General features: G+C 57.3%; 99 protein-coding genes and 5 pseudogenes (2 of these 104 running past the window's edge). 36 read left to right on the forward strand and 68 right to left on the reverse strand.

What is annotated here, in order from left to right; genetic code table 11:
• From NVB75_RS03000 to NVB75_RS03025, 6 genes are all read left to right on the forward strand, one after another.
• On the forward strand, window positions 1-708 hold the 3' portion of the coding sequence (locus NVB75_RS03000; protein WP_258345894.1) for an ABC transporter permease. It extends 141 nt beyond the left edge of the window; 708 of the gene's 849 nt are visible here — the last part of the coding sequence; its start codon lies beyond the left edge, outside the window; its stop codon occupies window positions 706-708.
• Window positions 709-1,641, forward strand: coding sequence for an ABC transporter permease (locus NVB75_RS03005; RefSeq protein WP_258345895.1), 933 nt, complete (start codon window positions 709-711; stop codon window positions 1,639-1,641). It abuts the gene before it with no gap.
• A gap of 15 nt (window positions 1,642-1,656) precedes the next feature.
• Window positions 1,657-3,276, forward strand: a complete 1,620-nt coding sequence (locus tag NVB75_RS03010; RefSeq protein ID WP_258345896.1) for an ABC transporter substrate-binding protein — start codon at window positions 1,657-1,659, stop codon at window positions 3,274-3,276.
• 138 nt (window positions 3,277-3,414) lie between these two features.
• A complete protein-coding gene (locus NVB75_RS03015) occupies window positions 3,415-4,362 on the forward strand; it encodes an acetamidase/formamidase family protein (RefSeq protein ID WP_258345897.1) in 948 nt (315 codons plus the stop codon).
• Between the two features lie 9 nt (window positions 4,363-4,371).
• Entirely contained in the window at window positions 4,372-6,114 is a 1,743-nt protein-coding gene (locus NVB75_RS03020; protein WP_258345899.1) for an ABC transporter ATP-binding protein, read from the forward strand.
• Between the two features lie 364 nt (window positions 6,115-6,478).
• Window positions 6,479-7,042, forward strand: coding sequence for a carboxymuconolactone decarboxylase family protein (locus NVB75_RS03025; protein WP_258345901.1), 564 nt, complete (start codon window positions 6,479-6,481; stop codon window positions 7,040-7,042).
• 412 nt (window positions 7,043-7,454) lie between these two features.
• Here the strand turns inward: NVB75_RS03025 and NVB75_RS03030 are convergent, their stop codons facing one another.
• Both NVB75_RS03030 and NVB75_RS03035 read right to left on the reverse strand, forming a co-directional pair.
• Window positions 7,455-8,000, reverse strand: coding sequence for a hypothetical protein (locus NVB75_RS03030; protein ID WP_258345902.1), 546 nt, complete (start codon window positions 7,998-8,000; stop codon window positions 7,455-7,457).
• A gap of 62 nt (window positions 8,001-8,062) precedes the next feature.
• The gene (locus NVB75_RS03035) at window positions 8,063-8,491 is read right to left on the reverse strand and encodes a PACE efflux transporter (RefSeq protein WP_258345903.1); all 429 of its coding nucleotides are present in this window, start codon (window positions 8,489-8,491) and stop codon (window positions 8,063-8,065) included.
• A gap of 115 nt (window positions 8,492-8,606) precedes the next feature.
• Between NVB75_RS03035 and NVB75_RS03040 the strand changes: the two genes are divergently transcribed.
• The gene (locus tag NVB75_RS03040) at window positions 8,607-9,497 is read left to right on the forward strand and encodes a LysR substrate-binding domain-containing protein (RefSeq protein ID WP_258348511.1); all 891 of its coding nucleotides are present in this window, start codon (window positions 8,607-8,609) and stop codon (window positions 9,495-9,497) included.
• A 216-nt stretch (window positions 9,498-9,713) separates the two neighbouring features.
• Here NVB75_RS03040 and NVB75_RS03045 read toward each other — a convergent pair whose 3' ends face one another.
• The 10 genes from NVB75_RS03045 to NVB75_RS03090 form a co-directional block, all read right to left on the reverse strand.
• The gene (locus NVB75_RS03045) at window positions 9,714-10,727 is read right to left on the reverse strand and encodes an alpha/beta hydrolase (RefSeq protein WP_258345904.1); all 1,014 of its coding nucleotides are present in this window, start codon (window positions 10,725-10,727) and stop codon (window positions 9,714-9,716) included.
• 355 nt (window positions 10,728-11,082) lie between these two features.
• Window positions 11,083-11,844, reverse strand: a complete 762-nt coding sequence (locus NVB75_RS03050) for a DeoR/GlpR family DNA-binding transcription regulator (RefSeq protein WP_258345905.1) — start codon at window positions 11,842-11,844, stop codon at window positions 11,083-11,085.
• A 67-nt stretch (window positions 11,845-11,911) separates the two neighbouring features.
• Window positions 11,912-12,595 (reverse strand): SDR family NAD(P)-dependent oxidoreductase, encoded by a 684-nt coding sequence (locus NVB75_RS03055; RefSeq protein ID WP_258345906.1) that lies wholly within the window; start codon window positions 12,593-12,595, stop codon window positions 11,912-11,914.
• 51 nt (window positions 12,596-12,646) lie between these two features.
• Entirely contained in the window at window positions 12,647-13,771 is a 1,125-nt protein-coding gene (locus tag NVB75_RS03060) for an exo-alpha-sialidase (protein WP_258345907.1), read from the reverse strand.
• On the reverse strand, window positions 13,758-15,173 hold the full coding sequence (locus tag NVB75_RS03065) for a sodium:solute symporter family protein (RefSeq protein WP_258345908.1): 1,416 nt from the start codon (window positions 15,171-15,173) through the stop codon (window positions 13,758-13,760). The genes NVB75_RS03060 and NVB75_RS03065 overlap by 14 nt, the downstream gene beginning before the upstream one ends.
• A 55-nt stretch (window positions 15,174-15,228) precedes the next feature.
• Window positions 15,229-16,251 carry a 4-hydroxythreonine-4-phosphate dehydrogenase PdxA gene (pdxA, locus tag NVB75_RS03070; RefSeq protein ID WP_258345909.1) on the reverse strand — a complete coding sequence of 341 codons (1,023 nt, stop codon included), beginning with the start codon at window positions 16,249-16,251 and terminating at the stop codon, window positions 15,229-15,231.
• The gene (locus NVB75_RS03075; RefSeq protein ID WP_258345911.1) at window positions 16,244-17,500 is read right to left on the reverse strand and encodes a four-carbon acid sugar kinase family protein; all 1,257 of its coding nucleotides are present in this window, start codon (window positions 17,498-17,500) and stop codon (window positions 16,244-16,246) included. The genes pdxA and NVB75_RS03075 overlap by 8 nt, the downstream gene beginning before the upstream one ends.
• Window positions 17,497-18,666 (reverse strand): iron-containing alcohol dehydrogenase, encoded by a 1,170-nt coding sequence (locus NVB75_RS03080; protein WP_258345913.1) that lies wholly within the window; start codon window positions 18,664-18,666, stop codon window positions 17,497-17,499. Before NVB75_RS03080 ends, NVB75_RS03075 begins: the two co-directional genes overlap by 4 nt.
• Before the next feature lie 21 nt (window positions 18,667-18,687).
• Window positions 18,688-19,560, reverse strand: coding sequence for a 4-hydroxy-tetrahydrodipicolinate synthase (dapA, locus tag NVB75_RS03085; RefSeq protein WP_258345915.1), 873 nt, complete (start codon window positions 19,558-19,560; stop codon window positions 18,688-18,690).
• Window positions 19,561-20,340: 780 nt separating this feature from the next.
• Window positions 20,341-21,603: a right-handed parallel beta-helix repeat-containing protein gene (locus NVB75_RS03090; RefSeq protein ID WP_258345916.1), complete on the reverse strand. Its 1,263-nt coding sequence runs from the start codon at window positions 21,601-21,603 to the stop codon at window positions 20,341-20,343.
• A gap of 309 nt (window positions 21,604-21,912) precedes the next feature.
• Between NVB75_RS03090 and NVB75_RS03095 the strand changes: the two are divergent.
• A pseudogene (locus NVB75_RS03095) lies at window positions 21,913-22,193 on the forward strand (proline/glycine betaine ABC transporter permease); the annotation flags it as partial.
• Between the two features lie 88 nt (window positions 22,194-22,281).
• Here NVB75_RS03095 and dddP read toward each other — a convergent pair.
• From dddP to NVB75_RS03130, 7 genes are all read right to left on the reverse strand, one after another.
• Entirely contained in the window at window positions 22,282-23,628 is a 1,347-nt protein-coding gene (gene dddP / locus NVB75_RS03100; protein WP_258345918.1) for a dimethylsulfonioproprionate lyase DddP, read from the reverse strand.
• Window positions 23,629-24,078: 450 nt separating this feature from the next.
• Window positions 24,079-24,936, reverse strand: a complete 858-nt coding sequence (locus NVB75_RS03105; RefSeq protein WP_309149013.1) for a DMT family transporter — start codon at window positions 24,934-24,936, stop codon at window positions 24,079-24,081.
• 113 nt (window positions 24,937-25,049) lie between these two features.
• Window positions 25,050-26,060: a glycine betaine/L-proline ABC transporter substrate-binding protein ProX gene (gene proX / locus NVB75_RS03110; protein WP_258345921.1), complete on the reverse strand. Its 1,011-nt coding sequence runs from the start codon at window positions 26,058-26,060 to the stop codon at window positions 25,050-25,052.
• Window positions 26,061-26,204: 144 nt separating this feature from the next.
• Window positions 26,205-27,326, reverse strand: a complete 1,122-nt coding sequence (locus tag NVB75_RS03115; protein ID WP_258345923.1) for a mandelate racemase/muconate lactonizing enzyme family protein — start codon at window positions 27,324-27,326, stop codon at window positions 26,205-26,207.
• Window positions 27,313-28,431, reverse strand: a complete 1,119-nt coding sequence (locus NVB75_RS03120; RefSeq protein ID WP_258345924.1) for an alcohol dehydrogenase family protein — start codon at window positions 28,429-28,431, stop codon at window positions 27,313-27,315. The genes NVB75_RS03115 and NVB75_RS03120 overlap by 14 nt, the downstream gene beginning before the upstream one ends.
• Before the next feature lie 1,962 nt (window positions 28,432-30,393).
• Window positions 30,394-31,629 carry an aromatic ring-hydroxylating dioxygenase subunit alpha gene (locus NVB75_RS03125; RefSeq protein WP_258345925.1) on the reverse strand — a complete coding sequence of 412 codons (1,236 nt, stop codon included), beginning with the start codon at window positions 31,627-31,629 and terminating at the stop codon, window positions 30,394-30,396.
• A 585-nt stretch (window positions 31,630-32,214) separates the two neighbouring features.
• Window positions 32,215-33,171 carry a LysR substrate-binding domain-containing protein gene (locus NVB75_RS03130; RefSeq protein ID WP_258345926.1) on the reverse strand — a complete coding sequence of 319 codons (957 nt, stop codon included), beginning with the start codon at window positions 33,169-33,171 and terminating at the stop codon, window positions 32,215-32,217.
• Between the two features lie 366 nt (window positions 33,172-33,537).
• Here NVB75_RS03130 and NVB75_RS03135 point away from each other — a divergent pair, with 366 nt between their 5' ends.
• The 8 genes from NVB75_RS03135 (at window position 33,538) to NVB75_RS03170 (ending at window position 42,910) form a co-directional block, all read left to right on the forward strand.
• Window positions 33,538-34,572, forward strand: a complete 1,035-nt coding sequence (locus NVB75_RS03135) for a glycine betaine/L-proline ABC transporter ATP-binding protein (protein WP_258345927.1) — start codon at window positions 33,538-33,540, stop codon at window positions 34,570-34,572.
• Window positions 34,573-34,618: 46 nt separating this feature from the next.
• Window positions 34,619-35,572: a glycine betaine/L-proline ABC transporter permease ProW gene (proW, locus tag NVB75_RS03140; RefSeq protein ID WP_258345928.1), complete on the forward strand. Its 954-nt coding sequence runs from the start codon at window positions 34,619-34,621 to the stop codon at window positions 35,570-35,572.
• 41 nt (window positions 35,573-35,613) lie between these two features.
• On the forward strand, window positions 35,614-36,639 hold the full coding sequence (proX, locus tag NVB75_RS03145) for a glycine betaine/L-proline ABC transporter substrate-binding protein ProX (RefSeq protein WP_258345929.1): 1,026 nt from the start codon (window positions 35,614-35,616) through the stop codon (window positions 36,637-36,639).
• A 96-nt stretch (window positions 36,640-36,735) separates the two neighbouring features.
• Entirely contained in the window at window positions 36,736-37,809 is a 1,074-nt protein-coding gene (locus NVB75_RS03150) for a GlxA family transcriptional regulator (protein ID WP_258345930.1), read from the forward strand.
• Between the two features lie 152 nt (window positions 37,810-37,961).
• A complete protein-coding gene (locus NVB75_RS03155; RefSeq protein WP_258348513.1) occupies window positions 37,962-39,281 on the forward strand; it encodes an FAD-binding oxidoreductase in 1,320 nt (439 codons plus the stop codon).
• Between the two features lie 91 nt (window positions 39,282-39,372).
• Window positions 39,373-40,275 carry a dihydrodipicolinate synthase family protein gene (locus tag NVB75_RS03160; RefSeq protein ID WP_258345931.1) on the forward strand — a complete coding sequence of 301 codons (903 nt, stop codon included), beginning with the start codon at window positions 39,373-39,375 and terminating at the stop codon, window positions 40,273-40,275.
• A gap of 1 nt (window position 40,276) precedes the next feature.
• Window positions 40,277-41,767 (forward strand): aldehyde dehydrogenase, encoded by a 1,491-nt coding sequence (locus NVB75_RS03165; RefSeq protein ID WP_258345932.1) that lies wholly within the window; start codon window positions 40,277-40,279, stop codon window positions 41,765-41,767.
• A gap of 129 nt (window positions 41,768-41,896) precedes the next feature.
• On the forward strand, window positions 41,897-42,910 hold the full coding sequence (locus NVB75_RS03170) for a GlxA family transcriptional regulator (RefSeq protein WP_258345933.1): 1,014 nt from the start codon (window positions 41,897-41,899) through the stop codon (window positions 42,908-42,910).
• 50 nt (window positions 42,911-42,960) lie between these two features.
• Here the strand turns inward: NVB75_RS03170 and NVB75_RS03175 are convergent, their stop codons facing one another.
• The 4 genes from NVB75_RS03175 to NVB75_RS03190 form a co-directional block, all read right to left on the reverse strand.
• Window positions 42,961-43,212, reverse strand: coding sequence for a hypothetical protein (locus NVB75_RS03175; RefSeq protein WP_258345935.1), 252 nt, complete (start codon window positions 43,210-43,212; stop codon window positions 42,961-42,963).
• Window positions 43,212-43,364 carry a hypothetical protein gene (locus NVB75_RS03180; protein WP_258345937.1) on the reverse strand — a complete coding sequence of 51 codons (153 nt, stop codon included), beginning with the start codon at window positions 43,362-43,364 and terminating at the stop codon, window positions 43,212-43,214. Before NVB75_RS03180 ends, NVB75_RS03175 begins: the two co-directional genes overlap by 1 nt.
• A 192-nt stretch (window positions 43,365-43,556) precedes the next feature.
• On the reverse strand, window positions 43,557-44,159 hold the full coding sequence (locus NVB75_RS03185) for a glutathione S-transferase (protein WP_258345939.1): 603 nt from the start codon (window positions 44,157-44,159) through the stop codon (window positions 43,557-43,559).
• Complete coding sequence (locus NVB75_RS03190) at window positions 44,156-44,557, reverse strand: hypothetical protein (RefSeq protein WP_258345941.1); 402 nt, start codon at window positions 44,555-44,557, stop codon at window positions 44,156-44,158. The genes NVB75_RS03185 and NVB75_RS03190 overlap by 4 nt, the downstream gene beginning before the upstream one ends.
• A gap of 144 nt (window positions 44,558-44,701) precedes the next feature.
• On the opposite strand from NVB75_RS03190, the gene NVB75_RS03195 reads away from it, so the two are divergent.
• Window positions 44,702-45,592: a LysR substrate-binding domain-containing protein gene (locus NVB75_RS03195; protein ID WP_258345943.1), complete on the forward strand. Its 891-nt coding sequence runs from the start codon at window positions 44,702-44,704 to the stop codon at window positions 45,590-45,592.
• 596 nt (window positions 45,593-46,188) lie between these two features.
• Here the strand turns inward: NVB75_RS03195 and NVB75_RS03200 are convergent.
• From NVB75_RS03200 to NVB75_RS03295, 20 genes are all read right to left on the reverse strand, one after another.
• Window positions 46,189-46,554 (reverse strand): histone-like nucleoid-structuring protein, MvaT/MvaU family, encoded by a 366-nt coding sequence (locus tag NVB75_RS03200; RefSeq protein ID WP_258345944.1) that lies wholly within the window; start codon window positions 46,552-46,554, stop codon window positions 46,189-46,191.
• Between the two features lie 742 nt (window positions 46,555-47,296).
• Window positions 47,297-48,058 carry a thioredoxin domain-containing protein gene (locus tag NVB75_RS03205; protein ID WP_258345945.1) on the reverse strand — a complete coding sequence of 254 codons (762 nt, stop codon included), beginning with the start codon at window positions 48,056-48,058 and terminating at the stop codon, window positions 47,297-47,299.
• Window positions 48,059-48,073: 15 nt separating this feature from the next.
• Window positions 48,074-50,941 carry a conjugative transfer ATPase gene (locus tag NVB75_RS03210; protein ID WP_258345946.1) on the reverse strand — a complete coding sequence of 956 codons (2,868 nt, stop codon included), beginning with the start codon at window positions 50,939-50,941 and terminating at the stop codon, window positions 48,074-48,076.
• Window positions 50,941-51,384 (reverse strand): TIGR03751 family conjugal transfer lipoprotein, encoded by a 444-nt coding sequence (locus NVB75_RS03215; RefSeq protein ID WP_258345947.1) that lies wholly within the window; start codon window positions 51,382-51,384, stop codon window positions 50,941-50,943. The genes NVB75_RS03210 and NVB75_RS03215 overlap by 1 nt, the downstream gene beginning before the upstream one ends.
• Window positions 51,365-52,786 (reverse strand): TIGR03752 family integrating conjugative element protein, encoded by a 1,422-nt coding sequence (locus NVB75_RS03220; RefSeq protein ID WP_258345948.1) that lies wholly within the window; start codon window positions 52,784-52,786, stop codon window positions 51,365-51,367. Before NVB75_RS03220 ends, NVB75_RS03215 begins: the two co-directional genes overlap by 20 nt.
• Window positions 52,776-53,702, reverse strand: a complete 927-nt coding sequence (locus NVB75_RS03225) for a TIGR03749 family integrating conjugative element protein (RefSeq protein WP_258345949.1) — start codon at window positions 53,700-53,702, stop codon at window positions 52,776-52,778. Before NVB75_RS03225 ends, NVB75_RS03220 begins: the two co-directional genes overlap by 11 nt.
• Entirely contained in the window at window positions 53,699-54,388 is a 690-nt protein-coding gene (locus NVB75_RS03230; RefSeq protein ID WP_258345950.1) for a PFL_4703 family integrating conjugative element protein, read from the reverse strand. Before NVB75_RS03230 ends, NVB75_RS03225 begins: the two co-directional genes overlap by 4 nt.
• On the reverse strand, window positions 54,385-54,792 hold the full coding sequence (locus NVB75_RS03235; RefSeq protein WP_258345951.1) for a TIGR03750 family conjugal transfer protein: 408 nt from the start codon (window positions 54,790-54,792) through the stop codon (window positions 54,385-54,387). Before NVB75_RS03235 ends, NVB75_RS03230 begins: the two co-directional genes overlap by 4 nt.
• Window positions 54,793-54,804: 12 nt before the next feature.
• A complete protein-coding gene (locus tag NVB75_RS03240; RefSeq protein WP_258345952.1) occupies window positions 54,805-55,164 on the reverse strand; it encodes a TIGR03745 family integrating conjugative element membrane protein in 360 nt (119 codons plus the stop codon).
• A gap of 16 nt (window positions 55,165-55,180) precedes the next feature.
• Entirely contained in the window at window positions 55,181-55,414 is a 234-nt protein-coding gene (locus NVB75_RS03245) for a TIGR03758 family integrating conjugative element protein (RefSeq protein WP_258345954.1), read from the reverse strand.
• Entirely contained in the window at window positions 55,411-55,794 is a 384-nt protein-coding gene (locus NVB75_RS03250) for an RAQPRD family integrative conjugative element protein (RefSeq protein WP_258345955.1), read from the reverse strand. The genes NVB75_RS03245 and NVB75_RS03250 overlap by 4 nt, the downstream gene beginning before the upstream one ends.
• Before the next feature lie 477 nt (window positions 55,795-56,271).
• Window positions 56,272-57,015: a TIGR03747 family integrating conjugative element membrane protein gene (locus NVB75_RS03255; RefSeq protein ID WP_258345956.1), complete on the reverse strand. Its 744-nt coding sequence runs from the start codon at window positions 57,013-57,015 to the stop codon at window positions 56,272-56,274.
• Entirely contained in the window at window positions 57,012-59,201 is a 2,190-nt protein-coding gene (gene traD / locus NVB75_RS03260; RefSeq protein WP_258345957.1) for a type IV conjugative transfer system coupling protein TraD, read from the reverse strand. The genes NVB75_RS03255 and traD overlap by 4 nt, the downstream gene beginning before the upstream one ends.
• Before the next feature lie 4 nt (window positions 59,202-59,205).
• The gene (locus NVB75_RS03265) at window positions 59,206-59,745 is read right to left on the reverse strand and encodes an integrating conjugative element protein (protein WP_258345958.1); all 540 of its coding nucleotides are present in this window, start codon (window positions 59,743-59,745) and stop codon (window positions 59,206-59,208) included.
• Entirely contained in the window at window positions 59,742-60,347 is a 606-nt protein-coding gene (locus NVB75_RS03270; protein ID WP_375378909.1) for a transglycosylase SLT domain-containing protein, read from the reverse strand. Before NVB75_RS03270 ends, NVB75_RS03265 begins: the two co-directional genes overlap by 4 nt.
• The gene (locus tag NVB75_RS03275) at window positions 60,329-61,054 is read right to left on the reverse strand and encodes a TIGR03759 family integrating conjugative element protein (protein WP_258345959.1); all 726 of its coding nucleotides are present in this window, start codon (window positions 61,052-61,054) and stop codon (window positions 60,329-60,331) included. Before NVB75_RS03275 ends, NVB75_RS03270 begins: the two co-directional genes overlap by 19 nt.
• Before the next feature lie 15 nt (window positions 61,055-61,069).
• Window positions 61,070-61,699: a hypothetical protein gene (locus NVB75_RS03280; RefSeq protein ID WP_258345960.1), complete on the reverse strand. Its 630-nt coding sequence runs from the start codon at window positions 61,697-61,699 to the stop codon at window positions 61,070-61,072.
• Window positions 61,696-62,280, reverse strand: coding sequence for a PilL N-terminal domain-containing protein (locus NVB75_RS03285; RefSeq protein ID WP_258345961.1), 585 nt, complete (start codon window positions 62,278-62,280; stop codon window positions 61,696-61,698). Before NVB75_RS03285 ends, NVB75_RS03280 begins: the two co-directional genes overlap by 4 nt.
• A gap of 259 nt (window positions 62,281-62,539) precedes the next feature.
• Entirely contained in the window at window positions 62,540-63,367 is an 828-nt protein-coding gene (locus NVB75_RS03290; protein WP_258345962.1) for a DUF932 domain-containing protein, read from the reverse strand.
• A 149-nt stretch (window positions 63,368-63,516) separates the two neighbouring features.
• Window positions 63,517-64,446 carry a DUF3577 domain-containing protein gene (locus NVB75_RS03295; protein ID WP_258345963.1) on the reverse strand — a complete coding sequence of 310 codons (930 nt, stop codon included), beginning with the start codon at window positions 64,444-64,446 and terminating at the stop codon, window positions 63,517-63,519.
• A gap of 1,508 nt (window positions 64,447-65,954) precedes the next feature.
• Here NVB75_RS03295 and NVB75_RS03300 point away from each other — a divergent pair.
• Both NVB75_RS03300 and NVB75_RS03305 read left to right on the forward strand, forming a co-directional pair.
• Window positions 65,955-66,575, forward strand: a complete 621-nt coding sequence (locus NVB75_RS03300; protein WP_258345964.1) for a TetR/AcrR family transcriptional regulator — start codon at window positions 65,955-65,957, stop codon at window positions 66,573-66,575.
• Between the two features lie 222 nt (window positions 66,576-66,797).
• Window positions 66,798-68,069 (forward strand): OmpP1/FadL family transporter, encoded by a 1,272-nt coding sequence (locus NVB75_RS03305; protein WP_258345965.1) that lies wholly within the window; start codon window positions 66,798-66,800, stop codon window positions 68,067-68,069.
• 103 nt (window positions 68,070-68,172) lie between these two features.
• Here the strand turns inward: NVB75_RS03305 and NVB75_RS03310 are convergent, their stop codons facing one another.
• Together NVB75_RS03310 and NVB75_RS03315 are read right to left on the reverse strand one after the other, a co-directional pair.
• Window positions 68,173-68,958: an SDR family oxidoreductase gene (locus NVB75_RS03310; RefSeq protein WP_258348515.1), complete on the reverse strand. Its 786-nt coding sequence runs from the start codon at window positions 68,956-68,958 to the stop codon at window positions 68,173-68,175.
• A 104-nt stretch (window positions 68,959-69,062) separates the two neighbouring features.
• Window positions 69,063-70,523, reverse strand: a complete 1,461-nt coding sequence (locus NVB75_RS03315; protein ID WP_258345967.1) for an efflux transporter outer membrane subunit — start codon at window positions 70,521-70,523, stop codon at window positions 69,063-69,065.
• Window positions 70,524-70,731: 208 nt separating this feature from the next.
• Here NVB75_RS03315 and NVB75_RS03320 point away from each other — a divergent pair, with 208 nt between their 5' ends.
• From NVB75_RS03320 to NVB75_RS33275, 3 genes and pseudogenes are all read left to right on the forward strand, one after another.
• The gene (locus NVB75_RS03320; RefSeq protein WP_258345969.1) at window positions 70,732-71,841 is read left to right on the forward strand and encodes an efflux RND transporter periplasmic adaptor subunit; all 1,110 of its coding nucleotides are present in this window, start codon (window positions 70,732-70,734) and stop codon (window positions 71,839-71,841) included.
• The gene (locus NVB75_RS03325; RefSeq protein ID WP_258345970.1) at window positions 71,838-74,915 is read left to right on the forward strand and encodes an efflux RND transporter permease subunit; all 3,078 of its coding nucleotides are present in this window, start codon (window positions 71,838-71,840) and stop codon (window positions 74,913-74,915) included. Before NVB75_RS03320 ends, NVB75_RS03325 begins: the two co-directional genes overlap by 4 nt.
• A gap of 540 nt (window positions 74,916-75,455) precedes the next feature.
• Window positions 75,456-75,693: pseudogene (locus NVB75_RS33275) on the forward strand (dihydrolipoyl dehydrogenase); the annotation flags it as partial.
• A gap of 208 nt (window positions 75,694-75,901) precedes the next feature.
• On the opposite strand, the gene NVB75_RS03330 reads toward NVB75_RS33275, so the two are convergent.
• Both NVB75_RS03330 and NVB75_RS03335 read right to left on the reverse strand, forming a co-directional pair.
• Complete coding sequence (locus NVB75_RS03330; protein ID WP_258345972.1) at window positions 75,902-77,128, reverse strand: multidrug effflux MFS transporter; 1,227 nt, start codon at window positions 77,126-77,128, stop codon at window positions 75,902-75,904.
• A 190-nt stretch (window positions 77,129-77,318) separates the two neighbouring features.
• The gene (locus tag NVB75_RS03335) at window positions 77,319-77,774 is read right to left on the reverse strand and encodes a MarR family winged helix-turn-helix transcriptional regulator (RefSeq protein ID WP_258345973.1); all 456 of its coding nucleotides are present in this window, start codon (window positions 77,772-77,774) and stop codon (window positions 77,319-77,321) included.
• 58 nt (window positions 77,775-77,832) lie between these two features.
• Between NVB75_RS03335 and NVB75_RS03340 the strand changes: the two genes are divergently transcribed.
• Window positions 77,833-78,393: a PaaI family thioesterase gene (locus tag NVB75_RS03340; protein ID WP_258345974.1), complete on the forward strand. Its 561-nt coding sequence runs from the start codon at window positions 77,833-77,835 to the stop codon at window positions 78,391-78,393.
• 89 nt (window positions 78,394-78,482) lie between these two features.
• Window positions 78,483-78,650: pseudogene (locus NVB75_RS03345) on the forward strand (aldo/keto reductase); the annotation flags it as partial.
• A gap of 511 nt (window positions 78,651-79,161) precedes the next feature.
• Here NVB75_RS03345 and NVB75_RS03350 read toward each other — a convergent pair.
• The 11 genes from NVB75_RS03350 to NVB75_RS03400 form a co-directional block, all read right to left on the reverse strand.
• Window positions 79,162-81,174 carry a DNA topoisomerase III gene (locus NVB75_RS03350; protein ID WP_258345975.1) on the reverse strand — a complete coding sequence of 671 codons (2,013 nt, stop codon included), beginning with the start codon at window positions 81,172-81,174 and terminating at the stop codon, window positions 79,162-79,164.
• A 290-nt stretch (window positions 81,175-81,464) separates the two neighbouring features.
• The gene (locus NVB75_RS03355) at window positions 81,465-81,905 is read right to left on the reverse strand and encodes a single-stranded DNA-binding protein (RefSeq protein WP_258345976.1); all 441 of its coding nucleotides are present in this window, start codon (window positions 81,903-81,905) and stop codon (window positions 81,465-81,467) included.
• 73 nt (window positions 81,906-81,978) lie between these two features.
• Window positions 81,979-82,506 (reverse strand): DUF3158 family protein, encoded by a 528-nt coding sequence (locus NVB75_RS03360; RefSeq protein ID WP_258345977.1) that lies wholly within the window; start codon window positions 82,504-82,506, stop codon window positions 81,979-81,981.
• Window positions 82,503-83,282, reverse strand: a complete 780-nt coding sequence (locus NVB75_RS03365) for a PFL_4669 family integrating conjugative element protein (protein WP_258345978.1) — start codon at window positions 83,280-83,282, stop codon at window positions 82,503-82,505. The genes NVB75_RS03360 and NVB75_RS03365 overlap by 4 nt, the downstream gene beginning before the upstream one ends.
• 321 nt (window positions 83,283-83,603) lie before the next feature.
• On the reverse strand, window positions 83,604-84,824 hold the full coding sequence (locus NVB75_RS03370; RefSeq protein ID WP_258345979.1) for an STY4528 family pathogenicity island replication protein: 1,221 nt from the start codon (window positions 84,822-84,824) through the stop codon (window positions 83,604-83,606).
• Between the two features lie 3 nt (window positions 84,825-84,827).
• Window positions 84,828-85,388: a DUF2857 domain-containing protein gene (locus tag NVB75_RS03375; protein WP_258345980.1), complete on the reverse strand. Its 561-nt coding sequence runs from the start codon at window positions 85,386-85,388 to the stop codon at window positions 84,828-84,830.
• A gap of 15 nt (window positions 85,389-85,403) precedes the next feature.
• Window positions 85,404-87,047 carry a ParB family protein gene (locus NVB75_RS03380; RefSeq protein WP_258345982.1) on the reverse strand — a complete coding sequence of 548 codons (1,644 nt, stop codon included), beginning with the start codon at window positions 87,045-87,047 and terminating at the stop codon, window positions 85,404-85,406.
• On the reverse strand, window positions 87,040-87,300 hold the full coding sequence (locus tag NVB75_RS03385; protein ID WP_258345984.1) for a hypothetical protein: 261 nt from the start codon (window positions 87,298-87,300) through the stop codon (window positions 87,040-87,042). Before NVB75_RS03385 ends, NVB75_RS03380 begins: the two co-directional genes overlap by 8 nt.
• A complete protein-coding gene (locus NVB75_RS03390; protein WP_258345985.1) occupies window positions 87,284-88,159 on the reverse strand; it encodes a ParA family protein in 876 nt (291 codons plus the stop codon). Before NVB75_RS03390 ends, NVB75_RS03385 begins: the two co-directional genes overlap by 17 nt.
• Before the next feature lie 42 nt (window positions 88,160-88,201).
• Complete coding sequence (locus NVB75_RS03395) at window positions 88,202-88,414, reverse strand: AlpA family transcriptional regulator (protein ID WP_258345987.1); 213 nt, start codon at window positions 88,412-88,414, stop codon at window positions 88,202-88,204.
• Between the two features lie 118 nt (window positions 88,415-88,532).
• Window positions 88,533-89,237: a hypothetical protein gene (locus NVB75_RS03400; RefSeq protein ID WP_258348516.1), complete on the reverse strand. Its 705-nt coding sequence runs from the start codon at window positions 89,235-89,237 to the stop codon at window positions 88,533-88,535.
• A 635-nt stretch (window positions 89,238-89,872) separates the two neighbouring features.
• Here NVB75_RS03400 and NVB75_RS03405 point away from each other — a divergent pair.
• A complete protein-coding gene (locus tag NVB75_RS03405) occupies window positions 89,873-90,454 on the forward strand; it encodes a GNAT family N-acetyltransferase (protein ID WP_258345988.1) in 582 nt (193 codons plus the stop codon).
• 99 nt (window positions 90,455-90,553) lie between these two features.
• On the opposite strand, the pseudogene NVB75_RS03410 reads toward NVB75_RS03405, so the two are convergent.
• Both NVB75_RS03410 and NVB75_RS33100 read right to left on the reverse strand, forming a co-directional pair.
• Window positions 90,554-90,982: pseudogene (locus NVB75_RS03410) on the reverse strand (LysE family translocator); the annotation flags it as partial.
• A 325-nt stretch (window positions 90,983-91,307) separates the two neighbouring features.
• A complete protein-coding gene (locus NVB75_RS33100; RefSeq protein ID WP_275753828.1) occupies window positions 91,308-92,351 on the reverse strand; it encodes a methyl-accepting chemotaxis protein in 1,044 nt (347 codons plus the stop codon).
• Window positions 92,352-92,721: 370 nt separating this feature from the next.
• Here NVB75_RS33100 and NVB75_RS03420 point away from each other — a divergent pair.
• Window positions 92,722-92,976 (forward strand): annotated as a pseudogene (locus NVB75_RS03420) (transposase); the annotation flags it as partial.
• Here NVB75_RS03420 and NVB75_RS03425 read toward each other — a convergent pair.
• The 3 genes from NVB75_RS03425 to NVB75_RS03435 all read right to left on the reverse strand — a co-directional run bounded on the left by NVB75_RS03425 (window position 92,941) and on the right by NVB75_RS03435 (window position 96,660).
• On the reverse strand, window positions 92,941-93,738 hold the full coding sequence (locus tag NVB75_RS03425; RefSeq protein ID WP_258348518.1) for a helix-turn-helix transcriptional regulator: 798 nt from the start codon (window positions 93,736-93,738) through the stop codon (window positions 92,941-92,943). The pseudogene NVB75_RS03420 and the gene NVB75_RS03425 overlap by 36 nt on opposite strands.
• 649 nt (window positions 93,739-94,387) lie before the next feature.
• Window positions 94,388-95,791: a cytosine permease gene (locus NVB75_RS03430; RefSeq protein WP_258345989.1), complete on the reverse strand. Its 1,404-nt coding sequence runs from the start codon at window positions 95,789-95,791 to the stop codon at window positions 94,388-94,390.
• Window positions 95,792-95,895: 104 nt separating this feature from the next.
• Window positions 95,896-96,660: an SDR family NAD(P)-dependent oxidoreductase gene (locus NVB75_RS03435; RefSeq protein ID WP_258345990.1), complete on the reverse strand. Its 765-nt coding sequence runs from the start codon at window positions 96,658-96,660 to the stop codon at window positions 95,896-95,898.
• Between the two features lie 528 nt (window positions 96,661-97,188).
• Here NVB75_RS03435 and NVB75_RS03440 point away from each other — a divergent pair.
• Entirely contained in the window at window positions 97,189-98,061 is an 873-nt protein-coding gene (locus tag NVB75_RS03440; protein WP_258345991.1) for an HDOD domain-containing protein, read from the forward strand.
• Window positions 98,062-98,423: 362 nt separating this feature from the next.
• On the opposite strand, the gene NVB75_RS03445 is transcribed toward NVB75_RS03440, so the two are convergent.
• Window positions 98,424-98,861, reverse strand: a complete 438-nt coding sequence (locus tag NVB75_RS03445; protein ID WP_258345992.1) for a hypothetical protein — start codon at window positions 98,859-98,861, stop codon at window positions 98,424-98,426.
• 228 nt (window positions 98,862-99,089) lie between these two features.
• On the reverse strand, window positions 99,090-99,326 hold the full coding sequence (locus NVB75_RS03450) for a hypothetical protein (RefSeq protein ID WP_258345993.1): 237 nt from the start codon (window positions 99,324-99,326) through the stop codon (window positions 99,090-99,092).
• A 1,372-nt stretch (window positions 99,327-100,698) separates the two neighbouring features.
• Between NVB75_RS03450 and NVB75_RS03455 the strand changes: the two genes are divergently transcribed.
• The 4 genes from NVB75_RS03455 to NVB75_RS03470 are packed head-to-tail and all read left to right on the forward strand — an operon-like array spanning window position 100,699 to window position 104,745.
• Window positions 100,699-102,588 carry an ATP-binding cassette domain-containing protein gene (locus NVB75_RS03455; protein ID WP_258345994.1) on the forward strand — a complete coding sequence of 630 codons (1,890 nt, stop codon included), beginning with the start codon at window positions 100,699-100,701 and terminating at the stop codon, window positions 102,586-102,588.
• A 14-nt stretch (window positions 102,589-102,602) separates the two neighbouring features.
• Window positions 102,603-103,652 carry a glycine betaine ABC transporter substrate-binding protein gene (locus NVB75_RS03460; RefSeq protein WP_258345995.1) on the forward strand — a complete coding sequence of 350 codons (1,050 nt, stop codon included), beginning with the start codon at window positions 102,603-102,605 and terminating at the stop codon, window positions 103,650-103,652.
• On the forward strand, window positions 103,649-104,575 hold the full coding sequence (locus tag NVB75_RS03465; protein ID WP_258345996.1) for a homocysteine S-methyltransferase family protein: 927 nt from the start codon (window positions 103,649-103,651) through the stop codon (window positions 104,573-104,575). The genes NVB75_RS03460 and NVB75_RS03465 overlap by 4 nt, the downstream gene beginning before the upstream one ends.
• Complete coding sequence (locus NVB75_RS03470; RefSeq protein WP_258345998.1) at window positions 104,572-104,745, forward strand: peptide-methionine (S)-S-oxide reductase; 174 nt, start codon at window positions 104,572-104,574, stop codon at window positions 104,743-104,745. Before NVB75_RS03465 ends, NVB75_RS03470 begins: the two co-directional genes overlap by 4 nt.
• 264 nt (window positions 104,746-105,009) lie before the next feature.
• On the opposite strand, the gene NVB75_RS03475 is transcribed toward NVB75_RS03470, so the two are convergent.
• Window positions 105,010-106,278, reverse strand: a complete 1,269-nt coding sequence (locus NVB75_RS03475) for a site-specific integrase (RefSeq protein ID WP_258346000.1) — start codon at window positions 106,276-106,278, stop codon at window positions 105,010-105,012.
• 154 nt (window positions 106,279-106,432) lie between these two features.
• Window positions 106,433-107,347, reverse strand: a complete 915-nt coding sequence (locus NVB75_RS03480) for a LysR family transcriptional regulator (RefSeq protein WP_003217142.1) — start codon at window positions 107,345-107,347, stop codon at window positions 106,433-106,435.
• Window positions 107,348-107,595: 248 nt separating this feature from the next.
• Between NVB75_RS03480 and NVB75_RS03485 the strand changes: the two genes are divergently transcribed.
• The 4 genes from NVB75_RS03485 to pgm all read left to right on the forward strand — a co-directional run bounded on the left by NVB75_RS03485 (window position 107,596) and on the right by pgm (window position 113,861).
• Window positions 107,596-108,618, forward strand: a complete 1,023-nt coding sequence (locus NVB75_RS03485) for a zinc-dependent alcohol dehydrogenase family protein (protein WP_258346003.1) — start codon at window positions 107,596-107,598, stop codon at window positions 108,616-108,618.
• 650 nt (window positions 108,619-109,268) lie between these two features.
• The gene (locus NVB75_RS03490; protein WP_258346005.1) at window positions 109,269-110,678 is read left to right on the forward strand and encodes a hypothetical protein; all 1,410 of its coding nucleotides are present in this window, start codon (window positions 109,269-109,271) and stop codon (window positions 110,676-110,678) included.
• Window positions 110,679-110,702: 24 nt separating this feature from the next.
• Complete coding sequence (locus NVB75_RS03495; RefSeq protein WP_258346007.1) at window positions 110,703-112,115, forward strand: PLP-dependent aminotransferase family protein; 1,413 nt, start codon at window positions 110,703-110,705, stop codon at window positions 112,113-112,115.
• A 99-nt stretch (window positions 112,116-112,214) separates the two neighbouring features.
• The gene (pgm, locus tag NVB75_RS03500) at window positions 112,215-113,861 is read left to right on the forward strand and encodes a phosphoglucomutase (alpha-D-glucose-1,6-bisphosphate-dependent) (protein WP_258346009.1); all 1,647 of its coding nucleotides are present in this window, start codon (window positions 112,215-112,217) and stop codon (window positions 113,859-113,861) included.
• A 125-nt stretch (window positions 113,862-113,986) separates the two neighbouring features.
• On the opposite strand, the gene NVB75_RS03505 is transcribed toward pgm, so the two are convergent.
• Window positions 113,987-114,682, reverse strand: a complete 696-nt coding sequence (locus NVB75_RS03505; protein WP_258346011.1) for a pirin family protein — start codon at window positions 114,680-114,682, stop codon at window positions 113,987-113,989.
• Window positions 114,683-114,900: 218 nt separating this feature from the next.
• On the opposite strand from NVB75_RS03505, the gene NVB75_RS03510 reads away from it, so the two are divergent.
• Window positions 114,901-115,343, forward strand: the start of a protein-coding gene (locus tag NVB75_RS03510; protein WP_258346013.1) for a UvrD-helicase domain-containing protein. 2,026 nt of this gene lie beyond the right edge of the window; 443 of the gene's 2,469 nt are visible here — the first part of the coding sequence; it begins with the start codon at window positions 114,901-114,903; the stop codon falls past the right edge of the window.

The following is a 115,343-nucleotide window of genomic DNA, read 5'->3' on the forward strand; positions in this document are numbered from 1 at the left end:
ATGGAAGGGGCTCCGCTTGCGCCTGACGCACCTTACTGGTTGGGCACCGATCTGCTGGGTAGGGATCTGTTCTCCCGATTGGTCTATGGCGCGCGCACGTCTCTGTTCATCGGTCTGGCGGCCAACGGCATGGCCGTGTTGATCGGAACGCTGGTTGGGCTGACTGCGGGTTTCCTGCGTGGCTGGATCGGTAGCGCCCTAATGCGTTTTACCGACCTAATGATGGCTTTCCCTGCCTTGCTGTTGGCAATCGCTCTGTCGGCGATTTTCCAGCCCAGCGTTTGGATCGTTGCGTTGGTAATCGCCATGGTCAATTGGGTGCAAATCGCCAGGGTCATCTATTCGGAAACCATTGCTCTGGGTGCACGGGACTTCGTGGCAGTCGAGCGCACGCTCGGTGCCAGTTCGTTGCGCATTCTGTTTTCGCACCTCTTGCCCCATTTGATGCCCACCATCTTGGTGTGGGCGACTCTGGGTATTTCGACCACGGTGTTGCTAGAGGCCACACTGTCGTATCTGGGCGTTGGGGTTCAGCCGCCTACGCCCAGCTGGGGCAATATTATATTCGAAAGCCAGACCTACTTTACCTCTGCGCCTTGGCTGGTGTTCTTCCCGGGAATCGCCATCGTGCTTTTATCTCTGGCGTTCAACTTGGTGGGCGACGCCTTGCGCGATCAACTCGATCCCACATTGCAAGGGAGAAGCTAAATGCTCGCTTTTATCAGTCGTCGCATAGGTTACTCCCTGATGATTTTACTGGGGGTGACGTTTATCACCTACCTTTTGCTCTTCATGCTGCCCGCCGATCCAGCCCGGCAAATTGCCGGCCGCAGTGCCACGCCGGAGGTGGTCGCCGGTATTCGTGCACAGCTTGGGCTCGACCTGCCTTTCTATCATCAATATGCCAATTATCTGGGTGACTTGTTGCGGGGCGACCTGGGCAGGTCCTACATCCAGCGCACATCGGTGACCGAGTTGATCGGCTCGCGGCTGCGGCCGTCGCTGGAGCTGATGGCCGCCGGCATTGGGTTCGAATTGTTGATTGGAATAACCCTTGGAGTGATTGCAGCCCTGCGTCGAGACAGCTTCGCCGACAAGCTGTTGATGGCGCTGTCGTTTGTCGGCGTTTCGGCGCCGCAATTCATCGCTGCCATGCTGTTCCTGTATTTCTTCTCGGTGCAATTGGGTTGGTTCCCGCTGGGCGGCTATGGCGGAGTTGAGCACTTGATGCTGCCTGCGCTGACGCTCGGGATCCTCGGCAGTGGTTGGTACTCGCGCATGGTTCGTTCGTCCATGATCGATGTGCTCCATCAGGACTTCGTGCGCACCGCACGGGCGAAGGGCTTGAGCCGCATCCGTGTGGTGATGCGGCACGTATTGCCCAATGCAATTATTCCAGTGATCCCGATGATCGGCATCGATATTGGCATCTTCATGGGCGGCTTGGTGGTGGTCGAGTCAGTGTTCGGCTGGCCGGGTATCGGGCAACTGGCCTGGCAGGCGATTCAGCAGGTAGATATCCCGGTAATCGTGGGCGTGACCACTGTGTCAGCGGTGGCCATTGTGCTTGGCAATCTGGTGGCTGATCTGATCATTCCATGGGTCGACCCGCGTATCGATGTAAAAAATACTAAATCATGAAGAAGGGGCTGGAGCATGAAACGTAACGCACTTTGCATGGCTGTTGCCGCCACGTTGCTTGTCGGGAATGTTCGGGCAGACGACTTTGACGCTAAAGCCAAAAATGGCGGGGCGGCGGTGGTCACTTATCAGAATGATGTCGCGACCCTGGACCCGGCTATCGGATATGACTGGCAAAATTGGTCGATGATCAAAAGCCTGTTCGACGGGCTGATGGATTACAAGCCTGGTACCACCGAGTTGGTGAAGGATCTGGCCGAAGAATACAGCATCTCCGAAGATGGCACCGTCTACACCTTCACCCTCAGAAAAGGCGTGAAGTTTCACAACGGGCGCGAGCTCAAAGCGAGCGACGTTAAGTACTCACTGGAACGCACAGTCAATCCTAAAACCCAGAGCCCCGGTGCGGGTTTTTTCAACGCTATCGTTGGCTATGACGACATGGCTGCTAGTAAGGATCAGCATTTGAGTGGTGTGGTTGTCGTCGACGATTACACCGTCAAGATTACCCTGAAGCAGCCAAATGCCACTTTTCTGCATGTAATGGCAATCAACTTTGCGTCCATCGTGCCCAAGGAGGAAGTTGAGAAATGGGGTGCCGATTTTGGCAAGCATCCGGTCGGCACTGGTGCCTATAGCCTTGCAGAATGGAAGCTCGGCCAGCAAATCGTCTTCAAGAAAAATCCCAGCTATTACCGAGTGGGTCTGCCGCATATCGACACCATAACTTTTGAGGTCGGCCAGGATCCGATGGTGGCGCTGTTGCGCCTGCAAAAAGGAGAAGTGGACATTGCTGGCGACGGCGTGCCACCGGCTAAGTTCCTTGAATTCAAGAACGATCCGAAATACAAAAACCTGATGGTTACTGGCGATCAGTTGCACACCGGCTATGTGACGCTGAAAACCACGTTGCCACCGTTCGATAACCTGAAGGTGCGTCAGGCAGTGAACATGGCGATCAATAAAGATCGCATCGTGCGGATCATCAACGGTCGTGCGGTGCCTGCCAATCAGCCTCTGCCACCGGCAATGCCGGGCTATGACAAGGCCTATCAGGGCTACGCCTATGATGTTGAAGCAGCAAAAAAGCTATTGGCAGAGGCGGGGCATCCCAATGGTTTCAACACCGAATTGTATGTGATGAACACCGATCCACAGCCAAGGATCGCCCAGTCGATTCAGCAGGATTTGGCCAAGGTAGGAATTAGGGCGCAGATCAAATCTCTGGCACAAGCCAACGTGATCGCTGCAGGCAGCGCCAAAGACCAAGCACCCATGGTGTGGTCCGGAGGTATGGCCTGGATCGCGGACTTCCCCGATCCGTCAAACTTTTATGGTCCGATCCTGGGCTGCGGTGGTGCGGTCGAGGGTGGCTGGAACTGGTCGCTTTATTGCAACAAGAGCCTGGACGCCGCCGCTGCCAAGGCTGACAGCATGGCCAAGCCGGAACAGCAGGCAGAACGTATTGAGCTGTGGAAGAAAATTTTCACCGACGTGATGGCCGACGCGCCCTGGGTGCCTGTTTTCAACGAGCAGCGCTTTAGTGTTCGCTCGTCGCGCATGGGCGGCGCAGACATCCTGTACGTAGATCCGGTTCATGTACCGGTTAACTACGACTACATCTGGATCAAATAAACGGCTTCTGTTTTCGGGGCGCGCTGGCTCGCAATAATCTTGAACCCTAGGCGTCCGTCTGGTGGTTTTGAGCGAGCGTCCCCCTATTTGTATCAGCGGCGCAAGATCACGCGTCAGCCCCATTTCGGAGAACACTGCATGTGCCAGAATTGCCTGGTCAAGACCATCCACAGCATCCAGAGCCACTTTGGCTGGGACAAAAGCTTCAAGTCAGTCGCGACCGTTGCGCCCGGCGCGATGCTGGAATTCAAATGTCTGGATTCATCTAACGGCTACTTCACGCCGCGCTCTACGGTCAATGACGTCGCAACCATGTCGTTTGACCAGATTAATCCGGTCACTGGGCCGATTTTCGTCGAAGGTGCCGAGCCGGGCGACATCCTGAAGATCACTCTCGACAGCTTTAAACCCAGCGGCTTTGGCTGGACAGCGAATATTCCAGGTTTTGGCCTGCTCGCGGACCAGTTTCAAACTCCGGCGCTAACACTCTGGCATTACGACAAAGACACTCTTGCACCTGCAGCCTTCAGTGATTTTGCAAAGGTGCCGCTCAAGCCATTTGCCGGCACCATTGGCTTGGCACCGGCTGAAGCGGGACTGCATTCGGTGGTGCCTCCACGCCGGGTGGGTGGGAACCTGGATATTCGCGACCTTTCTGCCGGTACCACTTTGTACCTACCGGTTGAAGTCGCCGGCGCTTTGCTGTCGATTGGTGATACTCATGCTGCGCAAGGAGATGGCGAAGTATGCGGCACGGCCATCGAAAGTCAGATGGATGTGGTGGTCAAACTCGATCTGATCAAATCCACCCCCTTGGCCAGCCCCAGATTTAGTACCCCCGGCCCAGTGACCACCCACCTTGACAGTGCAGGCTATGAAGCCTTTACCGGTGTGGGGTCAGACCTTATGCAGGCAGCCCGGCAAGCGGTCAGCAATACCATCGACTGGCTATGCCGGGAGCATCACATGCCGGCCGAGCAGGCCTACATGTTGTGCTCTGTATGCGGAGATTTACGCATCAGCGAAGTGGTCGATCTGCCCAATTGGGTCGTTTCCTTCTACTTCCCGAAAATCGTGTTCGCGTGAGGCCTTACAATGAGTGACCAGCTTTCCCCTACAGTGCTGTCGGTAGAGCGTCTGAGCGTTGAGATCGGTCACGGGCCTAGCCCACGACGGGTCGTCGATGAGCTGAGCTTTATCTTGCGCGCAGGGCAGACGCTCTGCATCGCCGGTGAGTCGGGCAGTGGCAAATCATTGTCATCGCTCGCGATTATGGGTTTATTGCCCAAGGCTGCAAACGTTCCTCGTGGAGCAATCATCTTCGATGATCGCGATCTGCTCAGTTTGCCCGAGCGTGACCTGCAATTGCTGCGCGGCAAACACATCGGCATGATTTTTCAGGAACCGATGACTTCGCTTAATCCGTTGATGACCGTCGGGCAGCAAATGGAAGAAACGCTGCGTCGTCATGAACCGCTCGACCGTCAAGCGTCACTTCGCCGGGCTAAAGAGATGCTTGATTCTGTTCGCATGCCTCAGGTGGAAAAACGTCTTACGCAATACCCGCATGAGTTGTCTGGTGGTATGCGTCAACGGGTCATGATCGCAATGGCCATGCTGTGTCGGCCCAAGGTGTTGATTGCGGATGAGCCCACTACCGCACTCGACGTAACGATCCAGGCACAGATCCTTGAATTGATGCGCGAACTGCAACAGGGTTACGGCACGAGTTTGCTGATGATCACCCACGACATGGGGGTGGTCGCGGAGATGGCTGACCAGGTCGTTGTCATGAATAACGGTCGTACCGAAGAGCAGGCCTCTGTGCGCCAATTATTCACACAGCCCCAAGCCGCTTACACCCGCAAACTGCTGGATGCCGTGCCGATTCTGGGTTCAGCGGGCAAGGCGGAGGATCTTCACGAACGGCCAGTAGTGCTGACGGTTGAGAACCTCAGTGTGAACTTCGCCCTGCGCGGCGGCTGGTTCGAGGAGGTCAGGCAAGTCCATGCCGTGCATAAAATCAATTTCGAGCTGCGCGAGGGCGAAACACTAGGGCTGGTGGGCGAGAGCGGTTGTGGCAAGTCCAGCACGGGCAAGGCATTGATGAATATGATTGCCTTCGAGGGCAGTGTGAAACTGGCCGGCAAAGAGCTTAACGGTCTACGTGGAGCAGAGTTGCAGGCAATAAGACGCGATATCCAGATGGTCTTTCAGGATCCGTATGCCGCCCTCAATCCACGCAAAACCATTTTCGAGCTGGTGGGCGAACCGCTTTTGATCCACGACAAACTGCCGGACGCGACACGTCAGGCGCGGGTCGCCGAGCTACTGCAGCAAGTCGGCTTGTCAACTGACGCCATGCAGCGTTACCCACATCAGTTTTCCGGCGGCCAACGGCAGCGGATTTGTATTGCTCGGGCTTTGGCACTCAACCCAAAAGTCATCATCGCCGACGAGTCGGTATCCGCGCTGGATGTATCAGTGCAGGCTCAGGTCCTGGACTTGCTGGAGCGTCTGCAGAAGCAGTACGGGCTGAGCTATCTGTTTATCTCGCACGACATGGCGGTGGTGGAGCGCATTTGCCACCGGGTGGCGGTCATGTTTGGCGGGCGAATTGTTGAAATCGGTCCACGTGACCAAGTGCTGCACAATCCACAACATGCCTATACCAAACGGTTGCTAAGCGCGGTTCCGTTGCCCGATGTAGATCGCAAGCGCGACTTCAAGGCATTACTGCAAGAATTCGAGCAGCCAACCTCAATCAACCCCAAAGGGTATGTATTGCCGGAGCAGCAATTTAAAAACCTGGGAGGAGGGCATTGGGTGGCGGTCTGATAAGGGTTGGGACATGGCCAAGCACAACTCGGCGCAGAGGGTGTCGCTGGTTGCAAACACGCTTGCGGGAGCGGCTGAGTGAACCACCTACACGGAGGCGACTCGTGATATAGCGGTATTTCGGGGGGCGGGTTGGTTGTCGAACGCTGGAGTAGAACCTCGGTCGACCCTACGTTAAGCTACAGGCGAGCCTCAAGCGGTCAGCTACAACTTAAAACCTGATGTGCTACTCAATGTGGGCACGATGGACGTATTGTAGGGATGATCATAACCTGCTTACGCCATGGTTAATCGCTGAGGAATATCACTTGGATAAGATCGCCGACGGCCACTGTTACGTTTAAAGTCTCAGAGGGAATACCTTATGGTTATTCAATCGCGCCTGAATGTCTTAAACGAAGACTGCATGGATGATGCTCAGCGCGCAGTGCTCGACGATATTCTTGCAGGGCCTCGCGGCAATCTGGACGGTCCGTTTCTGGCCTGGATTCATAGCCCTGAGCTGGCTGGTCACGCTCAGCGACTAGGCGCGTTCTGTCGTTATGGCACGCGGCTCGAATTGCGCTTGACGGAGCTGGCGATCCTGTTCACCGCATCGTGGTGGCAGTCGCAGGCCGAGTGGCAGATTCATGAGCCAATCGCACGTTCAGCCGGCGTGAGCGATGCAGTAATCGAGGCTCTGCGTCAGCAAGTACAGCCGCCATTCACTCATGAAGACGAGCGATTGGTCTTTCAGTTAGGCAAGACGCTTTACGATAGCCGTCGTATCGATGAAGAGCTTTACGAACAAGCAATATCTGCATTCGGCGAGCCCGCTGTGGTAGAGCTTGTCGGAGTTTTTGGCTATTACGCGCTTGTGGCGATGACTTTAAATGTTTTCGCGGTCCGTCGCGTTACTGATGCACCGCTGCCGTTTATTGAACCATAACTGTATTACCAGACTTGCTTGAGCACTTTGGCTAAAAAATCTGCCCAAACTCCGGTCGGGAAAGCCGCTGAGGGTGCTGGACACAAGCGCCGCGGCTTTGGAACGCGAGTCGAAGATCGCGCAGGTGCCATTGTGTTCACTACAGCCCATCACCGTCGAATCCTGGCAAGACCGGCAAGGTCAACCCCCTTATCCTACGGTATGAGGCTTCTGCCCGTTGGTGCATAACTAACGTGGGTTTCAGCCGCAGACACTGGGGGCAGGGTGGTCGAAGCGATGAACAGTATTAGCCGGATCTTGAGCAGTGACGCCTTATTAGGACGTAACGCCGCCATCGCGTGCGCATCTAGGGGAGGGGCTTTGTCGCTGCCCCTGCGGAATTATTGGGGCCGCAATCAGCCATCGCGTGTATTTACATTGGTAGGGGATCATCCGCAACGTAGACAAGAATGGGCTGGAGGCACGCGAGCGACGGTGCCGAATCCAGCATTTCGACAGATGTGCACCATGGATAGTTGCGGCCTTGAAGCCAGTCCATAACCTCCCGCCTATACTGGGGAGGGCACTCCTGCATGGTTTTTATAGTTATGGACAGTTGAGTGGCAAGGCCACTTTTCGGTGAAAAGACCCAATGATATGCCCCGCAACCTACGCGTAGCTCTCCAGTCGTTTTTGTTGTCATGCCAACCAGCCATTTGCACTTATGATCACTAGTTTCGGGCTTTGGAGGTGCTCCGAAGCAGAAGGTATAAACGTTCTCGTAGTGCAGACTAAAGTCGCGTACCAGTACATCAGCAATATCTTTGCGCCCTTGAACATGGGGTGGGAATAGGATGGCACTTGTCTGCACTTCCATGTTCAGAGTCGCGTCTGGACTGAAAGCATACCGCAGCAAGTCTGGCCGATTTCCGTCCTTGCCAAAGATATAGTTCTCAATCGCTTTGATGGCATTTTTCATGAAAAAATCCTAATGCTTCTTCAGGTAGGGTACTCGACCATCCGAGCTGATCATGGGCTAATCTAAACCGCTCTTTTCGCGGAATTTGGTAAATCAAATACCCTGTCGAAGATCCACTGAAATGCGAGCGCGTAGAAGAAGAAAAAAACAAATAACCCTAGATCAGTGATCAATGCCGCCCACCAAGAAATCTCCAGCCACCATGCCACCAGTGGCACCAGCATTAGTACGAGCCCCCCCTCAAAACCCAGTGAGTGAAGCAAGCGTCTGCCCAGCGTGCGAGCACTCTGAGGCTGACGCGCTTCCCAGGATTCAAAAACGTAGTTAAACAGCACGTTCCAAAGCAGCGCGCTTACAGACAACATCAACGACAAAACGCCCGCATGGGCCAATCCCTCGTCGTATATCAATGAGATGCTGGGTGATAGCACCATAATAGCGATTGATTCATAGAGGACGGCTTGAACGATTTTTCGCGTAGCACCTTGCATGATCTTTTCCGAAGGTTGAGTAGATCGAATACCCGAGACGGTACCGACCCGTACACACCATGAAAAATGAGATAAATTGAATACGTATCAATTCATTTCATCTAGGGAACTGTGCGTGTTTTCAACTCTTCCTCTTAACGCGCTGCGTACTTTCGAGGCGGCGGCGCGATTGGGTAGTTTCAAAGCGGCAGCTGAGGAGCTTTCAGTCACGCCAGCGGCCGTTTCCCACCAGGTCAGGGGGTTGGAAACCCGCCTTGGAGCCATGCTATTCAAGCGATTTGGGCAAGGTGTGGTGGTCACCGAAGAGGGCGAGTTGCTATATCGCCAGACTCATCGCGCATTATTAGACATCCATGGCAGCCTGAAGGCCTTTTATCCGGACACTGCTCCCCAAGTCCTGACCATCTCCACTACGCCGGGCTTGGCCGCAGCCTGGCTGATTCCACGGCTAGGCAGGTTTTATCGAAGGTTCCCGCAATTCAATGTTCGGGTCGATACTCGTAACGATCTGGTCGATATTTTGCGTGATTCCAGTATTGATCTTGCTATTCGATCGGTCAGCTGCGATGACCCGAAGTTGTTCTGTCAGGAGCTCATGAACGAGCAATTCTCTGTTTACGGTGCTCCGGGTCTGGTCGAATCGCTGGATGTGAACCAGGTAGAGCTGATCAACTTGCACTGGAAAATTCCGGGAGCATTTTCGATCAATTGGGAAAGCTGGTGCGCGGCCGCAGGTTGCCAAGCCTGGATTGAAGCCGCGCGAATGCGTGAGTTTGACGATGAGCATTTTGCTTTAGGCGCCGCAATCGCGGGGCAAGGGCTGGTTCTGGCAAGCAATGTCCTGGTGGCCGACAGCCTCAGGCGTGGAGAATTAGTGGCCTACAGACCAGAAGTAACCCTACATGGCCCGCGGTACGTTGCGGTGTGCGTACCAGGGCGGGAGCGGCAGGTTAATGTCAGCGCGTTCCTGATGTGGCTCACCACTGCCGTTCTGCAAGATCAATAACGTCGCGACAACTGGTGATTAAGCACCTGATGTCGGATAGCTCGGACCATCCGCCGAACATGACTGCACAGTGCAGGCCTTTGGAAAGGGGCTCGATACAACGTGCGCGACGACGCTTACACATGAGCCCCTCTTTACCCTGATTATCTGCAACAACACACCAACTGGACCACGTGCTACGTCCAGGTCTTGGCAAGTTAGGACGTTGACCGGTGGTTACTTCAAATGCGCCTTGAGCTCTTGCGAGGCCTGCAGCATTGCTGAGCGTACTTCCGGTACTTGGCTAATCACATTCAGCAGACCGTAATCGTGAATCATGCCGTTGTAGCGTACCGCAGTAACCGGCACGCCGGCCTGGTCCAGCTTGCTGGCGTAGGCTTCCCCTTCGTCACGCAGCACGTCCGCACTGGCGGTCTGAACCAGCGCTGGCGGCAGGCCTTTCAGCTGCTCTGTAGTCGCGCGTAGCGGAGAGGCATAGATCTCGGCACGTTGTTTGGGGTCGGTGGTGTAGTTGTTCCAGAACCACTTCATCATGTTTTTGGTTAGGAAATACCCCTCGGCATACTGGTTGTAGGACGCTGTCTCGAAGTTGGCATCGGTCACCGGCCACAGCAGCACTTGGTATCTGATGGCCGGGGTGCCTCTGTCCTTGGCCATCAGGCTAACCACGGCCGCCATGTTGCCGCCCACACTGTTGCCCGCGACCGCTAGACGCTTGCCGTCGACGTTGATTTCCTTGCCGTGCTCAGCCACCCATTTGGTTGCGGCGTAGGCTTGATTGATTGCGGTCGGGTAGTGCGCTTCTGGAGACGGCGTGTAGTTGACGAACACCGCCACCGCCTCGGAACCCTCGACTAGATCGCGCACCAGACGCTCGTGGGTCGGGAAGTCTCCGAGCACCCAGCCACCGCCGTGGAAGAACATAAACACGGGCAAGGTCCCTTTCACGCCAGCCGGACGCACGATGGTTAGGCTGATGGCTTGGCCGTCGACTGAGATGGTTTTCTCGCTGATATCAGCCTTGGGTAGAGTCAGCTTGACGCCTGACTGGGCACCGGTCAGCACCGCCCGAGCATCTTTTGGCGAAAGCTGTTCGAGGGGTTTGCCCCCACCGGAATTCAGTGCATCGAGGAACACCTGTGTATTGCGCTCAACCCCCGGGTCAGCGAATACGTTACCGATCGACAAAGCTAGGACAGAGCCGATGAGGGTTTTGCTTAGAGTCTTCATATCTAGCCTTTCAAGTGAACTATACAAATCGCGCAAGTATTTTGCGCGCTAACCATCTGGCGTTAACTTAGCGCGCAAAATAGATTCGTACAATATTTATTTTGGAAAATTCAGCGCTTGATAAGCGACGCGGCGGTCGCGTCCATTCGCGCAGAGCAGTTCTCGCCAAATCCGTAGAGAGGTCAGGATGTCAGCGGAGCGAGCAGCAGCCCTCCGGAAAAGCACCTGAGCTTGCGGCCGCAGAAGTTTCATATGCTGTAGCCGAGCGCGTGTTCACGACCTGCCATATCGAATATTGGTTCGGTTTGCGTCTTCTGGGCTGAACCTGGGTGAGCTTGAACGAGCGGGGAGGGATCTAAACCAACTGAACGGTAACCACTCGCCCATCCAAAAACGGCTGCAACAGCGACTTGTCGGCAGTGTTATTCGTGATCAATGTCCATGGCTGGCGCAGGGGCGTCCAGTGTTGCTGGCGAGCACGCCCCAGTTTGGTGATGTCAGCCAGCACGTAGATGTGTGCGGCGCGGGCCAGCATGCTTTCCTTGAAATAGGCTTGGTCTGCATTCGCTTCGCACAACCCCAGATCCGCAACTACGCCGTCGGCGCTGAGGAAGACTTTGTCGGCGCTGATGTGGTCCAGCGCCGCCTGCGCGCCTACGCCGTAAGTCGACATGCTGGCCTTGCGCAGCTCTCCACCGATGATGGTCACCCGCCCCTCGGGAATCAAGGCCAGGTCGGCGATCGCCATCAGGTTGTTGGTGATCACGTGCAGGCCGGTGCGTTGGGGCAGCAATTTGGCGAGGGCGCTGGTGGTGGTGCCGCCTTCTAGGAACAGCGTGTCGTGGTCCTGGATGTGCGCCAGCGCGGCGTGGGCGAGGTCGGTTTTTTCCTGGCTGTGCTGTTCACGCCGTTCTTCCACGCTGGTTTCCGGCTCGCGCATGCCGATATGGGCGGCACCGCCATAAGTGCGGATGATCAGCCCGGCTTCGGCGAGAGCAGTCAGGTCGCGGCGTACCGTCGCTTCGGAAACCCCGAGTTGTGCGCACAGCTCATCAACGTTCGACTTACCGGAGAGGACCAGTTCCAGGATGGATTGGCGGCGATTGGCGACTTTCATGAACAGCCTTTGTGGAAATGCAGAAGGGGACGGGTTATCCCATTAAACCTGCGCGGTGTGCAACTGCCTACAGCGATGCGCCACCGCACATGACCAGGCTTTGGCCGGTCATGGCGCCCGCGTCCGGCCCCAGTAGGAAGGCGACCATGCCGGCGACTTCCTCTGGTTGCACGAAACGGCCAATGGGCGGCTGCCTGGGCGGTGTGCCTTGGCGGGCAGGGTCCAGTAGCATGGGTGTCTGGGTGGCGCCCGGGGCCACCAGGTTGGCGGTGATGCCGCGCTCTGCCAGCTCCAGCGCCCAGGAGCGCACCATGCCCTGCAGCGCGGCCTTGGTCGCCGCGTACTGGCTGCGCCCGGACGCGCCCTGCATGGTGCGGCTGCCGATCATGACGATGCGCGCGCCAGGCACCAAGCGGTGGTACAGGCAGTTGACTAAGTGGCTGGCGGCCGCAACATGCAGTTGCCACATGGCCTGGCCATCTTCGGGGGCCAATTGGCCGAGGGGCGCGGTACGCATAAAGCCGGCGGCGTGCACTACGGCATCGACCTGACCGAGGGGCTGCAGCACATTGCCGAGGTCTTGCAGGTCGGCAAGGTCGCAGCGCTGCCAGGCCAGTGCAGGGTGTTGGAGGGCGGGTGGACGGCGACTCAGGCCGTGGACTTGCCAACCCTGGTCGAGCAGGCGTTGGGCGATAGCCTGGCCGATGCCGGAGCTGACTCCGGTCACTACGGCCGATTTGCTGTGCATCATGTTCCAAAGCTCCTGAAGCCGCCGGCCTGCGCACGGCGGCGTAGGTGGCGCTTAACGGAGCGCGGTGAGTGGCAGGTGCACATGCTTGATCTTCTGCCGGAAGTAGGTGAACGCGACATGCACGCTACCGTCTCGAGCTTGAATGATGCTCGGGTAGGAGAACTCGCGGTTGAGCTTTTCCTGGGAGTTATTGGTGAGGCAGAAGCCATCGCCCTGCTCGATGTCCAAACGCGACGGCCAGCTCTGACCTTGGTCACAGGACAGCGCCAGACTCATGGGCGCGCGCGGGATGCCCCATACAGCGCAGCGGCCGTCGGCACTGGCGCCGGGTGTGACTCGGTCATCGCCTTCGTCTTCGATTTCGTCGTACAGCGACGCGCGCCTCGGGTGGTCGCCTTGCGCGCTGATCGGATTGTAGGCGATCGCCAGCTCGCCACTGGCCATGCGCACGTACTGAATGGACGAGTTGTTGTTGGGCAGCTCGGTCGGCTGCGGCACGCTCCAGGTGCGGCCACGGTCGCTGGAGCGGCTGCTGTAAACAGCGTCGGCCCAGCGGCTGCGGAACAGGCCGAGCAGGCCGCCGTCTTCCAATTGGTGCACGTTCATGTGCACGCAGCCGGTGCTGTGGGGCACGTCATGAGCCTGCCAGTGTTGGCCCTGATCAGTGGAGATCATCACTGCGCTCACGTCGTGGTTGCCTATCCACTTTTCACCCGGCTGGGTAATGCAGTACCACACCGGCAACAGCCAGTCGCCGTTGTCGAGTACCACGGGCGGCTGGCGCACGAAGGTGCCGGCCTGTTCGAACAGGGTCTCGACCGGCCCCCAGCTGCGGCCTTGGTCCCGGGACAGGCGCCGGCGCACGATGGCGGTTTCCTGATTGCCCGAGACCTGCGCGGTCCAGATCAGCCAGAGCGGCCCGTTTGGGGCTTGGAACAGGATGGGGTTCTGTTCCGAGCGCGTGTCATCCTCGGACAGCTTTTCCGGCTCGCTCCACTGCTCGCTCCGCGGGTCGCGGCGCGAGAGCAGCACGAAGATGTCGGCCATGCCTTCCTGGGTGCCGGCGAACCAGGTGCACAGCAGCGTGCCGTCTTCGAGCTCATGCAGGTTGGCGGCGTGGTTCTGCGGGTAGGGCGTCGGCAGGAAGGCGTCCTGGCGCTGTTCAATGGTTGGCATGGGGGACCTCTTTCTTGTCTTGGCGATTGGCGATGGCACGGGGGAACAAGTGTTCCAGGGCGATGACGACGGCTGGCGTGACCAGGGCGATGTACATGTTATCGATGCCGTAGGGGTTGTTCAGCAGGTACCAGATGCTGGTGGTGATCGACGACGCCACCAGGCCCAGTGTGGCGCCCCGGCCGCTGCCAAAGAACGGCAGGTAGATGGCGATCATTGCGACCACGGCGATGGACAAGCGCAGGGCGCGGGTGAAGAACGACAGGTTGAGGATTTCCGGCACGAAGAACACGAAGAAAAGCGGCACGAAGCCGATCACCAGCGCGATCAGGCGAGTGGTCTTGAGCTCCTGGTCCACGTTGGGTTTGCGCCATGGCACGTAGAAGTCCCGCACCACCAGCGAGGCGATGGCCAGGGCCACGGTGCTGACGCTGACGAAAATCGAGGCTACCAGGGAGATGGTCACCACCCCCGCCAGCACCGGGTGCATCGACTGCAGGAACACCGGTAGGGCGTACAGGCTGCTCATCTCCGGGTGCAGGTACTTGGCGGCGACCCCGATGAACCCTAAGGCCAGGGCGATAGGGATGCACAGCAGCGCGGCGATGTAGGTGGAGCGGCGCGCGGCGTTGGGGTTGGTGGTCGAGGAGATGGCCTGGATGATGAACTGGGTGGAGAAGATTGCACCCACGGTGCCGATGATCCACGCCATGATTTTCGAGCCGCCAATGGCACCGTCCCAGGTGAAATACTGCTCGGGCATGTGCTCCACGACGTTGCTAAAGCCACCGGTCATGTGCAGCGCCACACCAAGCACGATCATCACGCCGACGTACTTCACCCCAGTGTGCAGCACGCTCATATAGGCCACGCTCTTGAGCCCGCCGAGCACGTAGTACAAGGTGCTAATGATCGCGGTGATGAAGGCGGCTGTGGTGAGGTTGATCTTCAGTACCGTGGCGATGGCCGCGGCGCCGCTCACATAGTTGCCGACGTTCACCAGCAGCAGGGCGTAGATCATGATGATCGACACTGCCAGCTTGGTGGAGAGCCCGTACTTCTTGGCGATGAACCCGGAAATAGTGAACTCGCCGGAGCTGTACAGCTTGCGCGCCATCAGCAGGCCGAAGAGGGGAAAGCCGATCGCCGCTGCGATCACCGACCACGAGGCGGCAAAGCCACTCTCGAATGCGGCCTGGGCGGTGCCCACGGTGGACTTGGCGCCGATGAACTCGGACATCATCAGAATGCCGACGATGTAGGCCGGCATGGTGCGCCCGGCCACCATGTACTGTTCGCTGGTACGGCTGCGCATGCGCAGGCTCATCCAGGTGGTGACGGCGATATAGACCACCACCATGGCGATGATGATCAGGGTTTCTTGCGAGTTGAATGTTTCCATCGTTATCGCTCCATTATTTTTTTTGTGGCGCGCTGTTAATGAAGGCTGGCCTTGCTCAGACGGCCAGGGTGCGGCGGGTCTTGCGTTTGCGCGTGGCCAGTTCCACGGCCTGGCGCAGGGCTTCGATCAGGCTGCGTTCATCGGCGATCCCCTTGCCGGCGATATCGAAGGCGGTTCCGTGGTCGACCGAAGTGCGGATTACCGGCAGGCCGACGGTGACGTTGACGCCAGCTTCCAGGCCCATGACTTTGACCGGGCCATGGCCCTGGTCGTGATACATGGCCACCACCGCATCGAAGTCGCCGCGCCCGGCCCGGAAAAACAAGGTGTCGGCGGGCAGCGGGCCCTCGACGCGCCAACCGCGGGCGCGCAGTTCGTCGATGGCGGGCTGGATTTTGGTGGCTTCTTCGCCGTAGCCGAACAGGCCGTTTTCACCAGCATGGGGGTTGATGCCGCAGACGGCGATCAGCGGGTTGTCGATGCCGGCGCGCTGCAGAGTTTCGTGGCAACGCTCGATAGTGCGCTTGACCAGGCCTGGCTCGATCCGCGCGATGGCGTCAATGATGCCGATGTGGGTGGTCACGTGAATCACGCGCAGGGTTGGGGTCATCAGCATCATCGAGACTTCCTCGATACCCAGCAGGTGCGCGAGCATCTCGGTGTGGCCCGGAAAGATGTGGCCGCCAGCGTGCAGCGCTTCCTTGTTGAGAGGCGCGGTGCAAATGGCATCCAACTCGCCAGACTCGGTCAACTGCACGGTGCGCTCGATAAAGCGAAACGCTGCGTCGCCGGCCACGGCCGAGAGCTTGCCGTAGGGCAGGTCGGCGGGAATCAGGTCGAGGTCGATGCAGTCCACCACGCCGTGCTCGAAGCGCGCGTCGGCCGGGCTGGCGATGCGGTTGACGCGCAACTGCTGGCCAACGATACGGCTGGCATCTTCGAGGCGGCGGGCATCACCGATCACCAGGGGCCGGCAGTTGCCGTACACCGACTGGTGGGCGAGGGTCTTCATGATGATTTCCGGACCCACACCGGCGGCATCGCCCATGGTGATCCCGATCACGGGACGTTCAGACATGATTGATTTCCTCTGACGTTGCGTAGTTAGGGGCGCTGCCGGCTGGGGCACGGAGCTGCTGCCAGGCGCGGAGCAAGGTGTCGGGTTGGCCGAACGCGCCGGCCTTGGTAACGATGTTGAGGTCGCGGTGGTGATAGCGGCTGCGCGACAGCACCACGCCGGGCGCCAGTTCGCCAGCCACATCGAGGCGCTCGATACCGGCGCTGCCGAGCAGGGCGCGGGCAGTTTCGCCGCCGGTGGCGATCAGCGAGCCGACGACACTCAGGACCGGTTGCAGCCAGGCGGCCAGCGCGTGGCTGAGTGCAGCGGCCTGGGCGGGATCGCGGGCGGTTTGCGACAAGGTCAGCACCGCATCGCGGCCTTCGCTCAGGCTGCCCAGCAGCTTGAGGGCCAGCCCGCGGCGCGCGTCTTGCTGTCCAGGCTCGAGCAGGGTGGCGGCGCTCACTTCCAGGTGATACAGGCCTGCTTTTTCGACCAGCAGGTGGGCCTGATCCCGGGAGTGCCGCGACATACTGCCGACCACGCAGAGCACTGGGCCGCCGGCGGTGATGATAGGATTCTGCGCAGGTGATAGGGCCAACGCTTGTGGCAGGTGCGCCGCCAGGCCCGCCGAGCCGACCCAGAACAGGCGGTCGCGCAGCGGTGCCGAGCAGTGGGCCAGTTGGCGCAGGTCGGCGTCGGTCTCGGCATCGCAGACCAGCGCCTGGGTGCCGTCCATCAAGGCTTTTGCCAGGCACTCGGCCAAGCCAATCGGGTCGCGCAGGGTGATCAAGTCGACCGTGGCGCAACGCAGTTGCTCGCCACGTAGGCTGGCGACCAGGTCAGCCGTGCCTTGCAGGCCCTCGTTGCGCCAGACGTCCGTCTGGTCCACTGGTGTGCCGTGCAGATGTTGCACCCCGCCCACAGTGGTACGACCCATGGCGGGCAGCGCCGGCGCCACCAACGCCAGGCCGCGGCTGGCCTGCAGGGCGCGCACTTCGGCGGCGACATTGCCGCGCAGGGTCGAGTCGATCTTCTTGTACAAGGCCAAGGTAGCAAACCCTGGGCGGCTCAATAGCGCTCGATGCAGCTCAGCGGCGTGCGCGGCCGGTAAACGCCGCGAGTCAAGATCCACCGCCAGCACCAGCGCGCCTTGCGCCGCCGGCTGCGCCCCCATGGCGACGACCGTCGACACATGGGCAGCAAAGCCCGCCGCGCAATCCGCCGCGCCCGACAAGTCGTCGGCGACGATCAGCAGCACGGTACTCATGGCAGCAGGCACCGGTACAGCTGTTCGATCTCCGCCAGGGTCAGCGGCTTGGGATTATTGGCCATCAAGCGCGTGACCTTGGACGCTGCCACCGCCATATCGGCCAGGTGCTCTTCAGACACGCCGAATGCGCGCAGGTCCTGGGGAATGTTCAAGCGCTGCGTCCACTGGCTGATTTGCGCGATCAGCTTGTGCGCCGCCACGTCATCGCTGTCGGATGGCTCAGCGACACCGCAGGCGCACGCCGCTCGTTTCAGCCGCGGCGCGCAGCTGTCGAGGTTGAAGGCCATTACGTGAGGCAGCAGCATGGCGTTCGCCACCCCGTGGGTGACGTGGAATTTGCCCCCCAACGGGTAGGCTAGGGCGTGCACGGCGGCGGTGCCAGCGGCGGTCAGCGCCAGGCCGCCGTACATCGACCCAAGCAGCATCTCGCTGCGCGCTTCGACGTGGTCGGGTTGCTCATAGGCGGTGACGATACTGCCGCTGATCAGCCGCATCGATTCGAGCGCAAAGGCATCGCTGACCGGGTTGGCCTTGGTGGAAATGAAGGATTCCAGCGAATGGGTGAAAGCGTCCATGCCCGTGGCCGCGGTGATCGGCTTGGGCAAGCTGAGGGTCAGCAACGGATCGAGCAGCACCAGGGTCGGCAGCAGGTGGCGGCTGACCACGCCGATCTTCAGCTCTTCGTCGGGCAGGGTGACGATGGCGTTGGGCGTCACTTCAGAGCCGGTGCCCGAGGTGGTCGGCACCAGCACCATCGGCTTGCCGGGGAACCTGACCTTGTCGATGCCCAAGAGGTTGCGCAGGGGCGTGTCATTGGTGAGCATCACGGCGAACAGCTTGGCCGCATCCAGCACGCTGCCGCCGCCGATGGCGATCAGCGCATCGGGCGCGTGGGGGGCTACGTCTTCGCGAAACACCCGCTCTATGTTCTCGAGGGTCGGTTCGATCTCGACATTGTCGAGCATGTGCACGCTGATATCGGCGGCTTGCAACTGGGCAATCACGCGCTCGGTCACGCCGAGGCGGTGCATGGCGTTTTGGGTTACCAGTATCACGCGGGTGACCGGGGTATCCAGAAGCTCGAGCTTGGCGCTGAGCTGGTCCAGGCTACCCGCGCCGTGGATCAGATGCTTGACGGTCTGGAAATGGTAAGTAACAGGCATAGGAGCTCTCCGGGTGGCTGATCAGCGGTACACGGCCAGGAGCGCTTCCAGCTTCTGCAAAGCGGCGGCGTCCAGTGGTTGCACCGGCGCACGGCAAGGGCCGACGGGTACGTTGAGCAACTGGGTGGCGGCTTTCAGCACGGACGGCATAGTGCCCATAGCGAAGGCGTCGCGCAGGGGCCGCAGGGCCTCCTGGGCCTGGCGGGCGGCGGCGTGGTCGTTTGCCTGGAAGCTATTCCAGATCTGCATCACCAAGTGCGGTACGGCGTTGGCGGTGGCAGCGATGGCGCCGTCGCCGCCGGCCAGCAGGTTCCAGTAAATAAGCGAATCGGTGCCGGCAAACACGGCGAAATCGTCGCTGCGGTACTTCATCATCTGCACGAGGGCGTCGAAGTTGCCGGCGCTGTCCTTGATGCCTTTGATCATCGGGTGCTGGTGCAGGGCGGCCACGGCGCCGATGCCGATCGACATGCCGGTCTTGGCCGGAATGTTGTACATCATCAACGGCAGGCGGCTGGCGTCGGCGATGGCCTCGTAATGCTTGGTCAGCTCGACCTGGCTGACGGCGTTGAAGTAAGGCGTGATGACCGAAAGGGCGTCGGCGCCCAAGTCGGTCACTTTTTTGTTCATTTCAATCACTTCGCGGGTGGCGAACGCGCCGGTGCCAATCACTACCGGCACACGGCCGCGGGCAGCCTGCACCGTGGTTTCGGCGATCTGCAGCTTTTCCGCTTCCGAAAGGGTAAAGAACTCACCGTTGGTGCCCAGCACGAACAGGCCGTGGACGCCGGCTTCGATAAGGTTTTCGATCAGCTTGCGCAGACCGGGAAGATCAACTTGCTGGTCAGCCGTGAATGGGGTGACGAGGGCTGGAATTACACCGCGAAATCGCATGATGGACATCTCGTTTTTTATTGTGTGGCAATTATAATGATCAAACCAATCATGGAAAGCAACCTATCCAGCATTTTATGATTGATCTGATCATTATCGAGTGAGCGGGAAGACTGCCGTGTCCGGCCTAACTGAATTCACGCCTGGCCATTGCCTGCGCTAGAAAGAATTCTGGAGTTGTCTAAGCGCTGTATTGGCTAGAACCTGAGATGAGCCTCCACCGTGTAGGATTTTCCGGCAAAAACTACGACGCATCGACCGCCACCTCGTGGTGCTCGACTCCTCGCTTCAGCGTCGTGCTTCCATCGCGGCTATCGATCACGTTGCGGTTGATGTCTTGCGATCCTGTATGTTGCTGCCCCGCCGCGCTTGCGATGGGTGTTCATGCCTACGACCTATTTCACTTTCTTACTTTGTGTCTCTCAGGCCGGTGGCGACGATGCCCGCATAATCGATGCAATCTTGCGCGCGCCCTTTGACGCCTTTCGTCTGCTCCACTCCAGCGCTGGTTGTCTGTTCGAGCTCTTGAATGATTCGGCGAATTTCTTCGGTGGAGCTCTAGACTGGGAGGTAAGGGGGCACGCCTCAGTGCGTACATTGAAGACGATGACACCTAGGGGGACGAACGGCGTGGATGTTGAGGAATGTTTATACCTTCAGCACTCATGCCAGTTTCCCCACCAGCGTGACCTTGAGTTTGTTTGCTAGAGTTTGTGGTGGCCGCTGGATAAAAAGTTAATTAACAGAAGGACGCAACATTGATTCCGTGGGTCTGTTAACTCAGCGCGGCCCAGCTGTCGTGCGGACGGTATCAGCAACAGCGTCGACGTGGCGTGGGTTCCCTATCTTCCAGTCAGAGAAGCCACCCAGGGCTTCTTGCATTCTCTCAAATCCCTGAGCTGGTTTTGAGCCATTCACTTGGTTAGCCTCGCAACGTCTGCCTAACCTCGTATTACAACTGTTATCTCCCGTAACGTCGCGCTGAGTAAGTGCGAATATCAGACCACTTTTACGAGCTATCGGCTGATGTACGTTTTCAAAGACATTACCCTCCAGAAGAACGTCGACGTTGTCATTCAGCTCGAGGGCGTTGCCAGCCCCATTCTGATAAAGGTTGTTAACTATGACGAATGATCCCTGCCCATGTAGCGCAGGGGCTCTACCTGAAAAGTTTCTAAACCAATTGCCACTTATAGTAACTTTCGTTGACGACGTGCCAATGAATAAAACATTCCAGTAATGGCCCTCTTTGTAGTACGGTGTTGACCCGTCAAAAATATTATTTGAGACTATAATATTGTCCTGCTCGCCGAAATGACCGACAATCATCTGTCGTCCTATCATCTTAAACAGATTGTGGTCGATAAGAATTCTTTTTACGTCACTCAGATCCAAGGCGTCGCCAGCCCACACAACGGCCGGATTGATGCCTTCTATAGTGAGGTTTTGAACAATCACGTTTTCAACGTGCTTCAGCAATAGACCTTTTCCTGTCAGTTTTGCCGAAGTATCATGTCCAACTATAGTTTTATTCGAACCCACTAGAAGGGGGTGGGTACCAGCTTTATCAAACGAGATTGGCTGTTTGACGTTACCATTTCCTACACATGCATGTTCTGGATCGGCCTTCGTTAAAAGTGCTTTCTGTGGGTTTTTGGGATCGTAATAGCAACCCGTAGATGTTTCCTGACCTTCGGAGTTAGTGAAGTCGATATCACCGATTACCTCGATAATTCTCGGTTCAGAATCCTTGCATACATTATTGGCGTTATGCTGGTGGCAGAGTTGATATTCTAGTTCGCTTCTTGTCCGAACCGTAACACGGGATCCTCCACTGCCGCCGGAAATTGCCTTCACTTGAGCATTGCTCGACAAGGCCGATGCATAACTGTCTGCGACACATGTGTAGCTGGCTAGCATCAACGTTAGGAAAAACGCTAGGCGACGTGGAGTTCGCCGTTGAATTAGCATTATCAGCCCCTTGTTTGCTGCGGTTTCGATATTTACACCCATCTTGTCAAGGCTAAAGTCTTCCAGCAACACAGTGGTACTGTAGTCTCGTTGAGTTTGACCGAATGCTATTCCACATGAACGAGAACCACGATTAAAGATTTTTTAATCTTAGATACGGTTAACGTGCGTACCTACCTATGTGGGTTTGCGAATCCTCAGGCCGGTTATGCCGTCGATCGTAGATGTGCATCGTGCCAATGATGGAGTAGCCCAAGCAGGCCATGACGTTAACGACATCGGTTTCGAAGTCCGAGGCATTGCTGGCCGCTGTGTATCGCCCCCTCAATGCACTTCGCCGCTGCCAAATCAACGCCGGGGTCGTTGAGAGTTGGCATAGCACCTTACATTTACCTGTTGCCTGCTGTCGCACTGCTTGGCTATGGCACCGATGCGGGATTGGTCTCGACCTTAATCGTCGCGCTGCCACCGGCACTTTGCCTGACACCGCTGGGCATTCGCATTACGTCCGATGAGTTCATTGCGCTGGGCAACGCAACTAGGGTCACAGGCTGGCAGATTTCCACGAAGGTCCATCTGCCTTTTGCGATGCCAGACATCATGGCAGGCATCAGCAGAAGCTCATGATGGCGATTGGCATGGTCGTGATCGCCCGCATCGTTACCCGAACACATCCCTGTGTTTTTTATCAGTCCCTAGGCTCTCTCGCGGAGGCGTGTTAAACGAGAGTCTGGACAATGCCATCTGTCTTTATGCCCGCAGAAAGCTATCGTCGAAAGGGTAACGTGTCAGCAGTTCATAGCCGGTTTCAGTGACTAATAATTGGTTCTCCAACTTGATGCCATCGCGGCCTCCCACTTCACCTACATAGGCTTCGACGCAGAGGGCCATGCCCGCTTGCAGTTCGCCTTCGTATCCGTAGGATGCCAAGTCTTCAGGGTAGCGGATGCAGGGGTACTCGTCGCACAGACCAACACCATGAAACAGCACACCGTAGCGTTGCGCGCGGCAAGCCTCGGGCAGCCTATGAGCCTTGGCGGTCAGTTCAGTAAAACGGACCCCCGGCTTGATGAGTTCGGTGTTGTAGACGACATGGTCATGGGCAATTCGATACAGCCGTTTCTGCTCGGCCGTGGGCTCCAAACCTCCGCAAATCCAACTGCGGGACATGTCCACACACATACCGTAGGTACCGATCAGATCCGTGTCGAACGACAGTAGGTCGCCCTCACTCAACACCCGTGGCCCTGACTCCTGGAACCAGGGGTTAGTGCGAGGACCGGAACTGAGGATCCGAGTCTCGATCCATTCTCCGCCGCGGCGAATATTCCCGGCATGCAGGGCGGCCCAGACGTCGTTTTCGGTCACGCCGCCGCGCATTGCCTGGTGCATTTCGGCCACTGAGGCTTCGCACGATGCAACCGCACAGCGCATCGCCTTGATTTCATCGGGGCCTTTGATCATGCGCGCGAACTCGGTCACTTCCTGGCCGCTAAAAATTTCGATAGCCAAGGCATCCAATGCGCGCACGCCAGCAACTTCGATCCTATCTACCGCAAGCCGGCGGTTAATCCCAGCATGCTGGCGCAGCAACTCGTCGAGTTGTGCGGCGAAATGCCTAGCGTGTCGATCAGTGTGTTCGCCAGTCTCAAAAAAGAAAAAAGACGCGCCGCTGCGTAATTCAGTCACCAGCGGCAAGTGGGCGGAAAGGTGATCGCAACCATGGAAGTCCCACAAAACTACATGCCCACTGGCGGCAATGAAGCATGCCCGCGCGGGGTTATGGGTCGTCCATAGTTGCATGTTAGTAGTATCTGTCGCGTAGCGAATATTCAATGGATCGAACAACAGAATGCCGCCCAGGTCACGGGCTACCAATTGATCAACTATCCGCTGCAGGCGGTATGAGCGCAGGCTCGGCAAATGGGGCGGCTCCAAGCCCAAGCGCTCCCACTCCGCAAAAGCTAGAGGCGTGGGGCCTATCTCGACGCGGTCGTTGTCATCGACTGAGCCATCTTTTTTAAGTGCAGTTGCACGTTGTCTGGCCGGGTCGATACGCCGAGCATTGGCTGGAATTGAAAAAGGTGAAGTTGTCATGGCGGATTCCAATATTCAATATGCTAAAAAGCTATGCGTGACCAAGCGACATTTTTCTTTGCGTGTAGCGTTAATAACGTTTAAATCGATTAATCTCGGGCGCAGGCAACTTAGGTAGGCCTTGATTAAAGATTGGTTTGCGCCCGTCGAACACCTGTTTTTACACGCTATAGGGGAGCTTCGTTAAATCTATAAGCATCCTGATAGCAAATCTAGCAATATTTATAAGGCGCTATGGATAACGTGGCGTTATTAAGGCCGTCGGGTGTCATTGCCGTTGTGTCATTACGATACTCAGGTCCAGTGAGTGCGTAGGGCTGGCACAGCGCTGATTAAACACTCCCACAATCTCGCTATAATAAAATTGGGTATAAACGTATTGGTTGTGGCTCGATATTATTTATTCTATTTCAGGATAGTATCGCCGGATGCAACGTTTTATTGTGCTGATCAGGCAGCTTTGCTCCCTTTGAGCAGCGCCAGGGCCCCACTTATGGCAATAACCACCATTCCGTAAAGGCTGAGCGATTCCGGGACTTGCTTAAAAATGAAAGCACCCATAATTGTAGAAAAGAGAATTTGGCAGTAACTGAACGGCGCTAGGACCGCCGGCGCTGCGTAGCGGAACGACTGTGAGAACAACAGGTGTGAAATCATGCCAAGGGTACCCAATGCGCCCATCATGATCGCATCCTTCATAGTCGGGGTAACCCAGAAGAAGGGTACCAACAGCGACGTGACTCCCGCAGCAAAAAATCCGCCCAGGAAATTGCTGGTGATCGCGCTGTCATACGCGCTGAGTTTGCGGGTAAGCAACTGATACAGCGCAAAACACAGGGCTGAGCAGAAGGGTAGGAGCACTGCCAGAGTGAACAGATCACCACCTGGCCTTACGATGAAAAGTGTCCCTACAAATCCCGCCAGTGCCGCACACATTTGCCGGGCCGATACCCGCTCTCCCAGTAGCAGAACCGACAGCAGAATCACCAACAGGGGGGCAAGGAAGTGGATGGAAGTGGCTTCTGCCAAGGGTAAGTAATGCAGGCTGAAGGTGAAAAATAAACTCGTCGCAACGAGGCAGCCCCCGCGTAGGAGCTGCAGTTTGAGGTTGGCTGTCTTGAACAATGCAGTTCCGGCTTTTGGTAGAAATAGGCTGGCCATCAGTGCGGTGTGCACAGCATAGCGTGCCCACACAATCAGCAGGACGGGGTAGGCCGATGTGAGGTATTTGGAGATCGTATCGTGTGACGAAAAAAGGAACGTCGCTACGATGATCAATATAAAGCCTTTGTAGGAAGTACTGTCCACATTAGCTTCTGATCGGAGGGTCGTCATCGCCTACGCCTATACCTGAGTGCAGTTAATTGAACAGCGGATGACTGCATGCGCGGCGGCGGGACCTGCCGATCAGACATGATTCGTTATTGCTGAGCGGCAGCTCTGGCATCCTGCAACCAGCCATCGAATGCCTGACGGTTCTGCGCTATCCACTCGGCAGCGTGGCGCTTGATGTCTGCTGTGGATTTTTCCCCTTGCTGCATCCGGTAATTCTGCGCGCTCTCGTCCTTGGCGCTGAGGCGATATTCGGAAAGAAACTTCTTCGCTGCCGGATTGTTCGCGGCAAACTTCCTGTTCATGACCGCTTCCACGGCGTCCAAAGGAAAGCCCAGGTTTTTCCCTTCATACTGGGTATCCTGTTGGTTGTCTCCGCCAGGAAGGGAGGTGAATGGGACGGGCAGCCAAACCACATCGCGCCCCTCAACCAGAACGTTGGCAATCCATTGCGGAACCCATGTATAGAAAAGCACCGGTCGGCCTTGCTTGAAGCGCGCGATGGTATCGGCCATCAACGCGAAATAGGATCCGCGGTTCTCATTAACGGTCGCTTCTAAGCCATACGCTTTTAGGTGGTGCTTGATGATCAGCTCGCAGCCCCATCCGGGGTTACAGGCTGTCATGTCGGCCTTTCCATCGCCGTTGGCATCAAAGAGCTTGGCGATTTCCGGGCGTTTGAGGTCGGAGAGATCTTTAATGTGATATTGCTCAGCAGTCTTCTTATCGATCATATAGCCCTGCAGCACGCCCGTCATGACTTCTCCGACCTTCTCCATGCTCTCGTCACCTCCAGCTTTCTGGTAGAACGACGCGTGCAAGGCTTTCCAGTTATGGACAGTGAAGTCGGCATCGCCGTAGGCCAATGCGATATACATCGCGGGAAACTCTGTTTCCTTGGGTTCTTTAACGGTGTACCCAAGCTCCTTGAGCCCGAAAACAGCGATCTCTCCTCGAAATCGTTCTTCAGCGATGGTCGGAAATATTGGCGTAATGGAGACGCCGGCGCCAGGCTTGCTGGTATCCGCCGCATGGGCTGACAAAATGCTAAGTACGGCTAAGCTGCTCACTGCCCATCGTGCAATTAGAGAAGGTTTCATGCTCACCACCTTTCGTTCAGTTTATTTATTGGTCGGTCTTGGCAGATAGTCGATGTCCAAGCAGGTAGTTCGCTGGATCTGCCCTGTTCAGACACCTCTTGGATACACGCCCGGTGCTCTCGAGCGGTAAGTGAACGTCGTGACTCAGCGATAAGTAGCTACCGGAGAACCGATAACATCCCGATTGATTTCGACACCCAGCCCTGGTGTCAGGGGCGCGCGGATGCGGCCATCAATCACTGGAATGTCCAGGGTCGCGGTAACAGGGGTGTACATGTCGCGCAGATCCAGGACGCAGCGCAGGTTGCGATGAGGGATGGTCTGCGCAAGGTGAGTCAGCGAAGCAAAAGACACGTAAGATCCCGCAGTCTCCTGAATGCTCATGGTCAACCCGGCTGTAAGGCACATATCTCGCTGGCGCCTTGCGCGAGTAAGGCCGCCTTGCTTGGAAACCTTCATACCAATTCCATCTGCGGCATCGTCGCGGATCAACTGCAAAACGGATGCATCATCCGTGGCCAGCTCATCCAAAATCAGCGGAATGCTGGTTTTCCTTCGCAAAGCCATGTGTTCATGCCACGTGGCACAAGGTGCCTCAAGTACGAAGTCCAGACCAGAAGGCAGCAGGTTTAGCATTCTCAGTGCATGTTCGACGGTGAGACCGCCATTGCAATCAACGATGAAATACTCACCGGGACGCGCGTCGGCAAGAGACGCTTCGATGCGTGCAGCATCTAGGGCCGGTCCGCCTTCCTCGGGCGTTGCGCCGACCTTGACCGAGTGCCCGAGGTAGCCTTGCTTGCGAGTGACATCGATGCGCCGGCGCATGTCTTCAGGGTCGCCTGCATAGGTCGAATCAACAATCGGCATGGATAGTCCGGTGCTTCCTCCCAGCAACTCACATACAGGTAGGTTCACGGATTTGCCAAAAATATCCCAGCATGCAATGTCTAACGCCGCTTTAGCATGCAGATGGCCCAAGAGGGTGCTGTCCATGAGGTCGTTGATGCGATCGACCTGCCGAGGATCTCGCCCAATCAGCATGTCAGCCATTTCCTCAATGCCCGCGCGGACGCCAAGCGCGTGCGCGGCTATGTAGTTAGGGCCAAAGGGGGTCGATTCACCCCAACCTTCCAAGCCTGTGTCGGTCCGAATGCATACGATGGTTGCATCGAATGAAGTGTAAGTACGGCCCCCAGAAAGTCTATAAATACCACCCGAATACGGTAGATTCACTTGATAAACTTCAATTTCACGAATTTTCATTATGAAGCTCCTGTGGGGGCACCAATACGAGCTTGCCGACGTGTTTTTTACTTAGAAAATCTTCCTGTGCCAGGGCGATATCGCTAAGTGAATAATGTTTGCTGACAAGCGGCCGAATGCGGCCTTCCTCGATGTAGTTAACCAATGCCTGAAAAACATTATCGTCTTGCCAGGTACAGCCGTAGAAAGTCAGGTCTTTCAAGTACAGAGTGCGTAAGTCAAGTTCCACCAGCGGACCGGCAATGGCGCCGGATATCGCATAACGTCCGCCTATTTTCAGAACGTCGAGAAGGGGGCGCCAAGCGCTACCGCCGACAAGGTCAATCACCACCGTCACGCTGTTTTTACCCAAGCGCTCAAGCAAGTTGTCATCCCGGTCAATAACCTCATCCGCACCCAGTTCGAGTACCTGGCCTCGCTTGCTGCTAGACGTAATTGCGATAACGCGCGCGCTTCTACATTTAGCCAACTGGACGGCAGCAGAACCGACCCCACCACTGGCGCCCGTAATCAACACGACATCATTTGCGTTCACGCCCGAGCGCTGCATCATCAATTCAGCGGTTGAATAAGAGCAGGGGATGGACGCGAGCTCGATGTCACTCCAGTCACTGCTCACCGACCAGGTATCTGCGTCTGGCGCGACGGTGTACTGAGCGAAGGAACCATTGCAGTCTGAGCCGTACGTCCAGCACTGGTAATCCTGATGGTTAACCGGGGCTCTGAGCATGTTGCGAATCAGAACGCGTTGCCCGATGCGAGTTGGCGTAACCCCCTCACCGACGGCGACAATGTATCCGCAGCAATCGGCGCCTTGAATCAGCGGGAACGTTAAAGGCACGCCTGACCAGGATGCATCCTCGCTGTCGACTTCGCCGAAGCCGCCGGTACTGCCTGCCTCGGTGTCAACGCTGACCTTTTTCGAATACCAACCAATGCGGGTATTGATGTCAGTGTTGTTGACCGCAGCTGCGGCCACGCGTACCAGCACCTCACCTTTGGCTGGATGTGGGACCTTAACGTCAGTGTGATACTCAAGTTTATCGGGCCCACCATGGCCGGTGAGCAGAACGGCATGCATGTGTGCTGGAATTGCGACGGTCATTACTTTTTCCTCAACTGACGGAAACTGCACAACAGTTAGCCGCGACTGCGATAATCGATGTAAGCCTAATCTCTGAATGGAGGGGCGCATCAATTCGCAGGCGAAAGCAGGCACTGTGTGGATAAACGAGGTAGCGATGTCTTTAAATTACGACGAGGACATAAACGCTTTTGTGTCAGAACGACATTCAGGGCGTTTATTAGAGAAGGGACGTTCCATCCCCAGTGACAACTTTGAGGTTGTTAGGAGTGAAATAAGAAATGCGACCCAAACCGGTGAGGGCGGGAGTTCGAGTTATCAAATTGGTTATATTTATCACGTGTCTTCTCTCCATGATGAGTAGAAGCAATCATCGTTGTGACCATAACAACACCATGTGCTGCTGTGACGAAAATTACCATTTCGCAGCCGGCACGTATAATCACTTTAACTGCCGGCAAACGATAACCTTTGGTTATCTAGAAGTTGGCGGCTGTCGAACCTTCCGGGGCGGGAAACAGACACCCTTAGCGCAATATGTTGATGCCTCCGCTTTCTACAGGAGCAGGCAGAGGGGCTCAGCGCCTTTGTAACTGCACAGGTTGTGCTGACCTATTAGGTTTTTACCCAGAGAATACCTGGGTCTATTTATCGAGCATTTTCTAGGGGAGGGAAATCGCTAGGTAGAGACGCTGCAATTAATGACGCCACGACAGAGGATGTTCCATTAGGTCTGCATCGACGGATCATGTGCGCAGAAAGCGAAAGGTAGCGCTTACAATCATTGGAGAAACACCAAGCCCTCAAACGCTGCGAGAGGGCTGCTTTCGTGGGCAGAACAACTGATCACTTTGGGCCCTAACAAGACGCCTACATAACCCATCGAAATAACCGCCGGTACATTGAACCTCTGAGGTATGCAGTTCAGTTTGTCGATGGCGTTAAACAGCGCAGGAACTGTTTTCGAGCATCCTGAGCCAGTCAGCGCATAGCCTAAAAATGATGCGGGCCGTCCCTCAAGTTGAATGATACGAGCAGGTCCAAGACGGCAATTCCGCCGTAGGCGGTCACACGCACGCCGCCAAGTCTGCGAGAGATTGCATCCCCAGTCAGCCCTCCCACTGCCATGGCTGCCGCAAAACAGTCATGTTCCAAGCCTGCCAGGGTGGAGGTCATGTCCTGGCTAGTCAGTAAAAAGACAGCGGCCCGTTCCAGTATCGTGCCTTCGGTTAAGAACACGATGAAGCAAAAAACGCCCAGCACACTACAATACCCCTTGGGGCAGTAAGGGGCGGGCCGTTCTTTTCTGTTCCATAGCTTAATAACGCAGAAACTGCTCCAGACATGCAGCTGTTCAACACGATGACGACGCAGAGCACAGACAATGTAGGATTTAACTCCATACACAGCGGTTCGGTTATTGCTCTACCACCGGCGCTGTACAGGCCAGGAATCCTGACGGAAGCGGTTAGCGGTTAGCGGTTAGCGGTTTTTTTGAGAATGATTGGCCGGATGTTAATAGCGCAATCAAGCATACGCATGGCAGCGGAAAAAGCAGATGCCATGGCAAAACCCGGAAATCAGGTAGGGGCTCATCGTAAAAACATTATACATAGAGCAACGGTCGCCCACTCGATAGACAGCCGACAGCCGTAACGGGCGCTCAGATGCGCAGTGAACGGCATGGCGGTCCGATCGAGAAGTAATAGCCCCCGCTCGCCTTAGTCCCACCTAGTGCGCGCTTTGGTGAGAGTTAATGAGGCCGCCAGAAACGCAATACCGATTAACGCTCGCTCGTCGAAACTGTCGTTGAACGTTAATCATGAAGTGGTCATTTGAATTACGAGAGCAGGCATGCAAAGAAAAGCGCTTTAATGCCGCGATCGTTTTCGCCTGCACGCTGATACCTGATTGGTCAAAACTAGACGAATAAGCCTTTCAATACATTGCCACGTAGAAAGGCTTACCCGTCAAGCATCGTCATCAGCCAACAGACTTCAACGAAATAGGCCCTTTGATCCGTTCCATCATGGTGGCGCAATACCAATCATCGAATTGGCAGACGCCGGTCTCTGCGGTTTCGGAATACGGGCCTGGCTCGTAAGTAGGTGATGTCACACCGCACTGGGTGCCTTCCACCAGAGTGCGGTCCTGATCGTTGGTGGCGATCCATACCTTGGTCAGGCGATCAATGTCGTAGTCCACACCTTCCACCGCAGTCTTGAGCACAATCCATTTAGTGGTCACCAACGTTTCTGTCGCGCTGATCGGCAACACTCGGAAGCTCAAGGCGTGGTCACCGAGGAAGTGGTTCCAGGTAGACGGATAGTTGAAGTACAGCAATGCGCCAATATCTGCTTCGCCAGAATTATCAAGACGGCTAGTAACGGCGGGTTTGCCGTCCAAGGTGTAGCTCACTGCGCCCTTGGACAATGGGATGCGCGTTATGCGGAACTGACCTTTAATGTCCATCACCAAGCGGCTTGGCAAGCCGGCTTTTTCGCATTTGTTCCAGTAGGCAGAAAGCTCCGGGTCGTCATCACCGCTGGTGCCGCCCACGGAAAGGTTGTCCACGAATGATTGCATCAGTTCAGGGTGGGAACCGTCGCAATGGTAGCACTCACGGTTGTTTTCGAAGACCAGTTTCCAGTTGCCTTTCTCGACGATATTAGACTCGAAGGCCACTTTGCAGTCATCAAGGTTATGCGGGGTGAGAAAGGGCGTGACGGCATTACGGAAGGCCTCGAAGTCCGGGGCCTTGTTCGCGACACACACATAGATAAAGGTGTTCACGATTTCGCAGTGGACGCTTTTGAGGTTGTATTCAGACTTGTCAAAACTCTGCCCCATGTTCCCGGCGAACAACAGGTTGCCGTCCAGCTCGTAGGTCCATTTGTGGTAGGGGCAGACCATCTTGGCAACCTTGCCATGGTCGGCTTCGCAGATTTTTGCACCACGGTGGCGGCAGGCATTGTGAAAAGCGCGCACCTGGCCGTCTTTGCCGCGTACCACCGCCACGGGGTAATCACCCACTTGCAGCGTGAAATATTGGCCAGGCTTTTCCAGTTCGAACGTATGCCCGGCGAAGATCCAGTCCTTATGCCATATCTGCTCAAGGTCCTGGCGATATACACCTTCGTTGCTGTACAGCGCCCCTGGGAGAGAGTGCCATGGTTTACGTTGCGCAATCAGGTCAAAAACGGTTTCTTTATTATCCATCTTATCCTCCCAGGATAACTAACGTGAGCGCTCACCTTGACGGTGACTTTTATAAGGCGCAGATGTTCGGCATCGGTAAGCAGCTTAAGGGGTGCAGCCACTTTATATTTTTATGATGGATGACAGCCTATAGGGCGTGCCGCTTGATCCGCAAACGACATTTAGTGTGTGCAAACAATAATTTCAGGTTATCAATGGGGCTCCGAAGCTGGACTCGCAGCGCTTCAGAACACGAGTCCAGCGTCGCAATGGCTCAGCATGATGGATTGATTGAATTAATCGCATGCGTCACCGCACGACTTCTTTTTTTGGAGGGGGGCACGATCAATGCAGTGCCGGCGCGTGACATGCTTTCATAGCCGGTGCACGTGCCGACAGAAAATTGTACCCGTTGATGTGCTTGCATTGGTGGTGGAGCGCATAGGTCAGCCCCAGCAACGCCAGGACAACGACCACCGGGTTTTATTGGCCTAAACTCTGATTGTGTCGTTGCACGAGGACGTAACGTGAGATTACCGTTCCACCAGCATTCTCACAGGGAAATCGGTAGCTAAAGCAGCGCCTCGTATGCCAAGGCACACTGCTTCAACGAGGGAACTTGGACAGGATCCATTCACGAAACTGACGCAGCGCGCCTTCGTTATCGGCATTCTCCCGACAGCTCAAGTAGTGCGAGCTGTTGCGTAATTGAACCTGCTGCTCGATGGGGCGCACCAACAAGCCGCGCTCCAGCAGCGGGACCACCAGATGGTTCCAGCCCAGCGCGACGCCTTGGTGGGTCAGTACCATGCTGATCAGCAAGTTGTAGTCATTGGCATTGAAGATCTGAGGGCTGTCGGTAGGGCGATCATCAATGTCGATAGACTGAAAGGCAAACCAGACACCCCAGTCGACATGCTCGGCCAACTGCGATCGTCCGTAAGGACTCAGGTTCAGTAAGGCCGCGTTTCTCAGGCCTTCGATGCTCGAAATTTCTGGGTGCTGCTCCAGAAACTGCGGGCTGCACACGGGGTAAATGATGTCATGGCACAACGGATAACTTTTATAGTCATCCCGGATGCGAGCCATTTTGGTAATGAAAACGTCCGGTTGAACCCCAGGCTCCATGGTCTGGAAGTTTTGGGTCGTGATCAGGTTGAGCTCGATGTCAGGGCATCGCTCAATGAATTCCGGCAGGTGGGACGACAGCCACAGTGCAGAAAAGGCGGGCGAACAGCAGAGGGTCAGCATTTTCCTGGAGGGCTGGCTGCTGCGAATTCTCTCAGCGGCCTGTGCGATGTTCACGAACGAGAGATGAGCCGCATCAAAGAACACCGCGCCGGCGGGGGTCAGCTCCACCGTACGCCCCACGCGGCTGAAAAGCTGTGCACCCAGATACTCCTCAAGCTCGCGAATCTGTCGGCTGATAGCCGCTTGTGACACACAGAGCGCCTCGGCTCCGAGGGTAAAATTTTCGTATTTAGCCGCCGCCACAAACGCTTTCACTGCCCTCAAGGACGGCATGTTCAGCAGAATGCTGTCAGGGTCGACATGCTTTGACATTTTTAGGTTCTCCTTGCACAGCCGCTCCCCAGCGAAGCGACGCGAGGGTAACTGAAGCAAGACGGTATGAGCGATGTATGGGTCGTTTTTGAGACATAACGGGTCGTACTTAGGGTGCGTCTGCACGGAATCAAAACCCATCGAGCGATTCATAACCCAACGTTATCCAATTGTCTCAGTAAATGTAGTTGGAATTGAGGGGCGGTTGCTACTAGATTTGAAACATCCCTCATTCCTAGGGACCAAAAAATAATAAAAGGAAGCTCGTCATGAAACGCTCAATTCATTACCGCTGCCGTTTAAAACTAATTTCGATCGTTTGCGCGTCGCTTAAAGCGGAGAGCGCTGAACACGAAGGGGCAAGGTATGACTGATTTCGACGAAATCATTTCCGTCAAGAATGTCTATAAAGTATTCGGCACGCAGCCGGACCTCGCAATGAAGATGCTCGCTGATGGGGCCTCCAAAGACGAGGTGTTTAAAAAAACAGGGCAAGCCATTGGCGTCTTTGATGCGAATTTCTCAGTCCGTCGCGGTGAGATTTTTGTGATCATGGGCTTGTCGGGATCCGGCAAATCCACGATGGTCCGCTTGTTCAATCGCTTGATTGAGCCCACCAGTGGCTCCATCTTTCTGAATGGCAAAGAAATTACCGGTTTGGCGGATAAAGACCTTCTGCAAGTGCGCAGGAAAGATATGGGTATGGTCTTTCAATCCTTTGCACTTATGCCGCACATGAGCGTCATCGACAACGTTAGCTTCGGCTTGGAAATCAGCGGCATCGCCGAGAAAGAACGCTATTGTCGAGCCAAAGGTGCGTTGGCGCAGGTCGGCCTCGCGGGTCAAGAGTTCAGCTTCCCCCATCAATTGTCCGGCGGTATGCAGCAACGTGTCGGACTCGCCAGAGCCTTGGCCAATGACCCCGCCATCCTGTTGATGGACGAGGCGTTTTCGGCACTCGACCCCATGATCCGTAGCGAAATGCAGGGCGAATTGATCAGGCTGCAGGCCGAGCAAAACCGCACCATCATCTTTATTTCCCACGATATTGAAGAGGCGGTACGAATCGGGCATCGCATTGCAATTATGGAAGCGGGTCGGGTTGTTCAAATTGGCACGCCTCGTGAGTTGCTCTGTAACCCCATCAACAAATACGTGCGCGATTTCTTTAATGGATTCGACACTAGCCGAATTCTCAAGGCGGGCGATATTGCTCAACAGGACGCCAGCATTGTCTATGAGCCTGGTCGTCACACCCCTCTAAAAGCAGAAGCGTCGCTCAGAGAAATTCTGCACATCGTCGCGGCTTCCGCCACGCCTGTGCCGGTGGTAGACGAAATTGGCTTGTATAAAGGCTCGATTTCGCAAGGCCACCTTCTGAGCTGTCTGAACAATAGCTAACTTGAATAATCAGAGCGGTCTCTAGTTCTGAGGGTGAGGAAATATCATGTCGGACTTTAATTATTTGGACCCGTTCCAAAGTTTCACCGTTCCACTGGGCGCGTGGGTAGAGGCGGCGCTTAATTATCTGGTGCATAACTTTCGGGAAGTGTTCAGATCAATTAGATGGCCGGTCGATCAAGTGCTTGATGGTGTTCAGTGGGGTTTGCTTTCTGTACCGCCCACGGTCTTCATTATTATCGCTGGATTGATCAGTTGGCAGATCGGCGGTAAGCGTATCGCAATCTTCAGTATCGCTACATTGACGGGTTTAGGCTTGATCGGTGTATGGGCCGACGCCATGGTAACCCTCGCATTGGTCCTAACCTCATTACTCTTCTGTGCTGTTATCGGCATTCCCTTGGGCATCCTATGTGCCCGTAGCGACCGAACAGAAGTGATCGTGCGTCCGGTACTGGACGCGATGCAGACACTGCCTGCTTTTGTTTATCTGGTGCCGGTGGTGATGTTGTTTGGCATCGGGAACGTTCCAGGCGTCATCGTGACCATTATTTTCTCAGTAGCGCCCCTAGTGCGCCTGACCAACTTGGGCATCCGCCAGGTGCCCGCCGATAAAGTCGAAGCCGCACGTGCTTTTGGCTGCACCGCCACACAGATGCTGTTGAAGGTCCAGTTGCCCCTTGCCGCGCCAACGATGATGGCCGGGTTGAACCAGACACTCATGCTATCGCTGTCGATGGTCGTTGTGGCCTCTATGATTTCTGTTGGTGGCCTTGGGCTGATGGTGTTGAGCGGCATCGGCCGCCTGGACATGGGGCTGGCCAGCGTCGGCGGTGCGGGTCTGGTACTCCTGGCAGTCTTCCTCGATCGTTTGACACAAGCGATGGGTGAGCGCAGCAGTGATCTGGCAACCGGCCAGCGCTGGTACGAGACCGGGCCGGTTGGCCTAGTGATGAAACTTAAGAAGAAAAAGAACGTAGCACGCCCAGTGACTAATTAAGCTCGTCTGCTCACCTACTATAAATTCAAGCGTGGTGAAATATGAAACTTGCAAACCTTAAGCACACTGTTATCGCGACTCTGATGGCTTCTGTATTGGGGGCGACTGCTTTTTCTGCAGCGTTCGCTGCGGACGCTAATAAACCAGGTGATGGCGTTTCTATTACGCCTATTTTCCCCACGATTGCCGAAGAGCGTTTTCGCGGTGAAGTGGCGATTGCAGGGCTGAAAGACCTTGGCTATGACGTTAAAGCACCTAAGGAAGTTGATTATCCCGCGATGTTCCTGGCGTTATCCTATGGTGACGCAGATTTCACTGTGCATGAATGGGAGAACCTACACGCTGCCTTTTATAACAAAGCCGGCGGCGACGACACCATGGTGAAGGTCGGCCAGGTCATGAAGGGCGTGCTGCAAGGCTACATGATCGACAAGAAGACAGCCGATGCCTACAACATCAAGGATCTTTCGGACTTGAAGAAACCTGAGATCGCCAAGCTGTTCGACGCCAATGGTGATGGCAAGGCGGACCTCACCGGCTGCAACCCGGGCTGGGGTTGTGAAGTGATGGTTGAGCACCACATGAAAGCATATGGCTTGGGCCCGACCGTGGTGGACAACCGGGGCTCCTATTTTGCGTTGATGGCGGACACCATCGCCAGGTTCCAGCAAGGTAAACCTGTGCTGTATTTCACTTGGGTACCGCAATGGATTTCCAGCGTGCTGGTGGAAGGGCGTGACGTGGTTTGGCTGCCAGTCCCGTTCACCTCATTGCCCGATGGCAAAGACAGTAAAGACACTCTTTATCAAGGCAAAAACCTTGGTTTCCCAGTGGACACCGTCAACGCAGTGATGAATAAAGAGTTCGCCGAGGAGAACCCGGTGGCTCGTAAATTCCTGTCAGAAGTCAGTATCAGCACCGATGACGAAAGCGCACAAAACCTGCGCATGCAAAAGGGTGAGAAGTCACTGGCAGACATCAAGCGGCATGCCGCTGAATGGATCAAGGCTCACCAGGCGCAATACGATGGCTGGTTGAGTGACGCGCGTGCCGCGGCTAAGAAATAACCCCGCTTAAGGAAACTCCGGTCGGCTCTATCAGGGCCGGCCGTTTGCGAGACCGGCTGCGTTTGTTTTACGTAATCCAGTGATCAGGTGGCAAAGATGATGGATACCTTTCAAAGCTCGTTGAAGTTCCAGAACATCGGATTTCGGCAAAGCACGGACTCGGTCGGTCACGAAAAAGTAGTGCACGTAGCTTTTATTTTGCTGGATCACTTTTCGTTGACCGCACTGTCAACAGCGATGGACGCGCTGGCCACCGGTAACCTGATCAACAGTAATACCCTTTATAAAGTATCGACCTATTCGCTCTTGGGGGGACTGGTTGAAAGTGATATCGGTATTCCGCTGTCTTCGGAGCGCTTGAGTGTTGAAAAAATCAATCACGATGCGGTGGTTGTCATTGGTGGCCAGCGGGTAAGACTGTCCACCCACCCTACTATTCGCCGCGCTTTGAAAAAGGCGGCAGGGGGGAGGGGGGTCGTTGCCGGTGTCTGGAATGCTGCGTTTTATCTGGCTGATGCGGGCTTGCTCGATGATCAGGACTGCGCCTGTCATGCCGATAGCTGTGCGTTGATCAACGAGTATTTTCCCCAGGTGAAAACTGTGGAGGCCGACTACACCTTCACCTCGCGGCGTGCGACCAGCGCCGGAGCTTCATCCGTTATGGATATGATTCTGGCGATCATGCAAGACCTCAGCTCCCAGCGCGACGCTGATCTGGTGGATGAAATCAAACGCGTGCACCAACCCAAAAAAACGCAATTAGATGATGTGCCGCTTAGCTCTTTGGGCTTAACAAGACCAGTGCCTCGCCCGCTAAACGTAGCGGTCTCATTGATGGAAACTCATATCGAAGAACCCATGGAGATTGATGAGATCGCTAGCCATGTGGGGGTATCGCGTCGACAGCTGGAGCGCAGGTTTGCGCGTTACTTGAATGCGGCGCCCAATCGATACTATCTGGAGCTGCGGCTGACCCGCGCGCGTCAATTGATTATTCAAAGTAATCGATCAATGACCGACGTTGCGTTGGCGACTGGTTTTGTAAGTTATCCGCATTTTTATAAGCGCTTCAAGGATTTGTTTGGACTTCCGCCCATGACATTCAGGGATAACTATTATTCCAGTGACATCGGCAGCTCGGAACGCTACGCCATTGCGGCAGGTTTTTGAGTCTGGTTTAGAAAACTAGAGTGGAAAGTTTATAGATTAGGTGTGCTGTAGCACCGCGCCCACCGTTTCGCTTTATCAGCGATTGAGCTAACACCTCAACTGCGCCAAATGCGTGCTGGTCTTGCTTGGATGTTCAACTTTACGGTCATACTATTATGAAAGTTACCTCGTTACCTGCCGATGATAATAGCTGTGGCTGGTTTCATTTAAGCCGGCCACGTGAACCCAGACCTGCCCACAAGGGTCACCGCACAGCCCGCTGGGTCATTATTGGCGCGGGGTTTACCGGGCTGGCTGCCGCTCGGCAACTGGCGCTGAATTTCCCGAACGACGAGGTCGTACTGGTTGAGGCGCAAGAGGTAGGGTTGGGGCCATCCGGCAGAAACGCTGGCTTTGCCATTGACCTTCCCCACGACATCGGCGCTGAGGATTACATCGGCGATATCACCCTCGCCAAGACCAGTCTGAAGCTGAATCTTGCAGGGCAATCCATCCTGCGCGACCTGGTCGATCAACACGGGATTGATTGTCAGATGAAAGCCTGTGGCAAGTACCAGGCCGCGGTGGAAGATCGGGGTATCGCGGTGCTCGACGCCTATCGGCGTGGGTTGGATAAGTTGGATCAGCCTTATCAAATGATTGAGCAGGATGAGTTGCCCAGTCATTTAGGCACGCACTTTTACCGCAAGGCCTTATTCACGCCGGGCGCCGTTCTGCTTCAACCGTCGGCGTTGGTAAAAGGGCTTGCCGATCATTTGCCGGCGAACGTGACGTTGTATGAGCGCACGCCGATCCTGGAGGTGGAATACGGTGCAAAAACCGTATTGAAACATGCCAATGGAAGTATCACCGCCGACAAGCTGATCCTGGCCAACAACTCCTTTGGCATGCGCTTTGGTTTTCTTCAGGGCCGTATGCTTCCCATCTATACCTACGGCAGTATCACTCGCCAACTGACGCCAGAAGAGCAGGCACGGCTGGGCGGTAAACCTTTTTGGGGTGCCATCCCGGCGGATCCGTTCGGCACCACCGTGAGGCGTACCCCAGATAACCGCATACTCATTAGAAATAGCTTCAGTTTCAATCCGAACGGACGCAGTGACTGCCGCTATAACGACCGCTTCGCACGACGTCATAGGGCGTCGTTCGATAAGCGCTTTCCAATGCTACCCACTGTGAATTTTGAGTATACGTGGGGCGGCGCGCTTGCCATGACCCGCAATCACAACGGCTTCTTTGGCGAGTTGGCGCCTAACGTTTATGGCGCTCTGGGGTGCAACGGCCTGGGTGTGACGCGCGGCACAGTCACGGGGCAATTACTTGCCGATTGGCTGGCAGGTCAACGTCATGAGCGTATTGATTTCCTATTGAACGCCCCTGGGCCTAACAGTAATCCACCTGAACCGTTTCTTTCGTTGGGCGTTAATGCAAACCTCAAATGGGGGCAGTTTCGTGCCGGGCGAGAGAGCTGATTTGAATCAGCAGGCGTGTCGATTAACGAACGATTGAGTGTGTTGTTTACAGGCACTAGCTCTAAACATTGGAACCACTGGAGAACAGGTTATGAACTTTGACGGCATCTTTACCCCCGCAATTACTCCGCTTTCTTCGGATGGCCAAATAGATTATTCGGCCTTTGATGAAGTGCTTGAGTACCTGGTCGAGTCCAAGGTGCATGGCGTCATCATTGGCGGCTCCACGGGCGAGTATTACGCCCATACGGCTGCAGAACGCTTGGCCGTTGCGGAGCGTGCAAAGAGCGTCCTACAAAATCGCTTGCCACTGGTGGTCGGCACCGGCGGTATCAGGACAGAGGATTCGGTGTACTTCGCCGAGCACGCAAAAGCAATCAAGGCGGACGCGGTCCTGGTAGGTTCGCCGCCTTATGCGTTGCCGACCCAGAAAGAAATCGCCGCGCATGTGCTGGCCGTGGACAAGGCTGCCGGCCTCCCGATCATGCTCTACAACTACCCGGCGCGTATGGGCGTAGCCATGGATGATGAGTTCTTCGAGGCGATTTCGCATTGCAAAAATATCGAGGCGATCAAGGAAAGTTCGGGTGAAATGAACCGCCTGCATCGCCTGGCCAGCGCCCATCCATCGATCCAGATTTCGTGCGGTTGGGATGACCAGGCTCTGGAGTTCTTTGCCTGGGGCGCGCGTAGCTGGGTGTGTGCCGGATCCAACTTCATTCCCCGCGAGCACGTCGCGCTGTATGAAGCCTGCGTGATTGAAAAAGACTTCGACAAAGGACGTCGCATCATGGCGGCTCTGTTGCCATTGATGGACTTCCTCGAAGGCGGCAAGTTTGTGCAATCGATCAAGCATGGCAGTGAGCTGAGTGGCTTGCGCAGCGGTGGCGTACGTGCACCATTGCAGGCGTTGGAAGAATCTGAAAAGCATGAGCTCAAGGCGGTGATCCAGACGCTCAAGCAAAACGTTGCGCATATCGTTGGAGGAGCATGAAATGGCCGACTTGCTGAGTAAAGAAGCTTACCGTGAGTTGGCTGGCAAGCTTGAGTTTCGCACCCAGGCATTTATCAACGGCCAGTTCCGGGCCTCGAAATCCGGTCTCACCTTTACTACAACCAACCCGGCCACTGGCAACGTGCTGGCTGAGATTGCCGCGTGTGATGCTCAGGATGTAGACGAGGCTGTGGCCGCGGCCAAGGAAGCGTTTGAGGATGCACGCTGGCAAGGCCTTTCACCGGCCGCACGTAAAAGTATCCTGCAGCGTTTTGCCCAGCTACTGGAAGACAACGCGCACGAACTAGCCGTGCTAGAAAGCCTGGACAGCGGCAAGCCCATCCGCGAGTGCCAGACCGTTGATGTGCCGGAAACGATCAATACATTGCGTTGGCACGCCGAACTGATCGACAAGATCTATGACGCCACTGCGCCGGTTGGTTCGGGTGCCGTGACGATGGTCGTACGTGAGCCTATCGGTGTCGTCGGCCTGGTGTTGCCTTGGAATTTCCCGCTGTTGATGCTGGCCTGGAAAATCGGCCCATCGCTGGCCGCAGGTTGCTCAATCGTGGTCAAGCCGGCTGAGGAAACCACGCTGAGTGCGTTGCGTGTCGCCGAGTTGGCGTTCCAGGCCGGTATTCCCGCCGGCGTGTTCAACGTGGTGCCTGGTAGCGGCAGGGAGGCCGGTGAGCCGTTGGGCCGGCATGGTGATGTCGCAATGGTCAGCTTTACGGGCTCAACAGACACCGGGCGGCTCTTCCTCAAGTATTCCAGCGAGTCGAACCTCAAGCGCATCGTGCTGGAGTGCGGTGGTAAAAACCCAGCAGTGGTGATGAACGATGCCGAGGACATTGACCAAGTTGCGCAGCACGTCGTGAACGGTGCCTTCTGGAACATGGGCGAAAACTGCTCGGCGTCTTCGCGTCTGATCGTTCATACCGACATCAAGGATGCGTTGATCGAGCGGATTCAGGTGCAACTGAAGGACTGGAAAATGGGTGACCCCCTCGACCCGGACAATCGCCTGGGCTCGATGATCAGCAAGGTCCATTTTGAGAAAGTCCGGTCGTATATCGAGCATGCGAAGAATGAAAACCTGGTTGTGCTGGCGGGGGGCAATACCACCGACGATATCTTCGTCGAACCGACCATCCTGGATGGAGTCGGGCGAGACAGTCGTTTGTTCCAAGAGGAAATTTTCGGGCCGGTCCTCAGCGTCACCACGTTCAGCTCGATCGATGAAGCCATCGAATTGGCCAACGATACGGCTTACGGCCTGGCGGCCTCTGCGTATACCGGCAATCTGCGTAACGCGCTGAAGTTGTCGCGCGGCATTCGTGCCGGCATCGTGACGGTGAACTGCTTTGGCGAGGGCGACGCGTCAACGCCATTCGGTGGTTACAAGGAATCCGGGTTCGGTGGTCGGGATAAGTCAATCTGGGCACATGACCAATACACCGAGCTGAAAACCATCTGGATCGACGCTTCCTAATCGATCTCCGCAGCCTGAACAGATCGCCCCGAACGCTTGTGTTGGGGCGATCTTCGTTTCGTCATCGTGGCCGATCCCAGCGGATATTTGGACAGCGACCGATTTTGCTTCTAAGAAGGTTGGCTTGAGATGATAGATCAGAGATGTTTTTGCGGAGCAAACAAAGGGAAAAATTTCCGCTACCTCAATGATGAGGAACCCCCGAAGCTTTCCAGTTCGGGAGTAGGTTTTATTCTCCTTGATTACTTCTCCCTGCCATCGTTTACCCATGCGTTGGACGCGCTTGTAACCGCGAATTTGTTGCGCCCGGACTCATACAGGACTTACACGTTTACGCTGGACGGCCAGGAAGTCATGAGCGATTTGGGTATCGTTATTCGCCCTGATCAGGATCTCTCATCCTTTCCACTAAACGAGCTCAAACTGTTGATCGTCTGTGGTGGTCTACGCACACCACTGCGCGCAGATGCGCAATTGAGTACGTTGCTTAAAAAAAGCGCCGAGAAGGGCGTCGCGCTGTCGGGGCTCTGGAATGGCGCCTGGTTTCTGGGGCAAGCAGGCCTACTGAAGGCCTACCGCTGTGCTATTCACCCGGAACATCGACCTGCGCTGGCCGAGACCGCGCAACACAGCCAAGTCACGAGTGAAAGCTTTATGGTTGACCGTGACCGGTATACAGCGGCCAGCCCACGTGGCGCGCTGCATATGGTACTGATGTGGATTGGCCAGTCGAATGGGGCAGGTCTAGTGGATGGCATTTCCAATATATTGGAGTTTGATGCTTCACGGGATCGGCGTCTGAATCCAACGCAGCACATCAAGATGGCTGCGCCTTTAAGAGAAATCGTCAAGTTGATGGAGACGAACCTAGAAGAACCCCTGGAAATTGAACAGATGGCAGGCTGGGTCAAGATGTCGAGGCGCCAAATTGAACGAATGTTCAGAGCTCAGCTTGGTACTACGCCGGTGCGTTATTACCTTGAACTTCGAGTAACGGAGGCACGCCGGTTGCTGCAGCATTCGAGGTTAACTATCGTCCAGGTGGCAGTAGCCTGTGGCTTCGTTTCGCCGAGCCATTTTAGCAAGTGTTACACGGCTTATTTTGGGCATGGCCCTTCTCGGGAGACACGAATGGAATTTTGACGGTTGGAGCTCTAATCATGTTCGTGCCAAGACTGCGCCCCAACGTTCCGCTAGACCCCAAGGCTCACGTGCAAGAGTTTGTGCAGCCGCAGCGAGGTGTAAATCGCCATGTCGGCGATGGAAAAGTCTACGCAAATGAACGGTAGCCCAGCGATTGCCTGCTCCAACACCTCAAACAACGTTTGAGTCTGGTTCAGGTAGCGCGCAGGCGAGCACGTATCGGCTTGGGGCGCCTGATGATGGAAGTGGTAATTTTTTGCCCGCCCATCGGTCCCAGGCTGCTGACTTGCCAAATCAGCCATTACACCACCTGCCACCGTTTCTTGGACGATGTGCCGCGAAAGCGTACGTGTTTTTCCGACAGGTACATCAGCACCGCCGCAGATTCCACCACCACTTGCTGATTGTGGTTGTCCAGCAGAGTACCGGGATTTTGGCGTGCGGATTCATTCACAGATACGCAGGAGGGTGTTGCTCATCGCTGGCAAGGTGGATGTGACAGATGTCATAACTGACTGCGAGGGCTTCCAGCGTCGGCATGATTTTATAACCATTGGCGGTGTGTGAGAAAAAGAGGGTGTAAATACAAGCCGTTCATGTGAGCGAAGAGCCGGCAGGTGCCGGCTCGTAGTACGTTTTAGGGGATTTATTCAATGGGGTGTCGCTTGAAGGCCGAGTGTTCCTCGAGTCGCCTGGCGTGGCGCTCTAGGTGCGGGAAGGCCTCGGCGCTAACCACTGAGGCGACTATGAACTGGCTGAAAGACCAGGCCACTGCAGCGCTGACGGCACCTTGGGTCAGGGCTTCGTCCGGCGCATGGGCCAGGCGTTTTTCCAAGGCCGAGTAGGCTGCCAGCAACTGACCTGTTACACGGTCGAGCCAGGGCTCGTGGAGTTTTTCGGCGGGGCGCAGGTTATGTTCGTACACGATCTGCACGGTTTTTTCACAGGCGGCCAAGGCGAGACCAATCAACTGCAGGTCCTGGGCGCGCGCGCCGGCTTGCTGTGGCAACAACTTTCTATCAGCCGGGGCCAACGCTTCGAAGTAATCGAGAATTAGGCTTGAATCCATCAACACAGTTGAATCATCCAGCACCAGGCTGGGCGCCTTTACCACCGGGTTGATGTTGGCGAAGTGTTCGTAGGTGCTGAATACCGAAAGTGGCTGATGCTCAAAGTCGATGCCGTAAAGATCCAGGGAAATTGCTACGCGGCGTACGTAGGGCGAGTCCAGCATGCCGACCAGTTTCATGAAGCCTCCATGTACGTCAGGGTCATTTTCACAGTGCAGTGGGGACGCTTAAAGTATTTGTAAAGGTTATGAAGCAGCCCGCGGGCGCGGGGGCTGGTCTCTTTGTCGGCCAAGTAGAGCGCAATTTCCCCTTCGCCCTGCAACAGGATCAGGCCCGGTGCAAGGCAGGTAAAATACCCTTGTTCCAGGCAGACATCAGTGCCTTGGGACGTCATCCAATGGCGGCCTTTCAGCCCGATCACATAGGCCTGCTGCTCCAGCCAGAAAGAGAGTAGTTGGTCTTTGGTCACCAGCCATTTCAGGGAGTGGCATTCAGGGCCCATTTTCGTCAGCAATACCCGCGGAGCTTGGTTGAGGTGGGCGGGCGAGGGACTCTGTTCCATGATCGTGGTTTTCATCGAAGACGCTCCGCTGCTCGCAAGGTGACGGTGATACGGGAAGACGCCTGCGGCTGGTAGGTTTGTTAATTTTCGGTTACTTTAATGTGGATTTCGCCCTCTAAATATCGATAAATTTTACCAAGAACGGTTAGTTTAGCTTACATGAGTGCATTTCCTCCGTTGACCTGTCTGCGCAGTTTCGAAGCCACTTCCAGGTTGGGAAGCGTTACCCTCGCCGCTATGGAATTGCACGTCACGCATTCAGCTATCAGCCAGCAGATCAAGGCACTGGAGCAGATTGTGGGGTTGACGCTATTCGTGCGCGAAGGGCGGGGCTTGCGTGTCAGTGAAGATGGGCGACTGTATGCGCTGCAGATTCGCAAAGCCCTGGGCGATATCGCCGAAGCCACCCGATTGATCCAGGCGCAGCCCAAGATGGGGGAGTTGGTGGTGGCAGTTTTACCCTCGTTCGGCCGATCCTGGCTATTACCGCGCTTACCGAGTTTTCAGCAGCTTTACCCGCATATAAGCATTCGCCTGCAAGCCAGCCTGACAATTTCCAACCTGCATCAGGAATCGGTGGATATCGGCATCCGCATGGGCAAGGGTGATTGGGAGGGCGTCGAGCAGAAGCTGTTGTTTCATGATGAAGTCGTGGTAGTTGCCGCCCCTCATTTCAATGGCGGGCGCCTGCCGCAGACGCCGCAAGAGGTCGTCGACAGCACGATCATCTACAACACTGAGTCCTGGTTGCCCTGGTGTGAGTTGGCCGGTGTTGAGATGGGCAACGAGCGCAAGGGAGTGTGCAGCAATGACTCCAACCTAGTGTTGGAAGCCGTTCGCCTGGGGCAAGGCATCACGCTGGAGCGGCGCAGCTTGGTGCATGACGCTATCGATCGGGGCGAACTGGTCCAACTGTGCGACGTTAGTGCGCCGTATGCCTACCCCTATTGGCTGGTGTGGCCTCCGAGGGAAAGTTCGGAGAACAAACAACGCGAATTCTCACATTGGTTGTCCGGGGAAGTGGAGCGTTACCTCGCGCAACTGAAATAAAACGCCTGACGGATGTATTGCTCGAATGGAACTGTCTCCGCAGAAGCGCCTCGTACTAATCGCGGGAGGCAGCTCGGGGTTCGATGTGAGAGCGAAGTAAAGATGTGTTCGCCATCCGCTTACGATTGTTCGGCGCTACTCTGTAGACGATCGAGTCGACCGGCTCTTAACCCCTCGGCATTGGCTTAAATCGGGAGTCATCTGACTGATCATTAACCTGGAGTCGAGTCGCCTTTCAAGAAAGGCCTCGTCCCCTTGGGCTCTACTAAGTTACCTGATAGCCGAGAAGACGGATCATACGTTGGCGTACAACATTGGTGTTGTGCTTAGCGCAGATTCGTGTAGCGGTTCTTGGCTGCGAGAGGGATATTGCAGTCGAAAGTCATAAAGTGCGAGGGACTGCAGTGCGTAACTTGTATGATCCAAGTAAAAAAAGGAATGTAATTCTGCTTCCGACTCACCTTGCGCAAATCAGGTTGGCATTCAGTGTTACGGTATTAATTGGCCAATCTAGTCAGCGTGCTGAATCGGTTTCAGCGTAGCAAATGCCGAAGCCAAAAAAGGGCCAGCAAAGGCCCTTTTTACTCAACCAGAAATTACTTAGAAAGCCAGGACTCGACGGTGGCAGCACCGTGTTCAGCTTTCCACGCTTTCAAGCCTTTGTGATTGCCACCCTTGGTTTCGATGAGCTCGCCGGTGTGCGGGTTCTTATAGACTTTTACCTGGCGGGCTTTACGTGTGCCTGCTTTAGGTTCGGCTACGGGAGCGCGTCGACCGGCTTGCGGATCAAGCAGGTTGATCACGTTTTTCAGGCTGTAGCCATATTTAGCGAGCAAATCGCGCAGTTTCGTTTCGAATTCAATTTCTTTCTTCAAATCAGCATCGCCTTTCAGAGCCTCTAGGGCCTGGAGCTGCTCGGCAAGGTGTTTTTCGAGCTGGCGGAATTCTGCGAGTTTAGACATGTGAAACCTCTACTAGATGTGTCGTCACGTTACAGCAAATAAGAAATTTAGATAACCATAGCCAAATGACGCCGGCCAGTAAATTAAATCGTAAGTGGTAAAGCAACACCACTTGTAGAAAGCAATAATATTCGGAGTATGTGTCCTACCAACACACCTTGCGTAATCGACCGTAGGCAAGCCCAATATCCTTCATCCCAATCACGACTACCGCTTCTAATAAGACATTTTGACAATCCATCCATGACGCTGCTCGGCGAGAAGCTCCGCACAGCTCGAACAAGATAGTCCCCATTGAGAAATTGTTCGGCACTGCTGTGTAGAAATGCCGCATGTGCCGGTGTGGGATAAAACCGAGCGCTAGAATGACAGTTTCTCCAGCAACGATTTTGACGGGGATGACCATCAGTAGTTTTCAAGGTGCTTGGTCCGAACCGGACGGGCTGTTACCCGTGAAGCTCAGCTCCAATAAGTTCACGATTGGCATCGATCAGTTCATCAAGCAAGCTGGCATACTCGGGATTCACAATTTCGTTTGGAGCGGATTTCTCAGCGCTGGATATTTTCGCAATTGCCAACTGGCCATGCGGCTTAGTGTGTCCGCATCAATGGAATTGGAGTGCCGCGTGCGCCGCACGTCTTTGACACAATTAATACCATTGTCGGCAGCAGTCGCTTCGATCACGACCTTAAGACTTAATGGGCACAATAGACATTGTGTTTGCCCGCCCGGACCGAGGCGCTATTTGGGCATATCGCCGACGGTGTCGTCTGGAGTTGAGGGAGCTTTAACCGGTGGGGCTGCCTGGTCGTCAGTCGACAGCATGTCCATAGCTGACTGCAGAGCGTCACCCTCTATGGGGCCCTGCAGAATTATCTCATGGTTGGTCTGGCGATCTTGCAGCCCAACCGATGGCGTGGCGGCTACCCCGCGTTTTATGGCATCGGCGGTCTGAGCGCGAATCACCACATCCGGTCGCGCACTTGCTAGGCACTGCTCAATGGCGGGCGTGAGATAGGGATAGCGTAGGCCGTCTGGCAAGCCTTGGCCATCAGCGCGCGTATGGGCATAGATCCATTCGATGGCCTGCCAAAAGGCTCCATTCCCGTTGGCCTCAGCAGCGCATTCCGCTAGACGCGCCTCGGCTGATGCAGCAGGCTCATGCGCGGTTAGTGGCATGTGGTGCCATTGCAGGGACACATCCTTGTTCTCGCTCACCCAGCGCTTGATCTGTCGGAAATAGGCCCGGCAAAATGGGCATTCGAGGTCCGCATAGAGCGTTAGCGTGAAACGGCCCTCGGAGTTGCCCATCCGCCAAGGAGGCCCCTCAATCTGAGCAGTGCCGACCGGTGTGGGAGCTTGCAGCTTGTATTCACCCGGCGACTTTGCTGCGAGCCAGATCAGCAGCACCATTAGTACTGTGACCAATGCCCAAGGCCAGCGAGATCGCCAGCGCCCGGGGCGGAACGCATGCATCGGAATGGAAGGACGTTTAAAGGTCATGGCTCTCTCCGGAGGTTATAGCGGCAGGTCCAGCGCCGGCGTCTCGATGCCGCGCGCCTGGTCGATCATCTCGGCGACCTTGAAGGCGGCGTCCAATTCGCTGATGCCGAACTGTTGCATGAGCTGGTAACGCTCGGCCTTTTCCTCGGGTTCGGTTTGGGCGAGCGCGAGGTATAGGCTCGGTGGTACGGCCCGGAAAAGGACTTCCAGCGACTTCGACAGAATGACGCCTTCAGTAAACTTGCCGGCCTCTTTACGTGCGGAAAGCATCAGTGCCTTCTGCGCGGGCGAGAGTTCGCGAAAGCGCGCGATCTTCTCCACCTCATCCGGTGGCATGCTCAGGCAGACCCACCACTCGATCATGTTGAGCATGGGTTCTGCTGCACGGGGTAAGTCGTCAATGTTCTGCGTCGCGAGCCAGAACCAAGCGCCCAACTTGCGCCACATTTTCGTGATCTTCACGACGTAAGGCGCGAGCAGAGGGTTCTTCGTGATGATGTGACCCTCATCAGTGACGTTGACGATCGGCCGCCCCAGGTATTGGTCGCGCTCGGCGATGTTGTTGACGGTGCTGATGAGACTAATGTACGCGATCGACAACTGCGCGTTGTAGCCCTCGCGTGCATAGGTCGCTAGATCGACCAGTGTGATGTCTGCCTCGGGCCACGGCGTGCCGGGCCGATCGAACATATCGCCGTCGGTACCTTGGCAGAACATATCCATGGCATCGGCCATTTCCAGCAAACGTACACGCCGTGTTTCTGGCAACGTGGGGTCCTGGCTGCGGGCGCGAAGGGCGTCGCGCACGTCGCGGGTGAGTACCGTACGTTTCTCGGCGACGCAGCGCTCGGCTGCATCCAGAATGCATTGGCGGATCAGCGAGCGATCCGCCCGCGTCATCCTCGCTTCCTCCTTGTCTTCGCCGCCAGTGATCATCAACCTCGCGGTGATCTCTAGCTCGCCCAGTACGTCGCGTTGCTCGTCCGCCTCGATGGTTGATGCGTCCAGTGTAGGGGCCTCGTCCAGCGCATCAGCATCGAGCGTCTGCATGTCGCTGGGCGTTTCAATCAGCCGGCGCGCATCTGCGAACGGCGCTAGGCTGATCCCCGAGCCAGGGGCCAGCTTGACCCGATTTACGGTCAGGCCTAAGCGCTTGGCGAAGTCGCTGAACAAGCCGAAGCTGTTGCCAGCTTCCACAATAAAAAGCCGCGGCCGGTAGAGCGCAGTGACCTGGTTGAGCAAGTTGTTGAGCGTGGCGCTTTTGCCGGAGCCGGTGGGCCCAAATAGAAACAGATGGGCGTTCATCTGCCTGTCCAGGCGATTGAGTGGGTCAAAGGTGATGGGACCGCCCCCGCGATTGAACATCGTGATGCCAGGGTGTCCCGTGCCCCTGGCGCGTCCCCAAACGGGCGACAAGTTCGCCAGATGCTGGGCGAACATCAGTTGCGTGTACCACTTGCGCTGATCTTTGGCAGGGTTGTAGCAGCAGGGCAGCCAGCGCAGGTAACTGTTAAGCGGCGCCACCTCATCGTCCTCGCGCACCGGCTGCAAGCCGGCATTGAGCATCACGTTCGCCAAGTCCAAACCACGCCGGTCCAATTCCGCGTCGTCACGCCCGCGCAGGTAGAACGTCAGCGCACCCTGGTAGAGTTTGTGCGCGCTGCCGATCAGGGAGCGGGCCTCCTGCACGTCCCTGAGCGTCTGCTCCGATGCTAAGGTTTCGCCAACCGCTTTCTTCGCGAGGTGATTCAAATCCGATTCGAGGACATCCTGCGGCGTGGCAACCATCGTAAGACACATCAAGGTGTCTTCGGGCATCTGGTCGAACAGCGTATTGATTGCATCGCCCTTGGCAGTTTCGCCCGTTAGGTGCCCCGTGCCGGGTGGCATGCGCAGCCGATCGGTGATCAGCACGCGGTGCGGCATGCCGTCGAAATACCAGTTGCCTTGAGTTATGTCGGAGCGCGGCTGGCCAAAGAAAAGCCGCTGACTGAAATCCCGCCCACTCGCCAGTTCGATTTCGCCGGGCTCGGTCTCGTCGGGGTAGCGCGCCAGCGCATAGAAGCGCTCGCGGTCCTCAACATCAGGCCCGAGCAGCGCGGGACGCGGGTTGAACCAGCGCAGCAGCCAGTCGTGAACGTCCGGCGCGTCCATACGCTGGGCTTGGATGCCAGCGTTAGCCAAACCACCGCAAAAGCGGTCGCAGACGATATTAAGCATCTGTTCCGGCGTCTGGCCGCGGCGGTTAGCCTGGCCTGTGGTACGGCGATAGACGACCATGCGTACGCGGCGGGTCTGGCCGCGCCAGCGCAGCCGCGTGACCACCGTATCCTCGAAAAGCCCCCCGGGCTTGGCCACGGCACGCAGATGGTGACCGAAAAAGCGGATGTAGAACTCGGTGAACGGGGTACCGCGCGCGCGGGGCTGCACGTAGTCGCGCAGGGTCTGCATGTACTGGTCGAAGCTGGGTTCGTCCTGGACGTAGAGCTGGAGCACCCAGGGATTGTCATCCAGTTCATCGAAGCTGTCCTGTAGCGCATTTTCCAAGGCGTCGCGGGCATGCGCAAGCCAGTCGGGTTCCCGGCCCTCAGTGCCCAACGGTACCAGCTCATAGAAGGCCGCCACCGATTGCCCGTCCTCCAGCAACATCGATTTCGATTCGTGCAGGAATTCCACCCAGGGAAGCAGTTCCACGAAGGACGGCGCAACGTTGTACAACGCCTGCTCATCGGCCACGGTCGCTGGTCCGTAGCCCTCGACCGCCCCGGGTTCGGGAATGCCGGCGTTGTGTAAAACCTCGACATGTCTCTGCCAGCCGTCCGTTTGGTCTTCATCGACCGTGCCGGATGCGGCCAGTCTCTGCCAGGGAAGCTTCCAGCGCATCAGTAGTCCTCCACGCGCTCGCCCGGCATGGCGTACTGGATGCGCTGATACAGCGGAAAAACCGTGGTATAGCCAGGCACGGGCACGGGATCGGTCCCGGCAAGGTGTGGATATACGTACATCACAAGATCGGGATTGGGCAGGCGCTGGAACTGGCGATAGATCTCGTTGCGCGCGGTGCGCGTGTAGCGCTCCTGCTGAACAGGCGCGACCTGCACATCGCCATGGGTCAGCGGCCGGCGCAAGCTCTGACGCGCATCGAGCAATTGACGGTGCGCCATCTGGCCGGTACCTCCCACAACGCCGTCGCCAGTCTCCTGCTGCCAGATATCCATCATCGAGCGGTCACCGTGGGGCAGCAGATCCTCCTTGCTTGTGGCGCAGCCGCCCAGCAGCGCGACCAGAAAAACGAGCGCAACGCCTTTAGTCAAGCTCGAGAGCATGGCTTTCTCCTATGCGATGATCGACCTTGCGGCCTTCGGGATCGAAGTCGATGGCTAGCGGTTTTTCGAGGTGCACGGCGACCTTGGCGCCGGGCTGGACATAGACGGCGGCGAACGCCTGGCCGTAAAGCTTGTTGACCCAGTTGGACATCTCCTGGACTCCACCCGAGAGAATCCGGCCGACCGCTTCCTGACCGGTGATGCCTACAGTGCCAATGGAACCGTTCGAGCCCACGTAGGACATCTGGCCGCTGTCGCTCTTGACGAGCGAGGCCATGCCGGCACCGGCCGCAGTGATGAGGGCTTGCGAGCCGAGGTACTGCTGAGCATTGCTGCGCCGTTCGCCGCTGACGCAGGGAATGCCGTAGGGATCGCTGATCCAGCCCAGGCCACCACTTTGTGAGTTTTGCTGCTGGTTGTTTTGCTGGTTGCCGTCGCGATCTTCAGGAATCGTGCGGATCGTTCCATCATGAAAGACGAAGGTGATGCTGCGCACCTGGCCGCGCACGCATGAAAGCGTCCAGTCCCCCGAAGCCGTGCCGCTTAACACTGCGCCGGCCACGTCAGGAATGTCGATGCCGTTGGCGGTGAGGTTGTCGGTACCGACGAGGACTTTGAAGGGGTACGGATCGTTCACGGTTCCGTCGATTGGGACGCGGCCAATCAGCGCTGTCATCGCCACCGATCCCATGAGCGTCGAGTTCGTCGGCACCGTATAGACAGCCTTGGCAGTCTTGGCGCCGGCGGCGCGTTCACCCGCGTTCGCCACAGTTTGCGTCGTGGTTTCTAGCGTGCGCTGTGCCAGTCCGAAGCTCGTCGGGAAGCTCATGGCGCTGCTGGACGAGCCGTGTCCCTCAGCCTTCTTCGCGTCGTCCGGTTCCACCCAGCGCACACCGCCTTCCATCCCGGTCTCGTCGCCGTCGCGCAGACCTAGGCCCACCGGCAGGTCGGCGTGGCCGTCGCCACGCCCGTCGATGCTGTCCAGGCGGCGCTGCAAGTCCGCGAGCAGACCTTCAGTCTGCTGTCGCTCGCTTGTGGCTTGCTGCTGGTCGCGGCGCAGGTTGGAGCGCTCGGCCTCCAGAGCCGAATTGATGCGCTGGTCGATCGCGTTCTCGCGTTGGCGCAGGCGCTGGTTCTCCTCGCGCTGGGACTTGTTGTCGGATAGCGCGGTCTGAAGCTCGGTGCGCAGTTGCTTTACCTGAGCGACGAGAGTGGCCACCGTATCGCGCGGAGTGTCGCCAGCAATGCCCAATGCCTTCATCTCTTCGGGCGTGAGTTGGCTCCCCATGTTGACCGGGGAGGGTGCCGACGCCTTTCCGACCGAGAACAGCCGAATGCATGCGAACAACACCAGCAAGACCACAGGAATCATCAGCCACTTCAGGAGTTCGTTACTGCGCATAGCTGGCCTCCTTGCCGTCCTTCGAAGCCTCGGTGTTGGCTTGCGGCTCCGGCAAATGTGTGGCCGGGTCGAAGCGCTGGATGGCGGGCAAAAGCGACTGCGCGAGCCCATGCCCGCGCGTCACCAGGTATAGAACGGTGGTGTCCTCGGGCGTGCCGTGCGGGCCGAGGGCGTCATGCTGGAAAGTGGCGGTGAGGAAATCGCCTTGCAGCACGCGCGGGTCGAGCGTGATCCAGTCGGCGCTGGTGTTGCTGACGTGCACGGCCGTCACCCATTGATCTTCCAGCCGCCATGAGGCGAGCGCGGTGGCGCGCACCGGCAGCGTCGGCATCAAGGTGCCTAGGTACAGGTCACGGTGCAGGTTGACCCGCATGACGCCCGGCAGTGGTTCGACGGTGCGCAACGGCGCATACAGATTCTGCGCTGCAAAGCGCGTGAGCACCACGGGAATGGGCGTTTCGCGCCGGGCTGAGCGCGCGCCCGCCTGGTGACTGTCAGTTGCTGGAGACTCGTTGACACCAGCCGGCTGATCTCCATAGCGCGCGGGGGGAGCAGCGTTCTCGACGATGCGCACCGGCTCCAGCGCAGGCTCGCCATCCTTGGCGGGCTCGGCAGCAATGTCCAGCAGGATCAATGCCCCGGTGTCGGCGTCTTGCAGTTGCAGTCGCGTGGGTTCGATCGGCTCGTTTGCGCGCAGGTACACCGCGCCGCCTGCGCTCTGCACGCGCAGTCGCTCCCCTACGTCCGCAGGCACTCCAACGCGTACGTTCCGGTCGATAAACACGATGCGCTCCTGGCCAACCTTCAGCGGCACCGCCAGTGGCATGCGTTCCCAGCGCAGAATCTCCACGGCTTGGACTACAGGCGCCGTGGCCACGGCCAGCAGCCCCAGCAGCGCGAGTACAGAGTGCTTCATGGTGTTTCTCCTTGAGGCGCTAGCGCAGGCAGGACACCAGTCGCTGGACGGGGCGGTTCTGGTGCGCTGATGCGCTGAGGCGTGCCGTCATAGCAATCGAGCGCTAGGCCGAATGGGTTGCGCGAGGGATCGACATCTACCCGTGTGACTTTGATGGGGTAGCGAACCAGAGCGCGCTTGACCTGTTCGGCGCCGTAGTACTCGTCGGCGCTGATGTCCAGCGTCACCACCCAGTCGCGATCGGAGACCACTCGCACGCGGGCGGTGGGATCATCGCCATAGCCCCGGCCAGGGATTTCGTAGATGCCGCGCACGCGTTGCCGCAACTCACCTGTGCTGCGCCGGTAATCGAGGTCGGCACGCAAAAAAGCGTGGCAGGCTGGTGTGAGGTACGGTGAGAGCGCGTGCAGGTTGCGCAAGTAGTCTTCTTCGCCATTGGTCGGCCAACGATTAAGCTGCTGGAATACGTAGAACGTAAAGGCATAGACCGATTCGGGGGGCACTTCCCACCACTTGCGGGTGCTGCCCGAACGCAGGTCCGGGGGAATGTGGATCGTCAGGTCGCGCGGCGCATTCCACCATCCGACGCCCATGACCAGGGCGAAGATTGCCAGTGCTCCTGCGCCCACTCGCAGCGTCTTGATGTGCGCATGAAGGTGAGTGATCTCGTTCTTGAAACGGCTCATCGCGCGCTCCTGCGCATGGACCTGCGGGTCGACCAGAAGCCCGAGCGCGAGATCAGCACGTGGCCACCTACCCAGCCGGCGGCGAGCGGATGTCGCGTGGCTATCCGCCACTGCAACTGCCGGTACAGCCAGGTATCGGGCCGCCCACGCTTAAGGCGGCGGAGGATGCCGCCGCCGATGAATACGCCGAGGGTCACGCCCAAGACGACGAACGTGGGTGCGAGCGCGATCGTGCGGAACACCCAGCACAGTGGCGCGCCCACCAGCAGGCCAGCGGCGCCGGACAGAGCACAGCAAATCCATAGCTCGTCGGCGGTCAGGCCGCGTACAACGACGGGATGGCGGTTGAGTCGGTGCGGAAGGAACGTCACCGTCCCGTCAGCACGCACATGCTGCTCGGACATGGCCAGCCCCGCTCACAGGATGCCGGTGGCTTCGGTGAGCAGCCAGATGCCGATCACGAGCAGAACAGCCCCGATGGCGACCGTGAGGCCAAACTGGCCCCAGGTCTTGCGGCCAGTGTGGATTTCCGCGTAGGTGCCGTAGGCGTGGTAGCAGACGCCGATGAACATCGACGCCACTACCAGCAAAGCCACGAGCATGATGATGTCGTAACCGTAATTGCGGATGGTTTCCATGATGCCATTGCCAGTGCCGCGAGTCGGGTTCTCCAACTGCGGCAGCCCCTGTGCGAACGAGCGGGCGGTCAGTGCAGCGGCGCCTAAGGCGACGGTGGCGCACTGGGCAAAACGGGAAGCGTGGATACGGCTTTGCATGGTCAGTCCTTTTAGGTTAGGAGAGGAGGAAGAAACTCAGGACGAGGTACATCGCGACGAAGCGAATGCACACGCCGAGGAACTGGCGTTGGCTAAGGCGGCTTTCGGACCATCCCACGTAGGCGATTCGGATGGCCCAGGAGCCCCAGACGAGCAGGACCGAAAACAGGACGCTGACCAGGACGGTCGCCATCGCGGAAGGCGGGATGCCGCTGTTGGCCTGAAATGCCGAAACTTGGGCGTCGTTCATGGGTTGCCCTCAATAGTCGTCGGCGGCGGTGACTCGACAGCGTGCTCGGTGCGGTAGTCGCCGGCCAGTTCACAGGGGGGGCGTGGCTGAGCACGCGACGGCGTGAGGTAGTCATGAATACCGGCGCGCACGCGCGCCAGATCAGTCAGGAGACGCATGTGATCGAAGTGGTAGCGCTCGCCCGGTGTGATGGGTGTGTGTGCGGCGCTGTTCGCGACGGTGCGCTCTAGCGCATCGAGCTGGCGCAGTGCGGCGCTCAGCTCCTGGCGCAGTGCCGGAGATTCGGCCGACACCGTCGGAGACTGCCCCATCAGAAGGGCCGTCACGAGAAAAGTGGGCACGCCGCGATGCGCGGCGCGCAGCCAGATTGAAGCCACCATCGCGCCATTCCTGTGTGATCAGCAATGGTGTGATCGTGGAGATCAAAATGCTTTCAAGCTGCAAACAATAAGAACTTACGAACGACCGGATTGGATGATGACCTGCAGGGTCGGCGCGGCACTAAGCACCTGCCGGAGTTAGAAGGCTGGCAAGACCCGCTATTAACCCTTCACCTGGTCGCTGCCGAGCGAATTCATGAGTACTTGGAAAGAGGCAATAAACGCTAGCCTAGGCAGGGCTCGCGGGCCTGCTCGATCCCTGTCCATATCACCGGAGGAGGCGTTACGGGTAGCGGGATCTATAAGGTAGTTGCCCAATGGGCTCACCCGGCAGGCATCAAGGTTGAAGGAGCCGGCGTGCACAGACTGCGCGCCACGGCCACGACGAACGCCTCGGAATATGACGCCGATATCGCCAAGGTTCGGGTATGGCTGCGGCATGCCAACGTCAGCAGGACCCGATATATACCGTTTGTTTCACAAGTATTTCTTAAAACTGCCCGCGGTCAAACCGACGGCGATCCCCAGCATTGCGGCACTGGGCAGCAAAATGATGAGAGGGTGTACCGAGATGGGGAGAGCGAGGTACGTAACCCAGGGCACCAGGGCCAAAGGCATCAAGCTGGCCTTGGCGCGGTGATAGATGAATCCTGATTCACGACCCGCGCCAAATCGGCGCACATCTCGCCGCACGAGGCCATCGATCAACCCCACGAATGATGCGGTGAAGATCAGTGGCAACGTAAGTGCCAGCACCAGCAAGCGAACTAGGAACGTCAATGTCGTAAACGCTGCGGCGATCAGATAGCTCTCCACCCAGATGTACACATGGCTGATGTAATACTTGAAATCATGAGGCTGTGCCTTGCTGGGCGCAGGTTCAGCGGTCTGCGTCATGCGTGCCAGCAATCCTGAGCGTAAAAACGCCCATTCGTAACCTACATCCACCAGATGGGTAGCCGTGCGTCCCGGCTCACGTACGACCACGCTGCGCGTAAAGTGGGTGGACAGGTGGTTCAACTCGTACTGCAACATCTCCTGGGAATGACGCCAGCCCTGGTCTTTCCAGAACAGATGCATGCCAACGCACTCCACAACGATAGAAAACAGCAGCGATCCCATCAGCACTCCAAGCAGCCTGAACGGCAGAGTAATAGTGCTTAAGATCAGACCTTGGCGCTGGCTCTGTTCCCACTGCGCGGTCGAGGCAGGATCTTTCATGGCAAGGCCTCGTTATTCGCGCTATCGCTGGTGCCGGCGGCCGCGACAGACTTGGTCATATTGACGTCGTTGAGCAGGTCGTCGGGCAGGTCCGTATTCTGCAAGGCCGGGGAACTTGGGGACTCCCACCATTGCGTCGCATCGGTGTAACTCTGGCGCATGTAGCCTGCCAGTTGTTGCAGGTCCTGCGGCATGAACTCATCGGGATCAGGCGCCGGCAGCGGCATTCGGATCTTCCAGAGCTCGCCGCCCTGCAGCAGCGCGAAACACTGCCCCTTGGGTAAGCTGACGACATGGGAGGGCTCGATCATCGGCACGCTGGACATGCTGATGCGGTCCTGAGTGTTGGATGTGAAATCCGTCGAACCACGGATATCCGAGCTGTCGGTCGCACCCGAGACGGTAGTGGTGCTATAGACTTCAACCTTCGGCAGTTGCCGCGTCAGGAGTTCAGCGGTGGCCGTCTCCCTGACCCTGAGCATGAATAGGTTGTTGAAGTTGCCTATTACCTGACCGGCCTTGGCGCGATTACCGATACGCGCTTCTATGTCGGAGAGTGTCTGCGTGTAGGCGGTGACTTGCATCCCGGCGCCGCCGCCCTTATTGATGAGCGGTATGAATTCATCGCCCATCAACTCGTTGAACTCGTCGGCATGGACATTGATCGGCACGCGTGCGACCGCCGAAGCAGCGGGCAGTCCGTCTTCGATTCCATGTTTGTAAATGTGACCGGCGACCGAAACCAGATCGGAGAACATGGAGTTGCCCACCGCGGCAGCAACCTCGGCGTCGGACAGGGCATCCAGGCCCACGTAGACGATGGCCCGTTTGCGGATGATCTGCATCCAATCGAAGATCGGCCTCGGATCGGCCAAGTCGGAGTAGTCAGGTGCCAGGAGTTGCGCAATCTTGCCGCTGGTGAGCTTCTCCAGGAGGGGTAGAAGAGATGCGACGATTTTGTCGAAATAAGTCTTGTCGTACCGGACCGCCGAGCGCAGACCGTCGAGTACGGGGTCGTAGTTGCGAGCCTGAGAAAGGTACTGCTCTAGCGCCACCACGCGCTTCTCGCGTCCAATCATGTTTCTGGGAATGTTTTTCTCGTTGAGCTTCGCCTCGATCTGGACAATCACCTCCCATGCTTTGGGCTCGGTCTTGGCGAAGTAATGCTGGGCGTACTCAATGAACAGCGCATCGATGTTGATGACGTGCCGCTGGATCAGTATGTAGTCCGGTCGCTGTCCAAGCTCCACTAACGCTCGCGCGATGATATTCACGAAGCGCCAGGCGAACTCACGGAACGCCGCGCTGTTGCCTTCACCGGATAGCTGTCCCGCTATGCGTGTGGCGACCTCCGAGATTCGCCCGAAGCGGCCCACCGCGTTGTAGCGGGCACTAATTTCCGGCCAACCCAAATGGAAAACATAAAACTCGCCCTCGCGGCCTGCACGCTTGGCTTCCACGTACATCCGCTTCAAGAGATCCGCATCGCCCTTGGGGTCGATGACAATGACGACTTCATGCTCGCCTGCTGCATTCTTGCGGCGGATGTCCTGGGTGATGAACAGCTCAGCCAGCCTGGTCTTTCCCACGCGTGTCGTACCCAGCACCAAAGAGTGTCCGACGCGCTCGCCGAGCGGCAGACTGACGTCTACCTCCTCTGGTTCTACGCCATGCAGCCGTGGTAGGCCGCCCACGGGCGGTAGCGGCCGCACCGGGTTGAAAGGCACGTCCCAACCTGTGAGCGCGGACAGCCGGGACAGCGGGAACGGTGCGAACTCCAAGCGCTGCTCCATACGCCGCGCCAGCCGATAGGCTGGCGTCGGTTCGACGTAGCGGCGAAACTCGGGCCTGTATGTCTGCATCAGGCGATGGGTGTGCTTCTGTTCCCAAAGAAACCCCCGACCGATGAAAAGTCGCTGCTGGCTTACCGGCACGTCGCGGCTGGTCATCACATAGCGTGGAAGACGACGGATATTGCGCCGATATCGCAGGATCACGCGGGCGTCGCGATAGCGAATGGTTCCGTAGGCGCCGAATGCCATCGCGCTGCCAATACCCATAGCTGGACTTAGCGCGAGTGACCATGGGGCCACCAGGGACAGAAACGCCGCGCCTGCACACGCTGCGACGGTATATAGCTCCACCGCTGGACGGAGCAGAACTTCAACCGGCTGTTTCCCCGACATGGCTTCATTGCTCGATGCCGGTGGCCGTGATCAGTGCCGGGTAGTGCCGCAGGTATAGGCGTTCGGCCAGGTCGTCCCCGGTCACGGGTACCATTGGTACGCCGGGCGCCAGTGCGCGCAGCCGCGCCAAGGCCTGTACGGTTTCAACGTTGACCACTAGGCCGACCGCACTGCGCTCCTGTAACGAGGCCGCATGGCGCCGCAGCCAGTCCTGGGAAGTCTTGTCGTCGCCGACGACCACGAAAGGTCGAAGGCCCGGGGCCTTGATCACCCGCCGCGAAACGTTACCGGGAGTGAGCTTGGTGCTGCGCACCGGCAGCATCGCGGCCTCGTCCGCAGGTACCGCGGGAATCTGTATCGTTGGGATGGGCGGCCGTACCGCGCTATTGATCCGCGGCTGGAGGTTGAGGGCTTCGTAGTACGGCAGCGCCGACGCTGCCCCACGGTCCTCGACCACGATCATTTGATCGCCGGCATAGGAGGTCAGGGGCAAAGCCACTGGTAGCATGAGCAGGCCCCGGAGGGTCAAATGGAATCTCTTCATGGATAGATCTCCCGGCGCGTGGTGAGCACCGCGGCGGTCGGACTTGCGCCCTGCAAACGCGTGAGGTGGTGGGACACGCTGCGCCGGTAGCGGGCGGCTGGCTCGCCGCCTGCAGGGCGGTGGTATCGGCCAATCGCGAGCAGCCAGTCTTCGCTGGGCACGTGTTGCTCCTTCAGAATATCGGCGGCGATCGCGAGGTTTAGGTACGGGTCAAGGAGGTCGCACGTGTTGTTGAAACGGTGCTTGTGATAACCCAGGTTGATCTGGCCCAGACCTGCGTCGATGCGCGTATGCGGCGTTGTGCGCATCGCGTGCTGCAAGTTGGAACAAGCATCCGTGCGGGTAGCGAAGCGGTGTGACTGACCAGCGATGTTGAGGGACCACGGCCATGGGACGATGCGACCGTTACGCTGGATGCCACTCTCTTGCAATGCGACGGCGTAAAGCACAGTCGAGGGAATGCCCGCACGTTGCGCCGCAAGCTGATAGGCCGGCGGCGGAAACTCCTGGGCGCGTGTCGGGCTAGCTAACAACGCAACGGTGAGTAGCCGCGCGAGCCACATACGCGAGGCAGGCATGGTGATCAGGGCTGACGCTGCCATTGGCCATTCACCTCGTGGACTACGGCCGGAAGGTCGCCGGGCAGACCCAGCGACAGCCAGCGACCGCCGTCGTGGTTGAGCGTGATATTGCCGTTGCGCACCCGCGCGGGGTCGATCTGGGCGCGCTTGGCCCAGTCGCGGATACGCGCGTCGTCCTTGCGACTGCCGACCATGTACAGGTCGAATTCGACTCCTGAGGTTTGCAGACGCTGCACAATCTGTCCGCAGGCCTCGCAGCCATCTTTGACGAACACTGCTATGCGACCGCTTCCACGCATGGCGGTGGTGCTCGGCTTGTCATCGAGCAAGTTCACGCGCTTCATACCAGGGTTCAGCCGCTGCCAGGCTTCGTCGTAGGCGCGCTGGTAGGCGAGCAGTTTCTCGACGCGGCTCGCTTCAGTCTGTACTTGCAGCTCCGCGTAGCGGCGTCGTTCTTCGTCCGAGCGAGCTTCAATACCTAACGCGGTCAGTGGGTCCACGTTGGGCGATTGGATGCCCAGCGGACCCTTCATCAGCTCCTGGTAGCGTGCCCATTCCTGCGGTTGCAGCCCCCAGTCGCGCGCCATGCGGTCGTCGAGCAAACGGTCGGTCAGGGGGCTCTCATGGCTGGGCGCATTGCGGGACTGCGCTGTGAAAGGCTCCTGCGCCGAGACCGATAGATGCAGCGACGCCAGCAGCGAGAAGAGGAGAACGGGATGATGTTTCATCGCATGGCCTCTTCGTCAGGGAATCGCCATACGGCGGGTCTGCTCGCCGGCCTGAAACACGGCGGTGTTCACGTCGATGGTTTGCAAGTGCCAGGGACCTATCCCGTCGCCGGGCAGCAGTACCTGCACTTGGTCGGCGGTGAAATTTCCCGAAGAAGGGCCGACGGATACGCTGCGCTGGCCGGCGCGCAGCTCTGCACCCACGATCCGGAACGGTAATGGGATCCGCTCTGGCTTGGCGGCAGCGGGCTTGTTCTGCGAGCGCGGTTTTTCGGCTGCTTGTCGTGTTTTGAGCTGCTCGACCTCGGCGCGCAATGTCTGAAGATCGCCCATGGAGGCAAGACCGGACAGCGTCTGCTCGATATGTTCGATGCGGGCATCCAGGGCCTGCCGGATTTCTTGCAAACTGGCGGCGGTCGCGGCTGCTGGTCGCTGCTGCAAGGTATCGGTGGTCTCGGTAAGTGTAGTGATCTGCGTTTTGAGGCGCTGCATACTGGAATCGACCCACTGCCGGTCGGCCAGGCCGTTCATCGTTTGATAGTTGAGAGCAGCGAGGATGCTCAGACCAATCAGCCAAAGCCAGAGCAGGCTTTGCACGGCGACGACGGTAGTCGTTCGCCAGGAAGTCTGTGAGAAGTTGTTCATGGTTGGCCTCCCGCGGAAGGGAAAGCCAGTCCCGAATCGGCGGCAGTTGGTCTGGGCGCCTGCTCGTTAGCGTCGCTGCTTACCCTCTCGAAGCAGACTTGGCGTATGCGGTCATCCACACGCAGTTCCCAGGAGGGACCGGCCAGCGTAAGCAGCGCATCGCGCAAAGTCAGGGGGCCCAGGTTCAGGTGAGCCGCCGGCAGTGGAAGAGTGTATAGCTCGATCACGGCGTGCCCCGTCTCGCAGAGCTGGTAGCCGCTACGCTTGAGTACGTGCCGAAGTCCGTCGCCGACCGTGGCGCGGGCTTCTACGGGCATCGAGACATCGACGGTTTGCAGCAGGAGGTCGCGCTGCGCCGCCATGGGAGCGAGTTCCACGAGGGTGTAGCGTCCATAGCGCACGACCGGAATGAACTGCGGCGCCTCGGGTTTCAGTGCGGATGAGGGGGCCTCGATGGCATCGGGCGTGTGCTGCGCCACGGTCGTCGCGCAGCCGCCAGCCAGTAACGACCAGAGCAGGCCGAGTACTGCCGCCAGCAGGCGACGTTCGGGATGGTGAAACAACGGTGGAGAGGTTGGCATAGCTTGGCGTCCTGAAACATCGAACCCTCACCATCACCGCTAAAAACGTGTGCTACAGCAAACAATGCGAATCACGCTGCGTCCGATTTGCTGACCATGGTTTGAAAAAAAACGGCCCCGAAGGGCCGTTAAGTTACAGAGTCTGGATCAGGCAGCGACTAATTGCCGGGCCAGTGCGACCTCGACAAAATTACCGTCTTGGTTGAGCACATCTAGACCGGATTCGAGCACCTGCCGGAGGTGGCGGGGCCCCGAGGCTTCATGCCTTGAGCTGGCGCATGCCTTCGGCCAGGAGCCACAACGCACGGTTCAGGCGCAAGTTCTGGTCGATTCCTTGCACCGGGCGGGTGCGTTGACTACGGCCGTTAGCCGACCGTCCATTTAGACCGCCTTTGACGAGGTTCTCCTGGACGCGGTTGAATACGGCCCACAGGTCGTTCTTGCGATCGTCCCTGCGTCGCGGTACCAGTAGTTGACTCTCTGTGACAGGCATGGACTTGGCTGGGTCTTTGTATTTGAGAGCGAGTGCGGAGTGCGCAAAGATTTGCGCTTCGCCCTCATCAAGGGTGATGGTGCGCATCGCATTTCGCGAGTGCTGCACGCGCTCGAAGCCTTCAAGGACTTCGTAGGCACCTTCGATCACCTGGCTTGCTACGTCACCTTTATGAGGAACGCGAATGTCAGCGGTGGTGTCACCGCAGACCAGGCCGTTGTGACAGACGAACCGGAACATGCCAGCAAGCATTTGGTAGCTGCTCGTGCCATCGTGGCTGTTGAGCAAAATGACTTCGTTGGCCTCGTCGCCGTTGATCTGGCTTGCATGGCGAAGCCTGATGAGATGCTTGGTGTACTCGCGCCGATCCTCGTTGCGTACGCGAGTCTGGCACACCATGAAGGGCTCGAAGCCCTCCTGGCGCAATTTGGCAAGCACAGTCGAGGTCGGTATGTAGGCATACCTATCCGACCGGCTCTCATGCGCAGCGTCAGCGAAGATCGATGGGGCAATGGCACGAATACGCTCGTCCGAGAGCGGACGATCAGACCGTAGGATAGGAGATTGCGGAGCAAAACGGGATGCCAGGGACATGATTGTTCTCCTGTGAGAAAGGTAATAACCGCGCAGTCTTGACGACGCGGAACTCGAGGATGAAAACCGCAGGCACACTGAGCGCCCTGGTGGCGCGGGGGAGGCGGGGGGATAAGAGACGACAAGGCCCCGTGAGGGGCCAAGCCAGATCAGAACGAAGCAACCAATGCCGGTTCCTGTTCCTTGACTTCACCTTCGGGCTCGCGCTCGAAGGATTCGATAGGTTGGTCGGAAAAGGCGGCGGCGGGAGCGTTGATGACGTTGTTGGCTTTCGGCTCAGATGCGTCCTCCATCGGTGTCGCCCTGGCTTGCGCCTGGCTCATCGGATAGACCTGGGTGCCGTCGATCTTGATTAGACCGATGTGAACCAACGTGGATTCCAGGCTCGCGGCCGGTTCTCCGGCACGCTCACCTTTGGTGCGGATGTACGGATCAATCTTCATGTCGTTGAGACGGAAGGCGATCAACACCTTGCGATCCCCTTCGATGGCCTGTACGCACCGGCGGACCAGATGCTCGGCTTCAGGGGTCGTAACGATGGTGTCGAAGTACCGATACTCTGGCTCATCGACAGGGCCGGCCAATGCGCCGATGGAGCAAGACAGGAACGGATCGCCGTTCTTGGGAGTGACGTCCTTCGGACGGTTTAGATATCCGAGACCGCGGGTGATCAGCTCGTGCTGCTTGATCAAAGCCAGTTCGGCCCGCTCGATCAGCTCGGCCTTGAGCAGTCGTGCCTTGAGGGCCCCGGCGGCCTTGCCTTGGTTCTCGCCTTTTTCGCGGATGTACGCATCGCCCCAAAGGTCGCCAAGGCGGAAGCGTACCAGCGGACGCTGCTGTGAGTCGTCAACGCCGAGGTAGCACTGAACGAGCTTCTTGGCCTCGGCCCCCGAGACCTTCACGTCGAAGTAGCGGTAGCTGGGGGCACTTGGGGAGCCGACAAGCGCGGCGATAGTGCATGCCAGGAAGGACTGCGCACGGCGGCCGCCCCTGACGGGCACCTCACGGACACGCTGTATGTAGCCGATGCCCGAGGTGTGGAGGTCGAAATACGATTGCTCGTTGGACATGGTAGTCATGGCGAATCTCCATTGGGATGAAGCGGAGACACACCAGGCCCACGCAAGCGGGGAGAGGTGCGTAACCCCGCTGTGGGTTGATAAGGCGAAGCATCCACCACCGGACAGGCCGGTGGTCACTCGCAGATGGATGCGGTGCGAGTTGGCTCGATCACGCAGCGGGAGCTGCGCCGCAACCTCAAAGACCGATGGTTGCCAGGCATGTCGCTGACAACGTCAGCAGGCATGGGTATAGCATGGTTGGGTCTCGCGCCCGAGGCAGTAATCAATGGGGACTCGCGCGCACCGTTTTGTCTATGGCGACTAGCGTCTGCCATAGCAGTTGCATAGGTGGTGTTGAAATCATCGGAAAAGTCCCGAAAATTCAGAAAGTTGGACCGCGGTGTAGTCCACCCCCTGCATAGGAGGCGTTTCCTAAAGTTGTGGTCAATTAAGTTTCGGAAAAGTGATACACCGTGAGCCTAGTTCTGAGCATTCATGGCTACTACTCAGGCGCTCAAGTGCTACACCTACTTTCGTGCGGAAGACCTAATGTTGCAAAGGGCTTGCCTTTCACTCTCGCGAATCAAGATATGCTGGGCGGCCACAACAAGAAGCGCGGCGATGCTCTGGTCGATGCAGGGCTGCTAGCTCCGTAGTGAACCAGTTTGAAGCTTGCTAATAGGTCAATTAGCGTAGATTTATAATCGAGAAAGAGAGGAGGAAGTTGAGGACTTGAAACGCCTATGATGACCATCTGCGGTATCGGAGGTTGATCAGCCGTTAAAGCACTTCTGCGTGTTGCCGCCTCCGCGGACCTTTAGAGCTGCCCTCCAGTGGTCCCAAAACTGTTAGATACGTACATAACGATAGCTGCCTATTAAGGGGCAGATTCGCTAGGTGCAGTCTAAGGTCTAACACGATGGCTCAGGCTTCTGAGGGAACGTTATCTTGTAGTCTTTGGTGACTTATCAATCGATTTGGCACAGCGTTTTGCACCAAGCAATTGCTGTGGCACTCCTGGGTTAAATCGCAAACAAGAGCACCCTATAAGCGCAGACACCCGCGCCCAGCGAAGGTACAGTGAATGTCATCGAGTCTTGTCTACGGTGACAGATTAAAGTGTTGTCGTTAAACGCTTTAGGCGATGGCTGCGTCTGGCTTGAAGAGAAAGGGATTACGAACTCGTGGTCCACAAGCAGTCGTGAGGTTGAGAAAGGCCACTGTTCTCGGCAGGTCTGGCGCATCAGTCTGTGCGGAGTTGACCTTCCAAGTCAGCTCGTATCGTCCATGGACCCAATCACGTATGTGCCTAAAAAAAACGGCCAGTAAAGGCCGTAAAGAGGATGAATCACAGGAGCTACTGAGGTGAGTGGCGCAATGAAGGAAGGATCGGCTGATGAGTCACCTGGCTCGAACCGACACGCGCTAATGCGGCTGCGCGGCGTAAGCATTTCAATGCCGCCTGTGACCTTATTACAAAATGGTCACGTGTTGTCAAGCCTGAGGCGGATGCGTAAGCTGCACATATGAACCAGCCATCAATTTCTTCGCCCGGCATTCGGGGCCCAGCCGACCATGACATTCGAGATCAGATTGTCGCCGCGGCTAACGAGCATTTCAGCCAGTACGGTTACAGCAAAACCACGGTTTCCGACCTGGCCAAGGCCATCGGATTCTCCAAGGCTTATATCTACAAATTTTTTGATTCCAAACAGGCAATAGGCGAAGCCATTTGCGCAAATTGCCTGGCGGAAATCGTTGCGGCTGTTGAACAGTCCATCAATGTCGATGACATCTCATCGACGGAGCGCTTTAGGCGCATGGTCAGAACCTTGATCTCTACAGGTGTAAGCCTGTTCTTTAATGACCGCAAACTATACGACATCGCTGCGTTCTCGGCGTCAGAAAACTGGCCGAGCTCGCAGGTGTACGACGCACAGATTAAACGCTTCGTTTTGCAAATCGTGCGTGATGGACGGGAAAGCGGTGAATTCGAACGCAGGACCCCGTTAGATGAAACGGTAGACTCCATCCATTTTGCGCTACGACCTTTCGTCAACCCTTTGCTGCTTCAATACAATCTCGACTTCGTTGAAACAGCCCCGACCCTCACCTCGAACCTGATACTGCGTAGCCTCATGCCCTGACTGCTGGCTGTGCGGCGCTCACAATCCTTGCGTGAAAGTCCAAATAACGCATCTTTAGCCTCGCGCTCACCCATTGGATTGAACCGTGCAGAAAAGATTCGGCTGAATAGTGACTATTGACAGAATACGTCACTTGAATGAGCATGGAGTGTCAGTCTAAAAGGGGCGCTTCCAGAACCTCTCCTGCTGATTCCTTTCGGTGTTGAATGAAGAGCGCTAATAATGAAAAAAATCCTCCTCAAAAGTCCGCTTGGGCTTGCTGTCGTACTTGCTTCTTCCAATGCGCTGGCGAGCGGTTTTGCGCTCAACGAACAAAGCATCAGCGGGATGGGGTCCGGATTTGCCGGTCGCTCTTCTTCTGCTGAAGATGCGAGCACGGTTTTCGGTAATCCGGCGGGTATGGCTCGCTTGAAAAGCGAGCAGGTTAGCGTGGGCGGCGCGACGCTTTTCGCGAAGTCGGATATAAGCCAGACGCGCAGCACATTTGGCGGCCAAGAAGACGGCGACATGGTGCCAGTGACCACGGTACCGATGGGGTACTACGTCAAGCCTATTGATGAGCATTGGGCATTCGGTGTGGGATTCTATGTGCCATTTGGTCTGATGACCGATTACGGCAACGATTTTGCTGGGCGTTACTATGCCAACAAGAGTGAAGTCACGACCCTTACGTTTCAGCCCACGGTCAGCTATGCCTTTAACGATAAAGTATCGATCGGGTTTGGCCCTACCATCAACCGCATCAGCGGCGAGCTGTCCGGGATGGTGCCCAATCCGCTGAGCCCCGGCCGCAATGACGGCAAACTCAAAAGCACTGGGGATGACACGGCTCTGGGTTACAACGTCGGTATTTTGGTGCAGGCTACAGACCGAACCCGACTGGGGATGACTTACCATTCCAAGGTCAGCTACCGTCTGGATGCCAAGACCAAGGTCACTGATGGTCTCTTTAGCGTGTTGGGTGTGAGTGGTCGCAGCTATGATGCTTCGCTGGCGGTGGATACTCCAGAGTCCGTGGATATGTCGTTGACTCATCAACTCGATGATGACTGGACCCTATACGCTGGGAGTACCTGGACGCGGTGGAGTCGCTTCAAGGAATTGACCAGCGAGACCAAAGGGTTGCCTCCTTTGTTGAATGCTCAGCTAGGTTCCGTCACCGAAGAACAGAACTGGCATGATACGTGGGCTCACGCGATTGGCGCGGCGTACAAGTTAAATGATCAGTGGGTGCTTCGTTCCGGCTTCTCGGTGGATCAGTCACCCACCAATAACACCGATCGAGGGCCGCGCATTCCTACGGGCGATCGTAAGGTGTTCAGCGTCGGCGCAGGCTGGACCCCCGCAAACAACTTCACAATTGATGTTGCTTACTCTTATCTGTGGGAGGAGAGTGTTCAGATCAATCACGTCTCTGCGACCAGGGGCGCATACAGTTCCAAGTATAAAAACAGCGCGAGCGGTTTTGGCGCCTCTGTCAGTTATCGGTTCTGATTGGCCGCTGTTCCGCACACCGGCCGGGAGTCGCGCTTTACTTCCGGTCGCTTAGAGCACTCCCAACGGTTACCGTTGGGAAAGACGGTGTTTTATCACGCACTCAGACGCCCATTACGTGCTCCATAAGCCCCTGGTGAAACCGACGAGGCGTGGCCCAGGTCAAGACGCTGATGGCCTTGTTGCCGAAACCCGGCACGACGCTCATTCGTCCCGCTTGCAGTGCGCGGATTCCTGCTTGTACCACGGGCTGGGGTTGCATCATCACTCTGCGCAAGAGAGGTGTGATCTTTTGCTTGGCGTTTGATGCAAAGCCTGTATCAGACATGCCAGGGCAAAGCGCAGTGACGACGACACTGTCACCTTTGAGTTCGCGATGAAGCGCATCGGAGAACCTCAGCACATAAGCTTTGGCGGCGGAGTAAACAGCAAAGTTTTTAACGCCTTGATAAGACAGCAGACTGGCAACCATCAAGATATGCCCTTTGCGCCGTGCGCGCATATCTGCAGCAAAAAGACGAGTCATGGCGGTCAGACTGGCGATATCCAAGTCAATCATCGCTAGGGAGCTTTCCAGGGGTTCGTCCAGGAATGCGCCTTGTAGGCCATAGCCCGCATTGTTGATCAGTATGTCGACGACAATGTTGCGATCGTGCAGATGCCGATGCAGATCGATAATTACATTAATGGATGACAGGTCTGCCTGTTGCACCAATACATCGACGGCGTAACGTGCGCGCAACTCATCAGCGAGCATTTCAAGTTCATTCAGCCTGCGCGCGACCAGGATCAGTGATCTTCCTTCTGCAGCATATTGTTGCGCAAACTCTCTGCCGAAACCGCTTGATGCGCCGGTAATGAGTACCCAGGAATTCTCGCTCGACTGCATAGTAATGTTCTCCGGCGTAGTGCTGTTGTGTGGTCCAGCAACTCGCTGCTCTGTGCTGTGCCCAAAGGTCATCAGTCGCCCCTGCGCAAGCAGGCTTGGCTGAATCATCGAGTCGCCACAGGCTGGGGCTCAGGAGCTTGCCAGCCACCGCCGAGTGCTCTGAATGCGGCGACCGCCGCCCGTGCCGATTCTGTTCGTGCTTGAGCGCGAGCATCGGAAGACCGCAGCAGGGTCTCGTCGGCGTGCAGAACATCGATCAGGCTGGCTGCGCCCCTTTCATAGGCTGTGAACGATGATTGGCGGGCCTGTGTCAGAGCGTTCTCGCCTGTGGTGAGGGTGGTGGCTTGAAGTTCTCGGTTCACCAGGGCGGAGAGGGCGTTTTCAACATCCTCGGTGGCGCGTAGGACAGACTGGCGGTAAGCGGCCAGAGCTTCGGCTTCCAGCCCCTTTGCCTGGTCAATCTGTGCGTTTATGCGACCGAAATCGAAGAGCCTCCAGCGCAGGCCCAAGACGCCTGCCGACTGGCTCGCACCACCGGTAAACAGGTTGCCGCCGGATATAGCCGTAGCACTGCCGAGCAATGCGCCAAGTGAAAACTTCGGGTAATACTCGGCGGTGGCTTCACCAATGCGTGCGTTGGAGGCCGCGAGGCGGCGCTCAGCCACAATCAGATCTGGCCGGCGACGCAGTAAATCGGCGGGTGTTCCAGTGCCGTTCAATTGTGGTGCCAGAGGAATCTTGCCCTGGCTCGCCAATTGCGTTCGATGCGTGCCTGGAGGTGTGCCGAGGATCACATCGAGCGCGTTCATGGCGGCATCCAGGCCGGTTTGCAGGGCCGGTACTGTCGCCTGGACTTGCGACAGCGCGCCCTCCGTCTGGCGAACCTCATAGCTGGCGGCGAGGCCTTTGCCATAGAGCAGTTGGACTTTTTCCAACAGTTGCTCCTGCGTTTTGACTTGTCGGTTTGCGATCTCCAGCCGGGCCTGCAATCCACGGACCGCGATGTAGATATCAGCCGTCTGCGCAGCGATGGCCAGGCGTGTGGCGGCAACGCCAGCCTCGGAGGCCTGGTACTCGGCCAGTGCGGCTTCGCGTGCGCGTCGCAGGCCGCCAAACACATCCACCTCCCAGCTCGCATCAAGGTTGAGCTCGTAGGAACTGCCGTATCGATCAAAGCCAGGGGTTGAATTCAGCACTTGGCCGAGTGGCGTCTCGATTGACTGATAGGAACGCGCAGCCTGACCATTGATGTTTCCCGAGGGTAGTAAAGCAGCATTGGCGGCGCCCAGTCCTGCGCGCGCTTGTGTGACTCGCGCCGCCGCTTGAGCCAGGTCCAGGTTCTGCGCAAGGGCTTTAGAGACGAAGTCGGCCAACTGTGGATCACCAAAGCCTTCCCACCACGCGACAAGACTCGCCTGCGCCGTAACAGGCCGCTGTTCAACAGCGGCCTGGCCCATATATCCACCGGAAAGCGGCGCGTCAGGACGCTGATAGTCCGGACCGACCGCGCAGCCTGCTATCAGGCTGGCGCTCACCAAAAGAGCGAGGGGGTGAAGGGAGGGCATTGAGATTCCTTGAATCGAATGTTGGTTGTGACCATATTACTTAATGGTCACAATCTGTCAATTGACACTATCGAGCCGCGGGGCAGAGTGACCGATGAAAAGCACTTTTCCCGCTTTCAAGTTGACGCGCCATGATTGTGACCGTTGACAATTATGGTCACAGGTCTAAAAATATGATTTCCATCCTATTATTGAATCAAGGGAATCTATGCGCCGGCTTCGACCTGTCCCTATTGCCGCTTGCTTGTTGCCTCTCGTCCTGACGGCGTGTGGTGATTCATCCACCGCTCAAGATCCGCGCACGCAAGCCCCTCTGGTGAGGTCGGCAGCGGTTCAGGGTTCCTCCGATATCTCGCGTTCTTTCACTGGGGTGGTCGCTGCCCGTACTCAGGGCGATTTGGGCTTTCGGGTGCCAGGCAAGATCCTTGAGCGTCTGGTTGACACCGGCCAGACCGTCAAGCGTGGCCAGCCGCTCATGCGCCTCGACCCGATTGACTTGGGTTTACAGGCGCGGGCACAGCAAGAGTCGGTCACAGCCGCTCGGGCCCGAGCCAAGCAGACTGCGGATGACGAAGCGCGCTACCGTGATCTGGTCGCAGCAGGCGCGGTCTCTGCATCGGCCTACGACCAGATTAAAGCGGCGGCGGATACCGCGAGGGCGCAACTGGGCTCTGCGCAGGCGCAGGCTGACGTGGCGCGCAATGCTTCGGGTTATGCGGTGCTGGTGGCGGATACCGACGGCGTCGTGGTGGAGACGCTCGCTGAGCCTGGGCAAGTCGTCAGTCCGGGGCAGCCGGTGGTTCGGCTCGCGAGGGCAGGGCAGCGCGAAGCGATCGTGCACCTGCCCGAGACCGTGCGCCCGGCAGCCGGGTCTTCCGCACAAGCGACACTTTATGGCAACACCACCGGTGCTGTTACCGCAAGGCTCAGGCTGCTGTCGGACTCGGCGGACCGTATGACTCGCACCTTCGAGGCGCGGTATGTGCTGGAGGGCGCACTGGCGAATGCACCACTGGGTTCGACCGTCACGCTCAGGATCGCAGACGGCGCGGCGCAGGGCCCGGTATTGCAAGTACCCATCGCAGCGGTTTATGACCCCGGCAAGGGGACGGGGGTGTGGGTCATCGTCGGTACACCGGCGAAAGTGAGCTGGCGGCCCGTGCAGGTCCTGGGTTTGAGTGACGACTCGGCACGCGTCGCAGGCGACCTCAAGGAAGGCGAGCCTGTCGTCGCCTTGGGCGCACACCTGCTGCTCGATGGCGAAGCGGTGCGTCTGGTTCAACAAAGTGACGCCAAGGTTGCGGGGACTCATCCATGAGCGAGGGTCGTTTCAACCTTTCGGCGCTCGCCGTGCGCGAGCGCTCGATCACGGTGTTCTTGATCTTCCTGATTGCCGTTGCGGGCATCCTGTCGTTCTTCCAGCTGGGGCGCGCGGAGGATCCTCCCTTTACGGTCAAGCAGTTGACGGTCATCACCGCGTGGCCGGGGGCTACTGCCCAGGAGATGCAGGATCAGGTGGCAGAACCGCTTGAAAAACGCCTGCAGGAACTGAAGTGGTACGACCGCTCGGAAACCTATACCCGCCCAGGCTTGGCGTTCACGATGCTGTCATTGCTCGATAGCACGCCGCCGTCGCAGGTACAGGAGGAGTTCTATCAGGCGCGTAAAAAGCTCGATGATGAGGCCATCAAACTCCCAGCGGGTGTTATCGGGCCGATGGTCAACGACGAATTCTCGGACGTGACATTTGCCCTGTTTGCCCTGAAGGCCAAAGGGGAGCCACAGCGCCTGTTGGTGCGCGATGCCGAGTCGTTGCGCCAGCGCCTGCTGCATGTGCCGGGTGTGAAGAAGCTCAATATTATCGGGGAGCAGCCCGAACGTATCTTTGTCTCGTTTTCCCATGATCGCCTGGCCACCCTGGGCGTATCGCCTCAGGACATTTTTGCCGCGCTGAACAATCAAAATGTGCTCACGCCCGCAGGTTCCATTGAAACCCAAGGCCCCGAAGTCTTCCTGCGCCTGGATGGCGCCTTCGATAAGCTGCAGAAAATTCGCGACACGCCTATTACGCTCCAGGGACGCACGCTCAAGCTCTCTGACGTGGCGACGATCGAACGTGGTTACGAAGATCCCAAAACCTTTCTCGTCCGTAACAACGGTGAAGATGCGTTGCTGTTGGGGATCGTGATGCGCGAGGGCTGGAACGGGCTGGACCTCGGCAAGGCGCTGGATGCGGAGACGGTCAAGATCAACCAGGGCATGCCGCTGGGCATGGCGCTCACCAAAGTCACCGATCAAGCGGTGAATATTGACTCTGCCGTCGGCGAGTTCATGGTCAAGTTCTTCGTCGCACTGCTCGTGGTGATGCTGGTGTGCTTTCTCAGCATGGGCTGGCGTGTCGGCGTTGTGGTGGCGGCCGCTGTGCCGTTGACGCTGGCCGTGGTGTTTGTGGTGATGGAGGCCACGGGAAAGAACTTTGACCGGATTACCCTCGGCTCGTTGATCCTGGCGCTCGGCCTGCTGGTGGACGACGCCATCATCGCTATCGAAATGATGGTGGTGAAAATGGAGGAGGGCTACGACCGCATCAAGGCGTCCGCGTACGCCTGGAGTCATACGGCGGCGCCGATGCTGTCCGGTACCCTGGTGACGGCGATCGGCTTTATGCCCAATGGCTTCGCGCAATCGACCGCCGGCGAGTACACCAGCAACATGTTCTGGATTGTCGGCATCGCGCTCATTGCCTCCTGGGTGGTGGCCGTCGTCTTCACCCCGTACCTGGGCGTGAAGATGCTACCGAACATCAAGACAGTCGAAGGTGGCCACGCCGCCATCTATAACACCCGTCACTACAACCGCTTCCGCCGGCTGTTGACGCAGGTCATTGCGCGCAAATGGCTGGTGGCCGGTACCGTCATCGTTTTGTTTGTGGTGTCGATCCTCGGCATGGGCCTGGTCAAGAAGCAGTTCTTCCCGACCTCGGACCGTCCCGAGGTGCTGATTGAAGTGCAAATGCCCTATGGAACCTCCATCGAGCAGACTAGCGCCACCACTGCCAAGATAGAAGCTTGGCTACAAAAGCAGGATGAAGCAAAAATCGTCACGGCTTACATCGGGCAAGGCGCACCGCGCTTTTATCTGGCAATGGCACCGGAACTGCCGGATCCGTCATTCGCCAAAATCGTGGTGCTGACGGACAGCCAGGAGGCTCGTGAAACCCTCAAGGTGCGTCTGCGCGAGGCGGCTGCCGAAGGCCTTGCGCCGCAAGCGCGGGTCAGGGTCACGCAACTGGTGTTTGGCCCGTACTCGCCGTTCCCGGTCGCCTACCGGGTGATGGGGCCTGACCCGGAGAAACTTCGCGAAATCGCCAGCCAGGTGCAGGACGTGTTGCAGGCCAGTCCGATGATGAGAACCGTCAACACCGACTGGGGCCCGCTGACGCCGACGTTGCATTTTACGCTGGATCAGGATCGTTTGCAGGCCGTGGGTTTGACGTCAAACGCGGTGGCACAGCAACTGCAGTTCCTGCTGGCGGGCGTACCGATCACGGCGGTGCGCGAGGACATTCGTTCGGTGCAGGTGGTCGGGCGCGCGGCAGGTGATATCCGTCTTGATCCCGCCAAAATCGAAGGCTTTACCCTGGTCGGCACGGCGGGTCAGCGGATTCCATTGTCGCAGGTCGGGGAAGTCGACGTACGCATGGAGGATCCGATACTGCGCCGTCGTGACCGTACGCCGACCATCACCGTACGCGGTGATATTGCCGAGAATCTGCAGCCGCCGGATGTGTCGAGTGTGATTGTAAAGGAACTCCAGCCGATCATCGACAAACTGCCGGACGGCTATCGGATCGAGCAAGCGGGTGCAATCGAGGAGTCGGGCAAGGCCGGTGCGGCTATGTTGCCGCTGTTCCCGATCATGATTGCCATGACGCTGCTGGTCATCATTCTGCAGGTCCGTTCAATCTCCGCAATGATTATGGTGTTCCTCACCTCGCCACTGGGGTTGATTGGTGTAGTGCCGACCTTGTTACTGTTTCAACAACCCTTTGGTATCAACGCGCTGGTCGGGCTGATCGCCCTCTCAGGCATCCTGATGCGCAATACGCTGATTCTGATCGGGCAAATCCACCACAACGAACAAGAAGGGCTGGACCCTTTTAATGCGGTGGTCGAAGCCACCGTACAACGGGCCCGCCCGGTCTTGCTGACAGCGATGGCGGCAATCCTGGCGTTCATCCCGCTGACCCATTCGGTCTTCTGGGGGACGCTGGCCTACACCCTGATCGGAGGCACGTTTGTCGGGACCATTGTGACGCTGGTATTCCTGCCCGCGATGTATTCCATCTGGTTCAAGATCCGTCGCACCACTCAAACAGCGAAACTTAACTAATCACGTTCGACGGATAAATGAAGAGGATTCAATGAATAATCCCGCCGGTCAAAGCGCATCGTAGTCACATGTAGAGGCGGGGGTGCTAATGGGAGGCGCGCGCGGGCGAAAATTTTGATAAGAACTATATCGATCGAAAGCTGGTAGCGCCCGGGAGGCAGCGGATGAGTCGCTACAAAGGTAGTCGAGCAAACATTGCACGAGCCCACATTCTGGAAGATGCGCCTAAGTTTTATCAAATTTGGTGTGACCGAAGTGAGTATATCCAGCTTTATGGCTTAAATAATGCCTTACCGATGGAGGCTTCTATAAGTACTTCAGCTCCAAGGAAACGCTTGCGGCTGAAGTCTTCAGCGTTTCATTTCCTACACGCTATGGTGCATGGGTGGCGCAAACCGCGCAGGGCTTGGGCGATGTTCCCCCTATTAATATTCAATCCCTCAGGAGCTTGTTTCTGCTCAAGAGCGCCTCTGTGCAATCGTTACGTTCAGTCATGACGCTGTGGGCGACCCGCTCCGAACAATTGACAGAATTTGGAGATTCCCGTTAGGCGCCAACGGTCGCTCAAAGGTCAATCACGAGACCGATGGTTTCGCTAAAGTTCTGGCCGATGCGTGAACAGGCTAAATCCTCGATGTGCATTTGGTCGGGCAGAAGGTCAGCGAAGTGACAACCGAGTTCTGCTTCGCTACGGAGTTTACGGCCTCCTGCCAAGACATCTTACTGATTAGTCACGCTCACCCTGCCGTGCTCCGAAGCGCTGCGCCAGGCTCAGTGAGCGTGATTATGCCGACGCAGTCTTGATGGCACCTTAAGCCCCAATAACAGATCAGCTTTGCGGGGAGGGGCCTTCGATGATGCCAAGAGACTCCTCCAAGCCACGGTTGGTGCTGTGCACCAACGCCACGATACCTTTGATCTGTATGCTGATTCTCCCGCTGTTGCTTGTATGGGAACGAGAACCAAGGTCCTCAGCACCTTGGCGTTTATTTCGTGAGACGTCCCCGTAGAAGGAACAGCGCAAGCGCGAGCAGGCAGGTTGTCGTCTGTACACTGCCTAGGGCCGTGACCGGTGCAAATGTTAGTACCGATACCAGCCAGGTACTTAGTGCAGCCGCCCCCATGGAATAAAAGCCCAGCAGGGCGGAAGCCATCCCGGCTTCCTTGCCGAAAGGCCCCATTGTGATGGCTGTGCCCAGTGGGTTCGCCAGGCCCATGCCCCAAAGAAACGTGACCATTGAAACGGCATACCACCCAAGGCTTGGATCTGATGGACCTGCGAGGAGTAGCCCTGCGCCTGTCAGTGCACAGGCAATGCCGAGTGTGGTAATGAGTCTCGGCCCGTAACGGTGCGCCAGGCGCGGGGCCGCCATGCCAGCTGCGAACACCACAAATACCGTGCAGGCGAAGTACAGACCTGTCTGCAATGACGTCAGGCCAATCCCTTTCATCAAAATAGCGGGTGCAGCGGCGAACGACGCGAACAGTCCGCTCATCAGCAGGCTCATCGAAAGGGCCGGTAGGATGAAACGCCGATCCAGCGTCAACCGCCCATAGGCTACCACTACACTCTTAGCTGAATGGGGCGCGCGTCGGTCTGCTGGATGAGTTTCACCAAGGCCGCGCACATAGAAAAAGGCGAGCGCTACAGCGGCTAGCCCTACCAAGATAAAAATCGCCCGCCATCCAAGCATCACCGACAGTAGGCTCCCGGCCAGTGGTGAAAAACCTGGGGCTGCGGCGGTGGCGATCATGGTCAGTGACAAGGCACGAGCGAGATCCTCTCCCTCAAACAGATCCCTTGCGATCGCGCGCGACAACACAGAGGTGGCGCACACGCCCAATGCCTGAATAACGCGCCCCGCAATTAGCGTATCGAGTGTGGTGGCGAGGCCTCCAATGACTGTGCCCACAACGAAGATCGAGAGTCCGCCCAGGATCAGCTTCTTGCGCCCGTAGCGATCAGCTAGTGGCCCGACTATCAGTTGGCCCAGTGCGAAGGCGATGAAGAAGCTGGACAGTGTCAAGCCGAGCTCGCGAGCGCCTACCCCCAAGTCTTCACCGATGACAGGGAACGCCGGCAGGATGATGTTCGTGGACAGCGTGCTGATAGCCGCTAAACCCGCGAGCAGTGCCACAATTCTCCCGGTCAGTGGCTGGCTAATTGGCGGCAATTGCACTTCGGCAACTGCCAGTGTGCCCTTAGCTTCCATGCGTCATCTCCCGTGCCCGCTGCATAAAATGATCGGGGGGCGTCGAATTGCAGGCGAACCTTTCGGTGAGCGAAGGATGTGCTTTTGACAGGCCACTTGAATTGAAGAGTGGACAAAAGTTGCCATGGATTTAGAACCTCTGGATTTTTTATTTTCAAGGGCATTCAAGTTCAAGCTTGGGCGCGAAAAATCATGACCCTGGTGTGTCATCCGCATCGTCGCCAAGGCACTGGATGCAGGCATCCAGAAGATTGTGCAATTCAGCCACGCGCTCGATGCCTAATAGCTCGTTGAGTGCTGTTTGGGCGATCCGCCAGGCGCGCTGTCCCTCCGCTTGCTTAGCGTGTCCAGCCTCAGTCGCCTCGACAAGGCGGCTTCGAGAATCATCACCTGCACCCACCTTCAGCAAGCCTTGGGCAGCTAAAGGCTGAAGGTTCCTAGTTAAAGTCGAAGCATCCATCTGCATTCGCTTTGCCAGATCGCTTGGACGAATTGGGCCTAGTCTGACGACATACGATAGCAGCGCGTACTGCGTGTTTTTCAACCCGGTTTCTGCGACGTAGTGGTCGTAGTGGCGCGTCACCATGCGAGTGAGCTGGCGAAGCTTAAGGTTGGTGCATCCTTGTGGCTTGATCGGTTTCTTCATGCGGTATATTGTACCTGCAACTATTGCATATACAAGTATGTTGAGGGGGGAGTCGCTGATGGATGTTGATCAGACCGTTGCGCAATGGATTGAGGAGGAGCACAGAGTCCGGGCTCGTCTTCAGCCAGTTGATGTGATGCCGAGAGGACAGGCTTTCAGCCTTACGGGGATGGAAGTATTTGAGGCGATTTTCGCCGGGGAGTTGCCACCTCCCCCTATCGGAGACACCCTCGACTTTGTGGCAATTCACATGGAACCCGGAGTCGCTGTCTTTCAGGGGCGGCCCGGGCGTAGGCATTACAATCCTTTGGGCACGGTGCACGGTGGCTGGTTCGCAACGCTACTGGACTCGGCAGTGGGTTGCGCCGTGCATACAACTCTGGCTGTAGGCAAAGGCTACACCACGCTTGAACTGAAGCTGAATGTGGTACGTGCCTTGACCGATGCGGTGCCGTTGGTGCGTGCTGAGGGGAGGGTGATTCATGTCGGAAGCCAGGTCGCCACGGCTGAGGGACGGATTGTCGGCCCCGATGGGAAGCTATACGCGCACGCCACCACGACCTGCCTAATTTTCGATCACCCCACAGCTTCTTCGATGAGCACTAGTGGCCGCGGCTGACATCGTTGTTTTGGGGCCGGCCCGGACGCCGATAGGTACCTGCTGCGGTTGCGTGCTGAACTGCTCCTGGTGTGATTAAAAGAGCAAACATGCAATACCTTTCATTCGGCAAGACGGGCTTGCAGGTTTCGCAGGTAGCTTTTGGTACGGGCAATTTCGGTACAGGCTGTGGCCATGGCGCCGATCAGGGTACCAGCAATGCAATTTTCAACGCGTACGTCGAAGCGGGCGGCAATTTTATCGATACCGAAGACGTTTAGTCCTTTGTGCTTGAGTGGCCTGAACGCTCGCGTGGAGGAGAAAAAGGCGCCGAAGACTCTGGAGCCTTCGGCTTGGGTAAGATTAGAGCCACCCGTGGATTGATTGGCAGTCTTGCTCGTCGCTAGAGCCGCCTGCTTCAGCAATCACACCCGGCCCGTGTCGTGGCTGGGGCCGGCATCGTCTGGCGCACATCCGCACACAAAGGGAGCCCATTTTTGCGCCGGCGGGCACCGGCAACGAATACCGCTGACCACGGAGGGTCTCCCGATGGCTCGCGCGGTAGGCGAGGCATCGGGAGACCCTTCGCGATGGGCGGAAGAAACGCAGATCAGAAAGGCGCGCGTGGCGCGACTTTTGGAAGAGTTACCTTCAGGTCCCAAGGCCGCGGGCGGCTGGACGGGACGCGCACATGGATCAAGAAGGCGTTGCGCGCTGGGTGTCCCGCAGGGCGTGCGGGACTCGAGCCATGCCGCCGAAGGCGAGCACGGCTCACGGGGACAGGGTCGGTCAGGAGCCTTTGCGGCCGCCACGGCGTGGGCGAGAGGCTGCGCACTTGGACGTACCGGACTGGACTGGCAGCGTGCCTTTGCATTCAGGGTAGCGACTACACGACCAGAACGGGCCATTTTTGCCCCTGCGCTGACGGGTAAATGCGCGGCATTGCGGGCACGGCGGACCTTCGGGCACCTTAATGGGCAGGGGCGTGCTACCGTACTGCGCGATCAACTGTGAAATCCACGCGGCCTGCTTGCTGATAAAAACCTCCAAGGTTAGCTGCCCGATTTCGATCATATCCAACGCCTGTTCCCAGACGGCGGTAGTACCTGGATCGGCAATCGCCGCAGGTACGGCATCAATGAGGGTGAAGGCCGCGTCCGAGGCGCGAATCGCGCGCCCCTTTTTCACGATATAGCCACGTGCGATCAGGCCGCTGATGATGTTGGCCCTCGTCGCCTCGGTGCCAATGCCAACTGTATCCTTGAGTTTCTGCTTCAAGCGGGGATCGGACACCAGCTTGGCAACGCCCTTCATGGACTTGACCAACTCGCCCTGCGTGTAGGGTCGCGGTGGCAGTGTCTTTAGCGCCTTCAGATCGATACCGGCCACTTGGCACTCCAGGCCCTCGCGCAGCACGGGCAAAACCTGACTGCGCGCAGCTGTATTACCGTTCTCATCTATCTGAGGCTCGGCCAGAACGAGGCGCCAGCCCTTCATCACGACCTGCTTGCCGGTTGCAGTGAGTTGCTGCTGGCCGCAAGAGAAATTCACCACGGTGCGGTCAAACTCGTGGTGAGGAAGGAACTGCGCGAGGTAATGCGCCCGGATGAGCCTGTACACCGCCAGCTCCTTCTCACTCATAGCCGAAAGGTTCGCCGGTTCGAGCGTTGGGATAATGCCGTGGTGCGCTGATACCTTCGCGTCGTTCCATGCGCGCGAGCGCACGGAGCGGTCGAGATGGTCCATGATCAGTCGCAACGAGGCATCTGTCTTGAGCAGGCTGTCGAGGACCGTGGGCACCTCGGCGAACATGCTTTCGGGTAGGTAGCCAGAATCCGAACGGGGGTAGGTAGTGGCTTTGTGCGTTTCGTACAGGGCCTGGGCGATGTCCAAAGTTTCCTGCACGTCCAGCCCAAGCTGCTTGGAACACACCTCCTGCAAGGTACCTAGATCGAACGGCAGCGGCGGGCCTTCCCGCACGCGCTCGGTTTCGACCGAGACTACCTCGGCGCTGCCGGCCGCATGGATCTGCTGCGCGGCCTGCTGTGCCTTCGGCTGCTGCAAGCAGCGGCCGCTGTCGTCGCTGCAGGTGTCGGGTGAGACCCACTGCGCGCTGAAAGCCTGGCCGCCTGCGGACAAGGATACGTCGATGGCCCAGTACGGCACGGAGACGAAGGCAGCGATCTCTCGGTCGCGGTCCACCACCAGCTTGAGCGTCGGGGTCTGAACGCGACCGACCGACAGCACCCCGTCGTAGCCAGCCTGGCGCCCCAGTACCGTGAATAACCGGCTGAGGTTCATGCCCACGAGCCAGTCGGCGCGCGAGCGCGCCAGCGCCGAGTAATACATCGGCAGCGTCGCGGCTGAGGGCCGAAGCTTGCCGAGCGCAGCGCGGATCGACGCATCGTTAAGCGCCGACAGCCACAGCCGTTCGATGGGACCACGGTAGCCGCACAGTTCGATGATCTCGCGTGCGATCAACTCGCCCTCGCGGTCGGCATCCGTGGCAATAACCACTTGGGTTGCCTTCGCCAGGAGCGCCTTGACGACTTTAAATTGTGTGGCGGTCTTCGGTTTAACCTCGACCCGCCAATGCTCGGGGATGATAGGCAACTGCTCGATGGACCAGCGCTTGAGCTGTTCGTCATAGGCCTCGGGTGGTGCCGCTTCGACGAGATGGCCGATGCACCAGGTGACGGTGACGCAGGAACCGTTGAGGCAGCCCTCGCCGCGCTGCATGGCGCCGAGAATCCGGCCAATATCTTTGCCCTGGGAGGGCTTCTCGCACAAGAACAGCCGCATGTCCGTCCGCTCGATTTGCGTGGTTGATTGAGTTGCTGGAATCGAGGATGCCGAGCGTTATAAAGTGTCGCAGCAAACAAGCCGCTTGCCGTGGCGACCACTTTGCACGATGGCATGGCCTGAATGGGGATCGAACATGGCCGAAGGTGTGCGAGTCGCAAGCTGCGATTAGCCGGTGCGAGTGGAGATCGGTGGATTGCTATCGAGCGATCCCCAGGGGATAGCTCGCGAGTGAGTGAGTTAGTGAGTGGAGGGCGGCGAACAACTGCTGCCGTCGCCCTCCGTGAGGTTCACTTCCTGCGCTTGACCTCTTTCGGCGGACTCGAATCCTGGGCGGCTTGGGGCTTAGCCTCTGCCTCCTGGGATTTCGGGCTGAGGGCCACTGACTCGATGCGGTACGGCAGGATGCCGACGCTGCGGGCGTTGATCTGCCAGGTTTCGCGTGGCTGATCCTCGTTGTCAGTCCAAGATTCACGCTCCATGCGGCCGACAACTAGAACGCGCATGCCTTTCTGGTACAGATCCTTCCAGTGCTCGGCATCGCGGTGCCAGAGTTCAACGGGCGCCCAAAAGCCTCCCCGATCCTCGAAGGATCCGTCCTTCTTGGGAACGGGGTTATCGAAATAGACGTTCAGGCGCAGGAGGCGGCTTGGCTCGTCGTTGCCGTTGGCGAATTCGCGGTACTCCGGTGGCGAACCAATGTTGCCTTCGCCAGAATAATACGTGCTCATGGTGCAATCTCCGTGTTGGTTGAAATGCTCGTGCTTCTTCGGCCCCAGGCGCGTGCACGAATGCAGGGCGCAGTCACTGATCGTGCATCCCGGCATGAAGGGACATGAGCCGCCGCAGATAAACGGCATCCGCTTCGCCGGCCTTGCTGGCGCATTCTTGTGCTTGCCTGCCAAGGGTGTGCAGCAGACTGATCTGCATGTTTAACGTGATGCGCTGAAGCTCGATCGCGTGCAGATCGGCCAGCAGATTGACCGGCGTGCTGGTGCTGGCGATCAACTCCTGCCACAACGCTACGCCCATGGCCGATCTGTCGGGCCTGCGCCAGCGCAGAAAGGCCGTGCCTGCGCCAGTGGACTGCTGGGCCAGCTCAACGGGCAGCAGGTGGAAGGGATGCCCACATGCCTGGGGCAGCACCTGCCGCTGCGCCAGGGCGATCAAATCGTCGCGCATGGCAAAGCACTGGCTGGCCCACGTCTCCAGTGCTCCCTTACCTTTAAAAGGCTTTAAAAGGCCTTTTAGAGAGGCCGCGTGTTCCAGCCTCATGAAGGCAGTCTGTTGCAAACTTTGGAAGTAGAGCGTTTGCCGGTCCAGAGCGTTCATGCCGACTCTCCGTCGTCGGTGGTGGCCTCAGTCGGCCGGGCGATGGTGGCTTCTTCGTCTGGGAGGACCGCTGCAGCAGAACGCTCACTGCGCTGCTGCAGGCTATGGCGCACGATTGGCGGCGAGAACCTCGAGCGTCGCGTGCCTTCGAGTACGTCCTGCGGCAACTCGCCGAACTTCTCCAGCGCGACCAGCGCAGCCGCATTCTTCGCCGTGAAATCATCGCGGGTGCAGCCCGAATAGCGGTATTGCTGTGCCAAGCTGAACAGGCTACGCAGCGCATGTGCGCCCTCGTTGAGCCAGCGCTCCAGCGTGCTGCGGTCAATGAGTGCGGTGTGATGGGCAAGGATCAACTTGCGAGCGATGTCGTCATAGTCGGCTACGAGATAGACCGCAGCAAAGCCGAGCTGGGCGTTGACAAAGAGCGGCAATTTAACCGGCTGCACGTTGAGGTTCTCGCCTAAGCTCAACCCGGCGGGGACACCTGCCAATGCCTGGTCCACATGATCGCGCAACGATTGCAACGTGGCCTTGGTCTGATCGAGTTTTTCTTCGATGCGCAGCATCCACCAGTCGCTGTACGGATCGTCCTGCTCCGAGCCGCGTTTCATCTTGTTCATCACCGCGATGTAGCCGTTCAGGCCGACGATGCCCGGTCGCCCCTCAGCGGCAGCGCGGCCATGCCAGATGCGGGAAGCGTGATGAGTGTGCAGCGTCAGCGACATCGCACTGCGTAGGGAACCGAGATTCAGTTGCAGAGGGTCATTGGTTGCCATGGTGTCCGTTCGCTTTGGGAAAAGGAGCGGTCAGCATCGGCATTCGGCGGAAGGCCGTCAGTCAACAAACGGAAATTGGCCAATCCCTGGTTTAAGGTGTGGCCGCTACGAGTTGCATGATCTATCCCCAGGGGATAGCCCCCATGGCGCGCCAAGGAGCGCTGTTTGCCTAGGACAGATCGCACACATATGATCCAGTGCATGGCCGCCCAATGCCTGTCTTATATCTGCTCGGCGTCCTGCACGTCTGTGCGTCTATCCCCTGGGGATGCCGCTACTGACAACCGAGGGCATCTACTTCGTGATCTTGCGGCCCGAAAATCAGGTCTTGCCCAGAAGGCTGCGCAGCCGTTCTATGTGCTGGCGAGCTACCTCGATCGGGACGCCATCGTGTGGCGCCGCGGGTGGGCCATCGCACTCGGCGGCAGGTGTCAGCGGCACTGTACCGGCTTGCTTGGCCCATGCGTTGAACTCGCCCCGGATGGCGCGCTGGATGATGCCGAACAAATAACCTGCTGGGTTGCGAATGGTTGAGCCTCGACAGCGATCCGCCCATTCGTCCAGCACGGCTTGCCTCAGTGGAGCATCAACCTGCTGTAACGCCACCAGCGCGCCGGCCTGCTGCTCTTGCTTAAGGCTGAGGAAGCGATCAGGCATCCGAACACCCGGTATCGCACGCGCATGCCCACGCTCATGCGCGGTACGTACTTCATGATTACTTTTACTACGTAGAGTACGGTCCTGCTTCGGACTCCGAAGAGCGCCGTCCGGCGGGGTTTTCAGCCATGCTTCGGATTCCGAAGAATGCTGTTCGCCATTCCGAAGAGGGCTCAGAGCCCCTTCTTCGGATTCATGGGGCGCGTCTTCTTTGGGATAACTCTCAGAGGCAGCGATGCCCTGTTGGGCCAAGCGTTCGGCAAGCACCTGCAGCCGCGATGGCAGTGTGCGGCCCGACAGCAGCGGGTCCTCCGCGATTTCCTTAAGTGTGTTGAGTCCTACCATCTGTACGGCCTTCGCAGAATGGCCCAGTGATTGGCAGACCAGTTCCAGGTATTCGGCGTCAAGCTGCATCGCCTCGAACGGGGTCAAGGACTCATCGTGCAAGACATAAAGGTTGCCGAGGATGCGTCCGGTTTTGGGGTCGCGGCGTCTGCGCACGAGGCTCAACCAGCGTGTCAGGCGCAACAGCGTCAAAGCGCGTGCCACGGTCTCATGGGAGGCTTGTCCGGAACAGGGTGTAGACGCGAGCCATGGCCGAAGTTGCTCGTACGTGGGGAACGCGGTGACGCCATCCTCGTTGAGCATCATCCGGAACACTTGCCACGCATTGCGTTCCAATGGCGTCAGCCTTCGATCTAGGAATAGCCGCCGTGGTGTGCTCTCGTGCCGATTGCCGCTGAACAGGAAGCCATCTCCGGACGTACGCGCAGGCGCGGGCTCGCTGGTTTTAGTCGTGAGGTCTTTCAGCGCGCTGTCCAACAAATCGGATAGGGCAAGGGGACCTTGGCGTGGTGCTCGCGGTGCTGCCTCTTCCACGATCATGGGTCAACCCAAACCTTCGTCTATCCATTTCTTGATTGCGGCCCAGACGACGGACAGCGGCAGTGACATGGCTTCTGCCAAATCCATGGCCGCATCGAGAAGCGAGGTATCGTCCTCCAGATTGACGTTTCTGCTGCTGGTCAGGGCCTTCCACTGCCGCCACAGCTCCGTGTCCTGTGCTTCATCTAAAACGGCATGGCGCCCCTTGCGCTTGGGCAGGCCAAGGACTTCGCGGCGAAGGGCGACCTCCTGATGGGTCAGACCGTAGAAGCGGCTCACCATCTCCGTACTTGCTGCCAGCCTGAGCATGCGATCAACCGTGGCGATTTCCTTCTCCACGTCCTTTGCTTGTCTGAGCAGCCGAAGAAGCACGTCGCGATTGACCGTCACGGAACACCACGCGACGCTGGCGTTTGCCAGTACGCTGACAAGCACCGGGTGTTTAAGCGCGTCGAGCTCTTGCTCACCGAACCCCATTGATTTGCAGCGACGCAATTGCCCATTGCGCAGGTCGTAGAGTGCCTGGGCGATGACCGCTTGGTTGAGGGGGTGTGGTGCAGACATGCTGGTTTTCCTCGTTCAAGAATCGCGATCTGTGGCACCGGCTTCCAGATCCAGCAACCTTCGGGCCAGCCGCAGCAAACGGAACAGCTTGACCAGGGCGGTATCGCTCAATCGCCTGGTGACATCGTCTTGACCGTGTAGCAGGGTCGGCAGATCGTTGACGAGTTGCTCGTTGCGGTCAGCATCGGCCGGCCGCTGACCGGCCAGAGATCCCAGCAGCGTCAGCACGGCGTGTCCAGGCGGGCAGGGGAGCTGGGTGCGGCATGCGAACCCGATGCCGTCGGCACGCTCCTCAATGAGCTCGTCCAAGGCGGCCTCTCCGGCGATCTCGCGCGCGAACTGCGCAATATGGACGCGTAGTCGGTCAGGCGCGTCCAGGCCGGGGTCGATGTACCAAATATCGGAGATCGGATAGAGGCCACCGGCCTGCACCGGGATGGACTCTAATACGTTGGCTGAGAAGTCTGGCGGTAGCGCGTCGCCTAACTGATCCGCGATCATCCGCTGGATGGATTGAAGCCGCTCTGTCGTTGGTGCGGGTGAGACGATATGGTCTAGCACCAGCTCTCCAGGTGCTGCCGAAGGATTTCCGGCGGCCGTTATGCCAGCGGTTGTATCATTTTGGAGCGTCAGGGGGGCGCTTGTAGATCGCGTTGTTTTTGGCGAAGGCGTATCTATGGTCGGCGCCGGTCCAACGGGTGGACACGCGATGGCTCCAGGCTCAGGCAATGCGGACGGTGTCGACGGTGGAGTCGGATCGCTGAAAAGCGCACGGTGGCGGCTCTCAGATTCGTTTAGGTCCAAGGCCAGCACGTCGTAATTGACGCCCAGCAGATCTGACATCTGGCCGATCAGTTCGTCCTGCACACGCTGCGGAGCGAATTCATCCGCCTTGACGTCGAACTGCGAAAGCACCTCTTGGAAGAAGTTGTAGAAGTCCAATGGAAGGGAGCGGCCTTTGGCGTAATGCTCCCAGGTGCGCTCGCAGGCCCTGCGCATAACCGATAGCCGCTCGACTTGGTGGCGTCCCAGGCCTCCATAGAGCACGGTCGGAATAGCAGGCAGTAGGTAGCGTACCGCGTCGGCCATGCGGCTGATATGCGACTGCTGTACGGGGTAGCCGTCAGCGGTCAGACGGCGGGCCAATTCAGACTGACTCAGCGGGCCGCCGCTTTCCTCTTCATAGAACTGGCGGGCCTTTTCGATGCCCAAGGCGCGCTCGATGAAGGTCAGCCCGCCCCTTAGCTCGTTCTCGGCTAGGTGTCCGGTCAGCGCGACAATTTCCCCTCGCGCGGGCCAGGGGCGGAACAGGCACGATATACGAAAGAAGCGCTCGTCCTTCGTCTCTGTCCAGAGTTCACGCAGGATCGCGAGTCGCGTATTGCCACCGTTACGAATGATGTAATGCCCGTCGCCGGGCCGGCGCGTGATAGCTGGCGCCGCATCCAGGCCACGCTCACGGATGGACGCTTTGATTTCTTCATAGGCCGGGTTGCGCTTCATGCGCGGGTCGTGGTCGTAGGGACGCAACTGGTCCAGAGTTACTACCATCGGCGTGTCGGCAATAGGGTCGGTCAAGACCGTGGCCGATGGACCGCTGCGCTCGAACCCGGCGGCAATCAGTCTGCCGGCCATGTCCTGGGAAGTCATATCAGCCATGGCTGCATCCCTCGCTATTGACGGCCCGAGCCATTCGGGCCTCGCGCTCGGCGCGGCGGATCTGCGCACGGGCGTTGAGTGTCGCCCGGTGGTCGCTTGCGGTTGAACTGGCGTAGATGGCGGCGCAGCCGACCTTCGTGAACTTGAGGTGTCCGCCAGGTGTGCGCTTAACGTGCCAACCCTCGCTCACCGCAAACTCGATCAGGGCGTGCAGCCGCTTGTTGCCTCGGGCTAGTTCACGTGCGTTCGCCATGCGGGCTCCCAGTTTCTAGAAGACGTGATGGATGGCCGGATATACGCACAAACCTGTCTTGCCACTGAGGGAACAATTCGCCAGCGAGCGCGCGCATGGTGTCGAGCGCGGCGGGTGCAACTCTGCCCGTTGGCTGGCGATGCTCGACGCGATGCACCGGTAGACCACGGGTAGCGGCGCGCGGATAAGCTTCGATCGCCGGCACGTCGGTGCCTAGCACGCAAATGCCGGCATGATCTTGGAACAGGTCGCGCAGCGCTTGCTGAATCAGCCGCGCGTTAGCGGATACAGGATGGACGCGATTTATGAGTAGATGCAGCTGTGGCGGTTCGATGCCGAGGTGGCGGTACGGTGCGATTTCCTCCAGTAACTGCATCGTGCCACGCCGCAACTCACGTGCCGCAAGGATTTCCGGAGTCACAGGTGACAGTGCCAGGTCGGAAGCCAACACTGCCATCTCTAATAGCACCGACCGTGCACCCTGAGTATCGATCAATACCAGATCATAAAATGGTGCCAGCGCTGGTAGCAGGTGGCGCAGCCGCAGGCGCCCATCTGGAGCATGCAAGAGCAAGGTATTCAGCTCGCCTCGATGGTCGTTCGAGAGCACAAGGTCCAGGCCCGTGATGATTGTGCGGGACACGAGTCGACCAAGGTCGCGCTCGTTAAACGCCAATAGCTCGTAGATGCCACCTGGTGCACGGTGCGCCAACTCGTAGTAGGACGACAACGTGGGCTGTACGTCGACGTCGAGCAACAGAACGCGCAAGCCTGCGTCGGCGGCGAGCCCACCAAGGTTGGCGGCCGTGGTCGTTTTACCAACGCCGCCTTTTGTCGAAATAATGGATACAACCTGCATGGCGCTCTCCGTCTGGTTATGGGGAATTCGAGGGAGAGCGGGTCAGGTGCGGTTGTTGAGCCGCTCTTCGATCCATTGGTTGATCTCGACCGAATCCCAACCCACCGCGCGCACGCCCAAGCGAATCGCCTGTGGGAACTGGCGCTTCTTCATAAGGTTGTAGATGTGGGCGCGTTTGAAGCCGGACTTTGTCTGGACTTCATCAAGCCGCAGAATGCGGCGCTCGTGCGATGGCAATACAGGTGCTTGCGACATAGAGGTCACTCCTGAACGCTCAGTGGCGTTTGTTGGTGTGAGGTCTATTCAATAGATCTGATCGCGAAAATACATTGCATATGCAATCTCCGAGATTGCATATACAAGGTGGAAAACTTTACGGTACCGCGCTATGGACATTTTTCCTGGCATTGGCAAACTTGCCATTCAATGTTCGTTCTGTGATGCCCATGGTTCCGCTGTAATGGGCAAGAAGGGCAGTGACTATCGACTCCTGGGTTTTGAATACTGAATAAGGCGTGCCCGATGGGGACTGTCCGAGCATCAGCGTAACCATCCCGCCGATGATGTTCAGATAGGTGGTCTCTGCTCGATCGCTGATGACGGACTGTTTGGCAGCTCCTTGAATAGTGGACTGCTTGAGCAGGGCTTGGTGTCGCACTTGCAATTCCTGCATCTGACTACGGGTGCCGTCCAGTGCGGCCTGGAGAGCTAGCCGCTCCATTAAAAGAGCTTGCCCGGTCTCCATACTGATAAAGGGGTGTGCCATGCGTTCGCTGCGGCTGAACAGAAAGCCTGGCCGATGCTCGGGATAATGGGTGCACATCCATCGTTTCAGATCGACATGGCGAATGGTTAGATCTGGCGAACTTATCAGGTCAGGGTCATTAACGGTGATCCCATTCTTACCGAACGAAAGTTCAGTATTCAGGATGCCATCGTAGATGCGTTCCATGTAAAGACAGCACTCGCTCCATCGCGGGCAATCCAACGTCTGCGGTAGGCAATTCGGCAAAGTGATTGCGGAGATGATCATCGGCTTGTATCGCAGCAGCCCGGCCCATCGTATGGCTGCTTCGATGGGACGGTAAAATACCTTCGATAATGGGGGGAGTTGTGCATGCCCGTCTCCTTACGGAAGTGCTGTATCACTGGCACCAGGCAGCCCTAAAGCGGGCTGCTATCCGTTAAACCCGTGACTAATGTCTAGTCCTTGATGGACAAAACGTATTATCCGTAGAGGGTGGTCGTCTTTGTTGCTCCAATGCGAGACTTCAACAATTGCTGGCGCACCGCTGGCTCGCGAGAGGCACGTTCGAGATCGCGCCTAATGCCAGCGTCAGGTCTTGGTTGAAACCCATCAAGACCGATTCGATATGGGCTGATACTCCTAGGGTTTCAAAAGACAAGCTAAACAGACTCCACTGCCCAACGTTCAGTAGAACGGGGGAGAACCTGCCTGTGTCATGCGTGTTTGAGCATTTCAGTATATCTACGAGGCATTTCAAGGTCGTATTATATTGACGGTTTTAGGTTGCTGCATGTCGCTCGTAATTCTATGACAGGCGTCTTTAACGGCTCATTTCTGCCGTTAAGGGTTGGAGGGTTCACTGCCGTCACAGATGCCTACAGGTTTGCTGTTGGGAGACCTTTGTTGATGACCTACGCAGGGCCTATTGCAGGCCCGATGATCAGTAAACGGGGTGTCTGACCAAGTTGTCTAACTTGTTATCAGCACCTATTGCCTGTTATGTAGACCTCGAAAGTTGGTGGTTCAAAAGTATTATGGAAACATCGAACATTGAGCTTGCTCGAGTAAATCGCACAGATATCGACGAGCTCCTACAAGCGAATCGCGAAAGCCGAGAGTTTCATGGCCGCTGGGTACAGCCGTTTACAACCACTTCGGGCTTCGAGGAGTGGTATTCGGCTCAAATCACGGGGTCAAGCGTTGGTCTACTGGCCCGCGATAGGGAGTCTGGGCGCATTGTTGGAGTAACCAATCTAAGTCAGATATTCTATAAAGGATTTCAAAACGCCTACCTCAGCTACTGGGGCATGGTCTCTTTCGCGGGGACCGGAAGAATGTCCCAGGCGGTGGAGTTGACAACGGAGTATGCGTTTAAGGAGCTGGGTCTTCACCGTCTTGAGGCCAATATTCAACCTGAAAATGTGCGATCAATAGCTCTGATAAAACGTCTCGGATTTCAGAAGGAGGGGTTCTCTCCGAGATATCTTCAAATCGCCGGAGTATGGTGCGATCACGAGCGTTGGGCACTTCTGGCCGATGAAGGCTAAAAATGTACTGACGAAGCTACCGACTCAACGCGCAACCTACATACACCAACTGTTAATACATTCGTGGTCGAGTCCCGTCTGATACGGGACGTCGTGCCTTCAGGTATGGATGGGTAGGGCCAATCCGAAAAGCACAAAGAATCCACCACAGACTTTATTGAATCGGCGCCCGCTTCGAGCTAACTAAGGCCTGACCCGGTGCGCAGCGCTGGCCACCAGATACTCAACGACGAACTCTACGACGGCATAAGTCAGCGCGATGGCAGCCGTCTGCGCGATGATGCTCCTGTGGGAATCCAGGAATGGTGGGATAAAAGCCGTGAATAGCAGCAGTGCCTTGGGATTTGAAATGGCAGATACCAGGCCTTGGCGGAACAGCGACCAACCCCGCAAGTTGGTAGCGCCGGTCGTATCGAGGCTAACGGGGGCAGCCCGCCACAGGCCGAAGCCCAACCAGATCAGGTAGAGCCCGCCGACAATCTTCAAGGCTATGAACCAAGTGGCCGATGCCTGGATCAGTGCGCCTAGGCTAGTCATCTAAAGCCTTAGGCGGTACTCATGGACTCTGGTTACCTTCGATTGACCGAAAACATTTGGGTGCAAACGCTTTAAAGGGGGAGACTGAACGGCAGTACGCCGAAGTCAACAAAGACTGAGGCCTATTACCTGGCTAACTGGTTTTGCGATGTTCGGTTGCTCAGCAACGACGCCCAATTGGTGCCCGTGGCGCAGTCTAACCAGAGGGAGGCTGCGTCACATGAAAATAACCGTGCAGATATTTACCCCTCCCAGATATCTGCTCAGCGAACAAGGAGTAACCGCTCAGCATATGAATCTCTCCGAAAACCTTGGATTACGGGTCTATGGAGGGTAAATGCTGTTCAATTACGCCTAGCCATCCCATACCCGGATAGGTCTCAAAACCAGGCGTTATCGCATAGCCCTGAATGAGGGTTTTACTTAAGACGCTGAATCCACTCGATTGGCCCGCTTTAATTTGTAATTCAATGCTTTCACCCAGGTGATTTTGCGTATCTGAGCTAGCAATTACCTTATGGTTTTGGTCGATTATCATCAATCGACTACGTGGGCGTTCGTCTTCGCTCAGCCGAACGCCTTTAAGCACGGAATCGGCTTGCTTCTGCCAGTCGAAAAAAATTCCGATAACTCCTATCACAGGAGTTTGTTTACCGGCCTTGCTGCGCACAGCAGCACTAAATGCGCATGTGTGTGAGTCGTTAAGAAGCGGCTCGACAGTTACTTGTCCTGCGAAATACTGATCACCTGAAGAGTGACGCATCGCGTTTTTAAACCAAGCCTCTTTCGCGACATTGGCTCCGACGACTTTGCCAAAGGTTTCAGGGCGACCCGAAGCTAAGATTCGTCCACTGCTATCAGCGACCCAAATATCCAGGTACACGGTATAGCTGTCGAGGATGATACCAAGGCGTTCGCTGGCAGAAACGCAGCTTTCTGGTGAGCAGTTTGTTAGCGCATCTACCAGAGACGCATCGGTTGCCCACCAGCGTACGTCGCAGGTACGCTCGTAAAGGTTCCGATCAATGATTTCGATCATGTTTAAGGACAAATCAGCTAGGCGTTGCCCGCGCACGTCATAGCACATCCCTCGACCAAGTGCTGTCAGCTCGTTGACTGACACGTTAAGGTCCTCGGTCAGCCCGCTCGCAATTCTTGAGATACGCTCTGAAATATTTTTGACTTCTTCGGCCACGACCGAGAATCCCATTCCGGCTTTACCTGCATGCGCTGCCTCAATGAGTGCATTGATTGCTAACAACCGAGTTTGGCGCGTGATCGCGTGTATATCATTCACACCTCGATTTGCCAGTGCCTCTACCTCCCGCGAGAGGGAGACGATCCGTTCGGGTTCAATCATTTTATTTCTGCTTCTAAAATTATTGATGGCGGCAGTGGGTGACTTACTAACGAGCGAAGGGATCACAAAATGGGCTATAGCTGCCCTCTAACGGGTGAGGGTTAGGTTCCCTCTAATGACAACTAGATCGGCTGATTTCAGTGGGTCTTTAGGTGAGCCCAAAAATTGATGCCTATGGTCAAACCACGCCCCTCGTGGCATCGGTCGCAATGAGTGGTTCACCCATAGCCCTGGCGAAAGAGCATCGAGAATCACCGGTTGAACATACGGCAGTCATGACATACTGGGCTTAGGAGGGCAGGCACCTAAAAATGCGTTCATACACTGTCGACGCCTTGGAGATATGGCTCGTCGGTTCGAGGTATCTGCACCACCGGTGTTACTGAAGGTCTATATCTACGGCTGCCTCAATTGAATTCAGTCCACCCGTTGGCTTGAGCGTGAGGCCCAGCGAAACGTCGAGTGGATGTGGCTAACGGGGCGTTTGGCCCCGGACCTCAAAACCATCGCCGACTTTCGCAATGACAATGGCAAAGCCATTCGCGGCGTATGCCGCCAATTCGTAGTTCTATGCCGCAACCTCTATCTCCTACCGCGGGGTTTGAGCGATATAGCTGATGAAAAGGCGGAACAACTCCGAGTGGCTTGAGATTTCCAATCGTTGGTAGAGGTTGTGTTTGTGCACCTTCACCGTGCCTTCGGATATGTCTAACTGACGCGCTATGGAGGCGTTGCTATGGCCTTGCAAGAGAAGTTTGGCGACATAGCGCTGTGCCTCGGTTAGCTGGCTTAGGGCGCCGACGAAGGCGCTTTCTAGCTGGTTTTCCGCATAGGAGTGGTCCGCCTCGCGAGGCAGCTGGCGGCCATGTAGTTCCAGAGCCGCGCTGATGAGCGGGGTCAGGAGTTGTAAATGGGCAACTTCGATGCTGCTGAAGGGGCCGTGTTCCTGCGCCTTCATCAGGCTGAATACCAGGGCAGTTCGTTTCTGCAGATGAACGATGTAGCCGATCTCATCAATCTGTGTCCCGTGGGTGGACGACACACATGGGTGCAAGTCTGGACAAATAGCAAAACCGGAGGAAAAGAAGCTGTCCGGCGCCAGTTCGCTCATCCGCCACAGGCCGCCGGGGTGACGGTTCATGCTGGCGACATAGAATGGGTCTAGGAGATAGCCACCACGGCTGTAAGCGTCCAGAGTGCGTGCAGCGACCTGCCCTTTATAGCCGTTGTATAGCAATTGCGCGGGTTGGTCGAAGCGAAACAGGTAAAGGCCACTCATGTCGAAGCTGACTGCATCGTCCAGCAGTGCACAGAGGCTATGCCCTAGATCGGGACTGCCGACGGCGGTTATCAATTGCGCCACGGTGAGGGCATCTTGGCTATTTATTTCAGAACTCCTTTATCAACAGCGCCAACTCACTAGAACGTTCAGCTCTGCACAATCGTGGTGCGCAATTGGGAAGGATGGGGTCGTTCTGCGCTATTTTTGATGCTCTTAGCGCTGACATCGAATATGACAAAAATATACGCAATAAACAGACCAGTCAGAAGTAACGACGTGGTTGACCTTCAGGCGGGCGGGTGATCGCTGAGATGATAGCGATCAGGGTCCACGCTTCGGCCCAGCTGTCGGCACGCGTTGGCCTTAAGTTAATGTCGTCGCGCCGGGTGTAGTACAGCTTGCGCTGATATGGTCGGGGTCGTACTTACGTGGGAGGTCGTCGACGTCTGCGAGAAGTGGGCGGTGCTCCACGCCGCTTGGGCACTCGCACGCGAGAAGCGTCAGACTGTCTGATTTTGAAGAGCTCTGATCCATGCGGGGGGACTCCGTCGTGAAGCTGTACTCGAATAAAAGACTGACCTCTCGCCCAGTTGCGTTATTACCCGCGCTTGGAAGTGCCATGTAAACTCTCCTAGCAGTTTCATGGCAGTTATCGATAAACAAGTGGGCACCACTTAAGACTGCGATTTCAGGCGCCGCGAGCCATATGTCGTGGTCGTTTTTCCTGGCGGGTGCCCTGATGCATTTGTAATGGTTACGCGCCGTTAAGTTGAGTATTGGGCACGGAAGAGTGGCCGCTTTCAAACGGCGTCAAATGCAGTCGTTTGCCGCGATTCACGAGGTAATACAGCACGCTCGGAATAACCAGCGCCGGTAGCCACGAAATGTCCGTACCGACAAGACTTGCAATGGGACCTTTGTAGAACGAAAGCTCCATGAATGGAATCTGCACTACCACGGTGACGGCGTAGATGCTCAAAGTATTCCAGTTCACCTTGCCGTATATGCCATTGACGTCGTACATCGCTGCCACGCAGTAGCGACCCTTGCGGATTAGGTAATAGTCCGCCAGATTGATCGCGCTCCAAGGCACCAGTACATACACTTGGCCGATCAGGATGTCGCTGAAGTACGCACTGAAATTGTATTGGGCCGCGATGGCGATCCAGGTCACGATAATGGCGACGATTGCCATGATGACAAATTTGGTCAACAGGCTGATTCGAGACGAGCCGTTAAAACTGGTGAAGATTGTGGTGGTGGACATGTACGAGCTGTACAGATTCATAACGTTCCACCCTAACACCCCGATGATGATCACGTAGTACGCAAGATGCGTGTAACCAGGGAACAAGTTCGCGATAGCGCTGCCGGGGTCGGTGGTGACATCTATTGCGGTGGCGGCCATGATCGCGCCTAGCAGCATCAGTAGCGTGGAACCTACCACTATGCCCAGATAGCTATACCAGAACGTCGATCGCGTGGATATGGAGGTTGGTAGGTAGCGCGAGTAATCGGCAACATAGGGACCGAAGCCCAGCGTCCACGAAGCGGCTTGCGTCACCACCAAGCAAAAGATGGCAAACTTGAAAGTGTTTGACGATAGCAGCCATACACCTTCCGGCAGACCGTGTTGCAGCACAGTGTACGCGGCCATCGCGAAAATGATGCTTGAGATGGCACTCATCCAGGCACCGATCCTGTGGATCAGCTCATAGCCCACAAAGCCGACGATCAGCGTGAGTATGCTAAACAGTATGATCGCGTTGTTGTCGGAGACCGGCACTACTGCCTTGATGGAATCTCGCATCACTACGCCATTGGCTGCTGTGAACAAAATGTAGGCCAGCACCACTATAGCCAGCGGCACGCCCGCACCAATTACGCCGAACTGCGCCCGGCTTTGGATCATTTGTGGAATCCCCAAATGCGGGCCTTGCGCGGAGTGCGCCGCCATGAAAATGGAGCCTATAAGGTTGCCTAGGATCAGCCCGATGAAGGTCCAACCAAGATTCAGCCCCGCCACCACGCCCAGCGCGCCGATCACCATTGTGGTGACTTGCATGTTGGCACTGCACCAGATGGTAAACAGTCGTCTGGCCGAACCATAACGCTCGCTCTCTGGAATAAACTCGACGCTTCTGTTTTCGATTTCCATGTGTTGCTCCGTCTCGCCAAGAGGGGTTTTAAGTTATTGTCTTTGGCAGTGTCAGGCTTGGAAGCCGCGCGTTGTTATGAGTTGGTCACGCGTGCTCGGTGCGGTCAGGCCGCGGTGTAGGCGTTATCGACAAACAGGTGTGTGCCGTTGACGAAACTGGAATCGTCGCTGGCCAGGAACAGCGCCGCTGCCGCTACCTCCGTGGGGTCGCAAAGGCGGCCTTGCATGTCTTGCAGCATGGCGTTGGAAATTTCGGTGCCATGCTCACGTAGCAAGTCCAGTTCGCGGCGGCCGTGGGCGGTACCAATGAACCCGGGGCAAACAGCGTTGCTGCGGATATTGCGGTTGCGGAACTCAACCGAGATGGCGCGTGCGAACATGTGGCAGGCACCCTTAGTGGTGCAATACAAAACTTCCATAGGCGTGCCGACCACGCCAGATATTGAAGAGGTACAAATAACGCTGCCTCCGCCGCTAGAGATCATTCCTGGCAGCACCGCTCGTGTTACTAGGAACATACTCTTGACGTTGATTGCCATCAGCCGATCCCAGTCGTTCTCGCTGGTTTCAAGAAATGGGCCGACGTGGATGGTGCCGGCGTGGTTCATCAATACCGTGATGGGGCCAAAGCGTTGCTCGACCTGCGTCACGGCAGTCTCTACCTGGTCGGCGTTAGATACGTCGGTGGCAATGAAGTAGGCATTGCCACCGCTGGCGTTAATGCGTTCCGCCACAGCTACGCCGTCGCTTTGCGGCAGGTCGAGTATGGCGACCTTGGCGCCTTCACGGGCGAACAGTTCAGAAGTCGCAAGACCGCAACCTCCCGCGCCGCCAGTGATCAGCGCCACTTTGCCAATTAGTCGTCCCATGATTTTCTCCTGACTGCTTTGCGTAAACGCGATGAGCCAGAATTTATGGACAGTTGCTTGAAGCGTCTATATGCCGAGGGATATAGATTTAACTATCTTATTGATTTTTAATAGAATAGTTATGAATTTAGGCTTGGAAGCGAGTCTGCGAGCGGGACAATGCAAAGGCGAGTGGCACTATGAACGCTAGACGTACAAGCACCGCGTTGATGCTGATGCAGGCCGCACTTAATCGTAGAGCGGCGTTATCGCCCAATTTATGATGCTGTTCGCCGCTCGCGCATTCGCCCTTGGCATGAGCTTGCGTTCGGGCAGAGCCAAGCCTCTTGTAAAGTGAAAGAACGCGAATCTCTGTTCAGCACTGATGCGCTGGGCAGAGATTTGCGTCGCGATCTCACAGCATGGATGCCAAGTGAACGTGAATTTTGGTGGTGACTGGAGTCAATGCGCTGACAATCCAATGACGGCGAGGGTAATATCAATAGGGCGAAGCGCCCATTACGTATCTGGTAAGTATTCAGGAATTATATGTCAGCAGAGTTAGAGTTTTCCGAGGATAAAATCAAGCAAGCCTTGCAGGGAATTATCGTGCCGCCGCAGCCACAAATTTTAGTGGACTTACAGATCGAGCAGTACATGCCTGACCCAGATCTTGCGGAGATCGCCCGACTTATCTCTCAGGACCCAGGCATTGCCGGAGCCTTGCTGAAGATCGTCAACTCCAGCTACTTCGGTTTGAGTAACCGTATTTCTTCGATTCCGCGTGCTGTAAATCTGCTAGGTAGCCGTTCGGTGATCAACATGGTCAACGGCCTTTCTATCCGAGGCGGAATGAACGATGAATCTATCGTGACACTCAATCGCTTCTGGGACACCGCGCAGGACATAGCCATGACATGTCTAGCGCTGGCCAAACGTCTAGGTTCTCAGGCGGTAGACGAGGCTTACGCACTCGGGCTGTTTCATGATTGTGGCGTGCCGTTGATGTATAAGAAATTTCCTAACTACATGACAGTTCTGGAACAGGGGTACGCAGGCGTGAACCAGCAGCAGCGGGTGGTTGACGTCGAAAACAAAGCCTTCAACACAAACCATGCGGTGGTAGGTTACTACACGGCCAAAGCGTGGCGCTTGCCAGAACACATGGCAACAACCATCGCCCGTCACCACAACGCTTATGCGGTCTTCAGCGATGACTCGGCGCAACATAACCAAGTTAAGAACTTGCTCTCTATCCTGAAAATGGCCGAGCACATTTGCGAGTCCTACCGAGTGTTGGGCAAAGAAACTGCGGACCATGAATGGAACATCATTAGCCATCAAGTGCTCGACTATGTCGGCTTATCCGAATACGATTTCCAAGAGTTGAAAGCAAACATTCGAGAAATGGGCGCAGCGTAAGGAGATGGGCTCAGTCAGTAATCGGGGTTATACTTGGTGAGGCTGATATATCATATTAGTTAAGGAGCACTCATGAGTGGTCATCCTTAAAACGCATCGCTGCTGGGATAGTTCCTCGACCGGCACGGACAATGTCGGAGGTGAGAGCATGACATTTGTAGAACTTATATTGATGCTGATGGTTTCGGTAACGATGCTAATCGCTGAAAATAAAGCGCTTTAAAGCTTAGAGATTGAAGACATACAGGTCAGTAGTAGTTCTCAAGACTCCGCTCCGTGTTTGCTAAAGATATCTTACTCACTACATGCTTTACCTTCAGATATTCATCAAGGTAAATGATTTTCAATTTTTTATTGAAGATTTACTGCTTACTGCGGGCTTGTTGAGCGTGGAAATAAACGTGACGATATGCTTTCAGCTCCTCTAGCGCGGAGGCATTATTGGCTATGCAATGCCTGAGTTGTACTATCGAAAGTTGAGTGTTGGTGTAATAATGGTAGGGTGGCGGCGGGCTTTCAGCGGAGGGCGATGAGATAAGATGCCTTATCTGTATAGTCAGTAGATCTATCTTAAGCTTGAGAGCTTCTATCAGCGCATTGGAATCCTTCTGGCTAAACGTTGCAAATCTAAGCCCCGCCATAGACTCTTTTTCTTTAATTAATGGGGCTGCCTTTGGTGCGAGCAACAAGGCCGCTAAAGTCCTTGCCGAAAAATGAGTCGCATAGCACTCGTTGATCAGAGCATCCATAACCTTAAGCTTTTCATCTAAATCTGTTTGCTGGGGAATCGATAATTTCATAATATCGTAACTCGAAAATATAAAAACAACAGATGTTGATGATGGGGTTTAGAATGTGATTTGTGTCGAGTTTTTTGTGCTATCTATTCGAATTGAGCGGGTGTGGCGCCTGGACAGACGGGCTGACTCATATATAGGTGCATTGAGTTTTTTACTAGATACTTAAATTCAGATGATTGCTTTATGCCTATTCATGCAATTCAAATCGATCCGTTTGAGCGGTATTTTTTAAAAACGAAGCGGGCAACTATTTTTTTGATTTTTATTGGGCTTTCGAGTATTGGCTTGGGAAAGCACAGCCTGCAACTTGTTGTACCGCTCGGCATGTGTGTCTAATGCGCTCAGCCACTCATCGCTATCGAATGGGATGCCAATACATACAAGCTTCATTATTTCCGATTGGGCACTGTCTAAATCAACCAGAGCGTAGTGCAGTGCTATTCTCAAATCATCATTTTTCTTCATTCGAATTCCTCTTGAACAAACCCTATCTGCTTAAGACAACGCAATCCAACCGGGCATTTTTTCTATTCAATATACCGGATGAGTAAAGAGGTGGAGAGGGCGCATCTTATTTTCATCTAAAAAAGATTCGTTTTTTTTTATTTTCCTTTCGTTTTTTTGTTTTTCGATCAAGAGAAATCAGTGAAATCCATAGGCTATAGGACAGGCTCAATGCCTTCTTGCATGACAGGTTATGAATACTTCGCTCGATATGGTTCCGCGGCCAGCAGAACGACATAGGTGCCATGCTACTAGCATCAATTAGCATACTTTACGCCTACGATATCTTCACAGCGGTGAAAATGCTCAACCTCGACTTTGACCCTGTACCCGACATTGCCTGCCGGCGAGAACAGACACGCTTCAAGTTCCAAGACTGCTGCGTAAACCCGGCGTGAGCGTCCGTCGTGATCGCCTCCTGAACGAGCGTTGATCACCCAGGGGGCGATAGGAGGGGGGCCGGACGTTCGCTTGAGTAGACGTTTGGCACGCAGCAGTGTTTATGACCCGCATCAGTACGACCAGGGCTAAGGCGCGGCGGAGGCACAAGGGAGCAAGCCTACCGGATGCTCCCCGACACGTCGGCAACCCTTTCCAAAGGAGTAGCGTGTATCTCACAAAACATAATAAATACGAGGAAGAAGACAAATACAGCTGCGGAACAGCCCGCCGCCATCCCATCGCCCCATTGCTCCCCGATGATGTCTTCGATTTTCTGGTTGTAGTCCCCTGCACCAGGTTGCAGACAAACTCCTTGTCCCACTGCTACCGCTCGCCGACAGCACGGCCACGCCTCCGAAAGCCGATGATCGAGAAACGCGACCACCGAGACTTTTATAGCGATAAGTACCTGTTTTTGTTTTTTTGATACCTTTTAGTTATTTTTGATTTCAATAATCAGACGCAGATAGCCGGGGCGAGAAGGCTTAAGTTAATTCCAAAAAGATATTTATTTGTTCTTTTTAAGATCGATTAGCTTTATGTCTCTGGAAAGCGTTGTGCTCCCTGCGCGGCGCTTTTTTTGCTTCAGGCGACGGTGTTCGGATCATGACCTGAGGCTCAGCCAATTTTCTACTCTGGGGCGAGCGCGTTGCCCGCATCCAGGGGTCGCTTGCCCGGAGCTCCTGTGATACTTATTCAAACCTCTTTGGCAACTGCCCGGATCGACTCATCTCAACAGCGTGCGCAACCCTCCAGCGATCATGCCATTGAGGCCGATGTTGTTCTTGAGTTGCGAGACGTCACCAAAGCCTATCTACGCAAAGATTCGTCAGTGCTGCCGGCCGTCAGCAATGTCAGTTTGGAGGTGCGCCGCGGTGAAGTTCTGTGCCTGATGGGCACATCAGGAAGCGGGAAATCCACGCTGCTGCGGCATATCAATCGCTTGATTGAGCCCTCGAGTGGCGAGGTCTTGATCGAAGGGCAGGCCATCAGCGGCTTGAGCCACAAAGCTTTGCGTGACTTGAGATCGCGCCGCATCGGGATGGTGTTCCAGCATTTTGGCCTGTTGCCCCATCGTACGGTGCTGGACAACGTCGCACTACCCCTCGAGTTGCGTGGTGAACCCGAGTCGATTCGTCATGCGGCGGCTACTCTGCAGTTGCAGGCGGTAGGTCTGGAGGGGTGGGGCGAGCATTATCCCCATGAGTTGTCCGGTGGCATGCAGCAACGGGTTGGCCTGGCACGCGCATTGGTGACTGATCCCGACATTCTACTGATGGACGAGCCGTTCAGTGCGCTGGATCCGACCATTCGACGCGATCTGCAAAGTCATTTCCTGGCACTGGTGCGTGAGCGCGGTATCAGCACATTGCTGGTCACGCATGACCCGGCCGAAGCCATACGCCTTGCTGACCGCATCGCAGTGCTGCGCCGAGGACGGCTGGTGCAATTGGGCACGCCCAAACAGTTGCTCGATCATCCGGTTGACGCCGAAGTTGCCGACTTTTTCCGGGACTTCAGTCCAACCCCTACACCCCTGCACTGCGTCGACAGTGTTGGCCTTCAGCCCCCCGAAACCGCTCCTCGTGGGCCGCACGTCCGCCCCGGCTTGCGCGGGTGGCAGGCATTGTTGCTGGGGCCGGCAGCGCTTGCTGCGCGAGGCAAGGGCGGTTTGTTTTGGCTCGGCTTCGCAGTTGAACTCGCAGCGCTAGCGGCATTGGCCCAGGGCATTGCCAGTTCATCATGGCTGGCGATTCTGGCGGCGGTGATGGTGTTCGCGGCCAGTCGTTTCACCGCGTTCTCGTTGAGCCGCCTGCCTGTGCAGCGCAACGTATCGGGTTGGGCGCTGCCTTCGGCTGTGCTGATGGTCAGTCAGGCATTGGTGATCTGGCGCGTCGTCACACCTGACGCCACCGGTGTGCTGCTGCAGTTCCCGGCCAATCGCCAGGCCTTGCTGCTGGCGGCACAGAGCATTGATGAATTCATTGGCTGGTCGCAGGTGACGTTCGAGGGCGCATTCGTCGGCGTGATCGTTGCCGTTCGCACCGTCATCGAAGGCATTGAAAACCTCCTAGGTTGGTTGCCATGGCCGGTTTCGGCACTGCCGCTGGTGTTTCTGGCATGGCGTTCAGCTGGCTTGGCGCTGGCACTGACCAGCAGCGCAGCCTTGTTGTACATCGGCCTGTTTGGCTTTTGGGAGCGAACCATTGCCACGCTGGCGCTGGTCGGTTCTTCGGTACTGATTGCCCTGGTCATTGGCGTACCCACCGGCATCCTGCTGGCGAAGCGTCCGCTTTTACGGCGGGTAATTACGCCCCTGCTGGACGTCATGCAGACCCTGCCGACGTTTGTGTACCTGATTCCTGCCGTGGCGTTCTTTTCTGTCGGCAAGACCCCCGCCGTGATCGCGACCGTGATTTTCGCCCTGGCGCCGATGATTCGTCTGACGTCGCTGGGTATCCAGGAAGTTGCGAAGGATGCTGTCGAAGCGGCGGTGGCACACGGTGCCAGTCCTTGGCAAACCCTGATCAAGGTGCAGCTGCCATTGGCTCGCCGATCGCTGTTATTGGGGATCAACCAGACCATCGTCATGAGCTTGTCGATGGTGGTGGTCGCTGCCCTGATCGGCGCCGGCGGCCTGGGTTATGACGTGATGACGGCGCTGCGCAACATCAAGGGCGGCGAAGGCGTGCTCGCCGGCGTGGCGATCGTCCTGTGTGCATTGATCCCTGACCGAATCATTCAATCGAGCTTGCGCAAGCAAGACCACCGGCACAACTAACTGAGAGATTTATCGTGAAGACACATCTGTCGCGTACCTTCGGTGCGGCCGCATTGCTGGCCTCCTTGATTCTCCCGGCCACCGTCTTCGCCAAGGACAAAATTGTCATTGGCGAGCAGAACTGGACGGGGGCTATCGCCATTCAACACATCCTTGGTGAGGTAATCAAAAGCCGACTGGATGGCGACGTGTCGTATCTCGCCGGGGATGTAGCGGTGCTGTTCAGCGCAGCCGCCAAAGGCGACGGCTCGGTCGACGTACTGACCGATATCTGGCTGCCTAACCAGTCGGCTGCCTGGGCTAAATACGTCACGGGCGGCACCCGGTCATTGGTGCCGAACACTCATCCGTATGCGGGGGAACAAGGGTTTTACATTCCCGGTTATTTGCAGGACAAGTACGGGGTCAAATCCATCTACGACCTGAAAAAACCTGAAGTGGCCAAGCTCTTTGAACCACTGGGTGGCGGTAAGGCGGAGTTGCTGGTGGGGCCGGCGGGCTGGGAGTCGACTTACATCGGCCAGATCAAGGCCAAGGATTACGGGTTTGCCGATAAATTCGAGTCGGTGTCCACCGAAGCCTCGGTGACCTACGCCAAACTCGCCTCGGCTTACAAGGCGCAACGTGGCGTGGTGTTCTATGCCTACACCCCGGACTGGATCTTTTCGGCCTTTGACCTGCGTCGCCTGGAAGAGCCGGCATTCGACGGTTACGCCCAGGACAATAAAAAAGATGACCCGCTGTACAAGGCTGATGGTTGCTGGAAATTCATCAGTCCGACCGTCGACCCGGACTGGTTGAACAAGAGTCAGATCACCTGCGCCTTCCCGGATGCCAAGGTGCATATCCTGGCGTCCGCTGCCTTGCAGAAACGCGCACCGAAAATTGCCGAGTTCCTGCGTAATGTCGCGATCGATCCTGCGCAACTCAATGAGCTGATCCTGAAGATCGAAAAGGAAAAACAGCCAGCGGACGTCGCGGCCAAGGCGTGGGTACAGGCGAACAGCGCCACGGTTGATCAATGGCTCGCCGCCTCGGCGCCGAAAGTGAGCGCGATCCAATGAGCCAGGCGTCCTTGCGTTTGCTCGATGGTGGCATGGGCCGCGAATTGCAGCGTATCGGGGCACCGTTTCGCCAGCCGGAATGGTCGGCCCTCGCGTTGATCGAGGCGCCTGACTATGTGCTGCAGGCTCATCAGGCATTTATTGAGGCCGGTGCGCGAATCGTCACCACTAACAGTTACGCGGTGGTGCCGTTTCACATCGGTGATGAGCGCTTTGCCGAGCAGGGCCGTGCGCTGGCCGAACGGGCCGGACGCCTGGCCCGTCAGGCGGCGGCCGGCAGCACCGAACCGATCACGGTGGCCGGATCGTTGCCGCCGGCGCTCGGGTCTTATCGACCTGACTTGTTTGATCATCAACGTTCGGTCGTGATCCATCGCGAGCTCATCGCCGGATTGCAGGCGCACGTTGATGTGTGGCTGGCGGAAACCCAGAGTTCCATCGCTGAAGTCCGGGCAGTCGTCGAGGCGCTTGGCGCAGAATCGAAGCCGCTTTGGCTGTCGTTCACGCTGCTTGATGAAGCCGGCGAGCCACCGCGATTGCGTTCCTCGGAGTCAGTCGCCCAGGCGGTACATGTAGCGGTCGAATTGGGGGCGAGGGCGGTGCTGTTCAATTGCAGCCAGCCGGAAGTCATGGCGGCGGCGCTGGCGGTGGCGCGGGATGTCCTTCTGCACCTCGATCAAAGCATCGAGCTGGGGGTTTACGCAAACGCGTTTCCGCCTGTCAGCACAGGGGCAAAGGCCAACAGCACGCTGCTGGAGATTCGCCGCGACCTGGGCCCTGAGTCCTACCTGCACTGGTCCAGAACCTGGGTAGCGGCGGGTGCCAGTATTGTTGGTGGATGCTGCGGTATCGGGCCTGAACATATTGCGCAGTTGCATGCGCATCTGCTGCCAAACGAAGCGATTGTTGAGCAGGCGACATGAGGTGCCGGTTGTTTTTGGGGTGGGCTGAACTGACATTCAGATCGTTGCCGGGGGTGTTCGACACGCGGGTGATTTCCTATCGCTGCCTGATCAAACATTTCTGGACACTGCACGATCTAACCTCATTTGATCGCCAGGACGCGGATGTTGAATCGCCCTTGCCTCCGTAGACATTTTTCAGCGTTAAGGTGAGGCTCTTTCGAAGGTCTAATGACTTACACCACAGGCTTGATGATCCGTCGTCCGATTGGCTATGGGTAGAATACTGCTTAGAATTACCCTTTTTTTGCTCTTGAGACACACTAAAAAACAAGTCCAGAATTAAGTCTTTTTCTGCTTCGGCAGAAAATACAACCTTTAGATTCCAATGGGTCGGACGCTAGATGCGAGTCTCGTTTCCGGCTTCAATCTTCTGATTTGTATTCGCTGTATCGTCAATCTGTGGTTATTTGCGCAGCGTTTTGCCGCAACTGATCTAAATAGTCAGCCCATTGCTGAGCAGCCTCCCGACGCTGCACTAGCAGTTGCGCGCGCGCATACACAGCGCCAAGAGCTCCTGGCATTCGGTGAGATAACGAAAGTTCGAGCACGATTGGATCGATACCCAAGTGCTCATGGGCAATGGTTCTGTAGGTCGCGCGAAAGCCATGGGCAGTGATGTTGTACTCCGGCCAGATACGCTGAAAGGACTTGAGCATGGAGGTCGGGTTGATGGGGCGTCCCGGATAGACCGGCGAGACGAACACCCAGCCTTTGCCTTCGTCATCAACCACGCGAATTTTATGTAGCTCGCGTAACAGAACCAAGGCTTGCTCAGGCAACGGCACGATGTGTTTGCTCTTGTCCAGATGCTTGGTCTTGCTCACCACATAGCGCCAATCGGCGCCCACCAAGTCGACATCTTCCCAGCGCATCTGCACCAGTTCGCCTGGGCGGACCGGCAATATGACCAGTAGGCGCATTGCCGCGGCAACGCTGCCGTCGCTGCAGTCCTCCAGACGCAGGAGAAACCTGCCCAAGTCGGATGGCCTTTCGATCGCCGGGTTACTGGTCACGATGTGGCGAATCTTCAACTCCTCAATGTTACTGAGCGCCACATTGCGCTCCACCCAGCCGCGACCTTCGGCAAAGCCCAGAACGGCACGGATGATGGTACGCACGCGCCGGGCCATGGCCATGGTGCGCCGGCGACGCAACTCAGTGATGATCGTAGTGATGTGCTCTAATCTGATCTCGCTGATCGGTTTTTTGCCAATGGCAGGCAAGATGTGGTTGTTCAGCGCTCCGGTAAAGCCCGAGATGGATTTGGTCACCAATTCGGCAGACTTGAATGCCAACCATTGCTCGGCCACGTACGCGAAGGTGCGCTCTTCATTGAGCAATTGCGCCTCGATCTTGGCGATTTTGGCCTTGAGCGGAGCGATGTGGTTAGCCACGTCACGGCGTGCGCCGCGGGCAATGTCGCGCGCCTCCTTGAGGCCAATGTCGGGGTAAGCGCCGATGGAGAAGCGGTTTTCCTTGCCATGCAGGCGATACTTCAACCGCCAAACCTTCGAAGGGGATTTGCCGACCTTGCTCGACGCCCTTACTTCCAAGTAGAGCCCAGGGACTTCGCCATCGGCGTGTTTGCCGGTTTCGGTCAGCGATCGGATAAAGGCATCGCTGAGTTTTCGTCTGAAAACAACCGCATTATCTGGGGGCATCGGTGGGGGCATCCTTTTTTAAGGAACCGAAATTTGACCCCAATTATGCCCCCACGAGTCGTGGAATCCACTGGATTTCGACAGACGGCAGTGGACTGAAATGACCAATAACTCGTTGATATAAAGGACTTTTATGGATTTCAGTGGATTTCCATCACAGGCTATCGGGGTCCCCAAAAAACATCTGAATCCGCGACCGCAACCACCGTTCCCCAGGGTCATTATCCTGTGACCCACGCCACGCCATGTGCAACTCAAACGTCCGCACTGGCAACGGCGGCTCTTCAGCCCGTAAGCCACCCGCTGAAGTCAACGCTTCAGCGGCATAGTCCGGCACGGTCGCGACAATATCGGTACCCGCCAGCAACGTCCCCAATCCATTGAACTGCGGCACAGCCAGCACCACATGGCGCTTGCGGCCCAGTTTCTCCAGCTCTTCATCCAGAAACCCGCTCAAATCCCCGGCGAACGACACCAGGGCATGGGGCCGCGCACAGAAGTCATCCAGGCTCATGGAGCCCGGCATGCTGTCGGCCCGCAGCAGCATCGGCTTGCTGCGGCGCAGGACCTTGCGCTTGGCGTTGGCCGGCAAATCGGTGGTGTAGCTCACGCCGATCGAGATTTCCCCGGAGGCCAGCAGGCCGGGCATCAGGATGTAGTTGACGCGGCGCACCACCAGCACGATGCCGGGGGCTTCGGCCCGCAGGCGCTTGAGCAGCAGTGGCAGCAGGGCGAATTCGACGTCGTCCGACAGGCCGATGCGGAATACGGCGGTGCTGGTGGCCGGGTCGAACTCCGATGCGCGGCTGACGGCGGTGGAAATCGAGTCCAGGGCCGGGGAGAGCAGGGCGAAGATTTCTACCGCACGGGCCGAAGGCTCCATGCTGCGCCCGGTGCGCACGAACAACGGGTCGTCGAACAGGCCGCGCAGGCGCGATAACGCCGCGCTGATGGCCGGTTGGCCAAGGAACAATTTCTCGGCAGCGCGGGTCACACTGCGCTCATGCATCAAGGTTTCGAATACGATCAACAGGTTGAGGTCGACACGACGCAGGTCGTTACGGTTCATCTTGTGTCCCAGGCGGCGTCAGTAAACTTGACGGGAGCGGTCATATAAGAACAATGACCGGCATGAATCTTACGGGGAAAGGCTGGTACTCTGCACCGGCTAATTCAGTTTTCCTACATGGCTTGGTGCGTTTTCCGTGTGTGCGGAATCAATGACAGACATGTCGACTATTAATGGCGACCGGTGGCCTTGCTCCGAAAGCCCAGATAGAGTTCATGGCAATAGAGGTTACTTTGACGAGGTTTGCGATGTCCCGCACGATCCGTTTTCACAAGTTTGGTCCGGCCGAGGTGCTCAAATGCGAAGAGCATGTAGCCGCTAAGCCCGCATCGGGCGAAGTGCAGGTGCGCGTCGAAGCGATTGGCATCAGCTGGTACGACATTCTGTGGCGCCAGAACCTGGCGTCGTCCCATGCCCGTCTGCCATCAGGCCTGGGCCATGAAATGGCCGGTGTGGTGGTGGCCGTAGGCGAGGGCGTCGACGACCTGGCGGTGGGTGACAAGGTCGCCAGCTTCCCGGCCGAGAGCCCGAATGATTACCCGGTGTATGGCGAACAAATCGTCCTGCCCCGTTCGGCCTTGACCCGTTACCCGGACGTCTTGAGCCCGATTGAAGCCAGCGTGCACTACACGCCGCTGCTGATTGCCTACTTTGCGTACATGGACCTGGCGCGGGTCAAACCCGGGCAGTTCGCCCTGGTGACGGACGCCAGCCACTGTGCCGGCCCATCGTTTGTGCAGCTGGGCAAAGCCCTGGGTGTGCGGGTGATTGCCGCAACCAAGACCAGTGATGAGCGCGAATACCTGCTGTCCCTCGGGGCAGAAAAGGTCATCGTCACCGAAGAGCAGGACCTGCTGATGCAAATCAACAAGTTCACCGACAACCGCGGCGTTGACGTGGTGTTCGATGGCTTGGGTGGCCCGCAGATGTCGCTGCTGGGCGATGTGCTGGCGCCCCGTGGCAGCCTGGTGCTGTACGGCCTGCAAGGTGGCAACCAGACGCCATTCCCGGCCTGCGCGGCGTTCCAGAAGAATATTCAGTTCTTTGTGCACTGCATCGGCAACTTCACCGGCAAACCGGAACTGGGCATCATCCAGGACCAGGTGGCCTTGCAGCGAGCCCTGCGTGACATCAACCAACTGACCGCCGACAAGGTGCTGGTACCGCTGAAGACCACGGTGTTTCCGTTCAGCCAGTTCGTTGAAGCGCACCGTTATATGGACGAATGCCCGTGCCGTGAACGTGTAGCCTTGCAGGTAGAAGCTGTTTGATTTGTGGGAATATTCTCAAGCGAGTATTCCTGCCCCCGGGCGCATGGGGCAAATGCGCCATTTAGCAGGGCTTAAGCTGCTTACCGCTTGAATCGGGACTTCAACGTTTCGACCCGATAAATGACCCGTCTGCCCCCTGACGCCGCCCTGAATCCCAGTGCGGCGTTGTCGTGTCTGGACATTCGACACCTCACGGTTGCTCCCATCTGAACTGGTTTTATCCGCCGTTCTGTATCTGTTAATCACGTCGCAAGTGCTGATAATTGCCCGGTCACTTTCATCTCAAGGATTGAGCAATGATTGAATATCTGAAATTACTCCGTGCGTCCGTTAAATCCAATAATGCGCTATATGCCCGACCAGGCGAAAAACTTATATTAAAGTTGGTCATGTCGGAAGATTCTTTAATTTGTAAGTTAGGACAGAGTAGGAAGTTGTCAGAATATTCCTAGGATCGCCCGTCTTAGCTCGGAACCCCGAAGCGTGCCGCTTGTACTGGGCTGGAAGCCCTGAAGTGCACGTTTGCAGGTATGGCCCGGTGCTAATCTTCATTGAAGTCACAGGTTGCAACGCCCCTACAGAAACAACAGGTCAGGCAAGTCCCGTTAACGGTTGCCCGAAACTGATATTTCAACTCAGGTAGTAGAACTATGAGCGCTATTCACGAACAAGCCATGAACTATGTCTATCAACAAGTATTGCAACGCTTGGTAGGGCATTTCTCACGAACAGAGCGCACCTCGCTTCAATTATTAATTCAACGCATCGTGGTGGCGGCAGGTGGCATGGAGCGGATCGGTGATTACAAGGTGCTGCTGGCTCACGGTACAGGTGCCGGCACCAGCTACGCCTTGACCTTGCTGCGGGCGGCACAACTGACACTCGCGGGCCGGGCGCCGCGGACCTTTCAATTGCGCGTCGCCACCTTGCGCCATGCCGGCATGACGCAATCGGCGCTGGACACGTTGCATCGCGGCTACAGCGCGCTGTTTATGCATGACGATTCGCGTGTCGAACTGCTGATGGTGGAAAACCACGAAGTGTTGCCGTTCAACCACCTGCGGCCGGTCTCCGGCACCGCGCGCGACACCAGCCGGCGCAACATGCTGATGGTGGGGCACCTGACCTCGGGCGACCTGCGCCAGACCCTGTGCAACGACGCCTATCTGGCCCTTGGCGACTTTTACCAGCGCGTGACCACGTGGAATGGTGGCGTGCATGCATTGGTCAGTGGTGATTCCGCGCGCAAGCAACGCGAATACCTGGCGTGGTTGAAAAAGGCCGCGCTGGCGGCCGGCGTAGAGATCCCGGCCCGCCAGCCCCTGATGCTCAGCGGGCTGTTTGCGCGCATGGACGAGTGGAGCCACGCTTATTACTGCGACGTCTACGGCGAGCACTACGATGCTGTCGATACGTCCGAAAAGGATAACCACCGTCACATGGCCTATATCTGCATTGCGGACCTGATGGAAGCGGTTGAGTACCCATCCGGCCCGTTGTTGCGGCAGTTCCTGGACTATAAACCCGACGAGTTTGGCTTTCATTTCAGCCACGCGACCTACGCAAACCCGATGCTGATGGCGCATTTACGGGGCTTGCAGGCCGAGTGCCTGAGGGAACTGAATTACGAGGAGGGCGCCTCGGGCTTTGTGCAGCAGGCCACGCCGTTCATGCGCCGCAAGCAGATTCCCGAGCATTTGATTGCCCAGGCCGCCACCCCGGATGGCCGCGACTTGTCGGCCAGCTTTGCCCAGGCGCTGTTCGGGCTGGATGATAGCCAGCTGAGCTGTTTGATGTTCTCGCCGTTTATTCGTCACGGCGAGCGCCTCGAGAGCTTTTTGCGCCAGTGCCACCCCGGCATGCTGGTGGCACTACCCGAGCTGCACAAGGCGCTGCAAGGCAAACCGGTGGCCGAGATGCTGGTGCAATGGGTTATCGACATCAGCGGGCTGCCGATCAACCTGCTGCAGCACCTCTATCGCAAACGGCCGGCCACTGCGGTTCCGTGCGCGGCCGCAGCCCCGCAGCAAGGCGCGCCTGCCATGGCAATCGGGCGTTAACGGGGTGACGGCGGGTGAGCTGCTATGAACCTCAGGGACGACAGGCAAACCGACTTCGCCTACCAGGCGGTGTATCGCTACATGATCAACCTCATCAACGAGGTTGGCACCGATGCCCGGGTAAAGTTGCCATCATTGCGGCAATTGTCGGAGCGCCTGAACGTGTCGATCTCGACCATTCAATACGCTTACTCGCTGCTGGAGAAGGAAGGCCGGGTGTATTCGGTGGCCAAGTCGGGCTACTACGCCTGGCCGGTGTTGAATAAACCGCCAGGCAGCAGTGGTGGAGACCTGTTGGAGCGCCTCTATGCCGGAGCTCGGCGCCCGGGAATGCGGGTGCTCAGCGCCGATGAACCGGCACTTGGGGCGTCGTTGGACGGTGCACTGTTGCTGCTGGAGCGCGAATTGTTACGTCACTACCCGCGTCATCTGCAGCCATGGTCGCAGCCGTGCGGCGTCTGGGAGCTGCGCGCGGCGCTCGCGGCGCGCTATACCTCGTCGCCGACCCGCTGCTGGCAGGCGGATGAAGTGTACATCGGTGCCGATCTGCGCGGGGTGCTGGAGATCCTGATTGAGGTGCTGGGGCTCAAGGGCGCGGCGGTCATCGTGGAATCGCCCTGTGACTGGTTGATCCTGCGCTTGTTGCAGGGCGCGGGCGTGAAGGTCCTGGAACTGCCGTTCACGGCCGACGGCGGGCTGAACCTGGAGCTGCTCGAGCAAATGCTCGGCAATGAGCCGGTTCAACTGGCGCTGCTCTCCTCCGGCGTCAGCCTGCCGTCCGGCATCGTCCTGTCCACCCATGACCGCCTGCAGTTGGTACGGTTGCTGAACCGGCATGACTGCTGGTTGTTAGAAAATGACAGCCATGGCGAGTTGGGCTTTGAGCAGCCGAACACCGCCTTGCGTGAGCTGGCCAACCCCGAGCGGCTGATGGTGTTTTCCACCTTTGAAAAAATGCTTGGGCCCGAAGCGCCGTTTGGCTATTTGTTGTCCCGCCACTTGAGCAGTGAGCTGCAACGCCAGTTCCTGCTGCGCGAATTCCGGCTGTCCTCCATCCGCCAGCGGGCGATTGCGCGGCTCTATCTCAGCGGGCGGATCGACCAGCATCTGCGGGAGTTGCGACCGCAACTCAACGAGCAGGCCCGGCTGATGAGCCAGCGCCTGGAAGAGCATCTGGGGGATCAAGTGAGCTACCGAATGCCTGCCGCTGGCGCCACCTTCTGGTTGCGCTCAACGGCGGTGGTGGACATGCGCCAGGTGTTCCAGCGCCTGCTCACCCGGCAGGTGGTGATAGCGCCGGGAGAGCTGTTCAGCATCAGCGGCCTGCACCGCCAGCACCTGCGGCTGAGCCATACCTTCGACGGGGCGCATAGCCTGGAAAACGCCCTGGATGAGCTGGCCCAGGCGTTGAGGCAGGCACAGACCGGCGTCGAATGAAATTTCACTGAATGTTGTAGGATTTATAACGTCGCGGAGCAGTCCAAGTCTCAGTAAACTGCACTTTTTTCCGAATCCTTCTCTTTCAGAGGTTTATGCATGACTCTCAGTCCTTTTGCGGGCAAGCCGGCACCAGCTCAACTGCTGGTAGACATCCCGCGACTGGTAACGGCCTATTACACCGGCCAGCCTGATGCAGCGATCTCCACCCAGCGCGTCGCCTTTGGTACCTCCGGGCACCGCGGCAGCTCGTTCGACCTGAGCTTCAATGAATGGCACGTGCTTGCCATCAGCCAGGCCATTTGCCTTTACCGTGAGGCCCAAGGCATCAACGGCCCGCTGTTTGTCGGCCTGGACACCCACGCACTATCGACGCCTGCTGGCGCCAGCGCCCTGGAAGTGCTGGCGGCCAATGGCGTGCACGTGATGCTGGCCGAGGGCGACGAGTACACGCCGACACCGGCGATTTCCCACGCCATTATTTGCTACAACCGCGGCCGCACCAGCGGCCTGGCCGACGGCATCGTGATCACGCCGTCCCACAACCCGCCACAAAGCGGCGGCTACAAATACAACCCGCCGAATGGCGGCCCGGCCGATACCCACATCACCAAGTGGATCGAAGCCAAGGCCAACGAGCTGCTGTCCAACAAACTGGCCGGGGTCAAGCGCATTACCCACGCCCAGGCGCTGAAGGCCGACACCACTCATCGTCACGACTACCTGAATACCTATGTGGCCGACCTGGTCAACGTCATCGACTTTGATGCGATCCGCGGTTCAGGCCTGCGCCTGGGCGTTGATCCGCTGGGCGGAGCAGGGGTGCGCTACTGGTCGGCCATTGCCGAGCACCACCGCCTGAACCTGGACGTGGTGAACACCGAAGTCGACGCCACGTTCCGCTTCATGAGCGTCGACTGGGACGGCCAGATTCGCATGGACCCGTCCTCCAGCTACGCCATGCAAGGCTTGATCGGCCTCAAGGACCGCTTCGACGTGGCCTTCGCCTGCGACCCGGACCACGACCGCCATGGCATCGTGACGCCATCCGGTGGCCTGCTGGCGCCTAACAACTACCTCGCCGTGTCCATCGATTACCTGTTCCAGAACCGCCCTGAGTGGCGTGCTGATGCTGCCGTGGGCAAGACCGTGGTCAGCAGCGGCCTGATCGACCGGGTGGCCAAGCGCATCGGCCGTCGCCTGTACGAAGTGCCGGTGGGCTTCAAGTGGTTTGCGGACGGGCTGTTCGAGGGTTCGTTGGGTTTTGGCGGCGAAGAAAGCGCCGGTGCGTCGTTCCTGCGCAAGGACGGCAGCGTCTGGAGCACCGACAAGGACGGTTTGATCCCGGCGCTGTTGGCAGCCGAAATGACGGCGCGCAAAGGCCAGGACCCAAGCCAGATCTATCGTGGGCTGACTGATGCGTTGGGCGAACCGTTCGCCATTCGTGTGGACGCCAAGGCCACCCCGGCGCAGAAGGCCCTGCTGGGCAAGCTGTCGCCGGACCAGGTGACGTCCACGCAGTTGGCAGGGGAAAGCATCCAGCAGATCCTCAGTCATGCGCCGGGTAACGACCAGGCGATTGGCGGGCTGAAAGTCATGACCGAAAACGGCTGGTTTGCCGCACGGCCATCGGGGACTGAGGACATCTACAAGATCTACGCCGAGAGCTTTATTGGCGAGGATCACCTCAAGCAGCTGGTGGAAGAGGCGCAGGTGTTGGTGGACGGGGCGATCTCGGCTGGCTAGAGCCGTAACTACTGTAGGAGCGAGCTTGCTCGCGAAGGACTTTAACGATGACGCGGGCTTTCTGAAAACACGCGGCGCTCTTTAGTTTTTCGCGAGCAAGCTCGCTCCTACAGGGGTGTTTAGCGTCAGGCGAGGTCGACCAACACGATCTCGCTGTCTTCAACCGCCGTCACCCGCAATACCTGCTCATCCTCAACCGCCACACCGTCTCGAGCGCGTGCACGCAAGCCGTTGACTTCAATCACGCCGGTGGCCGGCACCAGGTACGCCCGGCGCCCGCTGTCCAGCCGATACTCGGCACTTTCACCCGCTTTCAAATTGGCCGCTACCAGCCGTGCATCCGCACGAATGCGCAGGCTTTCGCTGTCTCCAGCCTTGCCACTGGCCAAGGTCACAAAACCTTCGCGGTCACCCTTCGGAAACGGCTTGGCGCCCCACGACGGCGGCAAACCGGCCTCGTTGGGAATAATCCAGATCTGGAAAATCTTGGTCGGCGTGGCTTCCAGGTTGTATTCGCTGTGGGCAATCCCGGTGCCGGCGCTCATCACCTGGACATCCCCAGCCTCGGTGCGGCCCTTGTTGCCCAGGTTGTCGGCATGGCTGATGGCGCCTTCACGCACATAGGTGATGATTTCCATGTCCCGGTGCGCGTGTTGCGGGAAGCCGGTGCCCGGTGCAATGAGATCGTCGTTCCATACCCGCAGGTTGCCCCAGTGCATGCGCTTGGGGTCGTGGTACTCGGCGAAGGAAAAGTGGTGGTGAGCGTCCAGCCAACCGTGATTGGCGCCGCCCAGGGTATTGAAAGGTCGAAGTTCAAGCATGATCGTCTCCTGTGGATGGGAGCCATGATCCGCCAGCGCCAGATCGATAAAAAGCGTAAAAAATGCCGGATTCCTATCGAATGCTTCGATGCCGATCCTAAGGACCTATCTTCACTTCATCGCCTAACTGCATGAGTGCAAAGCAATTGGCTGGAACTGTGGGGCATTTGCGGCGACCATAGGGCTCTTGTCCGAGTTAACGCATTGCAGGAGTCCGCGTGCCGCAACACACCCCCGATCTGCCTCCCGAACTGCGGCCACTGGCCGAAATGCCCCTGTTGAAACGGCTCGCCGCCCGATTGTTCGGTCACGGCCTGACGCGCCTGCGCGCCCAGCACCGTTTTTCCTGGTTGCATGGCCAGGCCGACGGCTTTCGCAGCGGCCACACGGCCGGCGTGGAGTATGGCTATAAGGAAGGCAAGGCGGATGGCATCGAAGAAGGCCGCCAAGTCCTGCTGATTCGTGACTTCCGGCCGGATGAACACACCGCACCTGGTGTGGACGACAGTCTGTTCGACGACTGGCGCCTGCCGCTGACCGCCGAGCTGAAAAAACGCATCAAGGCCGATGTGGCGCGCCTGCTGCCCGCCCATGCCCAGCCGAGCGCGGCCCAGTGGAAGATGATCTTCAGCGACACGCCGTCCACCTCGGTGATTGCCGG

This window comes from Pseudomonas sp. CBS (assembly GCF_024734645.1).
Classification (GTDB): Bacteria; Pseudomonadota; Gammaproteobacteria; order Pseudomonadales; family Pseudomonadaceae; genus Aquipseudomonas.

Excerpts from the sequence above, each read along its gene's own strand:
- NVB75_RS03005 (WP_258345895.1), top strand. The coding sequence starts at position 709 with ATGCTCGCTTTTATCAGTCGTCGCATAGGTTACTCCCTGATGATTTTA.
- NVB75_RS03010 (WP_258345896.1), top strand. The coding sequence starts at position 1,657 with ATGAAACGTAACGCACTTTGCATGGCTGTTGCCGCCACGTTGCTTGTC.
- NVB75_RS03015 (WP_258345897.1), top strand. The coding sequence starts at position 3,415 with ATGTGCCAGAATTGCCTGGTCAAGACCATCCACAGCATCCAGAGCCAC.
- NVB75_RS03020 (WP_258345899.1), top strand. The coding sequence starts at position 4,372 with ATGAGTGACCAGCTTTCCCCTACAGTGCTGTCGGTAGAGCGTCTGAGC.
- NVB75_RS03025 (WP_258345901.1), top strand. The coding sequence starts at position 6,479 with ATGGTTATTCAATCGCGCCTGAATGTCTTAAACGAAGACTGCATGGAT.
- NVB75_RS03030 (WP_258345902.1), bottom strand. The coding sequence starts at position 8,000 with ATGAAAAATGCCATCAAAGCGATTGAGAACTATATCTTTGGCAAGGAC.
- NVB75_RS03035 (WP_258345903.1), bottom strand. The coding sequence starts at position 8,491 with ATGCAAGGTGCTACGCGAAAAATCGTTCAAGCCGTCCTCTATGAATCA.
- NVB75_RS03045 (WP_258345904.1), bottom strand. The coding sequence starts at position 10,727 with ATGAAGACTCTAAGCAAAACCCTCATCGGCTCTGTCCTAGCTTTGTCG.
- NVB75_RS03050 (WP_258345905.1), bottom strand. The coding sequence starts at position 11,844 with ATGAAAGTCGCCAATCGCCGCCAATCCATCCTGGAACTGGTCCTCTCC.
- NVB75_RS03055 (WP_258345906.1), bottom strand. The coding sequence starts at position 12,595 with ATGATGCACAGCAAATCGGCCGTAGTGACCGGAGTCAGCTCCGGCATC.
- NVB75_RS03060 (WP_258345907.1), bottom strand. The coding sequence starts at position 13,771 with ATGCCAACCATTGAACAGCGCCAGGACGCCTTCCTGCCGACGCCCTAC.
- NVB75_RS03065 (WP_258345908.1), bottom strand. The coding sequence starts at position 15,173 with ATGGAAACATTCAACTCGCAAGAAACCCTGATCATCATCGCCATGGTG.
- pdxA (WP_258345909.1), bottom strand. The coding sequence starts at position 16,251 with ATGTCTGAACGTCCCGTGATCGGGATCACCATGGGCGATGCCGCCGGT.
- NVB75_RS03075 (WP_258345911.1), bottom strand. The coding sequence starts at position 17,500 with ATGAGTACCGTGCTGCTGATCGTCGCCGACGACTTGTCGGGCGCGGCG.
- NVB75_RS03080 (WP_258345913.1), bottom strand. The coding sequence starts at position 18,666 with ATGCCTGTTACTTACCATTTCCAGACCGTCAAGCATCTGATCCACGGC.
- dapA (WP_258345915.1), bottom strand. The coding sequence starts at position 19,560 with ATGCGATTTCGCGGTGTAATTCCAGCCCTCGTCACCCCATTCACGGCT.
- dddP (WP_258345918.1), bottom strand. The coding sequence starts at position 23,628 with ATGACAACTTCACCTTTTTCAATTCCAGCCAATGCTCGGCGTATCGAC.
- proX (WP_258345921.1), bottom strand. The coding sequence starts at position 26,060 with ATGAAACCTTCTCTAATTGCACGATGGGCAGTGAGCAGCTTAGCCGTA.
- NVB75_RS03115 (WP_258345923.1), bottom strand. The coding sequence starts at position 27,326 with ATGAAAATTCGTGAAATTGAAGTTTATCAAGTGAATCTACCGTATTCG.
- NVB75_RS03120 (WP_258345924.1), bottom strand. The coding sequence starts at position 28,431 with ATGACCGTCGCAATTCCAGCACACATGCATGCCGTTCTGCTCACCGGC.
- NVB75_RS03125 (WP_258345925.1), bottom strand. The coding sequence starts at position 31,629 with ATGGATAATAAAGAAACCGTTTTTGACCTGATTGCGCAACGTAAACCA.
- NVB75_RS03130 (WP_258345926.1), bottom strand. The coding sequence starts at position 33,171 with ATGTCAAAGCATGTCGACCCTGACAGCATTCTGCTGAACATGCCGTCC.
- NVB75_RS03135 (WP_258345927.1), top strand. The coding sequence starts at position 33,538 with ATGACTGATTTCGACGAAATCATTTCCGTCAAGAATGTCTATAAAGTA.
- proW (WP_258345928.1), top strand. The coding sequence starts at position 34,619 with ATGTCGGACTTTAATTATTTGGACCCGTTCCAAAGTTTCACCGTTCCA.
- proX (WP_258345929.1), top strand. The coding sequence starts at position 35,614 with ATGAAACTTGCAAACCTTAAGCACACTGTTATCGCGACTCTGATGGCT.
- NVB75_RS03150 (WP_258345930.1), top strand. The coding sequence starts at position 36,736 with ATGATGGATACCTTTCAAAGCTCGTTGAAGTTCCAGAACATCGGATTT.
- NVB75_RS03160 (WP_258345931.1), top strand. The coding sequence starts at position 39,373 with ATGAACTTTGACGGCATCTTTACCCCCGCAATTACTCCGCTTTCTTCG.
- NVB75_RS03165 (WP_258345932.1), top strand. The coding sequence starts at position 40,277 with ATGGCCGACTTGCTGAGTAAAGAAGCTTACCGTGAGTTGGCTGGCAAG.
- NVB75_RS03170 (WP_258345933.1), top strand. The coding sequence starts at position 41,897 with ATGATAGATCAGAGATGTTTTTGCGGAGCAAACAAAGGGAAAAATTTC.
- NVB75_RS03175 (WP_258345935.1), bottom strand. The coding sequence starts at position 43,212 with ATGGCTGATTTGGCAAGTCAGCAGCCTGGGACCGATGGGCGGGCAAAA.
- NVB75_RS03185 (WP_258345939.1), bottom strand. The coding sequence starts at position 44,159 with ATGAAACTGGTCGGCATGCTGGACTCGCCCTACGTACGCCGCGTAGCA.
- NVB75_RS03190 (WP_258345941.1), bottom strand. The coding sequence starts at position 44,557 with ATGAAAACCACGATCATGGAACAGAGTCCCTCGCCCGCCCACCTCAAC.
- NVB75_RS03195 (WP_258345943.1), top strand. The coding sequence starts at position 44,702 with ATGAGTGCATTTCCTCCGTTGACCTGTCTGCGCAGTTTCGAAGCCACT.
- NVB75_RS03200 (WP_258345944.1), bottom strand. The coding sequence starts at position 46,554 with ATGTCTAAACTCGCAGAATTCCGCCAGCTCGAAAAACACCTTGCCGAG.
- NVB75_RS03205 (WP_258345945.1), bottom strand. The coding sequence starts at position 48,058 with ATGACCTTTAAACGTCCTTCCATTCCGATGCATGCGTTCCGCCCCGGG.
- NVB75_RS03210 (WP_258345946.1), bottom strand. The coding sequence starts at position 50,941 with ATGCGCTGGAAGCTTCCCTGGCAGAGACTGGCCGCATCCGGCACGGTC.
- NVB75_RS03215 (WP_258345947.1), bottom strand. The coding sequence starts at position 51,384 with ATGCTCTCGAGCTTGACTAAAGGCGTTGCGCTCGTTTTTCTGGTCGCG.
- NVB75_RS03220 (WP_258345948.1), bottom strand. The coding sequence starts at position 52,786 with ATGCGCAGTAACGAACTCCTGAAGTGGCTGATGATTCCTGTGGTCTTG.
- NVB75_RS03225 (WP_258345949.1), bottom strand. The coding sequence starts at position 53,702 with ATGAAGCACTCTGTACTCGCGCTGCTGGGGCTGCTGGCCGTGGCCACG.
- NVB75_RS03230 (WP_258345950.1), bottom strand. The coding sequence starts at position 54,388 with ATGAGCCGTTTCAAGAACGAGATCACTCACCTTCATGCGCACATCAAG.
- NVB75_RS03235 (WP_258345951.1), bottom strand. The coding sequence starts at position 54,792 with ATGTCCGAGCAGCATGTGCGTGCTGACGGGACGGTGACGTTCCTTCCG.
- NVB75_RS03240 (WP_258345952.1), bottom strand. The coding sequence starts at position 55,164 with ATGCAAAGCCGTATCCACGCTTCCCGTTTTGCCCAGTGCGCCACCGTC.
- NVB75_RS03245 (WP_258345954.1), bottom strand. The coding sequence starts at position 55,414 with ATGAACGACGCCCAAGTTTCGGCATTTCAGGCCAACAGCGGCATCCCG.
- NVB75_RS03250 (WP_258345955.1), bottom strand. The coding sequence starts at position 55,794 with ATGGTGGCTTCAATCTGGCTGCGCGCCGCGCATCGCGGCGTGCCCACT.
- NVB75_RS03255 (WP_258345956.1), bottom strand. The coding sequence starts at position 57,015 with ATGAAAGATCCTGCCTCGACCGCGCAGTGGGAACAGAGCCAGCGCCAA.
- traD (WP_258345957.1), bottom strand. The coding sequence starts at position 59,201 with ATGTCGGGGAAACAGCCGGTTGAAGTTCTGCTCCGTCCAGCGGTGGAG.
- NVB75_RS03265 (WP_258345958.1), bottom strand. The coding sequence starts at position 59,745 with ATGAAGAGATTCCATTTGACCCTCCGGGGCCTGCTCATGCTACCAGTG.
- NVB75_RS03270 (WP_375378909.1), bottom strand. The coding sequence starts at position 60,347 with ATGGCAGCGTCAGCCCTGATCACCATGCCTGCCTCGCGTATGTGGCTC.
- NVB75_RS03275 (WP_258345959.1), bottom strand. The coding sequence starts at position 61,054 with ATGAAACATCATCCCGTTCTCCTCTTCTCGCTGCTGGCGTCGCTGCAT.
- NVB75_RS03280 (WP_258345960.1), bottom strand. The coding sequence starts at position 61,699 with ATGAACAACTTCTCACAGACTTCCTGGCGAACGACTACCGTCGTCGCC.
- NVB75_RS03285 (WP_258345961.1), bottom strand. The coding sequence starts at position 62,280 with ATGCCAACCTCTCCACCGTTGTTTCACCATCCCGAACGTCGCCTGCTG.
- NVB75_RS03290 (WP_258345962.1), bottom strand. The coding sequence starts at position 63,367 with ATGTCCCTGGCATCCCGTTTTGCTCCGCAATCTCCTATCCTACGGTCT.
- NVB75_RS03295 (WP_258345963.1), bottom strand. The coding sequence starts at position 64,446 with ATGACTACCATGTCCAACGAGCAATCGTATTTCGACCTCCACACCTCG.
- NVB75_RS03300 (WP_258345964.1), top strand. The coding sequence starts at position 65,955 with ATGAACCAGCCATCAATTTCTTCGCCCGGCATTCGGGGCCCAGCCGAC.
- NVB75_RS03305 (WP_258345965.1), top strand. The coding sequence starts at position 66,798 with ATGAAAAAAATCCTCCTCAAAAGTCCGCTTGGGCTTGCTGTCGTACTT.
- NVB75_RS03310 (WP_258348515.1), bottom strand. The coding sequence starts at position 68,958 with ATGCAGTCGAGCGAGAATTCCTGGGTACTCATTACCGGCGCATCAAGC.
- NVB75_RS03315 (WP_258345967.1), bottom strand. The coding sequence starts at position 70,523 with ATGCCCTCCCTTCACCCCCTCGCTCTTTTGGTGAGCGCCAGCCTGATA.
- NVB75_RS03320 (WP_258345969.1), top strand. The coding sequence starts at position 70,732 with ATGCGCCGGCTTCGACCTGTCCCTATTGCCGCTTGCTTGTTGCCTCTC.
- NVB75_RS03325 (WP_258345970.1), top strand. The coding sequence starts at position 71,838 with ATGAGCGAGGGTCGTTTCAACCTTTCGGCGCTCGCCGTGCGCGAGCGC.
- NVB75_RS03330 (WP_258345972.1), bottom strand. The coding sequence starts at position 77,128 with ATGGAAGCTAAGGGCACACTGGCAGTTGCCGAAGTGCAATTGCCGCCA.
- NVB75_RS03335 (WP_258345973.1), bottom strand. The coding sequence starts at position 77,774 with ATGAAGAAACCGATCAAGCCACAAGGATGCACCAACCTTAAGCTTCGC.
- NVB75_RS03340 (WP_258345974.1), top strand. The coding sequence starts at position 77,833 with ATGGATGTTGATCAGACCGTTGCGCAATGGATTGAGGAGGAGCACAGA.
- NVB75_RS03350 (WP_258345975.1), bottom strand. The coding sequence starts at position 81,174 with ATGCGGCTGTTCTTGTGCGAGAAGCCCTCCCAGGGCAAAGATATTGGC.
- NVB75_RS03355 (WP_258345976.1), bottom strand. The coding sequence starts at position 81,905 with ATGAGCACGTATTATTCTGGCGAAGGCAACATTGGTTCGCCACCGGAG.
- NVB75_RS03360 (WP_258345977.1), bottom strand. The coding sequence starts at position 82,506 with ATGAACGCTCTGGACCGGCAAACGCTCTACTTCCAAAGTTTGCAACAG.
- NVB75_RS03365 (WP_258345978.1), bottom strand. The coding sequence starts at position 83,282 with ATGGCAACCAATGACCCTCTGCAACTGAATCTCGGTTCCCTACGCAGT.
- NVB75_RS03370 (WP_258345979.1), bottom strand. The coding sequence starts at position 84,824 with ATGATCGTGGAAGAGGCAGCACCGCGAGCACCACGCCAAGGTCCCCTT.
- NVB75_RS03375 (WP_258345980.1), bottom strand. The coding sequence starts at position 85,388 with ATGTCTGCACCACACCCCCTCAACCAAGCGGTCATCGCCCAGGCACTC.
- NVB75_RS03380 (WP_258345982.1), bottom strand. The coding sequence starts at position 87,047 with ATGGCTGATATGACTTCCCAGGACATGGCCGGCAGACTGATTGCCGCC.
- NVB75_RS03385 (WP_258345984.1), bottom strand. The coding sequence starts at position 87,300 with ATGGCGAACGCACGTGAACTAGCCCGAGGCAACAAGCGGCTGCACGCC.
- NVB75_RS03390 (WP_258345985.1), bottom strand. The coding sequence starts at position 88,159 with ATGCAGGTTGTATCCATTATTTCGACAAAAGGCGGCGTTGGTAAAACG.
- NVB75_RS03395 (WP_258345987.1), bottom strand. The coding sequence starts at position 88,414 with ATGTCGCAAGCACCTGTATTGCCATCGCACGAGCGCCGCATTCTGCGG.
- NVB75_RS33100 (WP_275753828.1), bottom strand. The coding sequence starts at position 92,351 with ATGATTGAACCCGAACGGATCGTCTCCCTCTCGCGGGAGGTAGAGGCA.
- NVB75_RS03430 (WP_258345989.1), bottom strand. The coding sequence starts at position 95,791 with ATGGAAATCGAAAACAGAAGCGTCGAGTTTATTCCAGAGAGCGAGCGT.
- NVB75_RS03435 (WP_258345990.1), bottom strand. The coding sequence starts at position 96,660 with ATGGGACGACTAATTGGCAAAGTGGCGCTGATCACTGGCGGCGCGGGA.
- NVB75_RS03440 (WP_258345991.1), top strand. The coding sequence starts at position 97,189 with ATGTCAGCAGAGTTAGAGTTTTCCGAGGATAAAATCAAGCAAGCCTTG.
- NVB75_RS03445 (WP_258345992.1), bottom strand. The coding sequence starts at position 98,861 with ATGAAATTATCGATTCCCCAGCAAACAGATTTAGATGAAAAGCTTAAG.
- NVB75_RS03450 (WP_258345993.1), bottom strand. The coding sequence starts at position 99,326 with ATGAAGAAAAATGATGATTTGAGAATAGCACTGCACTACGCTCTGGTT.
- NVB75_RS03455 (WP_258345994.1), top strand. The coding sequence starts at position 100,699 with ATGGGCACATCAGGAAGCGGGAAATCCACGCTGCTGCGGCATATCAAT.
- NVB75_RS03465 (WP_258345996.1), top strand. The coding sequence starts at position 103,649 with ATGAGCCAGGCGTCCTTGCGTTTGCTCGATGGTGGCATGGGCCGCGAA.
- NVB75_RS03470 (WP_258345998.1), top strand. The coding sequence starts at position 104,572 with ATGAGGTGCCGGTTGTTTTTGGGGTGGGCTGAACTGACATTCAGATCG.
- NVB75_RS03475 (WP_258346000.1), bottom strand. The coding sequence starts at position 106,278 with ATGCCCCCAGATAATGCGGTTGTTTTCAGACGAAAACTCAGCGATGCC.
- NVB75_RS03480 (WP_003217142.1), bottom strand. The coding sequence starts at position 107,347 with ATGAACCGTAACGACCTGCGTCGTGTCGACCTCAACCTGTTGATCGTA.
- NVB75_RS03485 (WP_258346003.1), top strand. The coding sequence starts at position 107,596 with ATGTCCCGCACGATCCGTTTTCACAAGTTTGGTCCGGCCGAGGTGCTC.
- NVB75_RS03490 (WP_258346005.1), top strand. The coding sequence starts at position 109,269 with ATGAGCGCTATTCACGAACAAGCCATGAACTATGTCTATCAACAAGTA.
- NVB75_RS03495 (WP_258346007.1), top strand. The coding sequence starts at position 110,703 with ATGAACCTCAGGGACGACAGGCAAACCGACTTCGCCTACCAGGCGGTG.
- pgm (WP_258346009.1), top strand. The coding sequence starts at position 112,215 with ATGACTCTCAGTCCTTTTGCGGGCAAGCCGGCACCAGCTCAACTGCTG.
- NVB75_RS03505 (WP_258346011.1), bottom strand. The coding sequence starts at position 114,682 with ATGCTTGAACTTCGACCTTTCAATACCCTGGGCGGCGCCAATCACGGT.